Annotated in this window: 92 protein-coding genes, 1 tRNA gene and 2 pseudogenes (1 of these 95 only partly in view); 74 read left to right on the forward strand and 21 right to left on the reverse strand. The window is 53.4% G+C overall.

From position 1 onward, the window contains the following. The 8 genes from NA330_RS17745 to NA330_RS17780 form a co-directional block, all read left to right on the forward strand. Positions 1-624, forward strand: partial view of a packaged DNA stabilization protein gp10 gene (locus NA330_RS17745; protein ID WP_023241515.1) — the 3' end only. It extends 795 nt beyond the left edge of the window; only the last 624 of its 1,419 coding nucleotides appear in the window; its start codon lies beyond the left edge, outside the window; it ends in the stop codon at positions 622-624. A gap of 3 nt (positions 625-627) precedes the next feature. Further along, positions 628-1,329, forward strand: a complete 702-nt coding sequence (locus NA330_RS17750) for a hypothetical protein (protein WP_023241514.1) — start codon at positions 628-630, stop codon at positions 1,327-1,329. After that, positions 1,329-1,784: a DUF2824 family protein gene (locus tag NA330_RS17755; protein ID WP_023241513.1), complete on the forward strand. Its 456-nt coding sequence runs from the start codon at positions 1,329-1,331 to the stop codon at positions 1,782-1,784. Before NA330_RS17750 ends, NA330_RS17755 begins: the two co-directional genes overlap by 1 nt. A 2-nt stretch (positions 1,785-1,786) precedes the next feature. Continuing rightward, positions 1,787-2,476: a hypothetical protein gene (locus NA330_RS17760; protein ID WP_064013401.1), complete on the forward strand. Its 690-nt coding sequence runs from the start codon at positions 1,787-1,789 to the stop codon at positions 2,474-2,476. Between the two features lie 10 nt (positions 2,477-2,486). Then, on the forward strand, positions 2,487-3,836 hold the full coding sequence (locus NA330_RS17765; RefSeq protein WP_080164340.1) for a DNA transfer protein: 1,350 nt from the start codon (positions 2,487-2,489) through the stop codon (positions 3,834-3,836). Next, a complete protein-coding gene (locus NA330_RS17770) occupies positions 3,836-5,995 on the forward strand; it encodes a DNA transfer protein (RefSeq protein ID WP_080164341.1) in 2,160 nt (719 codons plus the stop codon). The genes NA330_RS17765 and NA330_RS17770 overlap by 1 nt, the downstream gene beginning before the upstream one ends. 95 nt (positions 5,996-6,090) lie before the next feature. Then, entirely contained in the window at positions 6,091-6,510 is a 420-nt protein-coding gene (locus tag NA330_RS17775; RefSeq protein ID WP_000821345.1) for a hypothetical protein, read from the forward strand. 44 nt (positions 6,511-6,554) lie between these two features. Continuing rightward, positions 6,555-6,740, forward strand: a complete 186-nt coding sequence (locus tag NA330_RS17780) for a hypothetical protein (RefSeq protein WP_080164342.1) — start codon at positions 6,555-6,557, stop codon at positions 6,738-6,740. Positions 6,741-6,749: 9 nt separating this feature from the next. Here the strand turns inward: NA330_RS17780 and NA330_RS17785 are convergent, their stop codons facing one another. Continuing rightward, positions 6,750-7,067, reverse strand: coding sequence for a hypothetical protein (locus NA330_RS17785; protein WP_080164343.1), 318 nt, complete (start codon positions 7,065-7,067; stop codon positions 6,750-6,752). Continuing rightward, positions 7,064-7,318, reverse strand: a complete 255-nt coding sequence (locus tag NA330_RS17790; RefSeq protein ID WP_052869845.1) for an Arc family DNA-binding protein — start codon at positions 7,316-7,318, stop codon at positions 7,064-7,066. Before NA330_RS17790 ends, NA330_RS17785 begins: the two co-directional genes overlap by 4 nt. Before the next feature lie 87 nt (positions 7,319-7,405). On the opposite strand from NA330_RS17790, the gene NA330_RS17795 reads away from it, so the two are divergent. From NA330_RS17795 to NA330_RS17810, 4 genes are all read left to right on the forward strand, one after another. Beyond that, positions 7,406-7,564, forward strand: a complete 159-nt coding sequence (locus tag NA330_RS17795) for an Arc family DNA-binding protein (protein ID WP_001161119.1) — start codon at positions 7,406-7,408, stop codon at positions 7,562-7,564. Further along, positions 7,561-7,782, forward strand: coding sequence for a hypothetical protein (locus NA330_RS17800; protein ID WP_001210981.1), 222 nt, complete (start codon positions 7,561-7,563; stop codon positions 7,780-7,782). Before NA330_RS17795 ends, NA330_RS17800 begins: the two co-directional genes overlap by 4 nt. A 62-nt stretch (positions 7,783-7,844) precedes the next feature. Continuing rightward, positions 7,845-8,735, forward strand: coding sequence for a P22AR C-terminal domain-containing protein (locus tag NA330_RS17805; RefSeq protein ID WP_080164344.1), 891 nt, complete (start codon positions 7,845-7,847; stop codon positions 8,733-8,735). A 100-nt stretch (positions 8,736-8,835) separates the two neighbouring features. Further along, on the forward strand, positions 8,836-10,692 hold the full coding sequence (locus tag NA330_RS17810) for a phage head-binding domain-containing protein (RefSeq protein ID WP_080164345.1): 1,857 nt from the start codon (positions 8,836-8,838) through the stop codon (positions 10,690-10,692). 62 nt (positions 10,693-10,754) lie between these two features. Here NA330_RS17810 and NA330_RS17815 read toward each other — a convergent pair whose 3' ends face one another. From NA330_RS17815 to NA330_RS17825, 3 genes are all read right to left on the reverse strand, one after another. Beyond that, positions 10,755-11,924 (reverse strand): tyrosine-type recombinase/integrase, encoded by a 1,170-nt coding sequence (locus tag NA330_RS17815; protein WP_001749026.1) that lies wholly within the window; start codon positions 11,922-11,924, stop codon positions 10,755-10,757. A 163-nt stretch (positions 11,925-12,087) separates the two neighbouring features. After that, positions 12,088-12,162, reverse strand: a tRNA-Arg gene (locus tag NA330_RS17820). A 75-nt stretch (positions 12,163-12,237) separates the two neighbouring features. Beyond that, entirely contained in the window at positions 12,238-13,179 is a 942-nt protein-coding gene (locus tag NA330_RS17825) for a formate/nitrite transporter family protein (protein WP_000377772.1), read from the reverse strand. 288 nt (positions 13,180-13,467) lie between these two features. Here NA330_RS17825 and mlaA point away from each other — a divergent pair, with 288 nt between their 5' ends. Further along, the gene (gene mlaA, locus NA330_RS17830; protein ID WP_000776787.1) at positions 13,468-14,223 is read left to right on the forward strand and encodes a phospholipid-binding lipoprotein MlaA; all 756 of its coding nucleotides are present in this window, start codon (positions 13,468-13,470) and stop codon (positions 14,221-14,223) included. A 60-nt stretch (positions 14,224-14,283) separates the two neighbouring features. On the opposite strand, the gene fadL is transcribed toward mlaA, so the two are convergent. Continuing rightward, on the reverse strand, positions 14,284-15,591 hold the full coding sequence (gene fadL / locus NA330_RS17835) for a long-chain fatty acid transporter FadL (protein ID WP_001518618.1): 1,308 nt from the start codon (positions 15,589-15,591) through the stop codon (positions 14,284-14,286). A 370-nt stretch (positions 15,592-15,961) separates the two neighbouring features. Between fadL and NA330_RS17840 the strand changes: the two genes are divergently transcribed. The 4 genes from NA330_RS17840 (at position 15,962) to sixA (ending at position 20,575) form a co-directional block, all read left to right on the forward strand. Next, complete coding sequence (locus NA330_RS17840) at positions 15,962-16,246, forward strand: YfcZ/YiiS family protein (RefSeq protein WP_000030904.1); 285 nt, start codon at positions 15,962-15,964, stop codon at positions 16,244-16,246. Between the two features lie 177 nt (positions 16,247-16,423). Further along, complete coding sequence (gene fadI, locus NA330_RS17845) at positions 16,424-17,734, forward strand: acetyl-CoA C-acyltransferase FadI (protein ID WP_023241508.1); 1,311 nt, start codon at positions 16,424-16,426, stop codon at positions 17,732-17,734. Next, positions 17,734-19,881 (forward strand): fatty acid oxidation complex subunit alpha FadJ, encoded by a 2,148-nt coding sequence (gene fadJ / locus NA330_RS17850; RefSeq protein WP_000214135.1) that lies wholly within the window; start codon positions 17,734-17,736, stop codon positions 19,879-19,881. The genes fadI and fadJ overlap by 1 nt, the downstream gene beginning before the upstream one ends. 208 nt (positions 19,882-20,089) lie before the next feature. Beyond that, complete coding sequence (gene sixA / locus NA330_RS17855; RefSeq protein WP_001195800.1) at positions 20,090-20,575, forward strand: phosphohistidine phosphatase SixA; 486 nt, start codon at positions 20,090-20,092, stop codon at positions 20,573-20,575. A 99-nt stretch (positions 20,576-20,674) separates the two neighbouring features. Here the strand turns inward: sixA and smrB are convergent, their stop codons facing one another. Further along, positions 20,675-21,226, reverse strand: a complete 552-nt coding sequence (gene smrB / locus NA330_RS17860) for an endonuclease SmrB (RefSeq protein ID WP_000730794.1) — start codon at positions 21,224-21,226, stop codon at positions 20,675-20,677. A 165-nt stretch (positions 21,227-21,391) separates the two neighbouring features. Here smrB and prmB point away from each other — a divergent pair, with 165 nt between their 5' ends. The 6 genes from prmB to NA330_RS17890 are packed head-to-tail and all read left to right on the forward strand — an operon-like array spanning position 21,392 to position 25,938. Next, positions 21,392-22,324, forward strand: coding sequence for a 50S ribosomal protein L3 N(5)-glutamine methyltransferase (gene prmB, locus NA330_RS17865; RefSeq protein WP_001542329.1), 933 nt, complete (start codon positions 21,392-21,394; stop codon positions 22,322-22,324). Positions 22,325-22,359: 35 nt separating this feature from the next. Then, a complete protein-coding gene (gene aroC / locus NA330_RS17870) occupies positions 22,360-23,445 on the forward strand; it encodes a chorismate synthase (protein WP_000918457.1) in 1,086 nt (361 codons plus the stop codon). 3 nt (positions 23,446-23,448) lie between these two features. Then, a complete protein-coding gene (mepA, locus tag NA330_RS17875) occupies positions 23,449-24,273 on the forward strand; it encodes a penicillin-insensitive murein endopeptidase (RefSeq protein WP_000750429.1) in 825 nt (274 codons plus the stop codon). Beyond that, entirely contained in the window at positions 24,273-25,082 is an 810-nt protein-coding gene (locus NA330_RS17880; RefSeq protein WP_000368599.1) for a sulfite exporter TauE/SafE family protein, read from the forward strand. Before mepA ends, NA330_RS17880 begins: the two co-directional genes overlap by 1 nt. Next, positions 25,082-25,630 (forward strand): elongation factor P hydroxylase, encoded by a 549-nt coding sequence (locus NA330_RS17885; protein WP_001066345.1) that lies wholly within the window; start codon positions 25,082-25,084, stop codon positions 25,628-25,630. Before NA330_RS17880 ends, NA330_RS17885 begins: the two co-directional genes overlap by 1 nt. A 32-nt stretch (positions 25,631-25,662) precedes the next feature. Further along, the gene (locus NA330_RS17890) at positions 25,663-25,938 is read left to right on the forward strand and encodes a YfcL family protein (protein ID WP_000559749.1); all 276 of its coding nucleotides are present in this window, start codon (positions 25,663-25,665) and stop codon (positions 25,936-25,938) included. 51 nt (positions 25,939-25,989) lie between these two features. Here NA330_RS17890 and mnmC read toward each other — a convergent pair whose 3' ends face one another. Further along, positions 25,990-27,990: a bifunctional tRNA (5-methylaminomethyl-2-thiouridine)(34)-methyltransferase MnmD/FAD-dependent 5-carboxymethylaminomethyl-2-thiouridine(34) oxidoreductase MnmC gene (gene mnmC / locus NA330_RS17895; protein WP_023241507.1), complete on the reverse strand. Its 2,001-nt coding sequence runs from the start codon at positions 27,988-27,990 to the stop codon at positions 25,990-25,992. Positions 27,991-28,149: 159 nt separating this feature from the next. On the opposite strand from mnmC, the gene fabB reads away from it, so the two are divergent. Together fabB and NA330_RS17905 are read left to right on the forward strand one after the other, a co-directional pair. Then, entirely contained in the window at positions 28,150-29,364 is a 1,215-nt protein-coding gene (fabB, locus tag NA330_RS17900) for a beta-ketoacyl-ACP synthase I (protein WP_000817159.1), read from the forward strand. Positions 29,365-29,461: 97 nt separating this feature from the next. Next, positions 29,462-30,118 (forward strand): CPBP family intramembrane glutamic endopeptidase, encoded by a 657-nt coding sequence (locus tag NA330_RS17905; protein WP_001142914.1) that lies wholly within the window; start codon positions 29,462-29,464, stop codon positions 30,116-30,118. Between the two features lie 66 nt (positions 30,119-30,184). On the opposite strand, the gene NA330_RS17910 is transcribed toward NA330_RS17905, so the two are convergent. From NA330_RS17910 to NA330_RS17920, 3 genes and pseudogenes are all read right to left on the reverse strand, one after another. Then, a complete protein-coding gene (locus NA330_RS17910) occupies positions 30,185-30,703 on the reverse strand; it encodes a YbjP/YqhG family protein (RefSeq protein ID WP_023241506.1) in 519 nt (172 codons plus the stop codon). After that, positions 30,703-31,020: pseudogene (locus NA330_RS17915) on the reverse strand (hypothetical protein); the annotation flags it as partial. The gene NA330_RS17910 and the pseudogene NA330_RS17915, both read right to left, overlap by 1 nt. Further along, a pseudogene (locus NA330_RS17920) lies at positions 30,966-31,097 on the reverse strand (helix-turn-helix domain-containing protein); the annotation flags it as partial. The pseudogenes NA330_RS17915 and NA330_RS17920, both read right to left, overlap by 55 nt. A 172-nt stretch (positions 31,098-31,269) precedes the next feature. Here NA330_RS17920 and NA330_RS17925 point away from each other — a divergent pair. Then, the gene (locus tag NA330_RS17925) at positions 31,270-31,644 is read left to right on the forward strand and encodes a hypothetical protein (protein ID WP_023138696.1); all 375 of its coding nucleotides are present in this window, start codon (positions 31,270-31,272) and stop codon (positions 31,642-31,644) included. Between the two features lie 179 nt (positions 31,645-31,823). Then, a complete protein-coding gene (locus NA330_RS17930) occupies positions 31,824-33,002 on the forward strand; it encodes an MFS transporter (protein ID WP_000127731.1) in 1,179 nt (392 codons plus the stop codon). Here the strand turns inward: NA330_RS17930 and flk are convergent. After that, a complete protein-coding gene (gene flk, locus NA330_RS17935) occupies positions 32,999-34,000 on the reverse strand; it encodes a flagella biosynthesis regulator Flk (RefSeq protein ID WP_000553395.1) in 1,002 nt (333 codons plus the stop codon). The genes NA330_RS17930 and flk overlap by 4 nt on opposite strands. 103 nt (positions 34,001-34,103) lie before the next feature. On the opposite strand from flk, the gene pdxB reads away from it, so the two are divergent. The 9 genes from pdxB to purF all read left to right on the forward strand — a co-directional run bounded on the left by pdxB (position 34,104) and on the right by purF (position 43,259). Then, positions 34,104-35,240: a 4-phosphoerythronate dehydrogenase PdxB gene (gene pdxB / locus NA330_RS17940; RefSeq protein ID WP_000699176.1), complete on the forward strand. Its 1,137-nt coding sequence runs from the start codon at positions 34,104-34,106 to the stop codon at positions 35,238-35,240. Positions 35,241-35,307: 67 nt separating this feature from the next. Then, the gene (locus NA330_RS17945; RefSeq protein ID WP_023241505.1) at positions 35,308-36,321 is read left to right on the forward strand and encodes an aspartate-semialdehyde dehydrogenase; all 1,014 of its coding nucleotides are present in this window, start codon (positions 35,308-35,310) and stop codon (positions 36,319-36,321) included. Then, positions 36,321-37,133 carry a tRNA pseudouridine(38-40) synthase TruA gene (gene truA, locus NA330_RS17950; protein ID WP_000016631.1) on the forward strand — a complete coding sequence of 271 codons (813 nt, stop codon included), beginning with the start codon at positions 36,321-36,323 and terminating at the stop codon, positions 37,131-37,133. The genes NA330_RS17945 and truA overlap by 1 nt, the downstream gene beginning before the upstream one ends. Positions 37,134-37,181: 48 nt before the next feature. Next, positions 37,182-37,841, forward strand: a complete 660-nt coding sequence (locus NA330_RS17955; protein WP_000364318.1) for a DedA family protein — start codon at positions 37,182-37,184, stop codon at positions 37,839-37,841. Positions 37,842-37,990: 149 nt separating this feature from the next. Continuing rightward, a complete protein-coding gene (gene accD / locus NA330_RS17960) occupies positions 37,991-38,905 on the forward strand; it encodes an acetyl-CoA carboxylase, carboxyltransferase subunit beta (RefSeq protein ID WP_000118383.1) in 915 nt (304 codons plus the stop codon). 67 nt (positions 38,906-38,972) lie between these two features. Beyond that, positions 38,973-40,241, forward strand: a complete 1,269-nt coding sequence (gene folC / locus NA330_RS17965; RefSeq protein WP_000792275.1) for a bifunctional tetrahydrofolate synthase/dihydrofolate synthase — start codon at positions 38,973-38,975, stop codon at positions 40,239-40,241. Further along, entirely contained in the window at positions 40,231-40,905 is a 675-nt protein-coding gene (dedD, locus tag NA330_RS17970) for a cell division protein DedD (protein ID WP_000157031.1), read from the forward strand. The genes folC and dedD overlap by 11 nt, the downstream gene beginning before the upstream one ends. A 310-nt stretch (positions 40,906-41,215) precedes the next feature. Next, positions 41,216-41,704: a colicin V production protein gene (gene cvpA / locus NA330_RS17975; protein ID WP_000262102.1), complete on the forward strand. Its 489-nt coding sequence runs from the start codon at positions 41,216-41,218 to the stop codon at positions 41,702-41,704. A 37-nt stretch (positions 41,705-41,741) separates the two neighbouring features. Further along, entirely contained in the window at positions 41,742-43,259 is a 1,518-nt protein-coding gene (gene purF / locus NA330_RS17980) for an amidophosphoribosyltransferase (RefSeq protein WP_000334205.1), read from the forward strand. A gap of 35 nt (positions 43,260-43,294) precedes the next feature. Here purF and NA330_RS17985 read toward each other — a convergent pair whose 3' ends face one another. Next, on the reverse strand, positions 43,295-44,722 hold the full coding sequence (locus NA330_RS17985) for a sigma-54 interaction domain-containing protein (RefSeq protein ID WP_000168928.1): 1,428 nt from the start codon (positions 44,720-44,722) through the stop codon (positions 43,295-43,297). A 210-nt stretch (positions 44,723-44,932) separates the two neighbouring features. On the opposite strand from NA330_RS17985, the gene NA330_RS17990 reads away from it, so the two are divergent. The 10 genes from NA330_RS17990 to hisP all read left to right on the forward strand — a co-directional run bounded on the left by NA330_RS17990 (position 44,933) and on the right by hisP (position 55,462). After that, complete coding sequence (locus NA330_RS17990; protein ID WP_000132314.1) at positions 44,933-46,330, forward strand: diaminopimelate decarboxylase family protein; 1,398 nt, start codon at positions 44,933-44,935, stop codon at positions 46,328-46,330. Between the two features lie 90 nt (positions 46,331-46,420). Continuing rightward, positions 46,421-47,842: an APC family permease gene (locus NA330_RS17995; RefSeq protein WP_000072512.1), complete on the forward strand. Its 1,422-nt coding sequence runs from the start codon at positions 46,421-46,423 to the stop codon at positions 47,840-47,842. Between the two features lies 1 nt (position 47,843). Continuing rightward, positions 47,844-48,947, forward strand: a complete 1,104-nt coding sequence (locus NA330_RS18000) for an alanine/ornithine racemase family PLP-dependent enzyme (protein WP_000281907.1) — start codon at positions 47,844-47,846, stop codon at positions 48,945-48,947. Positions 48,948-49,010: 63 nt separating this feature from the next. Further along, positions 49,011-50,417 carry an amino acid permease gene (locus NA330_RS18005; RefSeq protein ID WP_000380356.1) on the forward strand — a complete coding sequence of 469 codons (1,407 nt, stop codon included), beginning with the start codon at positions 49,011-49,013 and terminating at the stop codon, positions 50,415-50,417. Between the two features lie 26 nt (positions 50,418-50,443). Next, the gene (locus NA330_RS18010) at positions 50,444-51,013 is read left to right on the forward strand and encodes a UbiX family flavin prenyltransferase (RefSeq protein ID WP_000825680.1); all 570 of its coding nucleotides are present in this window, start codon (positions 50,444-50,446) and stop codon (positions 51,011-51,013) included. A gap of 288 nt (positions 51,014-51,301) precedes the next feature. Continuing rightward, on the forward strand, positions 51,302-52,084 hold the full coding sequence (argT, locus tag NA330_RS18015; protein ID WP_000754423.1) for a lysine/arginine/ornithine ABC transporter substrate-binding protein ArgT: 783 nt from the start codon (positions 51,302-51,304) through the stop codon (positions 52,082-52,084). Positions 52,085-52,321: 237 nt separating this feature from the next. After that, positions 52,322-53,104, forward strand: coding sequence for a histidine ABC transporter substrate-binding protein HisJ (gene hisJ, locus NA330_RS18020; RefSeq protein ID WP_000731868.1), 783 nt, complete (start codon positions 52,322-52,324; stop codon positions 53,102-53,104). 180 nt (positions 53,105-53,284) lie between these two features. Next, the gene (locus NA330_RS18025; RefSeq protein ID WP_000965495.1) at positions 53,285-53,971 is read left to right on the forward strand and encodes a histidine ABC transporter permease HisQ; all 687 of its coding nucleotides are present in this window, start codon (positions 53,285-53,287) and stop codon (positions 53,969-53,971) included. Beyond that, on the forward strand, positions 53,968-54,675 hold the full coding sequence (gene hisM / locus NA330_RS18030; RefSeq protein ID WP_000569771.1) for a histidine ABC transporter permease HisM: 708 nt from the start codon (positions 53,968-53,970) through the stop codon (positions 54,673-54,675). The genes NA330_RS18025 and hisM overlap by 4 nt, the downstream gene beginning before the upstream one ends. A 13-nt stretch (positions 54,676-54,688) precedes the next feature. Next, positions 54,689-55,462: a histidine ABC transporter ATP-binding protein HisP gene (gene hisP / locus NA330_RS18035; RefSeq protein ID WP_001293591.1), complete on the forward strand. Its 774-nt coding sequence runs from the start codon at positions 54,689-54,691 to the stop codon at positions 55,460-55,462. 51 nt (positions 55,463-55,513) lie between these two features. Here hisP and NA330_RS18040 read toward each other — a convergent pair whose 3' ends face one another. Further along, on the reverse strand, positions 55,514-56,407 hold the full coding sequence (locus tag NA330_RS18040; RefSeq protein WP_001166274.1) for a TIGR01777 family oxidoreductase: 894 nt from the start codon (positions 56,405-56,407) through the stop codon (positions 55,514-55,516). A 125-nt stretch (positions 56,408-56,532) separates the two neighbouring features. Further along, positions 56,533-57,180, reverse strand: coding sequence for a GSH-dependent disulfide bond oxidoreductase (gene yfcG, locus NA330_RS18045; protein WP_000566561.1), 648 nt, complete (start codon positions 57,178-57,180; stop codon positions 56,533-56,535). Between the two features lie 142 nt (positions 57,181-57,322). On the opposite strand from yfcG, the gene yfcF reads away from it, so the two are divergent. From yfcF to yfcD, 3 genes are read left to right on the forward strand one after another with little or no spacing between them, the layout of a single operon-like run. Beyond that, a complete protein-coding gene (yfcF, locus tag NA330_RS18050) occupies positions 57,323-57,967 on the forward strand; it encodes a glutathione transferase (RefSeq protein ID WP_000043012.1) in 645 nt (214 codons plus the stop codon). 55 nt (positions 57,968-58,022) lie between these two features. After that, positions 58,023-58,574 carry a phosphodiesterase gene (yfcE, locus tag NA330_RS18055; protein ID WP_000772461.1) on the forward strand — a complete coding sequence of 184 codons (552 nt, stop codon included), beginning with the start codon at positions 58,023-58,025 and terminating at the stop codon, positions 58,572-58,574. Between the two features lie 56 nt (positions 58,575-58,630). Then, complete coding sequence (gene yfcD, locus NA330_RS18060; protein ID WP_000230215.1) at positions 58,631-59,185, forward strand: NUDIX hydrolase YfcD; 555 nt, start codon at positions 58,631-58,633, stop codon at positions 59,183-59,185. A 5-nt stretch (positions 59,186-59,190) separates the two neighbouring features. On the opposite strand, the gene NA330_RS18065 is transcribed toward yfcD, so the two are convergent. Then, positions 59,191-60,210 (reverse strand): LacI family DNA-binding transcriptional regulator, encoded by a 1,020-nt coding sequence (locus NA330_RS18065; protein WP_000026949.1) that lies wholly within the window; start codon positions 60,208-60,210, stop codon positions 59,191-59,193. Positions 60,211-60,462: 252 nt separating this feature from the next. Here NA330_RS18065 and NA330_RS18070 point away from each other — a divergent pair, with 252 nt between their 5' ends. The 5 genes from NA330_RS18070 to NA330_RS18090 all read left to right on the forward strand — a co-directional run bounded on the left by NA330_RS18070 (position 60,463) and on the right by NA330_RS18090 (position 64,444). Further along, positions 60,463-60,906 (forward strand): PTS sugar transporter subunit IIA, encoded by a 444-nt coding sequence (locus NA330_RS18070; protein ID WP_000901810.1) that lies wholly within the window; start codon positions 60,463-60,465, stop codon positions 60,904-60,906. An 80-nt stretch (positions 60,907-60,986) separates the two neighbouring features. Then, entirely contained in the window at positions 60,987-61,259 is a 273-nt protein-coding gene (locus NA330_RS18075; protein WP_000699818.1) for a PTS sugar transporter subunit IIB, read from the forward strand. Between the two features lie 20 nt (positions 61,260-61,279). Continuing rightward, positions 61,280-62,671: a PTS ascorbate transporter subunit IIC gene (locus NA330_RS18080; protein ID WP_001518515.1), complete on the forward strand. Its 1,392-nt coding sequence runs from the start codon at positions 61,280-61,282 to the stop codon at positions 62,669-62,671. Further along, entirely contained in the window at positions 62,668-63,498 is an 831-nt protein-coding gene (locus NA330_RS18085) for a transketolase (RefSeq protein WP_001103257.1), read from the forward strand. The genes NA330_RS18080 and NA330_RS18085 overlap by 4 nt, the downstream gene beginning before the upstream one ends. After that, on the forward strand, positions 63,491-64,444 hold the full coding sequence (locus NA330_RS18090; protein ID WP_000593034.1) for a transketolase family protein: 954 nt from the start codon (positions 63,491-63,493) through the stop codon (positions 64,442-64,444). The genes NA330_RS18085 and NA330_RS18090 overlap by 8 nt, the downstream gene beginning before the upstream one ends. Positions 64,445-64,492: 48 nt before the next feature. Here the strand turns inward: NA330_RS18090 and yfcC are convergent, their stop codons facing one another. From yfcC to ackA, 3 genes are all read right to left on the reverse strand, one after another. Continuing rightward, positions 64,493-66,013 (reverse strand): putative basic amino acid antiporter YfcC, encoded by a 1,521-nt coding sequence (yfcC, locus tag NA330_RS18095; protein ID WP_000117932.1) that lies wholly within the window; start codon positions 66,011-66,013, stop codon positions 64,493-64,495. 217 nt (positions 66,014-66,230) lie between these two features. Then, positions 66,231-68,375, reverse strand: coding sequence for a phosphate acetyltransferase (pta, locus tag NA330_RS18100; RefSeq protein WP_000086692.1), 2,145 nt, complete (start codon positions 68,373-68,375; stop codon positions 66,231-66,233). Between the two features lie 76 nt (positions 68,376-68,451). After that, complete coding sequence (gene ackA, locus NA330_RS18105; RefSeq protein WP_000095692.1) at positions 68,452-69,654, reverse strand: acetate kinase; 1,203 nt, start codon at positions 69,652-69,654, stop codon at positions 68,452-68,454. Positions 69,655-69,993: 339 nt separating this feature from the next. Between ackA and yfbV the strand changes: the two genes are divergently transcribed. The 4 genes from yfbV (at position 69,994) to NA330_RS18125 (ending at position 73,599) form a co-directional block, all read left to right on the forward strand. Next, positions 69,994-70,449 (forward strand): terminus macrodomain insulation protein YfbV, encoded by a 456-nt coding sequence (gene yfbV / locus NA330_RS18110; RefSeq protein ID WP_000106617.1) that lies wholly within the window; start codon positions 69,994-69,996, stop codon positions 70,447-70,449. Positions 70,450-70,531: 82 nt separating this feature from the next. Continuing rightward, positions 70,532-71,026 (forward strand): YfbU family protein, encoded by a 495-nt coding sequence (locus NA330_RS18115; protein WP_000426135.1) that lies wholly within the window; start codon positions 70,532-70,534, stop codon positions 71,024-71,026. Next, a complete protein-coding gene (locus NA330_RS18120; RefSeq protein ID WP_001555201.1) occupies positions 71,019-71,696 on the forward strand; it encodes a sugar phosphatase in 678 nt (225 codons plus the stop codon). The genes NA330_RS18115 and NA330_RS18120 overlap by 8 nt, the downstream gene beginning before the upstream one ends. A gap of 76 nt (positions 71,697-71,772) precedes the next feature. Next, positions 71,773-73,599 (forward strand): SLC13 family permease, encoded by a 1,827-nt coding sequence (locus NA330_RS18125; RefSeq protein WP_023241872.1) that lies wholly within the window; start codon positions 71,773-71,775, stop codon positions 73,597-73,599. 91 nt (positions 73,600-73,690) lie between these two features. Here NA330_RS18125 and yfbR read toward each other — a convergent pair whose 3' ends face one another. Together yfbR and alaA are read right to left on the reverse strand one after the other, a co-directional pair. Further along, positions 73,691-74,290 (reverse strand): 5'-deoxynucleotidase, encoded by a 600-nt coding sequence (gene yfbR / locus NA330_RS18130; RefSeq protein ID WP_000813882.1) that lies wholly within the window; start codon positions 74,288-74,290, stop codon positions 73,691-73,693. A 93-nt stretch (positions 74,291-74,383) separates the two neighbouring features. After that, a complete protein-coding gene (alaA, locus tag NA330_RS18135; RefSeq protein WP_000074540.1) occupies positions 74,384-75,598 on the reverse strand; it encodes an alanine transaminase AlaA in 1,215 nt (404 codons plus the stop codon). Positions 75,599-76,531: 933 nt separating this feature from the next. On the opposite strand from alaA, the gene lrhA reads away from it, so the two are divergent. From lrhA to NA330_RS18215, 16 genes are all read left to right on the forward strand, one after another. After that, positions 76,532-77,470, forward strand: coding sequence for a transcriptional regulator LrhA (gene lrhA / locus NA330_RS18140; RefSeq protein WP_000606288.1), 939 nt, complete (start codon positions 76,532-76,534; stop codon positions 77,468-77,470). A gap of 79 nt (positions 77,471-77,549) precedes the next feature. Beyond that, positions 77,550-77,702, forward strand: a complete 153-nt coding sequence (locus NA330_RS18145) for an STM2329 family putative cytoplasmic protein (RefSeq protein WP_031608332.1) — start codon at positions 77,550-77,552, stop codon at positions 77,700-77,702. A 394-nt stretch (positions 77,703-78,096) separates the two neighbouring features. Continuing rightward, the gene (gene nuoA, locus NA330_RS18150) at positions 78,097-78,540 is read left to right on the forward strand and encodes an NADH-quinone oxidoreductase subunit NuoA (RefSeq protein ID WP_000062993.1); all 444 of its coding nucleotides are present in this window, start codon (positions 78,097-78,099) and stop codon (positions 78,538-78,540) included. Between the two features lie 15 nt (positions 78,541-78,555). Next, complete coding sequence (gene nuoB / locus NA330_RS18155) at positions 78,556-79,218, forward strand: NADH-quinone oxidoreductase subunit NuoB (protein ID WP_000386728.1); 663 nt, start codon at positions 78,556-78,558, stop codon at positions 79,216-79,218. 86 nt (positions 79,219-79,304) lie between these two features. After that, a complete protein-coding gene (gene nuoC / locus NA330_RS18160) occupies positions 79,305-81,107 on the forward strand; it encodes an NADH-quinone oxidoreductase subunit C/D (RefSeq protein ID WP_000247855.1) in 1,803 nt (600 codons plus the stop codon). A gap of 2 nt (positions 81,108-81,109) precedes the next feature. Then, entirely contained in the window at positions 81,110-81,610 is a 501-nt protein-coding gene (gene nuoE / locus NA330_RS18165) for an NADH-quinone oxidoreductase subunit NuoE (protein ID WP_000545038.1), read from the forward strand. Continuing rightward, a complete protein-coding gene (gene nuoF, locus NA330_RS18170) occupies positions 81,607-82,944 on the forward strand; it encodes an NADH-quinone oxidoreductase subunit NuoF (RefSeq protein ID WP_000800048.1) in 1,338 nt (445 codons plus the stop codon). Before nuoE ends, nuoF begins: the two co-directional genes overlap by 4 nt. 30 nt (positions 82,945-82,974) lie before the next feature. After that, positions 82,975-85,701 (forward strand): NADH-quinone oxidoreductase subunit NuoG, encoded by a 2,727-nt coding sequence (nuoG, locus tag NA330_RS18175; RefSeq protein ID WP_001528469.1) that lies wholly within the window; start codon positions 82,975-82,977, stop codon positions 85,699-85,701. Beyond that, a complete protein-coding gene (gene nuoH, locus NA330_RS18180; protein ID WP_000118515.1) occupies positions 85,698-86,675 on the forward strand; it encodes an NADH-quinone oxidoreductase subunit NuoH in 978 nt (325 codons plus the stop codon). The genes nuoG and nuoH overlap by 4 nt, the downstream gene beginning before the upstream one ends. Before the next feature lie 14 nt (positions 86,676-86,689). Beyond that, entirely contained in the window at positions 86,690-87,232 is a 543-nt protein-coding gene (gene nuoI / locus NA330_RS18185) for an NADH-quinone oxidoreductase subunit NuoI (protein WP_000172747.1), read from the forward strand. A 10-nt stretch (positions 87,233-87,242) separates the two neighbouring features. Continuing rightward, on the forward strand, positions 87,243-87,797 hold the full coding sequence (gene nuoJ / locus NA330_RS18190; RefSeq protein ID WP_000393522.1) for an NADH-quinone oxidoreductase subunit J: 555 nt from the start codon (positions 87,243-87,245) through the stop codon (positions 87,795-87,797). Next, complete coding sequence (nuoK, locus tag NA330_RS18195; protein ID WP_000612687.1) at positions 87,794-88,096, forward strand: NADH-quinone oxidoreductase subunit NuoK; 303 nt, start codon at positions 87,794-87,796, stop codon at positions 88,094-88,096. Before nuoJ ends, nuoK begins: the two co-directional genes overlap by 4 nt. After that, complete coding sequence (gene nuoL / locus NA330_RS18200) at positions 88,093-89,934, forward strand: NADH-quinone oxidoreductase subunit L (protein ID WP_001056582.1); 1,842 nt, start codon at positions 88,093-88,095, stop codon at positions 89,932-89,934. Before nuoK ends, nuoL begins: the two co-directional genes overlap by 4 nt. Before the next feature lie 76 nt (positions 89,935-90,010). After that, positions 90,011-91,540 carry an NADH-quinone oxidoreductase subunit M gene (gene nuoM / locus NA330_RS18205; RefSeq protein WP_023241871.1) on the forward strand — a complete coding sequence of 510 codons (1,530 nt, stop codon included), beginning with the start codon at positions 90,011-90,013 and terminating at the stop codon, positions 91,538-91,540. Between the two features lie 6 nt (positions 91,541-91,546). Then, positions 91,547-93,004, forward strand: a complete 1,458-nt coding sequence (nuoN, locus tag NA330_RS18210; protein WP_000156667.1) for an NADH-quinone oxidoreductase subunit NuoN — start codon at positions 91,547-91,549, stop codon at positions 93,002-93,004. Positions 93,005-93,612: 608 nt separating this feature from the next. Then, a partial coding sequence (locus NA330_RS18215) for an autotransporter-associated beta strand repeat-containing protein (RefSeq protein WP_438796415.1) occupies positions 93,613-99,656 on the forward strand: 6,044 nt, incomplete at its 3' end.

The raw sequence follows: 99,656 nt of genomic DNA on the forward strand, positions 1-99,656 counted from the left end.
GGGCAGGCTTCACCAATTGCGACGGCCAGTATTGATAAAATTATCCGCTCATACACGGCTGATGAACTGGCGACCGGGGTGATGGAGGCGTTGAGGTTCGATTCGCACGAACTGCTGATTATCCATCTCCCGCGTCATGTGCTGGTTTACGATGCCTCATCAAGCCAGAACGGGCCGCAATGGTGCGTACTGAAAACCGGTTTATACGACGATGTTTATCGCGCCATCGATTTCATGTACGAAGGCAACCAGATTACGTGTGGCGACAAGTCAGAAGCGGTGACGGGGCAGTTGCAATTCGACATCAGTAGTCAGTACGACAAGCAGCAAGAACACCTGTTGTTTACACCCCTCTTCAAAGCGAACAATGCCAGATGCTTCGACCTTGAGGTTGAATCATCCACTGGTGTTGCTCAATACGCTGACCGCCTGTTTCTGTCTGCAACGACTGACGGAATCAATTACGGTCGCGAACAGATGATTGAGCAGAATGAGCCGTTTGTGTACGACAAGCGTGTTATCTGGAAACGTGTAGGGCGTATTCGTAGATTAATCGGCTTCAAACTGCGGGTAATCACAAAATCACCAGTAACACTATCAGGGTGTCAAATTCGTCTGGAGTAAAATATGGCAGACCCGTCACTTAATAATCCCGTCATCATTCAGGCTACTCGTCTTGATGCCTCAATCCTCCCACGCAACGTCTTCAGCCAGTCCTATCTGCTCTACGTAATCGCGCAGGGGACTGACGTTGGCGCTATTGCAGGAAAGGCAAACGAAGCAGGACAAGGTGCCTATGACGCGCAGGTGAAGAACGATGAGCAGGATGTTGAGCTTGCAGACCACGAGGCGAGAATTCAGCAGTTACGCATCGACGTAGACGACCATGAAATACGTATTACTGCAAATGCCAATGCAATTGCGGTACTGGATGTCAGACTAACCACGGCTGAAGGCAAAATAGTCACCTTGCAGGCTGATGTCAGTGCTCTTGATGGTAGGGTTACGGCTGCTGAAAGCACTATTTCTTCATTGCAGGCTGATTACGTATCGAAGTCAGCAACTGCTTCTCAATCGCTGGCGTCACCTCTCAACGTGACAACGTCCTATTCAGTTGGCGGCACTAAAGTTATCGGTGCGCGACAGACAGGATGGACAGCAGCAACAGGTGCTGCGCTTCTCGGCACATTCAACGCTAACCAGGCATACACGGTCAGTGCCACATATACGCAGTCTGAGGTATCAGCTATGGCTACCGGATTGCAGCAGGCGCGGCAGCGTATCAAAGCTCTCGAAGATGCAATACGAACTCATGGATTGATCAACTGATGATTACATTCACTCCCACCCGAAACATCGACCTGATAGAAACGGTCGGCAACCATCCCGACATCATCGCCGGGAGTAACAACGGTGACGGATACGACTACAAGCCTGAGTGCCGCTATTTCGAAGTGAACGTACATGGTCAGTTCGGTGGCATCGTGTATTACAACGAGATTCAGCCGCTGACCTTTGACTGCCACGCCATGTACCTGCCTGAGATTCGCGGATTCAGTAAGGAAATCGGGCTGACGTTCTGGCGATACATTCTCACCAACACCACCGTTCAGTGCGTTACATCATTTGCTGCACGCAAATTTCGCCACGGTCAGATGTACTGCGCGATGATTGGGCTCAAGCGAGTAGGAACCATCAAGAAATACTTCAAAGGCGTAGATGACGTGACGTTTTACGCCGCCACCCGAGAAGAGTTAACCGACTTCCTGAATAACGGGAGATAACCATGTTATATGCATTTAAGCTGGGCAGAAAACTGCGCGGTGAGGAACCTCTTTGCCCTGAAAAAGGCGGAAAAGGTGGCGCAGATAAAAGCGCAAAGTATGCAGCAGAAGCGCAAAAGTATGCCGCAGACCTGCAAAACCAGCAGTTCAACACCATCATGAACAACCTGAAGCCGTTTACTCCTCTGGCAGATAAGTATATCGGCAGTCTTGAAGGTTTATCCTCTCTCGAAGGTCAGGGGCAGGCGCTTAACGATTATTACAACTCTCAGCAGTATAAAGACCTTGCCGGGCAGGCACGTTACCAGAATCTGGCAGCGGCAGAAGCAACAGGTGGCCTTGGTTCTACAGCGACCAGTAACCAGCTTTCAGCAATCGCCCCAACGCTTGGTCAGCAGTGGCTGTCTGGTCAGATGAACAACTACCAGAATCTGGCAAATATTGGTCTTGGCGCACTGCAAGGTCAGGCAAACGCCGGGCAGACATATGCCAACAACATGAGTCAGATTTCGCAGCAAAGCGCGGCGCTGGCGGCGGCAAATGCCAACAGACCATCAGCAATGCAATCTGCTATTGGCGGAGGTGCGTCTGGTGCCATTGCTGGGGCTGGACTTGCGAAATTAATTGGTTCATCAACTCCGTGGGGGGCTGCGATCGGCGGCGGTCTTGGTCTGCTTGGCTCGTTGTTTTAAGGGGTAATCAATGGCTACGTGGCAACAGGGTATTAATTCTGGTGGTTTTCTGGCTGGCATCGGTACGCAAAATGAGAATGCGCCAAAGGCAAGCGACATTAACGCAACGCTTGGTCTGATCCGCGAAAACAATGAGTTGGCTCGCTCAGGTGCAAATAACGTTGGTCTGACCGCGTTACGTGGTCTGGCTGGAGTTGCTGATATTTACAATCAGGAACAGCAACAGAAAGCGATTAGTGCGTTCAATAAGGTTCACGCTGATGCATGGGCTTCTGGTGATCCATCGGGACTATTTAAGTTTGCCCAGGAAAATCCAGCGTTTGTTGCACAGGCACAACAGGCGTTTTCCGGTCTTAATGATCAGCAACGCAACGATATGGGCGATTTAGCCATGAGGGCTAACGTCGCTCTTTCTCAGGGATCGGAAGCCTACAGTAAATTCATTACTGACAACAAGGACAGGTTAAATCGCGTTGGTGCTAATGCTGACTGGATGATTCAGACAGGTATCCAGAATCCAGAGCAGCTATCACACATGCTGACTACTATGTCTCTCGGTGCGCTTGGACCAGAAAAGGCGTTTGCTGTTCAGGATAAGATGGTTGGTCGCCAGCAGGAGCAGCAAAGAATTAACGAAACCATTCGCAATAATGACATGACGAATGCGAGGGCTATTAGGGGGCAGGATCTTTCCTATAAGGCTCAAATGGCAAGACTGAATCACGACAAGTATGTGTTTAAGCAGTCACAGGCGGCCCTTGAAAGAGCAGGACAACTTCAGGATATGGATGTTTTGTCTCTTAACTCACAAATAGCAGCGACGGGAATTGATCCGCTAACCGGTAAAGCTGCAACGTCAGCCAGAATGTCTCAGGCTAAGAGATGGCTTGATGGCAACAATAATTACAACAATGCGTTGATTACTGGTGAGCGAGGGATAGAGAAAATTGATTCTTTGCTTGGTAAGAAGGAGCTTGAAGGTATTGGTCGCTTCGAAGGAAGAAATATAGATGGCTTCACAAGTGCTGAAGGGCTTGCAAACCGTAATGCGATAGAAGAATTAAAGTCGGGTGCGTTTGTCCAGAACGTGCAGACTATGCGAGGTATGGGTAGCCTCTCCAATGCTGAAGGCCAAAAACTGGAAAACCTGATCGCGAAACTCGATATAACACAGCCTGAAGAGGTCGTCAGAAAACAGTTATCTGAAATACGATCTCAATATTCTGTATTTCAAAAGGTTGCAGCAAGGGAGGCTGAATCAATGGGATATAGTTCATCAGGTTATGACACATATGTTAGTGAGCGAAAATCAGGAAGCGACAGCAATAAGTCCGGTTTCTCGTCTTTATGGGGTGATTAATGGCTAAAGCATGGAAAGATGTTATCGCCTCTCCACAGTATCAGGCGTTAACTGAAGAACAGAAAGCACAGGCTCAAGCGCAATATTTTGATGAGGTTGTTGCCCCTAAGGCTGGTGACAAATGGGCTGAAGCAAGAGATCAGTTTTATGCAGCATACCCTCCGCCTCAGCAGCAGAAAGAAGAACCATCATTGATGCAACAAGCTGGCGATTGGCTCACAGGTGGTCAAAGTGCAGGGCAAATTGCAGAACAGGCTGGTCGTGGTCTGGTAAACATACCATTTGACGTATTGCAGGGTGGCGCAAGCCTGATTAATGCAATCAGTCAGGGGCTTGGTGGGCCAAAAGTATTGGATGATGTCTATCGTCCAGTCGACCGACCGACAGATCCTTTCGCGCAAGCCGGTGAAACAATTGGTGGGTATCTCCTGCCAATTGGCACAGCGGCAAAAGCTGCTGGAGCGACAGCAAAGCTCGCTGGAGATATCGGTTCCGCAGGAAACATGATTGCCGGTTCTCTTGCTGATGCTGCAAATCAGGAGGGTGATTTTGCACAAAATGCTGCCATTAACGGTGGTATCAATATTGGTGCTCAAGGCGTTCTTTCAGGTGTCGGGCGCGTTATTGCGCCAAGGGTTTCACAGGCTCTTGGTGGTGCAGCACTGAATTCTGCTAATGATGTTTCCAGGATGGCAAAGTCAGGTGCCGGGCGTCAGTCAATTGCCAGTCAGGCCGCTAATGTCTCCGAAGATGTAGCAAAAGCGGCTGAGTCTGCTGGAATTGATATAAACGCATTAACACCAGGAATGCGATCTGGAAGTCGTGGAATTGCACAAGCCGAAGGCGCATTGGCATCAACACCAGGGATTGTTCAGGATGCCCATCAGGCAGCATTTAACGAAATATCATCAAAGTTAAGTCGAAACCTTGATGAATTTGGGGCCGCATCTGGAACGGCATCAGAAAAAAGTGCGGCTATAAAACAAAGGATTCTCCAACATCTTGATCAGATGAAGGATGCTGAGCGCGCGGCATGGGATGACGTGCGGTCAACAATGCCAAATCAAAAAGCAAGAATGCTAAATGGTAATGCCGTTATTCAGGCAGAGCGATCTGCTGGCATACCGCTTACTCCTGAAATGAAACAGTTTGTTCAGGCAAACAATCAAGGTGGAGTAACATTTGATGGCATGAAAGCATGGAGAGCGAAATTTGCTGATGCGGAGCAAAAATATAAGCGTAGCGGAGAGGCAAATGCGGCAAGGAGAGCAGGGGAAATACGTCGGGCAATTACTGATGATATGCGCACAATGGCGGAAAACGGCGGATTTTTTGATGACTGGCAAAAAGCTAATGATCTGTCTAAAGCGAGGCTATCCGCACAAGAGAGTGCAGAGTCTGTTTTTGGGCGTGATTTGGCAACAGATGCACTGATTACGAATGGAGTAAAATCTCTTCAATCATCGTCAGCTAAAGGTCTTAATGGTCCTGCCGGATTCCATTCTATGATCCGCGCGCTGCCAGAATCAGAGCGTGTTCCTGCTATATCATCAATGTTGCAGGATGCTATCTCGCATGGTGTACGTGGTGGCAAATCTGATGCAGCAGGAATTAACCATATCGCAGGGATACTTACCCCACAAAATGTAAAAGCCATTAGCAGATATTCCTCAGAACTTGGAAGAATTGCTGATGCATATGGCACTCTTGCAAGAGCGGCAGTGAAACCTCAGCAGTATATTGAAAGAACAGGGAGAACTGCCAATGTACTACGCGATCTGGATGCTGGTTTATCCAACGTCACATCAACAGTGTTAAATGCAATTGCCAACTCAACATCAGGTGCCATTGTTGGTGGCGCTGGGGGGGGCATTGCAGGCGCTGCCGCGGGTGCTTTAGTTGGCGCCGGGTTAAAAGGCGCTGTATCTAAAATTGCCACCACACGTAGTGGTCGATATGCGATAGAGAAAGCTGTTCAGGAAGCCACCAAAGCAGTAAGAGCAGGCGGAAGCAAAGAAGCATTAGCGGCGGCGGAACGCAGATTTATGGCAAATAAGGCCGCCGTAAAAGCAATTCGCGATGCACTAGGAAACGAAGAGTTCCAGCGTTTGTCGAGGGCTGGGATTGTGGCATCGCTAAGCGGAATGACACAGGAGTAATTAGTCGTCCACGGATGGATTGATCTTATCTCGTGCTTCACATTTGAATGGTTTGTCATTAGGATGTTTCCGGTTTTTTAGATATGGAAATTGATATGAAGAGGATTATTAGCGTCGTTGCTGGCGCTATCATGTTATCTGGGTGCGCAACTATTGTTGGTGACGAAACACAGCTTGTGCAAGTGAACAGCAATCCTTCCGGTGCGAGCTTTAAGGTAAAAGACGAATCAGGCGTGATTGTTGCGCAAGGTAAGACCCCGCAAGGAGTAACTCTTGCCAAGTCAGATGGTAGTTATTTTGGCAAAAAGAGCTACCAGATCACTATGGAGAAGGATGGGTACGAACCAGTTACCCTGCCAATCAAAGCCAATGCTAATGGTTGGTATATTGGTGGAAACCTTGTATTTGGTGGGTTAATTGGTTGGCTTGCTGTTGATCCATTTAATGGTGGGATGTATACCTTGAAGCCAAAAGAGGCAAACGCATCCCTTATACCGTCCACAAAGCAAGATTAAGAAATGAAACCCACCGTCAGGTGGGTTTTTTATAAGGAGTAATCATGACCATAGAAGAACGTCTGAACAACATTGAGTTGAATCAAACCCTGCTTGACCAGCGACTTTCAGATCTTGAGCTTAAAGATCTTGATGCGCAAATATCAGAAGCAGAAGCCAAGCTCTCCATCTTAAACCACCGCAAGAAGCAAATCAGCAACAGAATTACTCAGGGACGCGGAAGCTGTTGAAATCATTGTCTATTTTTTCTCAGAACTCATATTGTAATAGGTGGTATAAATAGAGATTGATTTCTGACATGCTTCAAGAAATTCCTGCGGAGTCATCCCAAGCCTTGCTTGCTCTGTAGTAAGGAATCTCTGTAAGAATTCATTCCCACCTGGCATGTTTGTAGATTCTTGGAATATTGCCATTTGTTTGATTGCACCACACATACCAGCCATTTTCGAAGCTATCATGAGGCCTTGTATTTCATCAAAACTGCTATCGTCTGATTTTGTTTCTGCGTTAGCTATGCTCGAGAGACACAGGAGCAATAGGATTGCTATACGTTTCATTTTTCACCATTGCCATACATGTTTTTTAGAGTCTCAAAAACTACGGCCTTGAATTGCTCTGCCTGCTGATCAGCCAAGCGTTCAGCTTCGTCGCGATAGCCTGCAATCGGTGATGGTTCAGATAACGCCTTCTGTACGATCTGAACTAGTTCAGAATTGATAGACCGACCATTCATTTTTGCCCTTTGGTCTAACTTTGCCTTTAACTCCGCTGGAAGGCGCAACTTAAATTGTGGGTCTTCTCTGGACATTTTATCACCATGTTTTTTCTTGACAGTCTATAACGGTGATAGTACATTCTCAATTGAACCACGGTGGTTCATTGATTGGGAGAGGGTATGCAAGGTGCAAGAAAAATGCCGCAATTCAATTTGCGGTGGCCTAAAGAAGTATTGGATTTGGTGCGCAAGGTAGCTGAAGAGAACGGGCGATCTGTTAACTCTGAGATTTACAAGCGAGTGTTGGACAGCCTGAAGAGAGAGGGGATAACGGTATGAGGTTTATTGAGGTTGATGAGATTGGCTATGAGAATGCACTTGGTAGAGGTAAATCTTTAGTTAACATTGATGGCATTGAATCGATAAGGAGTGGTGAATTTACGGAGATCAGAATGATGTCAGGCGGAATCATTCCTTGCCGTGACTCAGTAGAGTCAATCAAATCAAAAATGAGTGGTCAGTGGCTTTATAGCTACAGTGACTTACAAAAACAGTGAAGCCCCAACTGCGGGAACAGTCAGGGCTTCGGTATCAACAAAACTTACGAGGTATTATTGATATGTCAAGCTTAGCAAAGTCAACTGTAAATTGCACTAATAGCATCATCATTTCTGACGTCAAGATTCATATGGATTTAGAGGGCCGTTACTCGCTTAATGACCTTCATGTAGCGTCTGGAAAGGAGGAAAAACATCAGCCAGCTTTCTTCATGCGTAGAAATGAAACTATTGAATTGATTAATGAAATTTTTAATTCTGCGGATATGCAGAATAAGAATCCCGTCATTTCTAAGAAAGGTAGATATGGTGGAACATACGTGTGCAAGGAGCTTGTTTACTCCTACGCCATGTGGATTAGCGCAGCATTTGCGCTGAAGGTTATCCGCGCATATGACGCAATGGTTACTGCCACACAAGAGAGGAAGGCTATTGGCGGTAAAACTTCAGTAGCTGAACGCACACCGCTACGCGATGCAGTAAACATGCTGGTAGGAAAGAAAGGACTTCGCTATGACGATGCATACAATATGGTTCATCAGCGTTTTGGTATTGACAGCATTGATGAACTTTCAATTGAACAAATCCCGCTGGCCGTAGAGTACATCCACAGGGTAGTGCTTGAAGGTGAGTTCATTGGCAAACAAGAGAAGAAAGCAAACGAGCTTTCTGCAAAAGAAGCAAACAGCCTTGTATGGCTATGGGATTATGCTAACCGTTCACAGGCATTATTCCGCGAACTGTATCCGGCATTAAAACAAGTTCAATCGAACTATTCCGGCAGATGCTACGACTACGGTCATGAATTCTCGTATGTTATCGGAATGGCGAGAGACGTTTTAATCAATCACTCACGAGATGTTGATATCAATGAGCCAGACGGACCAACGAATCTTTCCGCATGGATGAGACTTAAGAATAAAGAATTACCTCCTTCAGTACATAACTACTGACAGATAACCAACGCGACAACCCAGCTTCGGCTGGGTTTTTTTATGCCCAAAATTCACCGTAGCCATGCTGCGGCGATTCCTTGTATCTGGAGCAAATTAAATGACAGACATCACTGCAAACGTAGTTGTTTCTAACCCTCGTCCAATCTTCACTGAATCCCGTTCGTTTAAAGCTGTTGCTAATGGGAAAATTTACATTGGTCAGATTGATACAGATCCGGTTAATCCTGCCAATCAGATACCCGTATACATTGAAAATGAGGATGGCTCTCACGTCCAGATTACTCAGCCGCTAATTATCAACGCAGCCGGTAAAATCGTATACAACGGCCAACTGGTGAAAGTTGTCACCGTTAAGGGTCATAGCATGGCTATCTATGATGCCTATGGTTGTCAGGTTGACTATATTGCTAACGTATTGAAGTATGACCCAGATCAGCTTGAATACAGGCTGAGCCAACCAGACGGTTATCTTTTGGTTGGTGGACTGGCCGAGCATTATAACCTTCCGGCTAAATTTGTCGTCGTCGACAACGAGCCATATAACGGTGATTTGAAAGCAGCACTTTCTGAGGCTGAAGCCGGTACTGTGTTTTGGCTTGGTAAAAAAACATACAACATTACCGGCCTGTACGGAACTGGCAGGAACACAGTTGAAAATATCTCTATTGTTGGCACTGGGATGCCTCAGTTATCTGATGATAAAACCAGATTTATCGATGGAACTGGGACAGTTATTCAAGGGGCGGTAAAGAATCAAGCGAGAGGGTTTAAAACCTACAACCTTGGGATCGATGTTGGTGCTTATGTGTCTCAGAATGTGTATACAACGGAAACTTACGAGGACGCTCTTGTGCACTATGGTGTTGGTTCCAACGCCAATATAGAAATTGACAATGTCAAGACGCTGAGTTCAGTTAACGTTGCCAGTAAGCCAGGAACGCACAGCATTCTTCTTGAGCAATTATCCGGTGTAACCTTGGGTTACGTTGAGTGCATTGGTGGTTTTCATGGTCTAACGATTAAGTGTCAAAATTTGCAGGGCGGCATTGCTCATTGCTACGGCCAATATGGTGATGCATTTATCTTCAAATCAGATTCTGGTGGCGCATGCGCCAGTAACTATATGGAAAGAATTGCAGTTGGTCTTTATGACAACGCTGGCTGGCCTGACGTCACCATGGGTGGTATTTACGACGCCCACGATGATGTAACAATCGACAGAATTGGCATTGGTGAGTTAATTGTGCAGAACGCGTCATGGGGATTTATACCATCTGATGCCAATACCGGTTTCATAACAAACGTCAGCATTGGTAGATACTCTGCATTCAATGTCTATGGGAACTATTATTCATTAACCATTGATAATAAATGTGTTGGTTGGACTATTGGTGAGCACAGAATTAGCAATGCATCTGGCGGCATTCGTGTTCACCCGGACTCTGCAGAAATCAATATTGGAACCGGATCCGCAAAGGGGAATACTGAGAGTGGCTATGCGTTGGGAGGCAACAGTTTAAGTCACGGCGTGCTCTTTGCTAATGAGAATGGGAAGGCTGGAGTTGATTACCTCGGTGGTATTGGTTTTGATGCCTCTCTTGTCCGTGGTTATGTTAACGGAACGGTTCTTGTTTCAGGATATCCAGGCGTAAAAGACGGTAATCCTGTAAATGGGTGGGCTGATACTGGTGATTTTGACATGATGCTAACCGGCAAGACTGTGCAGATCACAGGTTCACTGACTCGCGGAACAGCTGCGGTTGCGTATAACACTATCGCTGCGTGCAGGCCTTTGAAGCGAGTGCCTGTCCCGGCATGGGGTGTTAGCGCGACAAGCTCTATGATCCCAGTTGAGTGTTATATTGAAACTAACGGTCAATTAAACGTAGCTGGGTTCGCCTCGATACCAACTGGCGGAACTGTATATTTCTCTGGACAATATTTAACAAAGTAAAGTTAGACATAATTGAGGCACACAAAGCTTTGTATCGGATTGCAAGGCTTTGTGTTGCTTCCCTACGACACCTTCTCATCAAGCCAGTCCGCCCAAAATTGCATCATTTCTCTGCGGGTAGCCAGATATGCAGCATGGTTGTAAACTGAGCGCGTCCCGCCGCTTACGTGTGCCAGCTGCATCTCTATTGCGTCGCTGTTCCAGTGCTTCTCGTTGAGTACCGTGCTGAATTGATGTCTGAAACCGTGTCCGCATGTCTGCCCTTCATATCCTATGCCGCGGATTACACCAAGGACGGCATTTTCGCTGATTGGCTTCTTCCTGTCATTCCTTCCCGGGAAGCAAAGTTCGTACTGTCCGGTGATTTGTTGCAGGAATTTGAAAAGCGCTGTAACTTGCTCTGACATTGGAACGACATGCAGTTTTCTTCCTTTCATGACTTCAGGGTCAACGGTGATCAGCCTGTTTTCAAAGTCAATTCCTGACCATACCAACGAACGTAACTCCACTGTTCGCATTGCTGTATAGTGAAGAACTTGAGCAGCAATCTTACCTATAACCCAGCCTCCATACCCATTCAGCGCCCTCTGGAATTCGTGAATGCGATGCATAGGTAGGAAAGGGTAGTTGTTTTTTCTGTAACCCTTCATTGCCCCAACAAGGTCTGGAGCCGGATTATATTTAGCTCTTCCGGTTACTATTGCGTAGCTGAAAACCTCGCCACACCTGCGACGAGCCTTATCAGCACGTTCCATCGCCCCTCTGTCCTCAAATAGCCTGATCACCTTCAGTAGCATCATCGGCTCCACCTCTTCCATTCTCAGATGTCCGATGAGTGGCAATATATCGCCAGTGAACATGTTCATCATTTCGTCAGCATATCCTTTCGACCATACCTTCGATTTATGAGCATGCCACTCCCTGAAGATATCACCGAACGAATCAGCTACTTCTTCCTTTTCCTTCTTCTTTATAGCCTGTTTCTGTTCTGATGGGTCCACGCCAGCAAGCAGCTTCATTTTCGCGTCAGATTGTTTTGCCCTGGCTTCGGTAAGAGAGATTTGCGGGTACGGTCCGATGACCAGTGTCTTTTCCTTGCCGTCGAAACGGTAACGCATTCGCCACACCTTTTTTCCTGATGGAGGTACGAACAGGAACAGGCCTCCAGAATCAGCAAGGCGATATGATTTTTCTGCAGGTTTTGCTGCGTCAATTTGCTTTACTGTGAGCATGTGGGCATAAATCCGTGGTCATTTTAACATGTGCCCACAATATGCCCGCATTAATGTGCGGCAGTCAACGATCCGCTACGAACGTCTAAGAACTTATTTTTGGTATAAGTAGTGATTATAAAGGGGATTCTAGAACTGTAACGAACGAGGAAGAACTGAAAAGTGGTGTCCCCTGCAGGAATCGAACCTGCAACTAGCCCTTAGGAGGGGCTCGTTATATCCATTTAACTAAGGGGACAACGCGGCGCCAGTATAGCGTTTTTTATTCGCCGGAGTAAGTGTAGCGCCGCCTGACTGGTTAAACCGTCGCCACTCAGCGCTGTTTTTCCGCTTTTTTCCGCTCCCGTTCCAGGCGCTCGCCGCGTAGCCTCGCTTCTTCCTTACGCTTATTGCTCATATCGTTGCGGATCTGCGCGTGGCTCATCAATGCGAAAATAAAAGTGCCGCCGCAGATATTTCCGGCAAGTGTGGGAAGGGCGAAGGGCCAGAGAAAGTCGCTCCAGGGCAGCGTGCCGTTGAAAACCAAATACAAAATTTCAACGGAACCGACGACAATATGGGTGGTATCGCCCAGCGCGATAAGCCAGGTCATCAAAATAATGACCACAATCTTTGCCCCGCCTGCTGCAGGAAACATCCATACCATTGTGGCGATGATCCAGCCAGAGATAATCGCGTTGGCAAACATCTCCGTTGGGCTATTTTTCATGACCTCCATACCAATTTTGACAAAGGCGTCGCGGGTCTCTTCATCAAATATAGGCATATATTCAAATGCCCACGCCGCAACCCCGGTGCCAATAAGGTTGCCCAATAAGACTACGCCCCATAAGCGCATCAGCAGGCCAACGTTACTCAGAGTGGGATTTTGCATTACCGGCAATACGGCAGTAACGGTATTTTCAGTAAATAATTGCTGGCGGGCCATGATGACAATGATAAAACCAAAGGTATAGCCGAGATTTTCCAGTAAAAAGCCGCCGGGAACGCCTTCAAGCTGCACGTGGAAAATCCCTTTCGCCAGGAGTGATGCCCCCATAGAAAGTCCTGCGGCAATGGCTGACCAGAGCAAAGCCATCGCATCGCGTTCCATCTCTTTTTCACCATCCTGGCGAATATGTTCATGAATCGCCATGGCGCGGGAAGGAAGACGATCTTCATCCACTTCAATCTCTTTACCGCTTTGTTTTTCTTCGCTTTCAACTTCCAGGTCACTGCTGTGCCGGTTAATTTTATCGTCGTTAAGGCTATCCATGATGATCTCTGCTGATTAACACATATTAATAAAGCGTAGCGGTTTTTCATTTACCCAGGCCGGGGCATTCTCCGAAAAAATAAAAATGATCACGCTCGTTTTTATCTGTTTCGTTAGAATAGGGCCGTCACGTTGTTGCGTTACCAGGCTATGCTCAGAGCAATGAGATCGCGCATATAGACATCGTTTGACGTGCTGTTAAAATCGCTCACACCTAAACAGGCGGATACGGTAGCGTTCCGTCATGGATGGCAATCAGCGATAGCCATAATTCACAGGGAGACATCTATGAAGCTTCGCCTGTCGGCGCTGGCGCTGGGAACCACACTGCTGGTCGGGTGTGCGAGTTCCGGTACAGAACAGCAGGGGCGTTCAGACCCATTTGAAGGGTTTAACCGCACCATGTACAACTTCAACTTTAATGTGCTGGACCCGTATGTTGTTCGGCCGGTCGCGGTCGCCTGGCGTGATTATGTTCCACAGCCTGCGCGTAACGGTTTAAGTAATTTCACCGGCAATCTCGAAGAACCGGCGATCATGGTGAACTATTTCCTGCAGGGCGATCCTTATCAGGGTATGGTGCATTTCACCCGTTTCTTCCTGAACACCTTATTAGGGATGGGCGGCTTTATTGACGTCGCGGGAATGGCGAATCCTAAGCTGCAGCGCGTTGAACCGCATCGCTTTGGCAGTACGCTGGGCCATTATGGCGTGGGGTATGGGCCTTATATGCAACTTCCGTTCTACGGCAGCTTCACGCTGCGTGAAGATGGCGGGGATATGGCTGATACCTTGTATCCGGTGCTCTCGTGGTTGACCTGGCCAATGTCCATAGGAAAATGGACTATCGAAGGGATAGAAACCCGCGCGCAGTTGCTGGACTCCGATGGTTTGCTGCGCCAGTCTTCCGATCCTTATATTATGGTGCGCGAGGCGTACTTCCAGCGTCATGACTTTATCGCCAATGGCGGAAAACTCAAGCCGCAGGAAAACCCGAACGCGCAGGCGATTCAGGATGAACTCAAAGAGATCGACTCGGAATAAACGGCAGTAAATAAAAAGGTGAGCGCAATGCTCACCTTTTTGATCCGTTTCAGAAAGAGATTAGAACGCGTAGTTAAAGTTAGTACCGAACAGCCAGGCTTTCCCTTCAGATTCAAACTGATAAGGGCCTTCATTAATTTTCACGCTCTGACCATGCATATAAGAGACGCCAACGTCGACAGACGCATCTTTGTTAAAGGCGTAAGTCGTACCGGCGCTCAGCCAGAAACGGTCCTGGTCCGGAATAGAGATAGAACGGTTTTGCGCTGGTACCGGGCTGTCATCGAAGGCGATACCGGTACGGAACGTCCAGTTGTCATCGTAGTAATAGGTGGTGCCCAACGCAATGCGGTAAGCGTCTTTAAAGCCTTCATGCTTCTCAAAGAGCGTATCGCCGGCGGTCGATTTTGCCTTCAATTCCTGGAACTGGCTCCAGCTGGTATAGGCCAGGCTATAGTGGATGGCCCACTGTGGCGCCACACGGTTATAACCGGACACTTCCCACATTTCCGGCAGATTCAGCGTCAGGTAGCCTGACTGCGTCGCGCCGCCGGTTGCCGTTGGGATAGGCAGGTTAAAGCGGTTTATAGCGATGGGAAGATCGCTACTGTAGTTGCCTTTAAAGTCAATTTTGACTTCCGAGCGGTAGGTCAGCGCGTAGCGGTTATTTTTATCCAGTTCATAAAGGATACCGGCATTCCAGCCAAAGCCCCACTGATTACCGTTCAGGTGGGCAATCTTGGTGTCGCTGGGAATCTGACCCGCGACCGGCGCCAGCGCCGGATTCTGTGCCGCGACCAACTGGCCTAAATCGCCCGCAAAACGTTCGATTTTCGCACGCGCGTATACCGCATCAAAGCCGAGGCCGAAGCTCCAGGCCTCATTTAAGCGATAAGCGCCGCTTAAATTCAGGTTCATGGTTTCAAGATCGGTCGTACCGCCTACCGAGCCGCCGGCGTATGTGTCGTTAAACTCTGTCGCCAGACCATAGTTAGAGGTAATAGAAGCCCCCCAGCCAAACTGGTCGTTAATCGGGGCGACAAAATGGACGTTCGGCACCCAGGCCGTCGGCGCGATGTTATCCGCATCTAACGTCCGACGAGATGGCGATGTCCCGCTAATATTAACATCAGGATCAATATAAACCGCGCCCGCTGAAAACGTCGGGCGGTCAAACATGGTAATTAACGCCGGGTTGCGGCTAACGTTACCCGCATCATCTGCGATTGCGCCTTCACCCGAATAGGCCCGGCCAAGGCCAGAGGAAGAAAATTCGTTTAACTGAAAGCCTGCAGACCAGGCCTGGGTGGAGATGATTGCCACTGCGACTGCGAGAGCAGACTTTGTAAACAGGGTTTTCTGGCTCATGACCATAACCTCATTGATTATTTTTATACAAACTATGTTACATGCTGTAACAGGAGCGCGAAGTGTAGGGTCTGCGGTACGACTTAGAAATCAGACCAGTGGCGAGAGTATAGGTCTGACCAGCTAGAATGTTGCAAGTATGTTTATAAGTTTTTTCAATTGTGATCTTAGAAACGAGATCTGGCTGGCAAAATCGGCGGGCTTAACGGTCACCCGATCGCGCGATTTTTGTTTTAGATCATTTTTAAGTGTGATTTCGGTCACTTAACGCGTTTCCCACCATTAACGACTGGAGAGGCGAATGCCGGGAGCGTAAAATATCCCCATCGTTTATCTGGCACCCTGGGTGCAAATACAGAGGAAATCTACAATGAGTAAATGCAGTGCTGATGAAACCCCGGTTTGCTGCTGTATGGACGTTGGAACCATCATGGACAACTCCGATTGCACCGCGTCATACAGCCGCGTATTCGCTACCCGCGCAGAGGCTGAAGAGACGCTGGCGGCGTTAACCGAAAAAGCGCGTAGCGTGGAGTCTGAACCTTGCCAAATTACGCCAACCTTTACCGAGGAATCCGAAGGCGTTCGTCTGGATATTGATTTTGTTTTCGCCTGCGAAGCAGAAACGCTGATCTTCCAGCTCGGCCTGCGTTAATCCGTTCATTCACGACGCCTCCGTCATCATCTGGCGGAGGCGTTTTCTTTTTTTGTCGCTTCCCTTCACTGTGCCTTAGCTCCCACTTTCTTTTCTCTCTGCTTGGCTAAATGTAAAAAATTGGTTAAGACTGTGATCAGGTCAGACCACTAATTTATTTTTTTACAGGGGAGTACTATGCGTCAGGCTTTACCGTTGGTCACCTGTCAGGGCGATCGCATTGCTATTGTCAGTGGGTTACGAACCCCCTTTGCTCGTCAGGCCACTGCATTTCATGGTATTCCCGCTGTTGATCTCGGCAAGATGGTGGTAGGCGAGCTGCTGGCGCGCAGTGAAATTCCAGCCGATGCCATTGAGCAACTGGTTTTTGGTCAGGTAGTACAAATGCCGGAAGCGCCCAACATTGCGCGCGAAATTGTGCTGGGTACGGGAATGAATGTTCATACCGATGCCTATAGCGTAAGCCGCGCCTGCGCCACCAGTTTTCAGGCGGTAGCGAATGTGGCGGAAAGCCTGATGGCCGGCACGATACGCGCGGGTATCGCTGGCGGCGCAGATTCGTCGTCGGTACTGCCAATAGGCGTGAGTAAAGCCCTGGCGCGGGTACTGGTTGATGTCAATAAAGCCCGGACGACCCGCCAACGGCTGACGCTTTTTTCTCGTCTGCGCTTACGCGACCTGCTGCCCGTGCCTCCCGCCGTTGCTGAGTATTCCACCGGTCTGCGCATGGGCGATACCGCCGAACAGATGGCGAAAACGTATGGTATTACGCGTGAACAGCAGGACGCGCTGGCGCATCGTTCACATCAGCGCGCCGCGCAGGCATGGGCGGAGGGCAAACTGGCGGAAGAAGTGATGACGACCTATGTGCCGCCGTATAAAAACCCCTTTGCAGAAGACAACAACATTCGCGGCGCCTCCACGCTGGCGGACTACGCTAAACTGCGTCCCGCTTTTGACAGAAAACATGGCTCCGTGACCGCCGCCAATAGTACACCGCTGACCGATGGCGCTGCCGCCGTTATTCTGATGACCGAATCCCGCGCTAAAGAGCTGGGGCTACACCCGCTTGGTTATCTGCGCAGCTACGCCTTTACCGCTATTGATGTCTGGCAGGACATGCTATTGGGGCCAGCCTGGTCAACGCCGCTGGCGCTGGAGCGGGCCGGGTTGACGATGGCCGATCTGACGCTTTTTGACATGCATGAAGCGTTTGCCGCTCAGACTCTGGCGAACTTACAACTGCTGGGCAGCGAACGATTTGCCCGTGAGGTGCTTGGTCGTGCGCAGGCGACAGGGGAGGTGGATGACGCTAAATTCAACGTGCTCGGCGGCTCAATCGCCTACGGGCATCCTTTTGCCGCAACGGGCGCGCGGATGATAACCCAAACGTTGCACGAATTACGGCGTCGGGGCGGAGGTTTTGGCCTGGTCACGGCCTGCGCGGCTGGCGGTCTTGGCGCGGCGATGGTTCTGGAGGCGGAATAATGACTACCACATCAGCTTTTATGCTTAACGTGCGTCTGGATAATGTCGCGGTTGTCGCTATTGATGTCCCTGGAGAAAAGGTGAACACCCTGAAAGCGGAGTTTGCCGCGCAGGTACGCGCCATCCTGAAGCAAATCCGGGAAAATAAAGCGTTGCAGGGCGTTGTTTTTATCTCAGCCAAAGCAGATAACTTTATTGCTGGCGCTGATATCAACATGATAGGTCACTGCCAAAATGCGCAGGAAGCGGAAACGCTGGCGCGTCAGGGGCAACAACTGATGGCGGAGATCCAGGCGTTGCCTGTTCCGGTTATCGCCGCCATTCATGGCGCCTGTCTGGGGGGCGGCCTTGAAATGGCGCTGGCCTGCCATCGGCGCATCTGTACCGATGACGTTAAAACCGTTCTTGGACTGCCGGAGGTACAGTTAGGGCTTTTACCGGGATCGGGCGGAACGCAGCGACTTCCACGGCTGGTGGGGGTCAGTACCGCGCTGGATATGATCCTGACAGGTAAACAGCTTCGCGCCAGACAGGCGCTTAAAGCCGGGCTGGTTGATGATGTGGTGCCGCAAACTATTTTACTGGAAGCGGCTGTCGAGCTGGCTAAAAAAGAACGCCTGGCGCAACGGACATTGCCGGTCCGTGAACGTATCCTGGCGGGGCCGCTGGGGCGTGCGCTGTTATTTCGCCTGGTGCGTAAAAAGACGGCGCAAAAAACGCAGGGTAATTATCCGGCGACGGAGCGGATCATTGATGTGATTGAAACTGGACTGGCGCAGGGCAGCAGTAGCGGCTATGACGCGGAAGCGCGCGCTTTCGGCGAGCTGGCGATGACGCCTCAATCGCAGGCGCTGCGCGCTATTTTCTTTGCCAGTACCGAGGTGAAAAAAGATCCCGGTAGCGATGCGCCGCCCGGCCCGCTGAACAGCGTGGGCATCTTAGGCGGCGGGTTAATGGGCGGCGGTATCGCCTGGGTTACGGCCTGTAAAGGCGGCTTGCCAGTACGAATTAAGGATATAAATACTCAGGGGATCAATCATGCTCTGAAGTACAGCTGGGATCTGCTTGAAACAAAAGTACGCCGCCGCCATATCAAAGCCAGCGAACGCGATAAACAGTTGGCGTTGATATCAGGTTCGACCGATTATCGTGGTTTCAGTCATCGTGATCTGGTCATTGAAGCGGTGTTTGAAGATCTGCCGTTAAAACAACAGATGGTGGCGGAAGTGGAGCAAAATTGCGCTGCTCACACCATTTTTGCCTCCAATACTTCTTCCCTGCCGATTGGCGATATTGCGGCGAATGCGGCCAGACCGGAACAGGTGATTGGATTGCACTTTTTTAGCCCGGTCGAAAAAATGCCGCTGGTTGAGGTTATTCCTCATGCGTCTACTTCCGCGCAGACCATCGCCACGACCGTTAAGCTGGCGAAAAAACAGGGTAAAACCCCGATAGTCGTCAGTGATAAAGCCGGGTTTTATGTTAACCGAATTCTTGCGCCGTATATCAATGAGGCGATTCGGATGCTGACTGAAGGCGAACGCGTCGAACATATTGACGCCGCCCTGGTAAAATTTGGTTTTCCGGTGGGGCCAATCCAACTTTTGGATGAGGTAGGAATCGACACGGGCACTAAAATTATTCCTGTGCTTGAGGCGGCGTATGGAGAACGTTTTAGCGCGCCTGCAAATGTTGTCGCTTCAATTTTGAATGACGATCGCAAAGGTAGAAAAAATGGTCGCGGTTTCTATCTTTATGGCGAAAAAGGGCGTAAAAGCAAAAAACAGGTTGACCCTGCTATTTATAAGCTTATTGGCGTGCAAGGGCAGAGTCGACTGTCTGCGCAGCAGGTGGCAGAGCGCTGTGTCATGTTAATGCTTAACGAAGCGGCGCGCTGTTTCGACGAAAAAGTGATTCGCAGCGCGCGCGATGGCGATATTGGCGCCGTGTTTGGTATCGGTTTTCCGCCGTTTCTCGGTGGCCCGTTCCGCTATATGGATGCTCTCGGGCCGGGTGAAATGGTGGCGACATTACAGCGCCTGGCCGCACTTTACGGTCCTCGTTACGCGCCTTGTGAACAATTAGTGCGCATGGCGGAGCGCAGGGAGCATTTCTGGACGAATGGGGAAACTGACCAGGGAAATTGAGGTCAAAGAGAATATGAATCCGCACTGAATGCCTCCTTAGTGGCGAAATAATAATCAAGGATTGACTATACTTACGCCATTGAGGTAAAAAACAGCGTTTCATTCAGTGAATGGATAAGGCACAATGCCGGCCACCGCATTTTTGCCGCAGCCAATAGGGGCATGTGGTAAGCGTGTTGGTGAAACTGGTTAACAAAAGCGGTGCAATATGCAAGTTTTTATCATGCGTCACGGCGACGCAGCCCTCGATGCCGCCAGTGATTCGGTTCGTCCCTTGACCCCTTGTGGGTGTGACGAGTCTCGCCTGATGGCGAACTGGCTGAAAGGTCAAAAAGTGGATATCGAACGTGTTCTGGTGAGTCCGTTTCTTCGGGCCGAACAGACGTTAGATGTGGTCGGCGATTGTATGAATCTGCCGGCTCAGGTGGATGTCCTGCCGGAGCTAACGCCCTGTGGCGATGTCGGTCTGGTCAGCGCCTACCTGCAGGCGCTGGCCAATGAAGAGATCGGATCGGTGCTGGTGATTTCTCACTTACCTCTGGTCGGATACCTGGTATCTGAGCTTTGTCCGGGCGAAACGCCGCCGATGTTCACGACGTCCGCAATTGCCAACGTTACGCTTGATGAAAGCGGCAAGGGGACATTCAACTGGCAAATGAGTCCCTGCAATCTGAAAATGGCGAAAGCGATTTAATCTTTGCTGCCTGATGGCGCTTCGCTTATCAGGCCTACGACAGCGTTGGCTGTTCGTAGGCTGGATAAGGCGCTTGCGCCGCCATCCGGCAATTCCGCATCAGGGTAATTCGGGCGGTTGCCACTCTTCCACTTCAATCAACACCAGCAGCGCGGCGTCGCCGCCGTACTCTTTCGGCGCCTGATGAAAGGCCATCACATGCGGATGCTGCGCCAGCCATAACGGCGTTTGCTGTTTCAGAATATGTTTACCGTGTCCATGCATGACGCAGGCGCAAAAAATATGTTCCCGACGGCAGGCGGCAATCAGCGCCCCCAGTTCCTGCTTGGCCTGAAGCTGCGTTAAGCCGTGTAAATCCAGAAACAGTTCCGGCGAATAGTCGCCGCGGCGCATTTTTTTTAGCTCGAAATGGCTGACATCTTCACGGACATACTTTACCGGCCCTTCCGTATTGAGCAGCGGCTGGAACTCATCGGAAAAATAGTGGCTGGCGTCCGCCTGTTCCTGAATTAACCTTCGGGTAGGGACTTCCGTGATTTTCTTGCGCAGTGGCCGATGGACGATAGTATCCTGTTTAATCTTTCGGGTGCCGACCATCAGCTGACGGAACAGCGCCTGGTCCTCCTCGCTGAGCGATGTTTTCTTTTTCATTCGTGGGTCTCGTCTGATCTTTTGCCTTAGTTTACCCGACCCGGAGGATATCCGAACGGTCAAAACGGATTTTTCGTATTCTCCCGCCGCGTCAATGCTGATTTATCCCTGTCTTCGTGGCAAACTAGCCGCCGAATTTAATGCGAGCATGCCCTGGAGGAATACGTGGATAAAATTTTCGTCGATGAAGCAGTAAGTGAACTGCATACCATTCAGGACATGTTGCGCTGGGCGGTAAGCCGCTTTAGCGCGGCGAATATCTGGTATGGACACGGTACCGATAACCCGTGGGATGAAGCGGTGCAACTGGTGTTGCCGTCTCTTTATCTGCCGCTGGATATTCCGGAAGATATGCGGACCGCGCGGCTGACGTCCAGCGAAAAACACCGCATTGTCGAGCGAGTGATTCGTCGCATTAACGAGCGTATCCCGGTCGCCTACCTGACCAATAAAGCCTGGTTCTGCGGCCACGAATTTTATGTCGATGAGCGCGTGCTGGTGCCGCGTTCGCCCATTGGCGAGCTGATTAATAACCACTTCGCCGGCCTTATTAGCCAACAGCCGAAATATATTCTGGATATGTGTACCGGTAGCGGCTGCATCGCCATCGCCTGTGCTTATGCTTTCCCGGACGCAGAGGTTGATGCGGTCGATATTTCGCCGGATGCGCTGGCTGTCGCCGAGCATAACATTGAAGAACACGGTCTTATCCATCACGTGACGCCAATCCGTTCCGATCTGTTCCGCGATCTGCCGAAAGTTCAGTACGATCTGATTGTCACTAACCCGCCTTATGTCGATGCGGAGGATATGTCCGATCTGCCGAACGAATATCGCCACGAACCTGAGCTGGGGCTGGCGTCCGGCACTGACGGCCTCAAATTGACCCGTCGTATCCTGGGAAATGCGCCGGATTATCTGTCCGATGATGGCGTTCTGATTTGTGAAGTCGGAAACAGCATGGTACATCTGATGGAGCAGTATCCGGATGTGCCGTTCACCTGGCTGGAGTTTGACAACGGCGGCGATGGCGTCTTTATGTTGACCAAAGCGCAGTTGCTCGCGGCCCGTGAACATTTCAATATTTATAAAGATTAAAACACGCAAACGACAACAACGATAACGGAGCCGTGATGGCAGGAAACACAATTGGACAACTCTTTCGCGTAACCACTTTCGGCGAATCACACGGGCTGGCGCTTGGGTGTATCGTCGATGGCGTGCCGCCCGGCATCCCGTTAACGGAGGCCGATCTGCAGCACGATCTCGACAGACGCCGCCCCGGCACCTCGCGCTATACTACCCAGCGCCGCGAACCGGACCAGGTAAAAATTCTCTCCGGCGTGTTTGATGGCGTGACGACCGGCACCAGCATTGGCCTGCTGATTGAAAACACCGATCAGCGCTCGCAGGACTACAGCGCGATTAAAGATGTTTTTCGTCCGGGACACGCGGATTATACCTATGAGCAGAAATACGGCCTGCGCGATTACCGTGGCGGTGGACGTTCTTCCGCGCGTGAAACCGCGATGCGCGTAGCGGCAGGGGCGATTGCCAAGAAATACCTGGCGGAAAAGTTCGGCATCGAAATCCGCGGCTGCCTGACCCAGATGGGCGACATTCCGCTGGAGATTAAAGACTGGCGTCAGGTTGAGCTTAATCCGTTCTTTTGCCCCGATGCGGACAAACTTGACGCGCTGGACGAACTGATGCGCGCGCTGAAAAAAGAGGGTGACTCCATCGGCGCGAAAGTGACGGTGATGGCGAGCGGTGTGCCGGCAGGGCTTGGCGAACCGGTATTTGACCGACTGGATGCGGACATCGCCCATGCGCTGATGAGCATTAATGCGGTGAAAGGCGTGGAGATCGGCGAAGGATTTAACGTGGTGGCGCTGCGCGGCAGCCAGAATCGCGATGAAATCACGGCGCAGGGTTTTCAGAGCAACCACGCTGGCGGCATCCTCGGTGGCATCAGTAGCGGGCAACACATTGTGGCGCATATGGCGCTGAAACCTACCTCCAGCATTACCGTGCCGGGACGTACGATCAACCGGATGGGTGAAGAAGTCGAGATGATCACCAAAGGGCGCCACGATCCGTGTGTGGGGATTCGCGCAGTGCCGATCGCAGAAGCCATGCTGGCGATCGTGCTGATGGATCACCTGCTGCGCCATCGGGCACAGAATGCGGATGTAAAGACAGAGATTCCACGCTGGTAAGAAATGAAAAAAACCGCGATTGCGCTGCTGGCATGGTTTGTCAGTAGCGCCAGCCTGGCGGCGACGCCGTGGCAGAAAATAACCCATCCTGTCCCCGGCGCCGCCCAGTCTATCGGTAGCTTTGCCAACGGATGCATCATTGGCGCCGACACGTTGCCGGTACAGTCCGATAATTATCAGGTGATGCGCACCGATCAGCGCCGTTATTTCGGCCACCCGGATCTGGTCATGTTTATCCAGCGGTTGAGTCATCAGGCGCAGCAACGGGGGCTCGGAACCGTCCTGATAGGCGACATGGGGATGCCTGCCGGAGGCCGCTTTAATGGCGGACACGCCAGTCATCAGACCGGGCTTGATGTGGATATTTTCTTGCAGTTGCCGAAAACGCGCTGGAGCCAGGCGCAGCTATTGCGCCCGCAGGCGTTAGATCTGGTGTCCCGCGACGGTAAACATGTCGTGCCGTCGCGCTGGTCGTCGGATATCGCCAGTCTGATCAAACTGGCGGCACAAGACAATGACGTCACCCGTATTTTCGTCAATCCGGCTATTAAACAACAGCTTTGCCTTGATGCCGGAAGCGATCGTGACTGGCTACGTAAAGTACGCCCCTGGTTCCAGCATCGCGCGCATATGCACGTGCGTTTACGCTGCCCTGCCGACAGCCTGGAGTGCGAAGATCAACCTTTACCCCCGCCGGGCGATGGATGCGGCGCTGAACTGCAAAGCTGGTTCGAACCGCCAAAACCTGGCACCACAAAGCCTGAGAAGAAGACACCGCCGCCGCTGCCGCCTTCCTGCCAGGCGCTACTGGATGAGCATGTACTCTGATGGACAATTTTTATGATCTGTTTATGGTCTCCCCGCTGCTGCTGGTGGTGCTGTTTTTTGTCGCCGTACTGGCAGGGTTTATCGACTCTATCGCCGGAGGCGGAGGGCTGCTCACTATTCCTGCGCTGATGGCCGCCGGGATGTCGCCGGCAAACGCGCTGGCGACCAATAAATTACAGGCGTGCGGCGGCTCCCTCTCGTCTTCGCTCTATTTTATTCGCCGTAAAGTGGTAAACCTGGCCGAGCAAAAGCTCAATATTCTGATGACGTTCATTGGCTCGATGAGCGGCGCGCTGCTGGTGCAGCACGTGCAGGCGGATATTTTGCGCCAGATCTTGCCTATCCTGGTGATTTTCATCGGCCTCTATTTTTTATTGATGCCGAAGCTGGGCGAGGAAGATCGCCAGCGCCGCCTGTATGGATTACCGTTCGCGCTGATAGCCGGGGGATGCGTCGGGTTTTACGACGGCTTTTTCGGGCCTGCCGCCGGGTCGTTTTACGCTCTGGCGTTTGTCACCTTATGTGGCTATAACCTGGCGAAATCCACGGCACATGCCAAAGTGCTTAACGCTACCTCCAACGTTGGCGGCCTGCTGTTATTTATCATCGGCGGCAAAGTGATCTGGGCGACGGGCTTCGTGATGCTGGTTGGTCAGTTTTTAGGGGCGCGAATGGGGTCGCGTCTGGTGTTGAGCAAAGGCCAAAAGCTTATCAGACCGATGATCGTTATTGTCTCGGCGGTAATGAGCGCCAGGTTACTTTATGATAGCCACGGACAGGAGATCCTCCACTGGTTGGGGATGAATTAATGAACAATACGCACCATTACGAACAGTTAATTGAGATTTTTAACGGCTGCTTTGCCGAAGAATTTAATACCCGTCTGATTAAAGGCGACGACGAACCGATCTATCTTCCTGCTGACGCGCAGGTACCGTACCACCGCATCGTCTTTGCGCATGGGTTTTACGCCAGCGCGCTGCATGAGATTTCTCACTGGTGTATCGCCGGTAAGGCGCGCCGCGAACTGGTTGACTTTGGTTACTGGTATTGCCCGGACGGACGCGACGCGCAGACCCAAAGTCAATTCGAAGACGTTGAGGTGAAGCCACAGGCTTTCGACTGGTTGTTTTGCGTGGCGGCGGGGTATCCCTTTAACGTCAGTTGCGACAATCTGGAAGGCGATATTGAGCCGGATCGCGTGGCGTTTCAGCGCCGGGTTCATGCGCAGGTAATGGCGTATCTGGAGCAGGGCATTCCTGAACGTCCGGCCCGCTTCATCAAAGCGCTACAGAATTACTATCACACGCCCGAACTTAAGGCGGAACAGTTCCCGTGGCCGGAAGCGCTTAATTAAAGCCAGCGCCACGTTTACAATGAGGAAAGAAGATGATCGCGGAGTTTGAATCACGCATTCTGGCATTAATTGACGATATGGTAGAGCACGCCAGCGACGATGAGCTTTTTGCCAGTGGATACCTGCGTGGCCACCTGACGTTAGCCATTGCCGAGCTGGAGAGCGGTGATGACCACTCCGTCGAGGCGGTCTATGCCAACGTTAGCCAAAGTCTGGAAAAAGCGATCGGCGCCGGCGAACTGTCGCCGCGCGATCAGGCGTTAGTCAAAGCGATGTGGGACAATTTGTTCGACAAGGCAAAACAATAACGCCGTGGGCTGGAAGGCGACGCTTGCCGCCTTCCGCTATTGACTGGCCCATTACTTCACCGCTTTTCCCTTCAATAACTTTCTCACCCATAACCGATTCGGATTTAACGCCGCCAGCGTACCGGCATCCAGTGGAATCGGCTCGTTACTCATCTGCGCCGCCAGAATTTCTGCGCATAATGGCGCTGAGCACAAACCGCGCGATCCCAGCGCGCCGAGCATAAATAAACCCGGATACACAGGCGCAGGCGCCGCCGACGTTTTATTATCGGCTAAATCGGCGTAATGCGTCAGCGTGGCATGGTAATCCGGGACATTGCCCATCATCGGCAGATGGTCGCGGGTGGCGCAACGCACGCCGCAACGGGCGCTGTTGCCGCTAACGTCAACCTCTGTGGCCCAGTTCGCATCCGGAAAACAGTCAAGCAGACGCTGTCGGTTCTGACGCTGATCTTCTTCGCGCCAGACGGTGCTTTCGTCACCCCGGTGATAGCTGGCGCCAATACAGTGCTGCTGATTATGCGGATTTTGCGGCGTCAGATAGCCGTCGTAGCATAACACCTGACGCAACGCCGAGAGGGCGGGGGTGGTGGGAATATGACTGACCTGCCCCCCGACGGCATACACCGGTAGCGGCCGGGTCTGATCAAAACGGTTAATCTGATGGCCGTTCGCCAGAACGACGGTCTCATGGCTGGCGGTTTCACCTGACGTAAAGCGCAGTTGCCAGCGCGACTCCTGCGCAACGAGCGACGTGAGCGTATGGCGAAAGCGCGTTTGTAAACCCTGTTCGGTCGCCAGTGCGATGACTGCGCGAGTTAATTGTTCCGGGCACAGCCAGCCGCCTGCCGGATAGGTAATTCCTCCGCAGCGTGTCGTCACGCCAACCGCCTGTTCCGCCTCTTCGGCATTGAGCGCCGAGGCCAGTCCGGCGGGCAGCGCCAGGGACAGCATCTGGGCAATTTTCTGCTGGCTTTTCTCATCCCATCCGAGCTGCGTCACGCCGCACCAGTCATGATCAAAAGAGACGGGCAGGGCATCATACAGGCGACGGGCAAAGGTGAATGCGGTCGGGAAAAAGCGATTAATGGCGGCGTCATGTTTGCTAAGGAGCGGATAAAGCGCGCCCTGTCGATTACCGGAAGCGCCCTGGGCGGGCTGATCATCTGCGCAATAGAGCGTCACCTGCCAGCCGCGACGCAGTAACGCCAGTGATAACAGCGCGCTGGCGATGCCGCCGCCAATGATCGCCGTTTCACGTTTTTCGCTTCCGCTGCGGTAAAACCAGGGCGCGGAAAGGGTCGGCATGAGGTGTTGTTCCATCACTCCACAAAGCATCTCGCGTTTACGTCCGAAGCCTTTGCGTTTTTGCATGGTAAAACCGGCTTCCTGTAATCCCCGACGGACGAAACCCGCCGAGGTAAACGTCGCCAGCGTTGCGCCGGGCCGCGCCAGCCGCGCCATCGCGTTAAACAGGTTTGGCGTCCACATATCCGGATTTTTCGCCGGGGCAAAACCGTCGAGGAACCAGGCGTCGACTGTTTGATTCAGCGTGGCGTCCAGTTGGTCGGTCAATTCATTAATATCGCCAAACCACAAATCCAGCGTCACCCGGCCCCGATCCAGCAATAGGCGGTGGCACCCCGGGAGCGGGAGCGGCCATTGCGCCTGCAGCTGCTCTGCCCAGGGCGCGAGCTCCGGCCAGTGTTGGTGCGCCAGCGCCAGATCGTCGCGCGTTAACGGGAATTTCTCAAAACTGATGAAATGTAACCTTTGTAGCGTCGCCTGTGGGTGCGCAGAACGAAAGCTGTCAAACGCCTGCCACAGCGTCAGGAAGTTAAGTCCGGTGCCAAAACCGCTTTCCGCGACTATAAATAATGGATGTGAATGTACGGGAAATCGCTCCGCAAGACGATTGCCGCCAAGAAAAACGTAGCGTGTCTCTTCGAGTCCATTGTCATTAGAAAAATAGACATCATCAAAATCTCGGGAAACAGGTGTACCCTCAGCGTTAAATTCGAGTGTGGCGGGTTGTATGGCGTATTGTTTCACGTAAGTTACTCGTCTGACGGGCGGTATCGCGATCTTAACGATGTGTGCCTGATGGCGCAAATTTCCGTACTAAATGGCTGATCGGACTTGTTCGGCGTACAAGTGTACGCTATTGTGCCAATCGAAACTTAAAAATAGTGCGAATTACAGAGGTATTGAATGAAACGTGCAGTGATTACTGGCCTGGGCATCGTTTCCAGCATCGGTAATAACCAGCAGGAAGTCCTGGCATCTCTGCGTGAAGGACGTTCAGGGATCACTTTCTCTCAGGAGCTGAAGGACGCCGGCATGCGTAGCCAGGTATGGGGCAACGTAAAACTGGATACCACTGGCCTCATTGACCGCAAAGTCGTGCGCTTTATGAGCGACGCCTCCATCTATGCTTATCTGTCTATGGAGCAGGCAGTGGCCGACGCCGGTCTGGCGCCGGAAGTCTATCAGAATAACCCGCGTGTCGGCCTGATTGCAGGTTCCGGCGGCGGCTCCCCGAAATTCCAGGTCTTTGGCGCAGACGCCATGCGTAGCCCGCGTGGTCTGAAAGCCGTGGGCCCGTATGTGGTGACGAAAGCAATGGCATCCGGCGTTTCCGCCTGCCTCGCTACGCCGTTTAAAATTTATGGCGTGAACTACTCCATTAGCTCCGCTTGCGCGACCTCCGCACACTGTATCGGCAATGCGGTTGAACAGATCCAACTGGGCAAACAGGACATCGTTTTTGCTGGCGGCGGCGAAGAGCTGTGCTGGGAAATGGCCTGTGAGTTCGATGCGATGGGCGCACTGTCCACCAAATATAACGATACGCCTGAAAAAGCGTCCCGTACCTATGATGCGCACCGTGATGGGTTTGTCATTGCGGGCGGTGGCGGTATGGTTGTTGTCGAAGAGCTGGAACACGCTCTGGCGCGCGGCGCGCATATCTATGCGGAAATCGTCGGTTACGGCGCAACATCCGATGGCGCAGACATGGTTGCTCCGTCTGGTGAAGGCGCAGTACGTTGCATGCAGATGGCGATGCACGGCGTAGACACGCCGATCGACTACCTGAACTCTCACGGTACCTCTACTCCGGTAGGCGACGTGAAAGAACTCGGTGCAATCCGTGAAGTGTTTGGCGATAACAGCCCGGCAATTTCTGCAACCAAAGCGATGACCGGCCACTCGCTGGGTGCCGCAGGCGTGCAGGAAGCTATCTACTCTCTGCTGATGCTGGAGCACGGTTTTATCGCGCCGAGTATCAACATAGAAGAGCTGGATGAGCAGGCTGCGGGTCTGGACATCGTGACCGAAACGACCGAGCGTGAACTGACTACCGTAATGTCTAACAGCTTCGGTTTTGGCGGCACCAACGCCACGCTGGTGATGCGTAAGTTGTAAGCCTGACTATTACGTTGTAGTATCAATAATGAAACAGGTCGCTAATGCGACCTGTTTTTTCATTCAGGGAACAACAAAATATATGGATATTCTATAAATGCCAACTAATACATTAGATAAAATTAGGCATAGTTTGAGTTGTGTGGCTGTTTTATTTGGTTTGCTTGGCATTTTTGTTTTTGCCTCATTTTCGCCTTCCTATGCCTGGCTTTATTTGGGAGGTCTGGCTGCGCCTTTTATATATAGTATTGTTTTTGTCTATGCGATTGCCGCCTGGAGTATTTATTCAAAGTATTATCCGTTTTTATCATTGGGCCGCTTATCATTTGTGGAATGTTTTTTTCCGGCGCTGGCCCTGGTGTGCCTTACCGTTCTCTACAATGCTTTTAGTGGCCCGGAACCCTGGATGGCCGAGTTATCAAGGCAATTTTTTCTTCATAAATTTCTTAACACGCTGGCGATGTGCTTTCTGGCTCCTGTGGCGGAGGAAATTATATTCAGAGGGTTTTTATTAAACAGCAGTATCGGTTGGGGTCGGTACTCAAGAGTTTCCGGTATTATTATTACCTCACTCGCTTTTGCAATTATGCATACACAATATCTCTTTGCGGTGACTTTTGTTTATCTGTTTGTGTTTTCATCGATATTATGCGTTGTTCGAATGAGAAGTCGAGGGTTAATGATACCGATAATACTTCATATTTTAAATAATGCCTGGGTTATTTTCGGCTTACTGTTTTCAGCGACGGAATAAGCGCCTGATGCAAGAGGCGCTTTAACCTCTCCGGTACGAACAAGAGACCGATGGCGGTTCCCTTTTTTAATGCTTCTTATATTCCGGCGCGACTTTCGCTGACCAGGCCTCAGCCTGGGTGATGGCGCCTGCGTCATAAATCGGCTGTTCATAACCCCTGTCAGCATCCCGAACGCGGTAAATTTTCCAGCGTCCCTCTTCCCAACGGGTATAAACTTCCAGGTGGATGGGTGTTGACTCTGTAGCCAACAGAACATCCACTTTTTCTCCGCCGAGGAAAGGGTGTGCCTTCCCAACCCGTAACTGTGGAATCCACTCTGGCGCATAGTCCTGCGAATACATAAAATAATCTGCCCCCACAATCTCCTGTTCATAAAGGGACTGTATTAGCGCCAGGCGATGAATAACCTCTTTAGCAACGTAACGTTGCATTAAGGCGGTGGTGTCGTCAGGGGTATTCACATCGTTCGTGAACGTCGTCATCCATGAGGTATAGAACTGCTTCACGGCCTGCGTACTGTCGTGATGAGGCGCAGAGCAACTACAAAGCAACAGGATAAGCGCGACAAGGGAGAACGTTTTCATTAATTCTTCCTGTAGATGGTATATGAGGGCCTGGCTGCCCGGTAGCCCGGGCCGGCCCACATATCGCGTTGTTTAAAATCTGAATACCACTCTGCACCATCGTATATCGCCATGTGACCGCTCGGGTTTCCGCCAGCGTAAGGTTGAATAATAATGACGTCACCCTCGCGCGGCATTTCATAGGTACCAATAGCGGTGAATCCGGCGCTTCTTAACATTGGGCCATAATCTTTCGCATGATATGTATGCCCCAGCGTGATACCGCCCGCCTGAATTGCCTTTCGGGTAAATTCCGCACACCGGCCTGACGAGAAAGATCTCTGAGCGTAATACCTCTTTTTTCAAGTGCACTTTTAATATCTGCACGATGCCAGTCCTGGCTTTTTGGTTCCATTCTGTAATCCTAAGAAGATGTGTTATCGGCACCGATATTTTTAAGGTAAAAATTAGCGCGAGAAAAAGAAAGTTACTTTCTTTTTCACTCTGAGAATAGTGCCAGAAAGAAAGCAAAATTTCGCGAAAAAGAAGAAATATTTTTATTTCATCAGGGGAAAGGAAAGAAACCGATGGCAAAGGAATGGTTCACGGTTAAGGAATGTCTTGGCTTACCGGGGTTTCCGGGAAGCGAGCCTGCGGTTCGCGAACGTTTGTATAAGTACAGCGAAGGGAAAGAGGGTGTCAGGCGTAAGCGTGTTAAATCAAAGGCCGAGGAGTTTCATATATCTGTTTTCCCTCTTTATGTTCATCGTTATCTTGACGACAGCGGAGAGGAACCGACGCCAGAACCCATTTCCTTACAGGAAGCGGAGCCTGAAGATATCCAGGAGATGATGTTCAGGTTACTGACGCCAGAACAGCGCAAGCAGGTGACCGGACGGTTTAAGGTGAGAGGAATGAAAGCGGTCTTTCCCTTTCTGTTTGATGACACGCCGCCACGTTGATACCCTGGCTGCAATTTCAAGGTTGACAAGTTTCGCGTCTCACAGGCAGACTTCACTCTCTACATTATCCTTCCGATAATGCGTAAGCGTTTAACGTTATCCAACGCACCTTAATCCTGACGTTCAGGTAGAGGGGGGCGTGGCCTTTCCCCGCCTTACTCTGCATTCTGGAGTAATGCATGACAGCAGTTAGCCAAAAAACAACGACCCCGTCTGCGAATTTTTCGCTGTTCCGCATCGCCTTTGCGGTTTTCCTGACCTATATGACGGTCGGGCTGCCGTTACCCGTCATCCCGCTTTTTGTCCATCACGAACTGGGCTATAGCAATACGATGGTTGGGATCGCCGTGGGCATTCAGTTTTTTGCGACGGTACTGACGCGCGGCTATGCCGGACGGCTGGCGGATCAATATGGCGCTAAACGATCGGCGTTACAGGGGATGTTTGCCTGCGGGCTGGCGGGCGCCGCCTGGCTCCTGGCCGCGCTGTTGCCGGTTTCCGCGCCGGTAAAATTCGCGCTGCTTATTGTCGGGCGTTTGATCCTCGGATTTGGCGAAAGTCAGCTGCTGACCGGAACCCTGACCTGGGGACTGGGGCTGGTTGGCCCAACGCGTTCCGGTAAGGTGATGTCGTGGAACGGAATGGCGATTTACGGCGCGCTGGCGGCCGGTGCGCCGTTGGGCTTGCTGATCCATAGCCACTTTGGCTTCGCGGCGCTGGCGGGGACGACGATGGTTTTACCGCTGCTGGCCTGGGCATTCAACGGCACCGTGCGTAAAGTGCCTGCGTATACGGGGGAGCGACCTTCACTGTGGAGCGTGGTCGGGCTTATCTGGAAACCGGGCCTGGGCCTGGCATTGCAGGGCGTGGGCTTTGCCGTCATCGGTACGTTTATTTCACTTTATTTTGTCAGCAATGGCTGGACGATGGCGGGATTCACCCTGACCGCGTTTGGCGGTGCGTTTGTACTGATGCGCATGTTGTTCGGTTGGATGCCGGACCGCTTTGGTGGCGTGAAGGTCGCCGTTGTCTCATTGCTGGTTGAGACGGCAGGGCTGCTGCTCTTGTGGCTGGCGCCGACGGCCTGGATAGCGCTGGTAGGCGCGGCGCTCACCGGGGCTGGGTGTTCACTGATTTTCCCGGCGCTGGGCGTGGAGGTTGTGAAACGCGTACCTGCACAGGTACGCGGTACGGCGCTGGGCGGCTACGCCGCGTTTCAGGATATCTCCTACGGCGTTACCGGCCCGCTGGCGGGCATGCTGGCCACGTCATGCGGCTATCCTTCCGTATTTCTCGCGGGAGCGATCTCCGCAGTGGTTGGCATCCTGGTGACGATATTATCGTTCCGGCGTGGTTAAGAAACCAGCCAGAAAAGCGCCAGTACAATTATTAGCGCGATAAACAACAGGCCTGGTCGCGCAGACAGATTTTTCACGGTTTCAATCATCGGCGCGAACGGACGGTAGATGGGTTGAATAGAGAGCGGTTCCAGCTCATCCGCCTCTCGCTCTACGCGACGCAGGAAAATATGGTTAAGTAAATCCTGTACCTGTGCGGTGGTCAGCACCGTTTGCGGCTGAATTTGATAAGTGTGTTGGGCATACTCTTTGATCGCTGTGAGCTCGTCTGGCTCCAGCGGTTGTTTTAACGCAGCCTGCAGCGTATGTAGCGTAGGCGCGTGTTGTAGTGACAGCGTCTGCCGCGCCTGTAGCCATGTCGCCAGATGGGTAAACTGCTTTGCCGGAATGAGCTCGCCGCTTTTCACGCCGGAGAGTTCCAGCATTGATTGCCAGATCAGTTTGTTTGACTCGCCGGTCGCGGCCGCCAGCTTCGTCACCAACTGATTCAACGTATTATGTTCAGCAGGCAATAATGGCCGATCCGTTGCCGGACGTTGCTGCGGCTGCGGAATGGAAAGCTGCCCCTGTTGCAGAAGCGTCAGCACGTTTTTAAGTTGATCGGGCGTAAGCTGGCTAAGCGCGGTTTGACCGTATTGCTGACGGATAAAATCGCTGACGGCCTGACGATTATTCCCGACGCCAAGCAGCTCTGTTAGCTGTGAAAGCACCTGACGATTGGCGTGATTTTGCTGCGCTACGCCCAGACGCTGGGTAAGATTCTGTTCAGCGGCGGGGAAGTGGCGCGACAGTAGCGGCGCGTCATTTTTTATCCCCAGATCGTGTTTCATTCCGGCCCATACTTCCGCGCTTTGCTGCTGGGTCAGTGAAATCAGGCGCGTGATCAGCCTTTCCAGTACCGTACGCTGTTGCATGGAAAGCGGCTGCTCGCTCGCAGCGGAAAGAGGATTACGCCCTTCGCCTGGAGGCTGTGCAGGGGCGCCGGAGATGGGATGCATAATTAATTATCCTTTAACCATAAATCTGAGCAATATATGCCTGGCGGCCAGATTATGGCACACTTGTCCGGTTAACTCTCGTTCTCAAACAGGTACGACAGTCGTGAAAATTCTCGTTGATGAAAATATGCCTTACGCCCGCGAATTATTTAGCCGCCTGGGTGAGGTAAAGGCAGTGCCGGGTCGCCCGATCCCCGTTGAAGAATTGAACCATGCCGATGCGTTAATGGTGCGTTCGGTCACGAAAGTGAATGAATCGCTGCTGAGCGGCACGCCGATTAACTTCGTTGGTACTGCTACGGCAGGCACCGATCATGTGGATGAGGCATGGCTGAAGCAGGCGGGCATCGGTTTTTCAGCCGCGCCCGGCTGTAATGCTATCGCCGTGGTGGAGTATGTGTTTTCCGCGCTGTTGATGCTGGCCGAACGTGACGGCTTTTCGTTACGCGATCGCACTATAGGGATTGTCGGCGTGGGTAACGTCGGAAGCCGGCTACAGACCAGGCTTGAAGCGTTGGGTATCCGCACGTTGCTGTGCGATCCGCCACGCGCCGCACGCGGGGACGAGGGTGATTTTCGTACGCTGGATGAGCTGGTGCAGGAAGCGGATGTCCTGACTTTCCATACGCCGCTCTATAAAGACGGACCGTACAAAACGCTGCATCTGGCCGATGAGACGCTGATCCGTCGACTGAAACCCGGCGCCATTCTCATTAACGCCTGCCGCGGTCCGGTGGTGGATAACGCCGCGTTGCTGGCGCGACTTAATGCCGGGCAGCCGCTGAGCGTGGTGCTTGATGTGTGGGAGGGCGAACCGGATCTTAACGTCGCGCTACTGGAAGCCGTGGATATCGGCACGTCGCATATTGCCGGTTATACGCTGGAAGGCAAAGCGCGCGGCACCACTCAGGTCTTTGAGGCGTATAGCGCGTTTATTGGCCGCGAGCAGCATGTCGCGCTGGAGACATTACTGCCTGCGCCTGAGTTTGGTCGTATTACGCTTCATGGCCCGCTGGATCAACCGACGCTGAAAAGACTGGCGCATTTGGTGTATGATGTGCGCCGCGACGATGCGCCGCTGCGTAAAGTCGCTGGAATTCCGGGTGAATTTGATAAATTGCGTAAAAATTATCTTGAGCGCCGTGAATGGTCGTCTTTATACGTGATGTGTGACGACGAAACGGCAGCCGCCTTGCTGTGTAAGCTAGGTTTTAACGCTGTTCATCACCCGGCACATTAATGTCTTCTTAATGCTCCCTGTCGAATAATGCGACAGGGACGCTTATGTATTTCTGGAGTAAATCACCATGTCTGAAGGCTGGAACATTGCCATTCTGGGCGCAACGGGCGCCGTAGGCGAAGCCCTGCTTGAAACACTGGCTGAACGCCAGTTCCCGGTCGGTGAAATTTATGCGTTGGCGCGTCATGAAAGCGCGGGCGAGCACCTCCGTTTTGGTGGCAAGTCGGTCATTGTCCAGGATGCGGCGGACTTTGACTGGACGCAGGCGCAGTTGGCGTTTTTCGTTGCCGGCGCAGAGGCATCGGCTGCCTGGATAGACGACGCGACTAATGCAGGTTGCCTGGTGATAGATTCCAGCGGTCTGTGCGCGCTGGAGCCTGATGTGCCGCTGGTCGTGCCGGAAGTTAACCCGTATGTACTGGCGGATTACCGTAACCGTAACGTGATTGCGGTCGCCGATAGTCTGACCAGTCAACTGCTGGCGGCGCTCAAGCCGTTAATCGATCAGGGGGGACTGTCGCGCATCGCCGTCACCAGTATGTTATCAGCGTCCGCACAGGGGAAAAAAGCGGTCGATGCGCTGGCCGGACAGAGTGCGAAGCTGCTTAACGGCATACCGATTGATGAAGATGATTTCTTTGGCCGCCAGTTGGCGTTCAATATGCTGCCGCTGCTGCCGGATCGTGAAGGCAGCGTGCGCCAGGAACGTCGTATCGTCGATGAAGTGCGTAAAATTTTGCAGGACGATGGCGTGATGATCTCCGCCAGTGTCGTGCAGTCGCCGGTGTTCTATGGCCATGCGCAGATGGTGAGCTTTGAAGCGCTCCGTCCGCTGGCGGCGGAAGAGGCGCGCGAGGCGTTTTCCCGCGGTGAAGATATCGTACTGTCAGAAGAGACGGATTACCCGACGCAGGTGGGCGACGCTTCCGGCAATCCACAGCTTTCTATTGGCTGTGTGCATAATGATTACGGTATGCCGGAACAAATTCAGTTCTGGTCAGTGGCGGACAACGTGCGTTTCGGCGGCGCGCTGATGGCCGTTAAAATTGCGGAGAAGCTGGTGCAGGAGTATCTGTACTGATGTCCGGACAGCAATCATCGCCGGTCTATAAAATTGCGCTGGGTATTGAGTACGACGGCAGCAAGTATTATGGCTGGCAGCGTCAGAATGAAGTGCGCAGCGTGCAGGAAAAGCTGGAAAAAGCGCTCTCGCAGGTGGCAAATGAACCTATTAACGTGTTCTGCGCCGGGCGTACCGATGCCGGCGTTCACGGCACCGGGCAGGTTGTCCATTTCGAAACGACCGCATTGCGCAAAGATGCGGCATGGACGCTGGGGGTAAATGCGAATTTGCCTGGTGACATTGCCGTGCGCTGGGTGAAAACTGTACCGGATGATTTTCACGCGCGATTTAGCGCTACGGCTCGCCGTTATCGCTATATCATCTACAATCATCGACTGCGTCCTGCGGTGTTAGCAAAAGGCGTGACGCATTACTATGAGCCGCTGGATGCAGAGCGGATGCATCGCGCGGCGCAGTGTCTGCTTGGCGAAAATGATTTTACCTCGTTTCGCGCAGTGCAGTGCCAGTCGCGCACGCCGTGGCGTAATGTGATGCACATCAACGTTACCCGCCACGGCCCTTATGTGGTGGTCGATATCAAAGCGAATGCCTTTGTTCATCATATGGTCAGGAATATTGTCGGCAGCCTGCTGGAAGTAGGCGCTCACAACCAGCCGGAGAGCTGGATCGCAGAGCTGTTAGCGGCCAGGGACAGAACGCTGGCGGCGGCAACGGCGAAGGCGGAGGGGCTATATTTGGTTGCGGTGGATTACCCTGACCGGTTTGACCTTCCAAAACCGCCAATGGGCCCGCTATTTCTGGCGGACTAATCCGAATCGTACACCCGAAACGTGTCGGGTAGAAAGGCAAAGACAAATATGGACCTGATCTACTTTATTATTGATTTTATTCTGCACATCGATGTGCATCTGGCGGAGCTGGTCGCGGAGTACGGCGTCTGGGTGTACGCTATTTTGTTTTTGATTCTGTTTTGTGAAACCGGCCTGGTCGTCACGCCGTTCCTGCCGGGCGACTCGCTGCTGTTTGTCGCCGGGGCGCTGGCTTCGCTGGAAACCAACGATCTCAATGTGCATGTCATGGTGGCGTTAATGCTGATCGCCGCAATTGTCGGCGATGCGGTAAATTACACGATTGGTCGACTGTTCGGCGAAAAACTGTTCAGTAATCCGAATTCGAAAATTTTCCGCCGCAGTTATCTGGATAAAACCCACCAGTTTTATGAAAAACACGGCGGTAAAACTATCATTCTCGCTCGCTTCGTGCCGATCGTCAGAACCTTTGCGCCGTTTGTGGCAGGGATGGGGCACATGTCCTATCGGCATTTTGCCGCCTATAACGTCATCGGCGCGCTGCTGTGGGTACTGCTCTTTACCTACGCCGGTTATTTCTTCGGTACGATACCGTTGATTCAGGATAACCTTAAGCTGCTGATTGTGGGGATTATCGTGGTTTCGATATTACCTGGCGTCATTGAGATTGTCCGGCATAAGCGCGCTGCGTCGCGTGCCGCAAAATAGAAAGTAACTCAGCGGTTCGACCACTTTTTTATCCAAAGTTTCGGGCTGTTATGTTTTAATGTGCAACATTCATGGTCTGTTGGGGGCAAAAATGGCATTATGCGCCCCTTATAATAAAGCTGACTAAGGTTCAGGCAGAAAGGTCACCAATGAGCTGGATTGAACGAATTAAAAGCAACATTACTCCCACCCGCAAGGCTAGCATTCCTGAAGGGGTGTGGACCAAGTGTGATAGCTGCGGTCAGGTTTTATACCGCGCTGAGCTGGAACGTAATCTTGAGGTCTGTCCTAAGTGTGACCATCATATGCGCATGTCGGCGCGCAATCGCCTGCATAGCCTGTTAGATGAAGGTTCCCTTGTGGAGTTGGGTAGCGAGCTGGAGCCAAAAGACGTGCTCAAGTTCCGCGACTCCAAAAAATATAAAGACAGACTGGCGTCCGCGCAGAAAGAAACCGGCGAGAAAGACGCGCTGGTGGTCATGAAAGGGACGCTTCACGGTATGCCGGTTGTCGCCGCCGCGTTTGAATTCGCGTTCATGGGCGGCTCAATGGGGTCTGTCGTTGGCGCACGCTTCGTTCGCGCCGTTGAACAGGCGCTGGAAGATAACTGTCCGTTAGTGTGTTTCTCTGCTTCCGGCGGCGCGCGTATGCAAGAAGCGCTGATGTCGCTGATGCAGATGGCGAAAACCTCGGCGGCGCTGGCTAAAATGCAGGAACGTGGTCTGCCCTACATCTCGGTATTGACCGATCCGACAATGGGCGGCGTTTCCGCCAGTTTTGCGATGCTGGGCGATCTCAACATCGCCGAGCCAAAAGCCCTGATTGGCTTCGCCGGCCCGCGCGTTATCGAACAAACCGTTCGTGAGAAGCTCCCGCCAGGATTCCAGCGCAGTGAGTTCCTGATCGAAAAAGGCGCTATTGATATGATCGTCCGCCGCCCGGAAATGCGCCTGAAGCTGGCGAGCATTCTGGCGAAGCTGATGAATCTGCCCGCGCCGAACCCGGACGCCCCGCGTGAAGGCGTGGTGGTGCCTCCGGCGCCGGATCAGGAGTCTGAGGCCTGATAACTGAAAAGGGCAGGGCCGCAGGCTCTGCCCTTTTGCTTTTCACCGTAAAGAAGCAGCGGAATCAATGAAAAACAAATCTATACCTCAAGCTGCGTCGCCCCTGGCCTCGTGGCTTTCTTATCTGGAAAACCTGCACAGCAAGAGTATCGATTTAGGCCTTGAGCGCGTAAGCCAGGTGGCAGCGCGTCTGGACATCCTCAAGCCTGCGCCGTTCGTTTTTACCGTTGCGGGAACCAACGGCAAAGGTACGACCTGTCGCACGCTGGAGTCGGTGTTAATCGCGGCGGGATACCGTGTGGGCGTCTATAGTTCGCCTCATCTGGTACGTTACACCGAGCGCGTGCGCGTGCAGGGGAAAGAATTAGCGGAATCCGCGCATACCGCGTCCTTTGCGGAAATAGAAGCGGCGCGCGGCGATATTTCATTGACCTATTTTGAATATGGCACGTTGTCGGCATTGTGGCTGTTTAAACAGGCTAACCTTGACGTGGTGATTCTGGAGGTCGGGTTGGGCGGGCGCCTGGATGCCACGAACATTGTGGATGCCGATGTAGCGGTAATTACCAGCATCGCGCTTGACCATACTGACTGGCTGGGGCCGGATCGCGAAAGTATCGGCCGCGAGAAAGCCGGGATTTTTCGTGCGGAAAAACCCGCTATCGTCGGCGAACCGGAAATGCCGGCAACCATCGCGGATGTCGCGCAGGAGACCGGCGCGCTGTTGCGGCGTCGCGGCGTTGACTGGCGTTATGAGGTGACAGCGACCCACTGGGCGTTTACCGATGGTGACGGCACGCTTGCCGGACTGCCGTTGCCGCAGGTTCCTCAGCCGAATGCCGCCACCGCTCTGGCCGCGCTGCGCGCCAGCAGGTTGAACATTGACGAGCAGGCGATTCGCGACGGTATTGCGCAGGCTACCTTGCCGGGACGTTTTCAAATCGTGAGTGAGTCGCCGCGCGTTATCTTTGATGTCGCCCATAATCCCCACGCGGCGGAATACCTGACGGGTCGTCTGAAAATGTTGCCGAAACGCGGGCGCGTGCTTGCGGTGATTGGTATGCTGCATGATAAAGATATCGCCGGCACGTTAGCCTGGTTGAAAAGCGTGGTTGACGACTGGTATTGTGCTCCGTTAGAGGGGCCGCGCGGCGCGACGGCGGAACAACTTCTGGAACATCTGGGGAAAGGGAATGTCTATGATAGCGTCGCGCAGGCATGGCAGGCCGCTATCGACGCGGCGCAGCCAGAAGATACCGTGCTGGTGTGCGGATCGTTCCACACCGTCGCACATGTTATGGAAGTGATAGACGCGGGGAGAATCGGTGGCGAGTAAGTTTCAGAATCGTTTAGTCGGCACGATTGTGTTAGTCGCGCTGGGGGTTATTGTGCTTCCCGGTCTGCTGGACGGACAGAAAAAGCATTATCAGGATGAATTTGCTGCGATTCCACTGGTACCGAAGCCTGGCGACCGTGATGAGCCGGATATGATGCCTGCCGCAACGCAGGCGCTGCCGACACAGCCGCCGGAAGGGGCGGCTGAAGAGGTGCGGGCGGGAGATGCGGCAGCGCCATCGCTGGACCCGTCGCGCATGGCGTCTAACAATGTTGAGCTTGATCCGATACCGGCGGAGACGCCTAAACCGAAGCCGGTTGAAAAGCCGAAGCCGCAGCCTAAACCGCAACAGCCGGTTGTCGCCGCTTCCACGCCGACGCCCGCGCCGCAACCAGTCGCCGACGATAAACCTGCGCCGACCGGCAAAGCCTATGTCGTACAGTTGGGCGCGCTGAAAAATGCGGATAAAGTCAACGAGATAGTCGGCAAGCTTCGTTCCGCCGGGTTCCGGGTTTATACTTCCCCCTCAACGCCGGTACAGGGTAAAATAACCCGTATTCTCGTCGGGCCGGATGCGTCGAAAGATAAGATGAAAGGATCGCTTGGCGAGCTCAAGCAGATTTCCGGGTTAAGCGGCGTGGTGATGGGATATAGCCCGAACTAAGGCGCGTTTTGCCTGAGCGCGCAGCGTTAAGGCCTACGGTGTTCACCTGGTAATAGCCGAAGTTCTGTAGGCTGGATAAGGGGTTTACGCCGTCATCCGGCAGAAGGAATAAACCTGGTATCCTGCGCTTATCAGGCCGATGGCAGCTCTTCTGGTCGTGCCCGAAGAGATAAAAAGTGTGATGGCGTTGAATATTTTTTCAGCGCCATTTTTATTTACGCGTGGGAAGGAAATCCCTACGCAAACGTTTTCTTTTTCTGTTAGAATGCGCCCCGAACAGGACGACAGGGCGTAAAATCGTGGGACATCTATGGTCTGGATTGATTACGCCATTATCGCGGTGATTGCTTTTTCCTGTCTGGTTAGCCTGATCCGCGGCTTTGTTCGTGAAGCGTTATCGCTGGTGACGTGGGGCTGTGCTTTCTTTGTCGCCAGTCACTACTACACTTACCTGTCTGTCTGGTTTACGGGCTTTGAAGACGAACTGGTTCGTAATGGGATTGCTATCGCGGTACTGTTTATCGCGACGCTTATCGTCGGCGCTATCGTGAATTTTGTGATAGGTCAGCTAGTAGAAAAGACCGGCCTGTCGGGAACTGACCGGGTGTTGGGGATCTGTTTCGGCGCACTGCGAGGCGCGCTGATTGTCGCCGCCATTCTGTTCTTCCTTGATACCTTTACCGGCTTGTCGAAAAGCGAAGACTGGAGCAAATCGCAGCTCATCCCGCAGTTCAGCTTCATCATCAGATGGTTCTTTGACTATCTGCAAAGCTCGTCGAGTTTCTTGCCCAGGACGTAACAGGTTCTGAGATGTGGCTTAACGAGGAAAATGACGTATGTGCGGTATTGTCGGTATCGCCGGTGTTATGCCGGTCAACCAGTCGATTTATGACGCGTTAACAGTGCTCCAGCATCGTGGTCAGGATGCTGCCGGTATCATCACCATTGATGCGAATAACTGCTTCCGCTTGCGTAAGGCAAACGGGCTGGTGAACGATATTTTTGAAGCTCGCCACATGCAGCGTTTGCAGGGCAACATGGGGATTGGCCATGTACGCTACCCTACCGCAGGCAGCTCCAGCGCTTCGGAAGCGCAACCTTTTTACGTTAACTCGCCGTATGGCATCACGTTGGCCCATAATGGCAACCTGACTAACGCGCATGAGCTACGTAAAAAGCTGTTTGAAGAAAAGCGCCGTCATATCAACACCACCTCCGATTCCGAAATCCTGCTCAATATTTTCGCCAGCGAGCTCGACAACTTCCGTCACTATCCGCTGGAAGCCGACAATATTTTTGCCGCGATTGCCGCGACTAACCGTCAAATCCGCGGCGCCTATGCCTGCGTGGCGATGATTATCGGCCACGGCATGGTGGCTTTTCGCGATCCGCACGGCATTCGCCCGTTAGTGCTGGGCAAGCGTGACGTTGGCGATGGTCGTACGGAGTATATGGTCGCTTCTGAAAGCGTGGCGCTGGATACGCTGGGCTTTGAGTTTCTGCGCGATGTCGCGCCGGGCGAAGCTATCTATATTACCGAAAAGGGGCAACTGTTCACGCGCCAGTGCGCGGATAATCCGGTCAGTAATCCCTGTCTGTTCGAGTACGTTTACTTTGCTCGCCCGGACTCCTTTATCGACAAAATCTCCGTCTACAGCGCTCGTGTGAATATGGGCACCAAACTTGGCGAAAAAATCGCTCGTGAATGGGAAGATCTGGACATCGACGTCGTGATCCCTATCCCGGAAACCTCCTGCGATATCGCACTGGAAATTGCCCGTATTCTCGGCAAGCCGTACCGCCAGGGATTTGTCAAAAATCGTTACGTGGGACGTACCTTTATCATGCCGGGCCAACAGCTACGCCGTAAATCCGTGCGCCGTAAGCTCAATGCTAATCGCGCGGAATTCCGCGATAAGAACGTCCTGCTGGTGGATGATTCCATCGTGCGTGGCACCACATCAGAGCAGATCATCGAGATGGCCCGGGAAGCCGGCGCGAAGAAGGTTTATCTGGCGTCCGCCGCGCCGGAAATTCGTTTCCCCAACGTCTATGGCATTGATATGCCGACCGCCAATGAGCTGATCGCGCATGGTCGCGAGGTGGATGAGATTCGTCAGATCATCGGCGCAGACGGGCTTATCTTCCAGGATCTGAACGATCTGATCGAAGCCGTACGCGCGGAAAACCCGGATATCCAGCAGTTTGAATGTTCGGTATTTAACGGGGTATATGTCACCAAAGACGTAGACCAGCAATACCTCGACTTCCTGGATTCATTACGTAATGACGACGCCAAAGCGGTGCTGTTCCAGAACGAAATGGAAAACCTGGAAATGCATAACGAAGGCTAATGGCTTTGCCAGCGGCGCGATGCCGCTGGCCGATGTCAATTACGCACCACGCCGAAGCGAATAGCGTATTTTTGTACTTTGTACTGTAACGTGGTGCGCGATACGTTAAGGCTGCGGGCCGCGGCGGCAATATTCCCCTGATGCGTATCCAGCGCGGTTTCTATTAAATGCCTTTCGTAGTTGGCAACCCGTGCCTCCAGCGACCCTTCATACTGCGGATCGGGTGACGAGGGAAGGGGATTTTCCGGCGCGGTTTCCGGTACGCCTAAATTTAACTCGTCCTGTTCAAAAATGATGTGTTTCAGCAGCCCGTCTTTTTCCTGCATGATCATGCTGCGTACAATCGCGTTTTCCAGCATCCTGACATTACCCGGCCAGGCGTGATTGAGCAGATCAGCACGCGCCGTCTCGCTTAGTCCGTGAATGTCCTGCGGCACATCATTACGGTATTTATCAATAAAATAATTCGCCAGTAAGGGAATATCTTCCGGGCGGGCGCGCAGCGGCGGTAACGTCAACATTCCGACGCTCAACCGATAAAAAAGATCCGCCCGCAGGCGTTCTTGTTGAATTAATTTGACGGGCGCTTCGTTCATGGCGGCAACGATCCTGACATCAGAGTGGAGTTGCTGTTGTCCGCCGAGCCGCCAGAAGGTTTTATCCTGCAAGAATCGCAGCAGCTTACTTTGCATTTCTATCGGCATGGCGTTCAGCTCATCAAGAAAGAGCGTTCCCCCGTTTGCCAACTCCAGATAGCCCTGGCTATTTTCCGCGCCGGTATAGGCGCCGCGCACGGTGCCGAAAAGCGTACTTTCGATAAGCGTAGGCGGTAGAGCGCCGCAGTTCAGGGCGATGAAGGGTTTATTCGCCCGCTTGCTGCATTGATGTATCAGGCGGGAAAATAGCTCCTTACCCGTACCCGTCTCCCCGACAATCGTCACCGGAATATTACTGGCGGCCAGCCGTTTGGCTTTGGCGATATTACTGAGCATTTCCGGGTTTTCGGTAATAATGGCATGGTGCTTCTCATGGCGATCGGCATACAGCAGTTGGTTCAGTTCTACCACCTGCTCCTGGAGCCGCCTGACGCCGGACATATTCCTGCCGATTTCGATAACGCCGACCATGCCGCCATCGCTTGCATAGAGCGGCGCGGTGGTGTGCTGATAGTCAACGGCCTGGCCTCGCGCATTGTAATAAATTTGATAATGGCCAATGTATTCCACGCCTTTTTTTAACGATGAAAGCATCGTACTTTGCGTCTCTTTCATGCCCGGATAGACATCCAGCATATGTTTTCCCATTGCCCGTTCAATACTGTAGCCGTCCAGATCCGCGCTTTCCTGATTGTAGTAAACGTATTCACCACGCTCATTAATGACGGCCAACGGCTGATGAATCAAATCGAAAAAGCGGGAAAACATCCTGAGCGCCGAGGCCAGTTCCTGATTGGTGGATGCCATACACGCATTCCTCATATCTATTGTTCATGTTGTCATTATAAAAGTGACGAATTTTCGTCGTTGTGATGAATAGCAAACTCAATGACGAAAATGAGAAACAGCTTATTTTTATAAGCAATTGATTATTTTGATAAAAAATAGTGGCATGCCTTTTGCTTTATCCCTGTAAAGAATGCGGATTTTTACCATAAACATTAAGCAGAGGGCGTTATGACTGACTCGATTATGCAGAATTACAACCAGCTACGTGAGCAGGTAATCAACGGCGATCGCCGTTTCCAGCACAAAGACGGTCATTTGTGTTTTGAAGGGGTCGATCTGGACGCTCTGGCGCGCCAGTACCCCACGCCGTTCTATGTGTTTTCTGAGCCGGAGATTATTCGTAACATTCATGAAATCCAGCAGGCATTTGCGGCGCATAAAAATACCAAAACCTTCTTTGCGTCAAAAACCTGCTCGGTCATGGGGGTGCTGAAAGCCATTCGTGACGCCGGAATTTGCGCGGAGGCAAACTCACAATATGAGGTTCGCAAGTGTCTGGAGATAGGCTTTCGCGGCGATCAGATCGTCTTCAACGGCGTGGTGAAAAAGCCTGCCGATCTGGAATATGCCATCGCTAACGATCTGTATCTTATTAATGTTGATAGCCTGTATGAGCTGGAACATATTGATGCCATCTCTCGCAGGCTGAAGAAAGTCGCCAATGTTTGCGTCCGCGTAGAGCCGAATGTTCCCTCGGCGACGCATGCGGAACTGGTTACCGCTTTCCATGCGAAGTCGGGTCTCGACCTGGAACAGGCGGAAGAAACCTGCCGCCGCATTCTGGCGATGCCTTATGTGCATTTGCGCGGCTTGCATATGCATGTGGGCGATCAGGTGCCGGAGTCAGAGCCTTTCGCAAAAGCGACTAAAGTGCTGGTGGATGAATCCCGTCGCCTGGAAGAGGTGCTCGGTATTAAATTTGATTTGATCAACGTGGGCGGCGGAATTCCGGTTCCCTATAAATATGACGACGAGAATGGCGACCCGTTAAAAGATAATATGTATGCCGGTATTACCGCCCAGGATTTTGCCGATGCGGTCATTCGCGAAGTGCATAAATGGCGTACCGATGTGGAAATATGTATTGAACCGGGACGTAAAGTGACCGGGTCGGCGGCGGTTTTACTGACGGAAGTCTCCTGCGAAAAACGTAAAACAAATTACGATCTTAACGGCAATGTGGAATGCCACGTTGAATGGAAATTTGTCGACGCTGGTTACAGCGTACTCTCTGACAGCCAGCATTTTGACTGGTTCTTTTATGTCTATAACGCCTCTCGCATGACGGCAGCGCATGACGCCTGGATAAAATTAGCCGGGCCGCTGTGTGATGGCGGAGATTATTTCCACATGGGAGTGAAAGGCGAAGAGTTTTTACTGCCGAAGGAGACTCATGTTGGCGATATTGTCGCGTTTCTTGATGCCGGGGCATACACCATTGAAAGTCAAACCGTTTATAACAACCGTCCGCGCACGGGCGTGGTGATGATCGATAAAAATGGTGAAACGCGTCTGATTCGTCGGGAAGACAGTTACGAAGACATGGTCAAGTACGACATTTATTAATACTGTTTTGGGCTTCACTTTCATGCTGAAGCCCGTCGTCAGATGATAAGAAGAGGGCAGTGATGCCTGAATGCATAACAGGAGATGGCCATGAGTAACACGAATTCTGGCTTACTTGGCATCAAAGACATTGTCTTTATGAATGTCATCGCTATTCTGAGTTTGCGGCAAATCCCTAACGTGGCGCCTTACGGGGCATCGGCCATGTTGTTATGGGTGATAGCCGCATTCTGCTTGTTTTTTCCTTTAGCGATGGTATGCGGCGAGCTGTCAACCGGCTGGCCGAAAGATGGCGGGATATTTGTCTGGATTAAAGAGGCATTTGGTAAACGTATTGCATGGATTGTCGTGGTTTGTTTTCTCTTTTCCTGCGTACTGTTTTTCCCATTAATGCTGCAATTCGGCTTTACCGCGTTGGGCTATATGATCGGCGGCGGCCTGGCGGAAAATAAAGCGTTTATCGGTATTGGTTCCGCGGTAATTTTCTGGCTATTAACGCTGATGAATATCCGCGGGATGGAATGGACAAAAATTATTAATAGCATCAGCGCCTGGTGCGGCGTATTTATTCCCTCCGCTATCCTCATTTTGCTGGCGGTGGTATGGCTATGTACCGGACACCAGATGCAGACGGACTACACTACAGCGAAAAACTGGATTCCGGATCTTGGACACTGGGATACGATCGTTTTCTTATCCAGCATGATGTTTGCGTTTGCCGGACTGGAGGTCGCCCCGATGATTGCCGGGCGTACCCGTAATCCACAGCGTGATTTTCCGCGAGCGATGGCCGTCTCCGCCGCCGTTATCGTTGGGATCTATATGGTCGGCACCTGGGCGCTAAACACGCTTTTACCCGCCGGGAAAACCGACATCGTGGCAGGCGTCATGCAGGCTATGCATGCTGCTGCGGACACGCTGCATATGCCGTGGTTAATTCCTGTTATGGCCATCTGTATGTTTTTTGGCGCTCTCGGGCAGATTAACTCCTGGCTGGTGGGGCCGATTTATATGCTCCAGGAAGCCTCGCGTGAAGATAATCTGCTGGGGGACCGAATCGGCAAATTACATCCGGTGTGGAAAACGCCCGCCTTTGCCTTGACTGTACAGGCGATTATTGTCACGGTCCTGTGTTTTTCGACTTTTATTTCGCCAAGCGTTGCGGCGGCTTACTGGATGTTAACGGCGCTAACGACCATCACCTATTTTATTCCTTATCTGGTGATGTTCCCGGCGTTCTGGCGTTTACGTAAGACTCAGCCGGATACGCCAAGAAGTTTTAAAATTCCGGGCAAGGTTTTACCGGCTATTTTACCCGCGCTGGGTTTTCTTTCTATCGCCTTTGCCGTTGCGCTGTTATTTATTCCGCCTTCTCAAATTGATATGGGCGGATATTTCCAGTACGCCGGGAAGATTATTGGCGGAGCCGTGCTGGCGGTTGTCGTCGCGGAGTACATTTACCATCGGGCGCAGAAACGTAATGCCCGTTTAAGCATGGCGGGAGGAAAATAAAATGTATATGCCAGTTCTGGAAATAAATCTACGCAAGCTGGAAGAAAACGCCCGCACGGAAAAAGCTCTGCTGGCAAGTAGCGGTATTGACGTGATGGCTGTCAATAAAGTTTTTGACGGCTGCGTGGAAACCGCGCAGGCGGTGTTCAACGGCGGAATTACCGTTATTGCTGAATCACGAACCTATAATTTGAAAAAAATACGCGAGACAGGATGTACGACCTGCCTGTTACGCAGCCCGTGTCTGAGTGAAATCGAAGATGTGGTGCGCTACGCGGATATTAGTTTAAATAGCGAGCCGGTGGTATTACGGGCATTATCGCAAGAAGCCCAACGCCAGGGGAAAACGCATCAGGTATTACTGATGGTGGATATGGGCGATTTACGCGAGGGTATCTGGTTTGGTGAATATCAACGCATTCTTGAGACCGTGACTCTGATTACTGGTCTGCCCGGTCTGGAATTATATGGACTGGGCACCAACTTTAATTGTTACGGCACCGTGTTGCCAACGGTAAAAAATGGCGAGGATTTTCTGGCGCTGGCCGCCCGGCTGGAAGCCGACAGCGGTATTCCTGTCCGGCGGCTTTCTGCGGGAAACTGCACCAGCTATCACCTGCTGGATAAAGGTATCTGGCCGCAGGGGCTGAATCATCTGCGCATCGGCGGACTGCATGAATTCGGCATTGAATATGTGGACATGAAATACCTGAATGAATTTCACCACTCCGCAAAACCTGTCGATAAAGCCTGTTCCGATATGTATATCCTGGAAGCGGAAATCATCGAACTGAACAGTAAACCGACCGTCCCGGTCGGGGAGCTGGGCGTCGATGCCTTTTTGCAAAGTAAAACCTTTGTCGATCGTGGCATACGCCGACGCGCATTGCTGGCGTTTGGTCGCCAGGATGTGCCGTCGGATAACTGTGTGCCATGCGACGACGCTATCACTATCTTAGGGCAAACCAGCGATCATACGCTGGTGGATATTGAAGATTGTCGTCAGTCGCTAAAAGTAGGCGATGTGGTTCGCTTTGAGCTGGATTATACGGGCCTGTTAATGGCCTGCCAGACCAAAGGCGTCGCCTGGAGGTTTACGCGTTAACGCATAACCGCCGCGGCTATGTCGCGGCGGCATCTTTGACCTCACGAAAGACAGGGAGTAACGATGGATACCCTGCAACAATCTCCGCCAGCAGAGCCTGAAGGCGGTCTGCGGCGTAACCTGAAGAAGCGGCACCTGCTGATGATGTCGCTGGGCGGCACGATTGGCACCGGCTTATTTATCGGCATTGCCGAACCGTTAAGCAGCGTCGGGCCGGCGGGAACCTTACTGGCCTATCTGTTTGCCGGAACCATTATGCTGGCGACGATGATGTGCCTTGGCGAATTATCATGCGCCTTTCCTCACTCCGGTTCATTTCAACATTACGCGCTGATGTTTATGCCGTCACCTTGCTGGAGCTATACCATTGGCTGGCTTTACTGGTTTAGCTGGGTCTTTTCCCTGGCGGCCGACCTCACTGCCGCAGGGTTTATTGCTCACCAGTTTTTCCCCGCGGTTCCGGTATATATGTTCTGTCTGGCGATTCTGCTCATCCTGACGGCCATCAATCTCACCTCCGCAAAAAGTTTTGGCGAATGCGAATACTGGCTTTCGGCCATTAAGGTTTTCGCGATCGTACTGTTTATCTGCGCGGGCGGGGTCATGATCTACTCGCTAATGGGCCATAGTGACTGGCACCCGACGTTAAAAACAGACGGAATGTGGTTTCCCCACGGTTGGGAGCAAATTGTGGTCTGTATGACGATCGTGATTTACTCCTTCCAGGGGGTGGAACTGGTCGGAAATGCGGCAGGGGAGACCGAATCGCCGCACATTATTTTACCGAAGGTGATCCTGGGGATCGGTCTCAGAATCATTTTATTTTACGGCCTGGCGATTGCGGTGCTGGCGCTGGTCTATCCGCATGAACTGACGCCAAATGGACAAAGTCCCTTTGTATGGGTATTCTCCCACGCGGGCATTCCGGGGGCGGATACGCTGATGACGCTGGTGATCTTTTCCGCCGCGGTTTCTGCCGCTAACTCGGCCATTTACGCCAGTTCGCGTATGCTGTGGTCTATGGCGGGCGATCGCTTTGCGCCAGCCTGCTTTGGTAAAACGAACGGCGGCGGCGTGCCGGTGTATGCTATTTTAATCACGGCCTTGTTGGCGTTGGTGTCGTTGCTGACCCGCTATATTCCCGCACAGCAATTTTATTTATATCTGATCGCCAGTACCGGGCAGGTGGGTTGCCTGGCATGGATAACCATCGGATGGTGCCAGTATCGTTTCCGACAATCGGTGCGTAATGGAACGTACGCCAGCGATTTGCTACGCTATCGATCGCCGCTTTTCCCCTGGACGGCCCGATTTGTCATTATCACCAATTTCGCCATTATGGTCGGCACCTGGTTTAGTGAGCAAGGGGTAGTGATAATGTTGGTTGAGCTGGCTTTTATGATAGGGATTCTTTTGTCATGGTATCTCTTCAGACCCACTTTGAGCCGATTACGTAACACAGTGGGATGAACGGCGCTCGTAAACGGTAAGAGAACATGAAACGACTCATTGTAGGAATTAGCGGCGCCAGCGGAGCGATTTATGGCGTGCGCTTATTACAAATTTTGCGCGATGTCGATAGCGTGGAAACACATCTGGTGATGAGCCAGGCGGCCCGGCAAACGCTGGCGCTGGAGACCCATTTTTCGCTGCGCGAGGTGCAGGCGCTGGCCGATGTGACGCACGATGCGCGCGACATTGCTGCCAGCATTTCCTCGGGCTCTTACCCGACGGCGGGAATGGTTATCTTGCCCTGTTCGATTAAAACGCTGTCGGGGATTGTCCACAGTTATACTGACGGACTGCTTACCCGCGCGGCGGATGTGATATTAAAAGAGCGGCGACCTCTGGTGCTGTGTGTGCGCGAAACGCCGCTGCATATCGGGCATTTGCGTTTAATGACCCAGGCCGCTGAGATAGGCGCGGTGATTATGCCGCCGGTTCCGGCTTTTTATCATCTTCCTCAGACGTTAGATGATATTATAAATCAAACGGTTAACCGAGTTTTGGACCAGTTTGACATCCCCCTTCCGCACGACCTTTTTGTTCGCTGGCAGGGCGCATAGCGTTGTCTGTTTAGCGTGCATTATTGTCCCTGTTGCCCTGTTTCAGGGCAATTTTGTAACCGCGATCATATCCTCAACATTTAATTCGTTAAAAGCCGCCGAAACGCTGCGGTTCAACCGTCATACCTGCTATCTTCAACATCAGGACAATATTGCAACGTTTTATTAACAAATTTAACGTCGAATCGTTTTGCTGACGTGAAAATGGCATAAGACCTGCATGAAAAAGTCTGCAAACACACAACACCACGTAAAACATAAGAAAATGACGCCACTTGAGGGGTATGTATGAAGAAGACCGTTCTCGCTTTGTCTTTGCTGATAGGTCTGGGCGCGACGGCGGCCAGTTACGCCGCGCTCCCGCAAACGGTTCGTATTGGAACAGATACCACCTACGCGCCTTTCTCATCAAAAGATGCCAAAGGCGAGTTTATTGGCTTTGATATCGATCTCGGTAATGAAATGTGTAAGCGTATGCAGGTGAAATGTACCTGGGTCGCCAGCGACTTTGATGCGCTTATTCCCTCACTAAAAGCGAAAAAAATTGATGCCATTATTTCATCGCTCTCTATCACCGATAAACGCCAGCAAGAAATTGCGTTTTCCGACAAACTTTACGCGGCGGATTCACGCCTGATTGCGGCAAAAGGGTCTCCCATTCAGCCGACGCTGGAATCGCTGAAAGGCAAGCATGTCGGCGTGCTGCAAGGGTCCACGCAAGAGGCTTACGCCAATGATAACTGGCGCACAAAAGGTGTGGATGTGGTGGCTTATGCCAACCAGGATCTTATCTATTCCGATTTAACCGCCGGTCGTCTGGATGCCGCATTGCAGGATGAAGTCGCCGCCAGCGAAGGTTTCCTGAAGCAGCCAGCGGGCAAAGAGTATGCGTTTGCCGGTCCTTCCGTGAAGGATAAAAAATATTTTGGCGACGGGACGGGGGTTGGGCTGCGTAAAGACGATACCGAGCTAAAAGCCGCGTTTGATAAAGCGCTGACCGAACTGCGCCAGGACGGAACTTACGACAAAATGGCCAAAAAGTACTTCGATTTTAATGTCTACGGCGATTGAGGGAAGGGGATAACGCGCCGCGCTGGGGAACTATCACGGTGCAAAATAGATGTTTTGCACCTTTTTGGTGCATAAGCCGTTGCGGAACAGGCGCATAAATGCATACTTAATCGATTTTTATGCAAAATAAACCGGCTGACAAGGTAGAATGCTTTGCCTTGTCGGCCTGATTAATGGCACGATAGTCGCATCGGATCTGTAAAGATCTCCTGGAAAGACAGTCTGTTGAGGATAGTTATGAAAAAACTGGCGTTATCCCTTTCTCTGGTGCTGGCATTTTCCAGCGCTACCGCAGCATTTGCCGCTATTCCACAAAAAATTCGTATCGGTACCGATCCTACATACGCACCGTTTGAATCCAAAAATGCACAAGGTGAATTGGTCGGCTTTGATATCGATCTGGCCAAAGAGCTGTGCAAACGTATCAACACACAGTGTACGTTCGTGGAAAACCCGCTGGATGCGCTGATTCCGTCTTTAAAAGCGAAGAAAATTGATGCCATCATGTCCTCGCTGTCCATCACTGAAAAGCGCCAGCAGGAAATCGCGTTTACCGACAAGCTTTACGCCGCTGATTCCCGTCTGGTGGTGGCGAAGAACTCTGATATTCAGCCGACCGTCGCGTCGCTGAAAGGCAAGCGCGTCGGCGTGCTACAGGGGACGACGCAGGAGACCTTCGGCAATGAGCACTGGGCGCCGAAAGGGATTGAGATCGTCTCTTACCAGGGGCAGGACAACATTTATTCCGATCTGACGGCTGGTCGTATTGATGCAGCGTTCCAGGACGAGGTCGCGGCCAGCGAAGGTTTCCTTAAACAGCCCGTCGGAAAAGACTATAAATTCGGCGGCCCGGCGGTGAAAGATGAGAAGTTATTCGGCGTAGGAACCGGTATGGGGCTGCGCAAAGAGGATAACGAGCTACGCGAAGCGCTGAACAAAGCCTTTGCTGAAATGCGTGCTGACGGTACTTACGAAAAGCTGGCGAAAAAGTACTTTGATTTTGATGTTTATGGCGGTTAATCACCGTCGGTGCAGATAAAGCCCAAAGAATGTTGACTGTCTGCATTGCCTGATGGCGCTGTGCATGTCAGGCCTACGGAGCATCGTAGGCCTGACAAGGCATAGCCGCCATCCGGCGTGATGTGAGGCAAAAATGCAAAAGAGGCTTCTTACTTCACCACACACAACAGGACAGGCTGCATGTTGTACGGGTTTTCAGGCGTAATTTTACAGGGCGCGATCGTCACGCTGGAACTGGCGCTCAGTTCCGTGGTGCTGGCCGTGCTTATTGGTCTTGTCGGCGCGGGGGCGAAGCTTTCGCAAAACCGGATAACGGGGCTTATTTTTGAAGGATACACCACCCTGATTCGCGGGGTGCCGGATCTGGTTTTAATGCTGCTGATATTTTACGGATTGCAAATCGCGCTTAACGTGGTGACCGATTCGCTGGGTATCGACCAGATAGATATTGATCCGATGGTGGCCGGTATTATCACCCTTGGTTTCATCTACGGCGCCTATTTTACCGAAACCTTTCGCGGCGCGTTTATGGCGGTGCCGAAAGGCCATATCGAGGCGGCGACGGCCTTTGGTTTTACCCACGGGCAAACCTTCCGGCGGATTATGTTCCCGGCGATGATGCGTTACGCCCTGCCGGGGATCGGCAATAACTGGCAGGTGATACTCAAAGCGACGGCGCTGGTGTCGCTGCTGGGCCTGGAAGATGTCGTCAAAGCCACGCAGCTTGCCGGTAAAAGCACCTGGGAGCCTTTCTATTTTGCCGTGGTCTGTGGACTTATCTACCTGGTATTTACCACCGTTTCCAATGGTGTGCTGCTCTTACTTGAGCGTCGCTATTCCGTGGGCGTGAAGAGGGCTGATTTGTGATTGAGATCATTCAGGAGTACTGGAAATCCCTGCTGTGGACGGATGGCTATCGTTTTACCGGCGTGGCGATTACGCTGTGGTTGTTAATTTCATCGGTGGTGATGGGCGGTCTTCTGGCGGTGATTCTGGCGGTAGGCCGCGTTTCCAGTAATAAATTCATCCGTTTTCCCATCTGGCTGTTTACGTATATTTTTCGCGGCACGCCGCTGTACGTACAGCTACTGGTGTTCTATTCGGGGATGTATACGCTGGAGATAGTCAAAGGCACCGATCTTCTTAACGCGTTTTTCCGCAGCGGACTGAACTGTACCGTACTGGCGCTGACGCTGAATACCTGCGCGTACACCACGGAAATTTTCGCGGGGGCGATTCGTTCGGTACCGCACGGTGAAATTGAAGCGGCACGGGCCTATGGCTTCTCGTCATTTAAAATGTATCGCTGCATTATTTTGCCGTCGGCATTACGCATCGCCTTGCCTGCCTACAGCAACGAAGTGATTTTAATGCTGCACTCTACGGCGCTGGCGTTTACCGCGACGGTGCCGGATTTGTTGAAAATCGCCCGCGATATTAACTCAGCGACTTACCAGCCGTTTACCGCGTTTGGCATTGCCGCCGTGTTGTATTTACTCATTTCGTATGTCCTGATAAGCCTGTTCCGTCGGGCGGAAAGACGCTGGTTGCAGCACGTGTCCTCTAAATAATTCGAGTAACATGATGTCAGAAAATAAATTACACGTTATCGATTTGCACAAACGCTACGGCGGTCATGAAGTGCTGAAAGGGGTATCGCTGCAGGCCCGCGCCGGAGATGTGATTAGCATCATCGGCTCGTCCGGCTCCGGTAAAAGCACTTTTTTGCGCTGCATTAACTTCCTCGAAAAACCGAGCGAAGGCGCGATTATCGTGAACGGTCAGAACATTAATCTGGTGCGCGACAAAGACGGGCAGCTCAAAGTGGCGGATAAAAATCAGCTACGCTTGTTGCGTACCCGCCTGACGATGGTGTTTCAGCACTTTAACCTCTGGAGTCACATGACGGTGCTGGAAAATGTGATGGAAGCGCCGATTCAGGTACTGGGATTAAGCAAGCACGACGCGCGCGAGCGGGCGTTGAAATATCTGGCGAAGGTGGGGATTGATGAGCGCGCTCAGGGCAAATATCCCGTTCATCTCTCCGGTGGCCAACAGCAGCGCGTTTCTATTGCGCGCGCGCTGGCGATGGAACCTGACGTTTTACTGTTCGATGAACCCACATCGGCGCTCGATCCTGAACTGGTCGGCGAAGTGTTGCGCATCATGCAACAACTGGCGGAAGAAGGCAAAACGATGGTGGTGGTCACGCATGAAATGGGCTTCGCTCGCCATGTCTCTTCGCACGTTATTTTTCTGCATCAGGGGAAAATTGAAGAAGAGGGCGATCCGGAGCAGGTGTTCGGCAATCCGCAAAGCCCGCGTTTACAGCAATTCCTGAAAGGCTCGCTGAAATAAAAGAAGCCCGGCGGCGCATCGCTCACCGGGCAGGATACGGCGCTTTGGGAACTAGCGAATCACATCCGCCAGCGCCTCTTCTAAATCATACCAGCGAAATGCGAACCCGGCGGCTTCAAGCCGTTTTGGCAGCGCCCGCTGTCCGCCCAGCACCAGCACTGACGACTCTCCCATCAATAAGCGAATTGCCGTCGCCGGAATGCGAATAATCGCCGGACGACGCAGCGCGCGACCCAGCGCATGAGCAAAATGCTCATTATGGACGGGATACGGCGAGACCATATTGAAGGGACCGCGAAGATCGTTATCCAGCAGCCACAGGATGCCGTTGACCATATCGTCGATGTGAATCCAGGCCAGATATTGCCGACCATTACCCACCGGACCGCCGAGTCCGAGGCGAAACGGCGGAACCATTTTCCCCAGAATCCCGCCTTGCGGCGCCAGGACAACGCCGGTACGCAGCAGGCAGACGCGGGTCTGGTCGCTCTGCGCACGACAGGCAATCTGTTCCCAGCGGGCGCAAAGTTTATGCGTAAATTCGTTGTGCGGCGGTTCGTCTTCAGTGACGACAACGTCACCCAGATCGCCGTAATAGCCCGTGGCGGAGCCGGATATCAACACCGAGGGCGGCGTTGCGCTGGCATGAATTAAATCCACCAACTTTTGCGTGATAGCCCAGCGGCTTTGGCACAACCGTTCTTTTTGTTGCGACGTCCAGCGCTTGTCGGCAATCGGTTCGCCCGCCAGATTGATGATGGCATCAATCTCATTGAGGTGCTCACGTTCCGCCAGCCCTTTCCATAATGTCACTCTGGAATCGAGAATCTGACGCGCGTTATCGGGATTGCGCGTAACGACCGTCACCTGATGCCCCAGTGTTAACAGCCGGGGAATGAGATGACGCCCTATCAGGCCCGTACCGCCGGTAATCAGAATCTGCATATGACCTCCAGAGTAGGGAGGATTTCCTCTTCCCTAATGTCAGGTTTTTAATACGAATAAGGGTGCCGGACGCAGGTTTTTTCCGTGTATACACCTCTACATCATACATGATGTATGCTACCGCGTTACGCTTTCGTACTGTTACAGTGCAGTTGCGCTTGTAACAGTGCGCGCGCTGTCGCAGGACGCGTGCGAATGCGTTCAAACCAGTTATACACCGCCGGGTAGCTATCAAGATCGATTCGCTGACGCTGATGTGCGTTAACCCACGGCCAACTGGCGATATCCGCAATACTGTAGTGGTCGCCGCCCAGCCACGGGGAGGTTTCCAGGCGTTTATTCAGGACGTTGTATAAGCGTTGCGTTTCAACCTGATAGCGTTCAATCGCATAGGGGATGGCCTGCGGCGCAAAATGGTTAAAGTGATGATTCTGGCCCAGCATCGGCCCTAACCCGCCGACCTGCCAGAACAGCCATTGCAGCGTGGTATGGCGTTCACGCAGCTCCCCGCTAAGCAGTTTGCCGCTTTTTTCCGCCAGGTAGAGAAGAATTTCGCCGGATTCAAAAAGACTAAGCGGTTGACCGCCGTCTGCCGGGGCGTGATCGACGATGGCAGGAATTTTATTATTGGGAGAGATAGCCAAAAAATCAGGGCGAAACTGATTGCCCTTGCTGATATCTACTTTTAGCAAACGATACGCCAGCTCCGCCTCTTCCAGAAACAGCGTTATTTTATGCCCGTTGGGCGTGGGGGCGTAGTAAAGGTCAATCATTTTGGCTCCTGCATGTGCGTAAAGAGTCTGGGCTGAATTAAGTATAGAAAGCCTCCTGATGTGTGTGAGTTTTCATCAGGTGACAGCAGGCGAAAGACGCTATATTTTGGGAGGAAACTTAATACGCCCTCAAGAGGACATTATGAGTAAGCCTGTTATTGTGCTGTGGTCGGATGCGAACTTTTTCTCTCCCTACGTCTTGTCCGCCTGGGTGGCATTACAAGAAAAAGGGCTTTCCTTTACTCTGAAAACCCGCGATCTGGACCAGGGAGAACATCTGCAACCTGGCTGGCGGGGATATGCGCTGACGCAGCGCGTACCGGTGCTTGAGGCCGACAATTTTGAGCTGAGCGAGTCGTCCGCTATTGCGGAATACCTGGAGGAGCGTTTCGCGCCGCCGCAGTGGGAGCGTATCTACCCGCACGATTTACAAAAACGCGCCCGCGCGCGACAGATTCAGGCGTGGCTACGCAGCGATTTACTACCGCTTCGCGAAGAACGGCCTACCGACGTGGTGTTTGCCGGGGCGAAAAAAGCGCCGCTAAGCGAGGCTGGAAAAGCCAGCGCGGCAAAACTGTTTGCGACGGCTGAAGCGCTATTGGGGCAGGGGACGCAAAATTTATTTGGTGAATGGTGCATTGCCGATACCGATCTGGCATTGATGATCAATCGTCTGGCGCTGCATGGCGATGACGTGCCGACGTCGCTGGCGGCGTATGCGACATTCCAGTGGCAGCGTGCTTCCGTACAGCGTTTTATTGCGCTTTCCTCGAAGCGTTCAGGCTGAAAATCTATTCATATTCCAGTATCATAACGCCGTTTTTCACAACGAGGAGTGAGCGATGAAACTGATGTTCGCATCGGACATTCATGGTTCTTTACCCGCCACGGAACGCGTGCTTGAGCGGTTCGCGCAAAGCGGCGCGCGTTGGCTGGTGATATTAGGCGATGTCCTTAACCACGGGCCGCGAAATGCGCTGCCTGAAGGCTATGCGCCCGCCCAGGTCGCCGAACGCCTGAACGCGGTGGCGACGCAAATCATTGCCGTGCGCGGCAACTGCGATAGCGAAGTGGATCAGATGCTGCTGCATTTCCCGATAACTGCGCCGTGGCAGCAAATATTGACGCAAGAGAGGCGGCTATTTTTAACGCATGGGCACCTCTTCGGGCCGACGAATCCGCCCGCTCTGCATACTGGCGATGTGTTGGTTTATGGTCATACGCATCTGCCAGTGGCGCAACAGCAGGAAGGGCTGTATCACTTTAATCCTGGGTCAGTGAGCATTCCGAAAGGCGGGTATGCGGCAAGCTACGGTATTCTGGATGATAATGTGTTGAGCGTAATCGCACTCAATGATCAAAGTATCATTGCGCAGGTTGCAATTAACTCGTAATTTACCTCACAAACGTAAATGCGCCGTAAGAGCGCCAGAAATAAGAAGGTTTCCTGATGGTGGAACAGCGTCGTTTGGCAAGTACGGAATGGGTGGATATTGTGAATGAAGACAATGAAGTCATTGCACAGTCCAGCCGGGAACAGATGCGTGCGCAACGCTTACGGCATCGTGCGACGTATATCGTCGTTCATGATGGTATGGGTAAAATTCTGGTGCAGCGTCGTACCGAAACAAAAGATTTTTTGCCCGGTATGTTAGATGCTACCGCAGGCGGCGTGGTCCAGGCTGATGAGCAGCTACTGGAATCTGCCCGCCGCGAAGCAGAAGAAGAGTTGGGTATTGCAGGCGTGCCGTTTGCCGAACACGGTCTGTTTTACTTTGAAGACCAACATTGCCGGGTTTGGGGCGCGCTGTTTAGCTGCGTTTCCCACGGGCCTTTCGCGCTTCAGGAAGATGAAGTCAGCGAAGTGTGTTGGCTGACTCCGGAGGAGATCACCGCGCGCTGTGATGAGTTTACGCCGGACTCGCTCAAAGCGCTGGCGCTGTGGATGACCCGCAACGCCAAAAACGAAGCTGCGCTTCAGGAGAAACCGGAAGAGACGGAATAAGCGTTTTAGCAGCTTTCCCGCATACATAAACTGGAGGCGATGGATTTTCGATCGCTCCAGTTTCCCTGATTTAACCTTTCCAACAGCGCCCGTCCGGCTTCACTGCCAATCTTACGGTGCGGTACGGCCATGGTGGTTAACGGCGGCTGGCAGACCCGGCTGACATCGCTATCGCCAAACCCGACCACCGCTAAATCGTCCGGAACTTTGATCCGCCGTCGTTGGCACTCGTATAACGCGCCGCAGGCCAGCTCATCCGATACGCATACCAGCGCGTCCAGCTCCGGCCACGCCAGTAAAAACTCCGGCAGTTGCGACGCGCCGGTAGAAAAATTGGGCGGCAAAGCGGCATTAATCACCCGGTTTGGCGACATATGGTGGCGAAGCATCGCTTTGTACCAGCCGTGCAGATGTTGCTGAAAAATCCACTGCTCCTGATTGGCGCATAGCAGCCCGATATTCTGATAACCGCGCTGAATCAGCATTTCCGTCAGCTCATACATTGCCGCAACGTTATCAATACCGATATTCATATCAATAGGATCGCTGCGAATCGCGCCCATCTCCATCACCGGGATAGAGGCATTTTTCAGCCACTGGCGCACGGTAGTGCTATGTTCGACGCTAAGCAGAATCGCCGCGGCAATGTTGGAGGCCAGCAGCGTTTCGAGCAGCTTCTCCTCTTGTTCCACGCGATGCTGCGATTCCGCCAGCATAATCTGGTAGCCTGCGGGCTGTAAAATTTGTTGCAGCCCGGCGAACATTTCAGAACACCCCGCTTCCGCAAGGTTCGGTACGACCATTGCGATGGTGTGCGAGGAGGCAGACGCCAGCGCGCTGGCGGCGAGATTAGGCATATAGCCCAGCTCATGCACTGCCGCTTCGATTTTTTCCCGGAGTTTATCAGAGACCTGTTCCGGCGTGCGTAAGGCTCGTGATACGGTCATCGTGCCTACACCGGCAAGTTGGGCTACATCGGCGATAGTCACTTTACCGGTACTGCGCCGTTTACGGGGTATCGACATACAAATTCCTGCGTCATTACAACATGTTGAGATGCTTTTTTATTGTCGTTCTTTGCTTCGCATGACTGGCAGTATACGCCTTAAATCCGCTTTTTTGCTGTGATTTCACACCATGATTTTAATTTGATAGCGCTATCACAATTCTGAGTAATAGTCGCTGGTAGCGCTATCTTTGTGATAACGATCGCAGCTAATATCGAATGGCTTGAATAAAGTTTGTTCATAATTTCATACACCGTGGGGGCGAATAACATGCTGGGAACCTGGTTATCTGACGCAACCATCACGCTACAGGAGAGCGTGGAAACGTGGCCGCAGGCGCTGGAAATTTGCGGCAAACCCCTGCTGGACGCAGGTGTTATCGCACCGGAATACATTACGGCGATTGTTCAGCAGCACCAAAAGCTTGGGCCGTATTATGTATTAGCGCCAGGGTTAGCGATGCCGCATGCGAGGCCGGAAGAGGGGGCGAAAGGGTTAGGTTTATCGTTACTGAAACTACAGCGCGGCGTTTCATTTGGCGCAGACGAATTCGATCCGGTTGACATCATTATTATGCTGGCGGCGCCTGATAAGCACAGTCATATCGAAATGATATCGGCGCTGGCGGAATTATTTTCCAGTGATGTAGATATGGAAAAATTACATCAGGCAAAAAACCTGGAGGACATTAAAACGATTATTGACCGTTTCTGATTTTATTCCATTTTCTTGCGGTAAATAACATTACGCCCGTGCGTGATGCAGACCAACTCTACTTTTAAAAGGTGACAATAATGAAAATCATGGCAATTTGCGGTTCCGGCCTGGGTAGTAGTTTTATGGTAGAAATGAACATTAAAAAAGTATTAAAGAAACTCAATATTGACGCCGAGGTGGAACACTCCGATCTTTCATCGGCCACGCCCGGGGCTGCCGATCTTTTTGTAATGGCCAAAGATATCGCGGCCAGCGCCAGCGTACCGGAAAGCCAACTGGTGGTGATCAATAACATCATCGACATCAACGAACTGGAAACGCAGCTGCGCGCATGGTTCGCTAAACAATAATTATTGCTGGCGAGGTGGATATGTTTATCCTTGAAACGCTGAATTTTGTTGTTGATATTTTAAAAGTGCCCTCGGTGCTTGTAGGGTTAATTGCGCTGATTGGTCTGGTGGCGCAGAAAAAAGCGTTTTCAGATGTGGTAAAAGGCACGATTAAAACCATTTTAGGTTTTATTGTGCTTGGCGGCGGCGCAACCGTACTGGTGGGTTCATTAAATCCACTAGGGGGTATGTTTGAACACGCTTTTAATATTCAGGGCATTATTCCTAATAATGAAGCGATAGTCTCAATCGCGCTGGAAAAATATGGCGCGTCCACGGCGTTAATTATGGCATTTGGTATGGTGGCCAATATTGTCGTGGCGCGCTTTACGCGTCTTAAATATATCTTTTTGACCGGGCATCACACCTTTTACATGGCCTGTATGATTGGCGTAATCCTGACCGTGGCGGGGTTTGAGGGCGTAGGGCTGGTCTTCACCGGATCGCTGATCCTGGGGCTGGTGATGGCCTTCTTCCCGGCGTTGGCCCAACGTTATATGAGGCGGATTACCGGTACCGATGACATTGCGTTTGGTCACTTCGGTACCCTGGGATATGTGCTTTCCGGCTGGATTGGCAGCCTGTGTGGTAAAGGCTCCCGCTCCACGGAAGAGATGAACCTGCCGAAAAACCTCAGTTTTTTACGCGACAGTTCTATCTCGATTTCGCTGACCATGATGATTATCTATCTGATCATGGCAGTCAGCGCAGGGCGTGAGTATGTCGAAGCGACGTTTAGCGGCGGGCAAAACTATCTGGTGTACGCCATCATCATGGCAATCACCTTCGCCGCCGGCGTATTCATCATTCTGCAAGGCGTCCGTCTGATTCTGGCGGAAATTGTTCCGGCCTTTACCGGCTTTTCAGAAAAACTGGTGCCAAACGCGCGTCCGGCGCTGGACTGCCCGGTGGTGTATCCCTATGCCCCTAACGCGGTACTGATTGGCTTCCTGTTCAGTTTTCTCGGCGGGCTGGTGGGTCTGTTCCTGCTTGGACAGATGAAGCTTGTGTTAATCCTGCCAGGCGTTGTGCCGCACTTCTTTACCGGCGCGACCGCAGGCGTCTTTGGCAATGCCACCGGCGGTCGCCGCGGGGCGATGATCGGCGCATTTGCTAATGGTCTATTAATCACTTTCCTGCCAGTGCTGTTACTGCCGGTTCTCGGCGCGATCGGCTTCGCCAATACCACGTTCTCGGATGCTGACTTTGGCGTAATCGGTATTTTGCTGGGCAACCTGGCGCGTTATCTGTCGCCGATGGCTATCACGGGGCTGGTGGTGGCGCTATTCGCGCTACTGGTGGCGTACAACGTGTTGGCCAAAAACAAAAAAGCGAATGCCGAAGTGCAGGAAAATAGCGGAGCGAAAGAATGAACGTAACCGAAATCACCCAACTGGCGCGCGACATTCGCGTCGCCACGCTCAAATCCTTAAACCATCTTGGCTTTGGTCACTATGGCGGCAGCATGTCGGTAGTGGAAACGCTGGCGGTTCTGTACGGCGCGGTGATGAAAATCGACCCTGCCGACCCGGACTGGCCGGAGCGCGATTACTTCGTGCTGTCGAAAGGCCATGCGGGCCCCGCGTTGTACAGTACCCTGGCGATTAAAGGCTATTTCCCGCTCGAAGAGCTGAATACGCTTAACCAGAACGGCACCCGTCTGCCCAGCCATCCGGATCGGCTAAAAACGCGCGGCGTGGACGCCACGACCGGCTCACTGGGACAGGGCATCTCTATTGCGGGCGGAATGGCGTTGTCGCATAAACTGGCGCGGCGACCCAACCGGGTATTTTGCATTGTCGGCGATGGCGAGCTCAATGAAGGGCAGTGCTGGGAGGCGTTTCAGTTTATTGCCCACCACCGCCTGAATAATCTGACCGTTTTCATTGACTGGAATAAACAGCAGCTTGACGGCGAACTGGAGGAGATTATCAATCCGTTCGATCTGGAAGGGAAATTCCGTGCGTTTGGTTTCGATGTCGTCACCGTCAAAGGCGATGATATCGCCGGACTACTGGCGGTGGTTCAGCCTGTGCCGCCCGCCGATGCCCGGCCACGGGTTGTGATCCTTGACAGCATTAAAGGGCAGGGGGTGCCATGCCTGGAGCAGTTAACGAATTCTCACCACTTACGCCTGACGGATGGCATGAAGCAGACGCTCAATGAGGCCATTCATCAACTGGAGGTCATGCATGATTAAGCTTGCGCCCGCAGGGCTTAAAGACGATATCGAAATGCGCAAAGTTTACGCCGGTTTTGTCGCCGGGCAGATTGAGGCTGGAAGCCCAATTATTGCGCTTGAGGCTGATTTAATGAGCTCAATGGCGATGGACAGCGTGGCGCGTGACTACCCGCAGCATGTCATTAACTGCGGTATTATGGAGGCGAATGTGATTGGCACGGCGGCGGGACTGGCGCTGACCGGTCGCAAACCGTTTGTGCATACCTTTACCGCTTTTGCCAGCCGTCGCTGTTTTGATCAGCTCTTCATGGCGCTGGATTATCAGCGTAACAACGTCAAAGTGATCGCCTCCGATGCCGGAGTGACGGCGTGCCATAACGGCGGCACCCATATGTCTTTTGAAGATATGGGGATTGTTCGCGGGCTGGCGCACTCCGTAGTACTGGAGGTGACGGATGCGGTGATGTTCGCGGATATTTTACGCCAGCTAATGGACCTGGACGGTTTTTACTGGCTGCGTACCATCCGTAAGCAGGCGACGAGTATCTATGCGCCAGGCTCTACCTTTACCATTGGCAAGGGCAACGTACTGCGCGAGGGCGATGATATTACGCTTATCGCCAACGGCATTATGGTGGCGGAGGCGCTGGAGGCGGCGCGCCAACTGGAGCAGGAAGGTGTGAGCGCCGCGGTCATTGATATGTTCACCTTAAAGCCTATCGATCGCATGTTGGTGAAAAACTACGCGGAAAAAACGCGGCGTATCGTCACGTGTGAAAACCACAGCATCCATAATGGACTGGGGTCAGCGGTGGCGGAAGTGCTGGTGGAAAACTGCCCGGTGCCGATGCGCCGTGTTGGCGTCAAAGAGCGTTATGGGCAGGTAGGAACGCAGGATTTCTTACAACAAGAGTACGGACTCACCGCCGCAGCGATTGTAGAAGCCGCGAAATCACTGCTTTAATCATGGAGATATTGCCGGATGGCGCTGGTGCTCATCCGGCATTTTGGATCAATGATATCCCATCATCTGCGCGCCAATGACGACCACGCTGGACATAATAAACAGTAGTCCCAGCAGCGACGCCCCCACTTTCAGCCAGTTGCGAAAATCGACCCGGCACACGCCCAGCGTGGCCATCAGCGAGGCCGATGTCGGATAGATAATATGGCTGAAGCCATCGCCAAACTGGAAGGCCAGAACAGTCACCTGACGGTTAACGCCGACCAGATCGCCGAGCGGCGCCAGTAATGGCATGGTTAACGCCGCCTGGCCCGAACCGGACGTGACAAAGAAATTAAATACCGCCTGGAAGAGCAGCATAAACCAGGCGGCGATAGCATTATTAAGCCCGCTGATGCCATGCGCGATACTGTTAAGCAACGTATTGAGCACGCTGGGTTCCCCGGCTTCGCCGTTGCCGACCAGCAGCAGAATGCCTTTGGCAAAACCCACCAGCAAGGCGGGTGCGATCATCATCCTCGCCCCTTCGGTGAATGAGGACGCCATCACGTTGACCGTCATACCGTTGAGGCGGAAGATAACGCCGATGAGGCCGATCACCACGCCCATGGTGAAAAACTGGCTGGCGATCTCCGGAATAAACCAGGCGTGGACAATCACGCCCCAGACGACCCAAATCATTACGCCGGTCAGGACCAGCAGTACCAGCCAGTCACCAAAGGTGAAAGGGCGCTGGACGACTTCATCCTGCTGTTCGCGGAAATAGCGATCGGATTCGTGGACGCGGGACAGCAGCGGATTCTTTTTCACGCGTGAGGCGTAGACCAGCGTAAAAACCAGCCCAATCAGCGTGGCGACAATCCAGACCACAATACGCAGCCCGGAGCCGGAAAGTACCGGCACGCCGGCAATCCCCTGGGCGACGACTACGCAGAAAGGGTTCATCCACGAACTGGCAAAGCCAATTTGGGTGGCGATATAGGTCACCAGGACGGTGGTAATGCTGTCATAGCCCAGCCTGACCATCAGCGGGGCTATGATAATTGCAAAGGCGACCGCCTCTTCGCCCATGCCAAATACGGCGCCCCCTAACGAAAAGAGGACAAATAGCACCGGAATAAACAGGACTTCGTTGCCCCGTGTGTGGCGAATAAGCGCCAGAATGCCGTTATCCACGGTGCCGGTACGCATCACGATGCCGAATGCGCCGCCAATCACCAACATAAACATAATGATGCCGACGGCAGTGCCGAATTTCGATCCGGATGTTAACCCTTCAAACGGAAAATTCATCAGCCCTGGTCTTTCATCGCCGGTAGTGAAAAATTGTACGCGATGATACTGCGCTTCCCCGGCCTCATTGGTCACAATGCGAAAAGAGTGCGGATCGACGACTTTGCGGGTTTTTGTCTGACCATCGACCTGATACTGCACTTCCTGGCTATCAAACATCCCAACGGGGACGACCCAGGTGGCGATACTGGTTAAAATGGCGACAAAAAAGATGATGACCAGCGTATCGGGCATTGCCCATTTTCTGGCTGTTTTTGATTCTGTAACGACAGACATGACAGACTATCCCTGTTGCAAAGCAAAGAGGCTAAGTATGAGAAGAAGGGAATAGTTATTCATTGATGCAGCGCAGTTAAGCAAAAAATTCCGCTTTGCAGGGTAAATAGCAGAATGCCGGATGGCGATGCTAACGCGTCTTATCCGGCCTACAACGGTATTTCACCTGTAGGCCGGACAAGGCGTTCACGCCGCCATCCGGCATTAGCTTTTACTGTTACTGCTGCTGTTGAGAAGCCTGGATTGCCGTCAGGGCGATGGTGTAGACGATATCGTCAACCAGCGCGCCACGGGACAGGTCGTTCACCGGCTTGCGCATACCCTGCAGCATCGGCCCGATGGAGATCAGGTCGGCAGAACGCTGTACCGCTTTGTAGGTGGTGTTACCGGTGTTCAGATCCGGGAAAATGAACACGGTAGCGCGACCCGCAACCGGCGAGTTCGGCGCTTTGGATTTCGCTACGTCAGCCATGACCGCGGCGTCGTACTGCAACGGACCGTCGATCATCAGGTCAGGACGTTTTTCCTGCGCCAGACGCGTCGCTTCACGTACTTTCTCTACGTCGCTGCCCGCGCCAGAGGTGCCGGTGGAGTAGGAGAGCATTGCCACACGCGGTTCGATGCCGAAGGCAATGGCGGAATCCGCAGACTGAATCGCGATTTCTGCCAGCTGCTCTGCAGTCGGGTCTGGGTTGATTGCGCAGTCGCCGTAAACGTAAACCTGCTCCGGCAGTAGCATAAAGAACACAGAAGAGACCAGGGAGCTACCTGGCGCCGTTTTAATAAGCTGCAGCGGCGGACGGATGGTGTTGGCGGTGGTATGAACCGCGCCGGAAACCAGGCCGTCGACTTCGTCTTGCTCCAGCATCAGCGTGCCGAGCACCACGTTGTCTTCCAGCTGCTCGCGGGCAACCGGTTCGGTCATGCCTTTGCTCTTACGCAGCTCAACCAGGCGAGCGACATAGCTTTCACGCACCACTTCCGGATCGACGATTTCAATACCTGCGCCCAGCTCAACGCCCTGAGATGCCGCGACGCGGTTGATTTCATCCGGGTTGCCCAGCAGTACGCAAGTGGCGATGCCGCGTTCAGCGCAGATTGCCGCCGCTTTGACGGTACGCGGTTCGTCGCCTTCCGGCAGCACTACGCGTTTACCGGCTTTACGCGCCAGCTCAGTCAGTTGGTAGCGGAACGCCGGCGGAGAGAGACGACGGCTACGCTCGGAAGTGGCGGTCAGCGACTCGATCCACTCAGCGTTAACGTAGTTCGCGACGTATTCCTGAACTTTCTCGATGCGCTCATGGTCATCAACCGGGACTTCCAGATTGAAGCTTTGCAGGCTCAGCGAAGTCTGCCAGGTGTTGGTGTTCACCATAAAGACCGGCAGACCGGTGGCGAATGCGCGTTCGCACAGTTTAGAAATGCGCGCGTCCATTTCATAGCCGCCGGTCAGCAACAGGGCGCCGATTTCTACGCCGTTCATCGCGGCCAGGCAAGCTGCGACCAGTACGTCCGGACGGTCAGCGGAGGTCACTAACAACGATCCTGCGCGGAAATGTTCCAGCATATGCGGAATACTACGCGCGCAGAACGTAACGGATTTAACGCGGCGGGTTTTGATATCGCCTTCGTTAATGATGGTGGCGTTCAGGTGACGCGCCATATCGATAGCGCGGGTCGCAATCAGGTCGAAGCTCCACGGCACCGCGCCCAGAACCGGCAGCGGGCTGGATTCCTGCAGTTTAGCAGGATCGATTTTGATCACCTGCGCTTTGGAAGAGTCGTCAAAAATCTCCGACAGATCCGGGCGAGTACGGCCTTGTTCATCAACCGGCGCATTCAGTTTGTTGATGATAACACCGGTGATGTTGGTGTTTTTCGCGCCGCCGAAGCTGCTGCGCGTCAGTTCGATACGCTCGTTAAGCTGTTCTGGCGTGTCGGTACCCTGAGACATGACAAAAACGATTTCCGCATTCAGCGTTTTCGCGATTTCATAGTTCAGAGACTGAGCGAACTGATGTTTACGGGTCGGAACCAGACCTTCAACCAGCACCACTTCCGCGTCTTTGGTATTCGCATGGTAGTTCGCGATGATCTCTTCCATCAGCACGTCTTTCTGGTTGCTGGAGAGCAGAGATTCAACGTGGCTCATCTTCAGCGGTTCAGCCGCCGGCAGGGTAGAGTTCGCGCGAACGATAGTGGTGGTCTGGTCAGGCGCATCGCCGCCAGCGCGAGGCTGGGCGATAGGCTTAAAGACGCTCAGACGAACGCCTTTGCGTTCCATAGCACGGATGACGCCGAGGCTGACGCTGGTCAGGCCGACGCTGGTTCCGGTAGGGATCAGCATAATAATACGGGACACGGTTTATCCTCTTTCGTTACCGTCTTTTGGGGACGGGTTACAAAACAGCACCGCCAGCGAGGCTGGCGGTGTGAAATCAGGCAGTCAGACGGCTCGCGTCTTGCGCGATAACCAGTTCTTCGTTGGTTGGGATCACCACCGCCGGACGGGTACCTTCTTTGTTGATGAAACCAGATTTGCCGAAGCGGGCCGCCAGGTTACGTTCGTGGTCGACTTCAAAGCCCAGCACGCCCAGTTTACCCAGAGACAGTTCGCGAACCATCGCGGCGTTTTCACCGATACCGCCGGTGAACACGACTGCATCCAGACGACCGTCCATCAGAGCGGTGTAAGAACCGATGTACTTCGCCAGGCGGTGGCAGTAAACATCCATCGCACGTTTTGCGTCTTCTTTGGTGGTGTAGTTGTCTTCAACATAACGGCAGTCGCTGGTCACTTCAGTCAGACCCAGCAGACCGGACTCTTTGGTCAGCATTTTGTTGATCTGATCCACGCTCATGCCCAGAGTGTCGTGCAGGTGGAAGATAATCGCAGGGTCGATATCGCCGGAACGGGTACCCATGACCAGGCCTTCCAGCGGGGTCAGACCCATAGAGGTATCCACGCATTTACCGTTACGGATAGCGGAAACAGAACCGCCGTTGCCCAGGTGGCAGGTGATAATGTTCAGTTCTTCTACCGGCTTGTTCAGCATTTTTGCCGCTTCCTGAGTTACATAGAAGTGGCTGGTGCCGTGTGCGCCATAGCGACGAACGCCGTGTTCTTTATACAGGCTGTACGGCAGGGCATACAGGTAAGATTCTTCCGGCATGGTCTGATGGAAGGCGGTGTCGAATACTGCAACGTTTTTATCTTTCAGCTGCGGGAAAGATTTCAGCGCTTCGGCGATACCAATCAGGTGAGCCGGGTTATGCAGCGGTGCGAAAGAGGCGGAATCTTTGATGCCCTGAATGACGGACTCATCAATGACTACGGAGCTGGTATACTTCTCGCCGCCGTGTACGATACGGTGACCAATTGCAGTTAACTGCGCAGACAGTTCTGGTTTTTGTGCCAGAATAGTGTTAACGATAAAGTTCAGCGCTTCACTGTGAGCGGCGCCTGCACCTAAAGCCGCTTCTTGTTTACTGCCGTCCATTTTCCATTTGATGCGTGCTTCTGGCAGATGGAAACATTCGGCTAAACCAGAAAGGTATTCATCACCATTAACTGCATCAATAATTGCAAATTTCAGTGAAGAACTACCGCAGTTCAGAACCAGTACTAACTTACTCGACATGGAAGTACCTATTTATGATACGTGGCTAAAAAAACGTCAGTGAGCCATAGAGCGTAGCGCATGATAGCCCTGACATTTATGATTAACATCATGCGCAGGAGTTTTTTTGGGCATGATGGAAGAAATACCTTTGAGTCTATGCCATTTTGCGTATTTTTCAGCCAATGGCATACTATGTGTAATATTGACGACTCAATGATTTTAAACTACCGGCCTTTGACAGGCCGACACAGGATACCTGATAGTGGGTATCGAAGACAAAATGTTTTGAACGTTGTCCCTCGCAGTTGTTGTTTTGCACAAATTTTTTAAATTTTATATGTGAAGTTGAGGTAGGCCATGTCGACACCGGATAATCGCTCCGTAAATTTTTTTAGCTTATTTCGCCGGGGGCAGCACTACGCGAAGACGTGGCCGATGGAAAAGCGGCTGGCGCCCGTTTTCGTCGAAAACCGCGTCATTCGTATGACGCGCTATGCCATACGATTTATGCCGCCTGTCGCCGTCTTTACATTATGCTGGCAGATAGCGCTGGGCGGTCAGTTAGGTCCGGCCGTGGCGACCGCCCTGTTCGCCCTGAGCTTGCCTATGCAGGGATTATGGTGGTTAGGGAAACGTTCTGTGACGCCATTGCCGCCTTCAATCCTTAACTGGTTTTACGAAGTTCGCGGTAAATTGCAGGAGGCTGGACAAGCGCTGGCGCCGGTAGAAGGAAAGCCGGATTACCAGGCATTAGCTGACACGCTTAAGCGCGCCTTCAAACAACTGGATAAAACTTTCCTGGATGATTTGTAATTGACCCCGGATTACGCATATAAAAGAAGGCATACCAATGCCTTCTTTTTTTCATCGCCATAGCGTGATACAGGAGTTCAAAATGGAAATGACCAACGCGCAACGTCTGATTTTGTCTAACCAGTACAAAATGATGACGATGCTCGATCCCACCAACGCCGAGCGTTACCGTCGCTTACAAACAATTATTGAACGCGGCTACGGCCTGCAGATGCGCGAGCTGGATCGCGAGTTTGGCGAGCTGACGGAAGAGACCTGTCGTACCATCATCGATATTATGGAGATGTACCATGCGCTGCACGTCTCCTGGACCAACCTCAAAGATACGCAAGCCATCGACGAACGTCGCGTCACCTTCCTGGGGTTTGACGCCGCGACGGAAGCGCGTTACCTCGGCTATGTCCGTTTTATGGTGAATATAGAAGGACGCTACACTCACTTTGACGCCGGGACGCACGGCTTTAATGCCCAGACGCCGATGTGGGAAAAATACCAGCGGATGTTGAATGTCTGGCATGCCTGCCCGCGTCAGTACCACCTGAGCGCGAATGAAATCAATCAAATCATTAATGCCTGAGGAGGCTCGCGTGCAGTGTAAAGGTTTTCTGTTTGATCTGGATGGAACGTTGGTTGACTCATTACCTGCCGTCGAACGCGCGTGGTGTAGCTGGGCCGATCGTTTTAACCTTGCTCATGATGAGGTGCTGGGCTTTATTCATGGCAAACAGGCGATCACCTCGTTGCGGCATTTTATGGCGGGTAAATCGGAGGCGGAAATTGCCGCTGAGTTTACGCGCCTGGAGCAAATAGAAGCCACTGAAACCGCAGGGATCACCGCGTTGCCGGGGGCAGTCGATTTACTCAATCACCTGAATAAAGCGGGCATTCCGTGGGCTATCGTCACCTCCGGTTCAATGCCGGTCGCGCGTGCGCGCCATCAGGTCGCGGGCCTTCCAGCGCCAGAGGTGTTTGTCACCGCCGAACGAGTCAAACGCGGCAAACCGGAGCCGGATGCGTATTTGCTGGGCGCACAACTGCTTGGCCTGGCCCCTCAGGAGTGCGTCGTAGTAGAAGATGCCCCGGCTGGCGTGCTGTCCGGACTGGCTGCGGGCTGCCACGTCATTGCGGTCAATGCGCCGGCCGACACGCCGCGTCTGGCGGATGTTGATTTTGCGTTGGATAGCCTGACGCAATTATCGGTCGCTAAACAACCAAACGGCGATGTGGTGGTGTTAAGAAAGACCTGATCATGATATCGCCCCGCTTTGGCGGGGCATATTTATGGCAGAATCGCGTTATCTTCTCATCTGACAAGGATATGTTGTGAACGGTGAATTGATTTGGGTTCTCTCTTTACTGGCGATTGCCGTCGTGTTGTTTGCGACGGGCAAAGTACGTATGGATGCGGTGGCTTTATTCGTCATTGTTGCTTTTGTCCTTAGCGGTACCTTGACCCTTCCGGAAGCCTTCTCCGGCTTTAGCGATCCGAATGTCATTCTTATCGCCGCCTTATTTATTATTGGCGACGGCCTCGTGCGCACCGGCGTTGCGACGGTGGTCGGTACCTGGCTGGTTAAAATGGCGGGCAGCAGTGAAATCAAAATGCTGGTTTTACTGATGATCACCGTCGCCGGACTTGGCGCTTTCATGAGTTCAACCGGCGTGGTGGCGATTTTTATCCCCGTTGTTCTTAGCGTTTCTATGCATATGCAAACCTCGCCTTCGCGCCTGATGATGCCGCTGAGTTTTGCCGGGCTTATCAGCGGAATGATGACGCTGGTGGCGACGCCGCCGAACCTGGTGGTTAACAGTGAACTGCTGCGTGAAGGCCTGCACGGGTTCAACTTTTTTAGCGTGACGCCGCTGGGGATAGTGGTGTTGGCGCTCGGCATTGTTTATATGCTGGTGATGCGCTTCATGCTAAAAGGCGATGCGCCCGGACAACAGGCCGGTAAGCGGCGCACTTTCCGCGATCTTATCCGCGAGTACCGTCTGACAGGGCGCGCTCGCCGTCTGGCGATTCGCCCCGGTTCGCCAATGGTGGGACAGCGGCTGGACGACCTTAAACTGCGCGAACGTTACGGCGCCAATGTCATCGGCGTTGAACGCTGGCGGCGCTTTCGGCGGGTTATCGTCAATGTGAACGGCGTATCGGAGTTTCGCGCTCGCGACGTTCTGCTGATTGATATGTCGGCGGCGGAGGTTGACCTCAGAGAGTTCTGCGCCGAGCAACTGCTGGAACCGATGGTATTGCGTGGAGAATATTTTTCCGATCAGGCGTTGGATGTCGGGATGGCGGAAATTTCGCTTATTCCGGAGTCTGAACTGATTGGCAAGTCGGTGCGTGAAATCGCTTTCCGTACACGTTACGGGCTGAATGTGGTCGGCCTGAAACGCGACGGCGTCGCGCTGGAAGGGTCGCTGGCCGATGAGCCGTTATTGATGGGCGATATCATTCTGGTCGTGGGGAACTGGAAGTTAATCAGCCTGCTGGGGCAAAAAGGCCGCGACTTTGTGGTGCTGAATATGCCGGTCGAGGTCAGCGAAGCCTCTCCTGCGCACAGCCAGGCGCCGCACGCCATTTTCTGCCTGGTACTGATGGTGGCGCTGATGTTGACCGATGAAATTCCCAACCCGATCGCGGCGATTATCGCCTGCCTGCTGATGGGAAAATTTCGCTGTATTGATGCTGAAAGCGCATATAAAGCGATCCACTGGCCGAGCATTATCTTGATTGTGGGTATGATGCCGTTTGCGCAGGCGTTGCAAAAAACCGGCGGCGTCTCTCTGGTCGTGCAAGGGTTAATGAATATCGGCGGCGGCTATGGGCCGTATATGATGCTGGGATGCCTGTTCGTGCTGTGCGCCGTCATAGGACTGTTCATTTCTAACACGGCAACGGCGGTGCTGATGGTGCCGATTGCGCTGGCGGCGGCGAAATCGATGGGGGTGTCGCCCTATCCGTTTGCGATGGCGGTGGCGATGGCGGCATCCGCCGCCTTTATGACGCCGGTTTCATCGCCGGTGAATACTCTGGTTCTGGGGCCGGGAAACTATAGCTTTAGCGATTTTGTGAAGCTTGGCGTGCCGTTCACGCTTATTGTGATGGCGGTTTGTATTGTGATGATTCCGATGTTGTTTCCGTTTTAACCCCAGACAGGAAAAGGCCTGATGGCGCTACGCTTATCAGGCCTACGGGAAGAACGGTAGGCCGGATAAGGCGTTAGCAGCCATCCGGCAACTAAAGCGGTGAATCCTGGCTTATCTCGTCAAGAGAGAGATGGAAACTTGGTACGAACACCGCCATAAAATAGTCCATCTCCTGGCTGCGACGTAATTCCAGCGTTTTTTCCAGCCGCGTTTTTGCCAGGCCAAACTCATTGTTTCCCGCTGAGAGCTCCTCCAGGCATTTCAGGTAGGCGCAAAGCGCATCGGCCTGTTTTACGATTGCCTGTTCTTCTTCGCTCCAGGCATTCTCATCAATAAGCGGTGCGAAAATATCGCGTAATTCATCCGGCGCCATATCAACCAGCTTTTGCTGGGCGATTTTTTCGATCGCTTTATATTCCTGGGCTATCTGGGAATTAAAATATTTTACCGGCGTCGGCAGATCGCCGGTCAGTACTTCCGAGGCATCATGATACATCGCCAGAAGCGCGATGCGTTCAGCATTGAGCTGACCGCCAAATTTACGGTTTTTTATCGCCGCCAACGCATGGGCGACCATCGCCACCTGCAGACTATGTTCGGAGACGTTTTCTGTACGCACGTTACGCATCAGCGGCCAGCGGTTAATCAACTTCATGCGGGAGAGATGGGCGAAAAAATGGCTCTGCTTCATAGATTACCTTTTGTTTTCACTGCGGCAGACTTCATTGTGCGGGGAGGGGGATGAAGATGCAATTCAGGCTACCGAAGTAGCCTGAATTTAAGATTATTGATGGTAACCTGAGAGGAAACGCCCAAAACGGTTGATGGCCATCTCCAGGTCATCTTCACGCGGTAGCGTCACAATGCGGAAGTGATCCGGCCACGGCCAGTTAAAGGCGGTACCTTGCACCAGCAGCACCTTTTCCTGTAGCAGGAAGTCCAGCACCATCTTCTGGTCGTCGTGAATATTAAAACGTTTAGCGTCGATCCTGGGGAACATGTACAACGCGCCGCGCGGTTTTACGCAGGAAACGCCGGGAATATCGTTAATCAACTCCCAGGCGCGGTTACGCTGTTCATACAGTCGACCGCCCGGCAGAATAAATTCGCTAATGCTTTGATAGCCGCCGAGCGCGGTCTGAATAGCATGTTGCGCCGGGACGTTGGCGCACAGGCGCATTGAGGCTAACATCTCCAGCCCTTCAATATAGCCCTTCGCATGTTTTTTCGGCCCGTTCAGCACCATCCAGCCCTGGCGGAAGCCGGCGACGCGATAGGTTTTAGACAACCCATTAAAGGTGATGGTCAGCAGATCAGGCGCCAGTGCGGCGATAGAGTGATGCTCGGCATCGTCATAGAGAATCTTGTCATAAATTTCATCGGCGAAGATGATGAGATTATGCTCGCGCGCAATGTTGACAATTTCCATCAACAATTCTTTAGAATAGACGGCGCCAGTAGGGTTGTTTGGATTAATAATGACAATACCACGCGTACGTGGGGTGATTTTGGCGCGGATATCGTCAAGGTCCGGGAACCAGTCGGAAGATTCATCGCAAAGATAATGTACCGCCTTGCCGCTGGAGAGCGATACCGCCGCTGTCCATAACGGATAATCGGGCGCGGGAACCAGCATTTCATCGCCACTGTTAAGCAACGCCTGCATCGCCTGAACGATCAGCTCGGAAACGCCGTTACCGATATAGATATCTTCCACGGTTACATCGCGCATTCCACGGGCCTGATAATGCTGCATAATCGCTTTACGGGCGGAATAAAGCCCTTTCGAGTCGCAATATCCTTGCGCCGTCGGCAAATTACGAATGACATCGACCAGAATTTCGTCCGGCGCTTCGAATCCGAAGGGGGCGGGGTTGCCGATATTCAGTTTAAGAACTTTATTACCTTCTTCCTCAAGGCGTTTCGCTTCTTTCAGAACGGGGCCACGAATGTCATAACAGACATTTTCGAGTTTGCTGGATTTTTCAATGGGGGACATGAATCTTGACCTTTTAGCTGTTATTGCCACTCCCTGCCGTGGAAGTCAGCACGAAACAATGTACTCCCACGACGGTGAGTTTTGAAGAGTGAACAGAAGAAGATTTTGTTTATTTTTAACGCGCTTTCGTGCTGTTTAAAACTTCATAAAATCATTTGGTTAGATGCATTTTCTATTTTTGTCTGTATGTATAGTGTTTTATTCTATATGATTGCGCGTAATGTGGTTTTTTATGTTGTCAGAAATTATCTGTTTTATGAGAGATAAGCATTCATCATTAGTGTCGCGCTGGCTATTTCGGAAATACTGAGTATTAAAGGTAAAATGAGAAGGTTAGACCTTTCCGGCGGCGGGGGGTGTGAAACTATTGTTAAGTATAATTAATGAATGGTAGAAATCTTAATTAATTATTATTTAATATTTAAAAAGCATTTACTAAAGTCGTAATAATATCTTTCTGGTCCGATTAGTATAACATATCCAAGATTAAGATTATTCGTAATAATACTTATAAATATAGCGGTTTTAGGTTAAGATAATGATCCGAAACGGGGGCGTAGTCTGCGTTGTCTGCTAATTTTCATGACGCGATTTTATACATAACCTATTGTTCAATATATTGTTTTTTGTATCTGTGCGTCTCGGTAAACTATTTGACGCTTGTTACAAGATTTACACGTCCATCATTAGCAGAAATCTGTAGACGCCTAAAGGTATGACACATTCTCTTTGATATATCCCAATCAGTTGCATTTGGTATTATATCAGTAAGTAAGAGAAGTGTTTTGGTCGTATTTTCAATTACATTCTAACATTTACCTGGGTAACCAGGCGGTACTGCGAAGGATGCACATTACAAATGGAATTGCTTGTTTCTGAATGCACAGCATTAACCAGGTCAGCCCGATATGACCCGCCAGTAAGTGAAAAATTATGATAAATGCAAATCGTCCGATAATTAACCTCGATCTCGATCTGCTGAGAACGTTCGTGGCCGTTGCCGATCTGAACACCTTCGCCGCGGCGGCGGCGGCGGTATGTCGTACTCAGTCTGCGGTCAGTCAGCAAATGCAGCGTCTTGAGCAACTCGTGGGAAAGGAATTGTTCGCCCGCCATGGCCGTAACAAACTTTTGACCGAACACGGTATCCAGCTTCTGGGGTACGCCAGAAAAATCCTGCGTTTTAATGATGAGGCGTGTTCATCATTAATGTTCAGTAATCTTCAGGGAGTGTTAACAATCGGCGCTTCTGATGAATCAGCTGATACTATCCTGCCTTTTTTGCTTAGCCGAATCAGCTCGGTTTATCCGAAACTCGCGCTTGATGTACGGGTAAAACGCAACGCCTATATGGTGGACATGGTTAAATCGCAGGAAGTAGATTTGGTGGTGACGACTAACCAACCTCATTCGCTGGACTGTCTGAATTTGCGGACCTCGCCCACCCATTGGTATTGTGCGGCTGAGTATGTTTTGCAAAGGGGAGAGCCCGTACCATTAGTCCTGCTGGACGATCCCAGCCCATTCCGCGATATGGTGCTGGAGACGCTAAATGCAGCGGGTATTCCCTGGCGGCTGGCCTATGTGGCGTCTACATTACCGGCGGTACGCGCGGCCGTTAAAGCCGGTCTTGGCGTAACGGCTCGACCTGTCGAAATGATGAGTCCCGACCTTCGCGTGCTGGGCGCCGCAGACGGATTACCGCCTTTGCCGGATACGGAATATCTGTTGTGCCGCGATCCCAATAGCCAGAACGAGCTGGCGATGGTGATTTTCCATGCGATGGAAAGCTATCAAAACCCATGGCATTACAACCAGTTTTCTGCAGAGGGCGGAGATGATCCGCTGATGGTGGAAGGGGGTTTTGAGTAGCTCGCAGGCAAAAGGCGCTAAGTCGTAAATGTAAAAAAGAGCCGCTGGCGATGAAAAAACGCTCAGTGGCTCTTTTTTTGTGCCCATCTGTACGCGCTTAACCGCACAAATTGTAAAAGTTGCGGTAAATCAGCCAGTAGCAATTCGCAGGTCAATGTGGGTAAAAAATAACCAGAACATCCATTTTATGAATTTGCATGTTAAAAAACTAGAGAAATTGTTGCTGTTTTAGGGGGTGAATTAACAAAAGCGTGTCACAGATCAAGAAAATACTCCCATTTAGGGGGAGGCATCTTCACAAATTCCTGTCAAAATAGGTGTGTGTTATTTCTTTTGCTTCACAACGGACACGATTCAACAACATAAAATCCCCCCTGGTCGAAGAGTCATTTTCTCCAGGATGGCACTTAATGTTAATGGTGATGAATTGATGTAAATTAATGTGAAGGAACTTTTGTTAAAGTTGACAAAAGGTTATAGAAAGGAGTAAAAAACCACATCAATTAGCTGTTTTTATCATTTTCTACAGTAATTGTAGGGTTTTTTTTATTCCTCCCCATGAATCGATGTGGCGCCCATCTGCCGTAAAGAGCAGAGAAACTGGCGCTACTTTTGATGAGTAAGCAATGAGTATGTCAACATCCACTGAAGTCATCGCTCATCACTGGGCATTCGCTATCTTTCTTATCGTTGCCATTGGCCTGTGCTGCCTGATGCTGGTAGGCGGTTGGTTTTTGGGCGGTCGCGCACGCGCGAGGCACAAGAACGTTCCGTTTGAATCAGGTATCGACTCGGTCGGCACCGCCCGCTTACGCCTGTCTGCCAAGTTTTACCTGGTAGCCATGTTCTTCGTTATCTTCGACGTTGAAGCGCTGTATCTGTTCGCATGGTCGACTTCTATCCGCGAAAGCGGCTGGGTTGGCTTTGTGGAAGCTGCAATTTTTATTTTTGTGTTACTGGCTGGTCTGGTTTATCTGGCGCGTATTGGCGCGTTGGACTGGACGCCCGCGCGTTCACGCCGCGAGCGTATGAACCCGGAAACGAACAGTATCGCTAATCGTCAACGCTAACCGCGAGGCATTAAGATGGATTATACGCTCACCCGCATAGATCCTAACGGTGAGAATGACCGTTACCCCCTGCAAAAACAGGAGATCGTAACCGACCCCCTGGAGCAGGAAGTTAACAAAAACGTGTTCATGGGCAAACTGCATGACATGGTTAACTGGGGCCGTAAAAACTCAATTTGGCCCTACAACTTCGGCCTTTCTTGCTGCTATGTAGAGATGGTGACCTCTTTTACCGCAGTGCATGACGTTGCCCGTTTCGGCGCGGAAGTGCTGCGTGCGTCGCCACGTCAGGCTGACCTGATGGTGGTGGCCGGTACCTGCTTTACCAAAATGGCCCCGGTTATTCAGCGTCTGTATGACCAAATGCTGGAGCCAAAATGGGTCATTTCTATGGGCGCCTGCGCCAACTCCGGCGGCATGTACGATATTTATTCGGTAGTGCAGGGCGTTGATAAGTTCATCCCGGTGGATGTGTATATCCCTGGCTGTCCGCCGCGTCCGGAAGCGTATATGCAGGCGTTGATGCTGCTGCAAGAATCGATTGGCAAAGAGCGCCGTCCGCTCTCATGGGTGGTGGGCGATCAGGGCGTGTATCGCGCCAATATGCAGCCAGAACGCGAACGTAAACGCGGCGAGCGTATTGCCGTCACGAACCTGCGTACCCCGGACGAGATTTAATTTGCGCCTGTCGGCAGCAGCACTTCACTTCGCTAACCACTATTTTAATAGCGCGAAGCACTGCCGACCACCACGGACCATTTGCAATGGTGAACAATATGACCGACTTAACCGCGCAAGACGCTGCATGGAGTACCCGCGATCATCTTGATGATCCGGTTATCGGCGAACTGCGCAACCGTTTTGGGCCGGATGCCTTTACCGTTCAGGCGACCCGCACCGGTATCCCCGTTGTTTGGGTCAAGCGTGAACAACTACTGGAGGTTGGCGATTTCTTAAAGAAACTGCCGAAACCTTACGTCATGCTGTTTGACTTACACGGCATGGATGAACGCCTGCGTACGCACCGTGACGGGTTACCCGCCGCGGATTTTTCCGTTTTCTACCACCTGATTTCCATTGAGCGTAATCGCGATATCATGCTCAAGGTGGCGTTGTCTGAAAACGACCTGCGCGTGCCGACCTTCACTAAACTTTTCCCTAACGCCAACTGGTACGAGCGTGAGACCTGGGAGATGTTTGGTATTGATATCGAAGGCCACCCGCACCTGACGCGCATCATGATGCCGCAAACCTGGGAAGGCCATCCGCTGCGTAAAGATTATCCGGCGCGCGCGACCGAATTCGACCCGTTTGAGCTGACCAAAGCCAAGCAGGATCTGGAAATGGAAGCGCTGACCTTTAAGCCGGAAGACTGGGGGATGAAGCGCGGGACTGACAACGAGGACTTTATGTTCCTCAACCTCGGCCCGAACCACCCGTCTGCGCACGGTGCGTTTCGTATTATCCTGCAACTTGACGGTGAAGAAATCGTCGACTGCGTGCCGGATATCGGCTATCACCACCGCGGCGCCGAAAAAATGGGCGAGCGCCAGTCCTGGCATAGCTACATTCCCTATACCGACCGTATCGAATACCTCGGTGGTTGCGTCAATGAAATGCCGTACGTGCTGGCGGTAGAAAAGTTGGCAGGGATCACCGTCCCGGATCGTGTGAACGTCATCCGCGTGATGCTCTCCGAACTGTTCCGCATTAACAGTCATCTGCTGTACATCTCGACCTTTATTCAGGACGTCGGCGCGATGACGCCGGTCTTCTTTGCCTTTACCGACCGGCAGAAAATTTATGACCTGGTGGAAGCCATTACCGGTTTCCGTATGCACCCGGCCTGGTTCCGTATCGGCGGCGTCGCGCACGACTTGCCGCGCGGTTGGGATCGCCTGCTGCGAGAGTTCCTTGAGTGGATGCCGAAGCGTCTGGACTCTTACGAGAAAGCCGCGCTGCGTAACACCATTCTGAAAGGGCGTTCGCAGGGCGTTGCCGCTTACGGCGCGAAAGAGGCGCTGGAGTGGGGCACCACCGGCGCAGGGCTGCGCGCGACCGGGATCGACTTCGACGTACGTAAATGGCGTCCATACTCTGGCTACGAAAACTTTGACTTTGAAGTGCCGGTGGGCGGCGGCGTTTCCGACTGCTATACCCGCGTGATGCTGAAAGTGGAAGAGCTGCGCCAGAGTCTGCGCATTCTTCAGCAGTGCCTCGATAACATGCCGGAAGGCCCGTTCAAAGCGGATCACCCGCTGACCACGCCGCCGCCGAAAGAGCGCACGCTGCAACATATCGAAACCCTGATCACCCACTTCCTGCAGGTCTCCTGGGGCCCGGTGATGCCGGCGCAGGAGTCCTTCCAGATGGTGGAAGCGACGAAGGGGATTAACAGTTACTACCTGACCAGCGACGGTAGCACTATGAGCTACCGTACCCGCGTGCGCACGCCGAGCTTTGCGCACCTGCAGCAGATTCCCTCGGCGATCCGCGGTAGCCTGGTCTCCGACCTGATTGTCTATCTGGGTAGTATCGATTTTGTTATGTCAGATGTGGACCGCTAATTATGCACGAGAATCAACAACCACAAACCGAGGCTTTTGAGCTGAGTGCGGCAGAGCGTGAAGCGATAGAGCACGAGAAGCACCACTACGAAGACCCGCGTGCGGCGTCCATTGAAGCGCTGAAAATCGTTCAAAAGCAGCGTGGCTGGGTGCCGGACGGCGCGATCTACGCTATTGCCGATGTGCTGGGTATTCCGGCGAGCGACGTCGAAGGCGTCGCCACATTCTACAGCCAGATCTTCCGTCAGCCGGTCGGTCGCCACGTGATTCGCTACTGCGACAGCGTGGTGTGCCATATCACCGGCTATCAGGGGATTCAGGCCGCGCTGGAAAAAAATCTCAACATCAAACCGGGGCAGACGACCTTTGATGGTCGCTTTACGCTGCTGCCGACCTGCTGCCTGGGGAATTGCGATAAAGGGCCGAACATGATGATTGATGAGGATACTCACAGCCATCTGACCCCGGAAGCCATTCCTGAACTACTGGAGCGGTATAAATGAAAAACGTTATCCGTACTCCCGAAACCCATCCACTGACCTGGCGTCTGCGCGATGACAAACAGCCGGTCTGGCTGGATGAATATCGTAGCAAAAACGGCTACGAAGGCGCGCGTAAGGCGCTGACCGGCCTGTCTCCGGATGAAATCGTCAGCCAGGTAAAAGACGCCGGTCTGAAAGGGCGCGGCGGCGCGGGCTTTTCCACCGGTCTGAAGTGGAGCCTGATGCCGAAAGATGAATCCATGAACATCCGTTACCTGCTGTGTAACGCCGATGAAATGGAACCGGGCACCTATAAAGACCGTCTGCTGATGGAACAGCTGCCGCACCTGCTGGTGGAAGGCATGCTGATCTCCGCGTTCGCGCTGAAAGCGTATCGTGGTTACATCTTCCTGCGCGGCGAATATATCGAAGCGGCTGTACATCTGCGCCGTGCGATTGCTGAAGCAACCGAGGCCGGGCTGCTTGGCAAAAATATCATGGGCACCGGGTTCGACTTTGAACTGTTTGTCCACACCGGAGCAGGGCGTTACATCTGTGGTGAAGAAACGGCGCTGATTAACTCCCTCGAAGGCCGCCGCGCGAACCCGCGTTCCAAGCCGCCCTTCCCGGCGACCTCCGGCGTATGGGGCAAGCCGACCTGTGTGAATAACGTCGAAACGTTGTGCAACGTCCCGGCAATCCTCGCCAACGGCGTGGAGTGGTACCAGAACATCTCGAAAAGCAAAGATGCGGGTACCAAGCTGATGGGCTTCTCGGGCCGCGTGAAGAATCCGGGCTTGTGGGAATTACCGTTCGGCACCACCGCGCGCGAGATCCTCGAAGACTACGCGGGCGGTATGCGCGATGGCCTGAAATTCAAAGCCTGGCAACCGGGCGGGGCGGGAACCGACTTCCTGACCGAGGCGCATCTTGACCTGCCGATGGAGTTCGAAAGCATCGGTAAAGCAGGCAGCCGTCTGGGCACCGCGCTGGCGATGGCGGTAGACCACGAAATCGGCATGGTGTCGCTGGTGCGTAACCTGGAAGAGTTCTTTGCCCGCGAATCCTGTGGCTGGTGTACGCCATGCCGCGACGGGCTGCCGTGGAGCGTGAAAATTCTGCGCGCGCTGGAGCGTGGCGAAGGCCAGCCGGGGGATATCGAGACACTTGAGCAACTGTGTCGTTTCCTCGGACCGGGTAAAACCTTCTGCGCGCATGCGCCGGGCGCGGTTGAGCCACTGCAAAGCGCAATTAAGTATTTCCGCGAAGAATTCGAAGCTGGCATCAAGCAGCCGTTCAGCAATACCCATTTAATCAATGGTATTCAGCCGAACCTGCTCAAAGAGCGCTGGTGAGTTAACGATTTTTAATTTGGAAGCATGCTAATGGCTACGATTCATGTAGACGGCAAAGAATACGAGGTCAACGGCGCGGACAACCTGCTACAGGCATGTCTGTCCCTCGGCCTTGATATTCCGTATTTTTGCTGGCACCCGGCGCTGGGAAGCGTCGGTGCTTGCCGCCAGTGTGCGGTGAAGCAATACCAAAACGCGGAAGATACGCGTGGTCGCCTGGTGATGTCCTGTATGACGCCAGCCACCGACGGTACCTTTATCTCTATTGACGACGAAGAAGCGAAACAGTTCCGTGAAAGCGTGGTGGAGTGGCTGATGACTAACCACCCGCACGACTGTCCGGTCTGTGAAGAGGGCGGTAACTGCCATCTTCAGGATATGACCGTGATGACGGGTCACAGTTTCCGCCGCTACCGTTTCACCAAACGTACCCACCGCAACCAGGATCTGGGGCCGTTCATCTCGCACGAAATGAACCGCTGTATCGCCTGCTACCGTTGTGTGCGTTACTACAAAGATTATGCCGACGGCACCGATCTGGGCGTCTATGGCGCGCATGACAACGTCTACTTCGGGCGTCCGGAGGACGGTACGCTGGAAAGCGAATTCTCCGGTAACCTGGTCGAGATTTGCCCGACCGGCGTCTTCACCGATAAAACGCACTCCGAGCGTTACAACCGTAAATGGGACATGCAGTTTGCGCCGAGCATCTGCCAGCAGTGTTCCATCGGCTGTAACATCAGCCCGGGCGAGCGCTATGGCGAACTGCGCCGTATCGAAAACCGTTACAACGGTACCGTTAACCACTACTTCCTCTGCGACCGCGGTCGTTTCGGCTATGGCTATGTGAACCTGAAAGACCGTCCGCGTCAGCCGGTTCAGCGCCGCGGCGATGACTTTATTACTCTCAACGCCGAGCAGGCGATGCAGGGCGCGGCGGATATTCTGCGCCAGTCGAAGAAAGTGATCGGTATCGGTTCGCCACGCGCCAGCATTGAGAGCAACTTTGCGCTGCGTGAGCTGGTTGGTGCGGAAAACTTCTACACCGGTATCGCGCGCGGCGAGCAGGAACGTCTGCAACTGGCGCTGAAAGTGTTGCGTGAAGGCGGAATTTACACCCCGGCGCTGCGGGAAATCGAATCTTATGACGCGGTACTGGTATTGGGCGAAGACGTTACCCAGACCGGCGCGCGCGTTGCGCTGGCGGTACGCCAGGCGGTGAAAGGTAAAGCGCGTGAAATGGCGGCGGCGCAGAAAGTAGCCGACTGGCAGATTGCGGCCATCCTTAACATCGGCCAGCGTGCCAAACATCCGCTGTTCGTGACCAACGTGGACGGCACCCGTCTGGATGATATCGCCGCCTGGACCTATCGCGCGCCGGTGGAAGATCAGGCGCGCCTGGGCTTTGCGATTGCTCATGCGCTGGACAATACAGCGCCTGCGGTTGACGGTATCGACAGCGACTTACAAAACAAAATTGATGTCATTGTGCAGGCGTTGGCCGGCGCGAAAAAACCGCTGATTATCTCCGGCACTAACGCCGGTAGCAGTGAGGTGATTCAGGCGGCCGCCAACGTGGCGAAAGCGCTGAAAGGCCGTGGCGCCGACGTCGGTATTACTATGATTGCCCGCTCCGTGAACAGCATGGGGCTGGGTATGATGGGCGGCGGTTCGCTTGACGATGCGTTGGGCGAGCTGGAAACCGGCAGCGCGGACGCGGTGGTGGTGCTGGAAAACGATCTCCACCGTCATGCAAGCGCTACGCGCGTGAACGCCGCGCTCGCCAAAGCGCCGCTGGTGATGGTGGTTGACCATCAGCGCACGGCGATTATGGAAAACGCGCATCTGGTGCTTTCCGCGGCAAGCTTCGCCGAAAGCGATGGTACGGTCATCAACAACGAAGGCCGCGCGCAGCGCTTCTTCCAGGTTTATGATCCGGCTTACTACGATAACAAGACGATTATGCTGGAAAGCTGGCGCTGGCTGCATTCGCTGCACAGCACCGTCGAAAACCGCGAAGTGGACTGGACTCAGCTTGACCACGTGATCGACGCGGTCATTGCCGCCATGCCGCAATTTGCCGGCATTAAGGACGCCGCGCCGGATGCGACCTTCCGCATTCGTGGGCAGAAGCTGGCGCGCGAACCGCATCGTTACAGCGGTCGTACGGCGATGCGCGCCAATATCAGCGTGCATGAACCACGTCAGCCGCAGGATAAAGACACCATGTTCGCCTTCTCAATGGAAGGGAATAACCAACCGACTGCCCCGCGATCTGAAATTCCGTTCGCCTGGGCGCCGGGCTGGAACTCCCCGCAGGCGTGGAACAAATTCCAGGATGAAGTGGGCGGCAAACTGCGTCACGGCGATCCGGGCGTGCGTTTGATTGAAGCGACTGAGGGCGGTCTGGATTATTTCACTACCGTGCCGGCAAGCTTCCAGGCGCAGGACGGTCAGTGGCGTATTGCGCCGTATTACCACCTGTTTGGCAGCGACGAATTGTCTCAGCGTTCTCCGGTCTTCCAGAGCCGTATGCCGCAGCCGTATATCAAACTTAACCCGGCGGATGCCGCGAAGTTGGGCGTCAATGCCGGGACGCGCGTCTCCTTTAGCTACGATGGCAATACGGTGACGCTGCCGGTTGAAATCTCTGAAGGGTTAGCGGCAGGGCAGGTAGGGCTGCCGATGGGTATGCCTGGCATCGCGCCGGTTCTGGCTGGCGCGCGTCTTGAGGATCTGCGGGAGGCGCAACAATGAGTTGGATTACACCGGATCTGATTGAGATCCTGCTGAGCATTCTCAAAGCGGTGGTGATTCTGCTGGTGGTCGTCACCTGCGGGGCCTTCATGAGCTTTGGCGAACGTCGTCTGCTGGGTCTGTTCCAGAACCGTTATGGACCAAACCGCGTTGGCTGGGGCGGCTCGCTCCAGCTGGTCGCGGATATGATCAAGATGTTCTTTAAAGAAGACTGGATCCCGAAATTCTCGGATCGCGTCATCTTTACCCTGGCGCCGATGATCGCGTTTACTTCGCTGCTGCTCTCCTTCGCCATTGTGCCGGTTAGCCCTAACTGGGTGGTGGCCGATTTAAACATCGGGATTTTGTTCTTCCTGATGATGGCCGGTCTGGCAGTTTACGCGGTGCTGTTCGCCGGTTGGTCGAGTAACAACAAATACTCGCTGCTGGGCGCGATGCGCGCGTCTGCCCAGACGGTGAGCTACGAAGTGTTTCTTGGTCTTTCCCTGATGGGCGTAGTGGCGCAGGCCGGTTCATTTAATATGACCGATATCGTCAATAACCAGGCGCATCTGTGGAACGTGATTCCGCAATTCTTTGGGTTTGTTACTTTCGCCATCGCGGGCGTAGCGGTCTGTCACCGTCACCCGTTTGACCAGCCGGAAGCCGAGCAGGAACTGGCGGACGGTTACCACATCGAATATTCCGGGATGAAATTCGGTCTGTTCTTCGTGGGGGAGTACATCGGTATCGTCACCGTTTCCGCGCTGATGGTAACGTTGTTCTTCGGTGGCTGGCATGGCCCGTTCTTACCGCCATTCGTCTGGTTCGCGCTGAAAACCGCGTTCTTCATGATGATGTTCATTTTGATTCGTGCGTCGTTACCGCGTCCGCGTTATGACCAGGTAATGTCCTTCGGCTGGAAAGTTTGCCTGCCGCTGACGCTCATCAACTTGCTGGTAACGGCGGCTGTCATTCTGTGGCAGGCGCAATAAGGGACACAAAGACCATGACCTTAAAAGAATTATTAGTAGGTTTCGGCACTCAGGTACGCAGTATCTGGATGATCGGCCTGCATGCGTTCGCCAAACGCGAAACGCGGATGTATCCGGAAGAGCCGGTCTATTTACCGCCCCGTTACCGTGGTCGTATCGTGCTCACGCGCGACCCGGACGGTGAAGAGCGCTGCGTTGCCTGTAACCTGTGTGCGGTAGCCTGTCCGGTAGGCTGTATCTCTCTGCAAAAAGCGGAGACCAAAGATGGCCGCTGGTATCCGGAATTTTTCCGCATTAACTTCTCACGCTGCATCTTCTGCGGCCTGTGCGAAGAAGCGTGCCCGACCACGGCGATTCAGTTGACCCCGGACTTCGAACTGGGCGAATACAAACGTCAGGATCTGGTGTACGAAAAAGAGGATCTGCTGATTTCCGGTCCGGGCAAATACCCGGAATATAACTTCTACCGGATGGCGGGTATGGCAATCGACGGCAAAGATAAAGGCGAAGCAGAGAACGAAGCCAAGCCTATCGACGTCAAGAGCCTGTTACCGTAAGGAGAGGGCAATGGAATTCGCTTTTTATATCTGTGGCCTGATAGCCATCCTCGCGACCCTGCGAGTGATCACCCATACCAATCCGGTACACGCGCTGTTGTATCTGGTGATATCGCTACTGGCGATTTCCGGGGTGTTCTTTTCGCTGGGCGCTTATTTTGCCGGTGCGCTGGAAATTATCGTCTACGCAGGCGCCATCATGGTGCTGTTTGTGTTCGTGGTGATGATGCTCAACCTCGGCGGCAGCGAAATCGAACAGGAACGCCAGTGGCTGAAGCCGCAGGTGTGGATTGGTCCGGCGGTTTTGTCGGCCATTATGCTGGCGGTCATTGTGTACGCCATTCTGGGCGTTAACGACCAGGGCATCGACGGCACGCCGATTAGCGCGAAAGCGGTGGGCATCACGCTGTTCGGGCCTTATGTTCTGGCGGTCGAACTGGCGTCTATGCTGCTGCTGGCAGGCCTGGTGGTGGCGTTCCACGTCGGTCGTGAAGAGCGTGCGGGCGAAGTGCTAAGCAACCGCGCCGATGACCGCGCGAAAAGAAAAACGGAGGAGCGCGCATGATCCCCTTAACACACGGACTGATCCTCGCTGCGATTTTATTCGTCCTGGGTTTAACCGGTCTGGTTATCCGCCGCAATCTGCTGTTTATGCTGATCGGGCTGGAAATCATGATTAATGCCTCCGCGCTGGCCTTTGTGGTCGCCGGGAGCTACTGGGGCCAGACCGATGGTCAGGTGATGTACATTCTCGCCATCAGCCTTGCGGCTGCGGAAGCGAGTATTGGACTTGCGCTGTTGCTGCAACTCCATCGCCGTCGCCAGAACCTGAACATCGATTCAGTAAGTGAGATGCGTGGATGAACATGCTTGCCTTAACCATTATTCTGCCATTGATTGGCTTTGTACTGCTGGCGTTCTCTCGCGGACGCTGGTCGGAAAATCTCTCCGCGACCATTGGCGTGGGCTCCGTTGGTCTGGCGGCGTTGGTGACAGCGTTTGTCGGGATGGATTTCTTCGCCAACGGCAAACAGGCGTTCAGCCAGCCGCTGTGGACGTGGATGTCGGTCGGTAACTTCAACATCGGTTTTAACCTGGTGCTGGACGGCCTGTCGCTGACCATGCTCTCTGTGGTCACCGGCGTCGGCTTCTTGATCCACATGTTCGCGTCCTGGTACATGCGTGGAGAAGAGGGTTACTCCCGCTTCTTCGCTTATACCAACCTGTTTATCGCCAGCATGGTTGTTCTGGTGCTGTCCGATAACCTGTTGTTGATGTACCTCGGCTGGGAAGGCGTGGGCCTGTGCTCTTATCTGTTGATCGGCTTCTATTACAGCGATCCGAAGAATGGCGCAGCGGCAATGAAAGCCTTCGTGGTGACTCGTGTCGGTGACGTGTTCCTCGCCTTCGCGCTGTTCATCCTCTACAACGAACTGGGCACGCTGAACTTCCGCGAAATGGTCGAGCTGGCGCCAGCGCACTTTGCTGACGGCAACAACATGCTGATGTGGGCGACGCTGATGCTGCTGGGCGGCGCGGTCGGTAAATCTGCGCAGCTACCGTTGCAGACCTGGCTTGCCGACGCGATGGCCGGCCCGACGCCGGTCTCCGCGCTGATCCACGCCGCTACCATGGTCACCGCCGGTGTCTACCTGATCGCTCGTACCCATGGTCTGTTCCTGATGACCCCGGAAATTCTGCATCTGGTGGGCATTATCGGGGCGATTACGCTGGTCATGGCGGGTTTCGCCGCGCTGGTGCAGACCGACATCAAACGCGTGCTGGCCTATTCCACCATGAGCCAGATTGGCTACATGTTCCTGGCGCTTGGCGTGCAGGCGTGGGATGCGGCGATTTTCCATCTGATGACGCACGCCTTCTTTAAAGCGCTGCTGTTCCTGGCCTCCGGCTCGGTGATTCTGGCCTGTCATCACGAACAGAACATCTTTAAGATGGGCGGTCTGCGTAAGTCGATTCCACTGGTGTATGCCTGCTTCCTGGTGGGGGGCGCGGCGCTGTCGGCGCTGCCGCTGGTCACTGCTGGCTTCTTCAGTAAGGATGAGATCCTGGCTGGCGCGATGGCGAACGGCCATATCAATCTGATGGTGGCGGGTCTGGTCGGCGCGTTCATGACCTCGCTGTACACCTTCCGGATGATTTTCATCGTATTCCACGGTAAAGAACAAATTCATGCTCATGCAGGGAAGGGGATTACCCACCATCTGCCGCTGATTGTCCTGATGATTCTGTCTACCTTTGTTGGCGCGCTGATTGTGCCGCCGCTGCAGGGGGTACTGCCGCAGACAACTGAACTGGCGCATGGGCGCGTCATGACGCTGGAAATTACCTCTGGCGTAGTGGCGATTGCCGGCATCCTGATTGCCGCATGGCTGTGGCTGGGTAAACGCACGCTGGTGACGTCGATCGCCAACAGCGCGCCGGGCCGTCTGCTGGGGACCTGGTGGTATAACGCCTGGGGCTTTGACTGGCTGTACGACAAAGTATTCGTCAAGCCATTCCTCGGTATCGCCTGGCTGCTGAAGCGCGACCCGCTTAATGCGTTGATGAACATTCCGGCTATCCTTTCCCGTTTTGCAGGCAAAGGCCTGGTACTAAGCGAGAACGGTTATTTGCGCTGGTATGTGGCATCCATGAGCATCGGCGCGGTTGTGGTGCTGGCGCTGTTGATGGTACTGCGTTGATCGTAAAGTGAATTTTATCCAAATTCGTTGAAAATCAGGCCTCTGTCAGAGGCCTTAAAAAGGAATAAAAATCGCCATGTTACTACCCTGGCTAATATTGATTCCCTTTATCGGCGGCTTTCTGTGCTGGCAGACCGAACGCTTTGGCGTGAAGGTGCCGCGCTGGATAGCGCTGATTACCATGGGGCTGACGCTGGCGCTCGGTCTGCAATTGTGGTTGCAGGGCGGCTACTCACTGACGCAATCCGCCGGTATTCCGCAGTGGCAATCTGAATTTGTCCTGCCGTGGATCCCGCGTTTTGGCATCTCTATCCATCTGGCGCTCGACGGACTGTCGCTGCTAATGGTGGTGCTGACCGGCCTGCTCGGCGTTCTGGCGGTGCTTTGCTCCTGGCGAGAAATCGAAAAATATCAGGGCTTCTTCCACCTGAACCTGATGTGGATCTTAGGCGGCGTTATCGGCGTGTTCCTGGCCATCGACATGTTCCTGTTCTTCTTCTTCTGGGAAATGATGCTGGTGCCGATGTACTTCCTGATAGCGCTGTGGGGCCACAAAGCTTCTGACGGGAAAACGCGTATCACGGCGGCGACCAAGTTCTTCATCTACACCCAGGCGAGTGGTCTGGTGATGTTGATTGCCATCCTGGCGCTGGTCTTTGTGCACTACAACGCGACCGGCGTGTGGACCTTCAATTATGAAGAGCTGCTGAACACGCCGATGTCCCACGGTGTGGAATATCTGCTGATGCTGGGCTTCTTCATCGCCTTCGCGGTGAAAATGCCGGTGGTGCCGCTGCATGGCTGGCTGCCGGATGCGCACTCCCAGGCGCCGACCGCCGGTTCCGTCGACCTGGCCGGTATCTTGCTGAAAACCGCCGCTTACGGTCTGCTGCGTTTCTCCCTGCCATTGTTCCCGAACGCGTCGGCGGAGTTTGCGCCGATCGCTATGTGGCTTGGCGTTATCGGCATTTTCTACGGCGCGTGGATGGCCTTTACCCAATACGACATCAAGCGTCTGATTGCTTATACCTCCGTTTCCCACATGGGCTTCGTGCTGATCGCTATCTACACCGGCAGTCAGCTGGCGTACCAGGGCGCGGTGATTCAGATGATTGCGCACGGTTTGTCCGCAGCCGGTCTGTTCATTCTGTGTGGCCAGTTGTACGAACGTCTGCATACGCGTGACATGCGTATGATGGGCGGCCTGTGGGGCAAGATGAAGTGGTTGCCTGCGCTATCTATGTTCTTTGCGGTGGCGACGCTCGGGATGCCGGGCACCGGTAACTTTGTCGGCGAATTTATGATTCTGTTCGGCAGCTACCAGGTGGTGCCGATGATTACCGTGATCTCCACCTTTGGGCTGGTATTCGCCTCTGTATACTCGCTGGCGATGCTGCATCGCGCTTACTTTGGTAAGGCGAAGAGCCAGATTGCCAGTGTAGAACTGCCAGGGATGTCGCTGCGCGAGCTGTTTATCATTCTGTTGCTGGTGGTGCTTCTGGTACTGCTTGGCTTCTATCCGCAGCCGATTCTGGATACCTCGCATTCTGCGATGAGCAACATCCAGCAGTGGTTTGTTAATTCCGTTACTACTACAAGGCCGTAAATCGCCATGACAATAACTCCACAACACCTGATTGCGCTGCTACCGCTGCTGATCGTCGGCTTGACGGTGGTGGTTGTGATGCTCTCCATTGCGTGGCGACGCAATCACTTCCTCAATGCCACGCTGTCGGTCATTGGGCTTAACGCTGCTCTGGTTTCGCTTTGGTTTGTCGGCCAGGCCGGGGCAATGGACGTCACGCCGCTGATGCGCGTTGACGGCTTTGCGATGCTCTACACCGGGCTGGTGCTGCTGGCGAGCCTCGCCACCTGTACCTTTGCCTACCCGTGGCTGGAAGGCTATAACGATAACCAGGAAGAGTTCTACCTGCTGGTGTTAATCGCCAGCCTGGGCGGAATTCTGCTGGCGAACGCCAACCATCTGGCGGCGCTGTTCCTCGGTATTGAACTGATCTCACTGCCGCTGTTCGGCCTGATTGGTTATGCTTTCCGCCAGAAACGCTCGCTGGAAGCCAGTATCAAATACACCATCCTCTCCGCTGCCGCCTCGTCTTTCCTGCTGTTCGGGATGGCGCTGGTCTATGCGCAGTCCGGCAACCTGTCTTTCGAAGCGCTCGGTAAGAGCCTCGGCGATGGTATGCTGCACGAGCCGTTGCTGCTGGCGGGCTTTGGCCTGATGATTGTCGGTCTGGGCTTTAAACTCTCTCTGGTGCCGTTCCACCTGTGGACGCCAGACGTTTATCAGGGCGCGCCTGCGCCGGTTTCCACCTTCCTGGCGACGGCGAGCAAAATTGCTATCTTCGGCGTGGTGATGCGTCTGTTCCTCTATGCGCCGGTAGGCGATAGCGAAGCGGTACGCGTGGTGCTGGGCATTATCGCCTTTGCTTCTATCATCTTTGGTAACCTGATGGCGCTGAGCCAGACCAACATCAAACGTCTGCTCGGTTACTCTTCTATCTCTCACCTCGGCTATCTGCTGGTGGCGCTGATTGCCCTGCAGAGCGGCGAGATGTCGATGGAAGCGGTTGGCGTTTACCTGGCCGGTTATCTGTTCAGCAGCCTCGGCGCGTTTGGCGTGGTCAGCCTGATGTCCAGCCCGTTCCGCGGCCCGGATGCCGATTCCCTGTACTCTTACCGTGGTCTGTTCTGGCACCGTCCGGTTCTTGCCGCGGTGATGACGGTGATGATGCTGTCGCTGGCAGGTATCCCGATGACGCTGGGCTTTATCGGCAAATTCTACGTGTTGGCGGTCGGCGTTCAGGCCAGCTTGTGGTGGCTGGTCGCCGCCGTGGTAGTGGGTTCCGCGATTGGTTTGTACTACTACCTGCGCGTTGCGGTGAGTCTCTACCTGCACGCGCCGCAGCAACCGGGACGCGACGCGCCGACAAACTGGCAGTACAGCGCAGGCGGTATCGTGGTGCTGATCTCCGCGTTGCTGGTGTTGGTACTGGGCGTCTGGCCGCAGCCGCTGATTAGCCTTGTGCAACTGGCGATGCCGCTGATGTAATGCCGCGTTGATGATGTCAATAACCGCCGATTTATCGGCGGTTGAGGCTGATGAGCAACACCGGAGCCTCTAAATGTTGGGTTGCATCCAACTTATGAAAACCTGTGACGTATAGAGACCCTGGACTCGTTGGGTGAGGCGTAGCCGAAACCCAACACTTTTCCAACGAACACAGAACCAGATGCCGGATAAGGCGTAGCCGCCATCCGGCATCAACGTTGTATTCTCCTTTGTCAGCCATCCGACAGCGCCGCCAGGCGCTATTATATTCACATCTCCTCTATATTCCCCCTGAATAATAGACCTAAGCGATAAAATTCAAAATCAGTCAGCTTTGTTAATATAATTCGCAGTAATGTTATTTTGATTTATTTAATTTGCATGAATCCAAACGGTAGAATTACTAATTATTACCGCAACCTCTAAGTACATATAATCGTTAAATAAATTTATTTACACACCATGTCATGCTAATGTTCATTTATAAATTTTAATAAAATGACAAATTCCGATTTATTATGTCGTAAACGTTACTCCGATATAGCCGGGTTTTGTGCTGCTCCACGGAGGTAAACAAAAAGGACAAAAAGAAAATAAGGACATAGTAAGTGAACAAAACCTACAATATTATATGGAACGCCGCCCGCGGCATGTATATTGTCACCTCCGAACTGGCGCGCCGCGGTAGCCGCGCTATCGTCAGCGTCAGCGCCTCGTGCGCGGTAACTCTGCTGGCGATGGATGCTGCCCCCGCCGTCGCAGAGGAAACGCGAGTTTCCATTCCCTCCCAGACCACCACCTACACCCTGTCAGGCGCTACGCCGTTCGTCGTGGAAACGGACAATACCATCGCCACCGACACAGCGGCCAGCGCCGCCATCGTCGGCGATAACAGCAACGACTGGGATCTGCTGATTGAAAGCGGCGCTGTCGTGGGGAGCAGCCTGACCGACAGCCAGGCGATGAACCTGGATTCGTCAACGGGCGCCACCAGCGTACATAACCAGGGGACGATCACCGGTTCCAACGAAGATGGAACGATAATGCTTCAAAACGGCGGCAGCGTGATCAACGATGCCCGGATCGAAAACAACGCAACGTATGAGCATGATCCTGAGGATATCCCCCAGGAATATGCCGGCGTTTATATGCTCAATGGCGGCAGTTACGTCAGCAGCGAAAGCGGGGTGCTGGAGGGCGTTTCCGGGGTGATAGTCCAGAGCGGCGAGGCCCACATCACCAACGGCGGGATGATTAGCTCCGATGGCTCCTGGCGCTCTTATGGCGTCGAGTTTCGCGACGGTACTTACGGTACGATTGTCAATACCGGCACCATTATCACCACGGCCAGCGATGGTTCAAACAAGATCGAGGATGCGGCGATTTATGTCCACACCCTGAATGATATGGCGGTGAGTGGTTCTGTTTCTGTTGATAATAGCGGCCTTATGCAGTCTGATTTTATTACCGTTGCGCTCTATCACGGTTCTCATTTTGAAGTGGTCAACCGTGTCGGCGGGGTGATCACGGCGGGAAACAGCAGCCTCGTCGGCATCAAGTCCACCGCCATGGAACTTAAAGTGGGCGTCGACAACCTCGTCACCAATGACGGCACGATTTCCGCGTATGGCACCGCCAATACTTACGGCATCCATTATGGCGAAAGTACCTCCGGCGGCGTTATCACCAATACCGGCTCCATTACCACCACGGGCGGCGGCGCGGGAGACGCCAGCGTCTATGTCCACGGCAACGGCGACGGCACCGTCGTCAACAACAGCGGAACCATGAGTTCCACCGTCTATGGCGTCTATCTCGACTCGGCACGTTCCAAAGGCCATACGCTCAATAACCAGGCCGGGGGCGCAATTTCGGCCAACACGGCGGTGGCGATTAATGGCAACGGCAATACCATCACCAACCAGGGGAAGATGACCGGCGTAAGCGACGGCCTCCTTATCAGCGGCAATAATAATATCGTCATCACCTCAGGCGGTGAAATTTCAGGCAAAAATGGTATCCGCGTCAGTAAAGGCAGCGGCAACCAGATCACGGCCAAAAGTGGAAGTAAGATCACCACCACCAGCACCGGCATCAGTATCGCTGGCGGCAATAACCAGATAACGACCGAAAGCGGAAGCGCTATCGTCGCCAAAGACAACGGCATCCTGATTAACAGCGGCGCCAACAACGTCACCAATGGCGGCAGCATCACGGCGACCGGCTCCAATATGTCTTACGGCATCCAGTACAATAGCGGCGCCAGCGGCACTATCACCAACACCGGCACCATTACCACAACGGGTAAAGGCGCCGGGGACGCGAGCGTCTATGCCCACGGCGGCGCCGTCACGATTAACAACAGCGGCACGATGGACTCCTCGGTATTCGGCGTCTACGTCACCACGGGCCACACGCTCAATAACCTGGCTGGCGGCTCCATCTCGGCAAATACCGCCGTTCAGTTCCACGGCAACAATAATAAGCTCGCCAATGCGGGCGCAATCTCCGGCGACACCAATGGCGTAACCATTAGCGGCTCCGGCAACACTCTGACCAATCAGGGGAAAATAACCGGCGGAACCAACGCCGTTCTCATCAATAGCGGCAGCAAGAACAACACCCTCACCCTCAATACCGGTACGGAGATGTCCGGCAGCATTACCGACGGCAACAATAGCGCCAGCGCCAACAATAATCTGATTCTGGACGGAGAGGGTACGCTGGGCAGCAGCATCAGCGGCCTGAACAGCGTGACCAGCAGCGGTGACTGGACGCTGTCGGGCGCGACGATGAACCTCTCGGGAACAACCAACAGCGCGCTTTGGGTAAAATCCGGCACGCTGATACTGAACGGCGCGATGACCGCCAAAGGCGCGACCGTCGATAGCGGCACGACGCTACAGATTGGCAACAGCGGCACGCTGGGCGCGTTTAACGGCGACATCGTTGACAATGGCACGCTGACGTTTAACCGCAGCGATGCTGCCGCCTACGGCAGCGTCATCAGCGGCAGCGGCAACGTGATAAAACAGGGCGGCGGCGAGCTGACGCTCAGTAACAACAACAGCTACAGCGGCGGCACCACCATTGCAGAGGGAACGCTGACCGCCACCGCTGGCGGCGCGCTGGGCAGCGGCAATATCGACAACCGCGCTTACCTCAAACTGGAAGCGGCAAGCGCCAGCGATCCCTTTATCGTGGCGGATCTCACCACCCACAGCGGCGCCACCGTTGAAATCGGCGCGGGCAGCACGCTACAGGCCAATACCCTGACCCAGCAGGACGGCAGCACGCTGACGGCCGATTTGACGGCGACCAGCGGCCCCGCCATCCGCGCAAAAAACGTTAATCTGGACGGCACGCTGAATGTCGCCTCGCCCGCCAGCCAGGAGCCGATACGCAGCACCGACGATCTGATCTCCCTGGCGCTTATCGAATCGGACAACGCCATTAGCGGCGACTTTGACGGCATCACTATCAACGGCAACGCCATGAACCCGGACGCGTTCATTACCGTCGTGGGGCAGAAAAACGTCAATGACACACACTATGATCTGGTCGAGACGTTGACGTGGTATGCCGATCGCTACAACGCCGCCATCGACGCCCACGGCACCTTCAACCTGGCGGATGCCGACGACAGCTTTACGGTCAACACGGTGCTGGAAAATGTTGACGCCAACAGCGGCTGGAACGGCCAGTCGCTTACCAAAACCGGCGCAGGCACGCTGATCCTGAATGCGGAAAACACCTATACCGGCGGCACCACCATCAGCGACGGCACGCTGGTCGCCACCAACGTTGAGGCGCTGGGGACCGGCAACGTCACCGACAACGCCACGCTGGAGCTGAACACCGGCGGCGATTTTGACAACGCCATCAGCGGCAGCGGCCAGGTGGTGAAATCCGGCGACGAGACGCTCACGCTCTCCGGTGCCAATTCTTACACCGGCGGCACCACCATCAGCGGCGGTACGCTGGTCGCCAGCAACGTTGAGGCGCTGGGCACTGGCGACATCACCGATAACGCCACGCTGGAGATGAATACCGGCGGTGACTTCGCCAACAATATCGGCGGTACGGGCAGCGTGGTGAAATCCGGCGATAAAACGCTCACACTCTCCGGCGCCAATTCTTATACCGGCGGCACCACCATCAGCGGCGGCACGCTGGTCGCCAGCAACGTTGAGGCGTTGGGCAGCGGCGACGTTACCGACAACGCCACGCTGGAACTGAACACCGGCGGTGACTTCGCCAACAACATCGGCGGTACGGGCAGCGTGGTGAAATCCGGCGACAAGACGCTCACGCTCTCCGGAACCAATTCTTACACCGGCGGCACCACCATCAGCGGCGGCACGCTGGTCGCCAACAACGTTGAGGCGCTGGGTACCGGCGACGTCACCGATAACGCCACGCTGGAGCTGAACACCGGCGGCGATTTTGACAACGCCATCAGCGGCAGCGGCCAGGTAGTCAAATCCGGCGACAAGACGCTCACGCTCTCAGGCGCCAACAGCTACAGCGGCGCTACCACCATCAGCGGCGGCACGCTGATTGCCACTCACGTCAACGCGCTGGGTACGGGCGCTATCGACAACCGCGCCAGCCTGTTGCTGGACGCCAGCGGCCAGTTAACGGTAACGGATCTCACCACCGAAAGCGGCGGCAACACCGAAATCGGCGCAGGCAGCACGCTACAGGCGACCACGCTGACTCAAAAAAGCGATAGCACGCTGACCATCAACCTGAACAGCAACACCGTCGATCCTGTTATCCACGCTGCTTCTCAGGTCTCGCTGGCCGGTACGCTGGACATCACCGGCGTCGGCGATGTGCTGGACAGCGATCCCGCCAGCACGGACGATCTGGATACCTTCACCCTGATCGCGTCAGACAAAACCATTGCGGGCGATTTCGAAAAGCTTACCGTCGCCGGAATGGACGCCGATCTGGCCGACTTTATCACCGTCGATGGCCGCATTGATGACACGGGCAAGCAGTACGAACTGACCACCGCCCTGACATGGTATGCCGACCGCGACGACGCCGTCACCGACGCCCACGGCACGTTTAACCTGACCAATGCCGACGGCAGTTTTGCGGTCAACACGGTGCTGGAAAACGTTGACGCCACGCTCGATCCCGCCAGCGCCACCGGCTGGGACGGCACATCGCTGATCAAACAGGGCGCAGGCACGCTGATCCTGAATGCGGAAAACACCTATACCGGCGGCACCACCATCAGCGGCGGCACGCTGGTCGCCACTAACGTTGACGCGCTGGGCAGCGGCGACGTCACCGACGACGCCACGCTGGAGCTGAACACCGGCGGCACGTTCGACAACGCCATCAGCGGCAGCGGCCAGGTGGTCAAATCCGGCGACGGCGCGCTGACGCTCTCAGGCGCCAACAGCTACAGCGGCGGCACGCTCATCAGCGACGGCACGCTGGTCGCCAGCAACGTTGAGGCGCTGGGGACTGGCGACGTCACCGACGACGCCGTGCTGGAACTGAACACTGGCGGCGATTTTGACAACGCCATCAGCGGCAGCGGGCAGGTGGTGAAATCCGGCGACGAGACGCTCACGCTTTCCGGCAGCAATACTTATACCGGCGGTACCCTTATCAGCGGCGGCACGCTGGTTGCCAGCAACGTTGAGGCGCTGGGCAGCGGCGACGTCACTAACGACGCCGTGCTGGAACTGAACACCGGCGGCACGTTCGACAACGTCATTAGCGGCAGCGGCCAGGTGGTGAAATCCGGCGACGACGCGCTCACGCTCTCCGGCGCCAATACTTACACCGGCGGCACCACCATCAACGACGGCACGCTGGTTGCCACTAGCGTTGATGCGCTGGGTACCGGCGACGTCACTGACAACGCCACTCTGGAGTTGAACACCGGCGGCACGTTCGACAACGCCATCAGCGGCAGCGGTCAGGTGGTCAAATCCGGCGACAAGATGCTCACGCTTTCCGGCGCCAACAGCTACAGCGGCGGCACGCTCATCAGCGACGGCACGCTGGTCGCCAGCAACGTTGAGTCGCTGGGGACTGGCGACGTCACCAACAACGCCACGCTGGAACTGAACACCGGCGGTGACTTTACCAACAACATCAGCGGCAGCGGGCAAGTGGTGAAATCCGGCGACGAGACGCTCACCCTCTCCGGCAGCAATACTTATACCGGCGGCACCACCATCAACGACGGCACGCTGGTTGCCACTAGCGTTGAGGCGCTGGGCAGCGGCGACGTCACCAACGACGCCGTGCTGGCGCTGAATACCGGCGGTGACTTCGCCAACAACATTGGCGGTACGGGCAGCGTGGTGAAATCCGGCGACGAGACGCTCACGCTTTCCGGCACCAATTCTTACACCGGTGGCACCACCATTAGCGGCGGCACGCTGGTTGCCACTAACGTTGAGGCGCTGGGCACCGGCGATGTTACCAACAACGCCACGCTGGAGCTGAACACCGGCGGTGACTTTACCAACAACATCAGCGGCAACGGGCAAGTGGTGAAATCCGGCGACGACACGCTCACGTTTTCCGGCAGCAATACTTACACCGGCGGCACCACCATCAACGACGGCACGCTGGTTGCCACTAGCGTTGAGGCGCTGGGCAGCGGCGACGTCACCAA

The sequence above is a fragment of the Salmonella sp. NW722 genome (assembly GCF_051702785.1).
Taxonomy (GTDB): domain Bacteria; phylum Pseudomonadota; class Gammaproteobacteria; order Enterobacterales; family Enterobacteriaceae; genus Salmonella; species Salmonella enterica.

Coding starts and splice junctions, on each gene's coding strand:
- NA330_RS17750 (WP_023241514.1), top strand. CDS start 628: ATGGCAGACCCGTCACTTAATAATCCCGTCATCATTCAGGCTACTCGT.
- NA330_RS17755 (WP_023241513.1), top strand. CDS start 1,329: ATGATTACATTCACTCCCACCCGAAACATCGACCTGATAGAAACGGTC.
- NA330_RS17760 (WP_064013401.1), top strand. CDS start 1,787: ATGTTATATGCATTTAAGCTGGGCAGAAAACTGCGCGGTGAGGAACCT.
- NA330_RS17765 (WP_080164340.1), top strand. CDS start 2,487: ATGGCTACGTGGCAACAGGGTATTAATTCTGGTGGTTTTCTGGCTGGC.
- NA330_RS17770 (WP_080164341.1), top strand. CDS start 3,836: ATGGCTAAAGCATGGAAAGATGTTATCGCCTCTCCACAGTATCAGGCG.
- NA330_RS17775 (WP_000821345.1), top strand. CDS start 6,091: ATGAAGAGGATTATTAGCGTCGTTGCTGGCGCTATCATGTTATCTGGG.
- NA330_RS17780 (WP_080164342.1), top strand. CDS start 6,555: ATGACCATAGAAGAACGTCTGAACAACATTGAGTTGAATCAAACCCTG.
- NA330_RS17785 (WP_080164343.1), bottom strand. CDS start 7,067: ATGAAACGTATAGCAATCCTATTGCTCCTGTGTCTCTCGAGCATAGCT.
- NA330_RS17790 (WP_052869845.1), bottom strand. CDS start 7,318: ATGTCCAGAGAAGACCCACAATTTAAGTTGCGCCTTCCAGCGGAGTTA.
- NA330_RS17795 (WP_001161119.1), top strand. CDS start 7,406: ATGCAAGGTGCAAGAAAAATGCCGCAATTCAATTTGCGGTGGCCTAAA.
- NA330_RS17800 (WP_001210981.1), top strand. CDS start 7,561: ATGAGGTTTATTGAGGTTGATGAGATTGGCTATGAGAATGCACTTGGT.
- NA330_RS17805 (WP_080164344.1), top strand. CDS start 7,845: ATGTCAAGCTTAGCAAAGTCAACTGTAAATTGCACTAATAGCATCATC.
- NA330_RS17810 (WP_080164345.1), top strand. CDS start 8,836: ATGACAGACATCACTGCAAACGTAGTTGTTTCTAACCCTCGTCCAATC.
- NA330_RS17815 (WP_001749026.1), bottom strand. CDS start 11,924: ATGCTCACAGTAAAGCAAATTGACGCAGCAAAACCTGCAGAAAAATCA.
- NA330_RS17825 (WP_000377772.1), bottom strand. CDS start 13,179: ATGGATAGCCTTAACGACGATAAAATTAACCGGCACAGCAGTGACCTG.
- mlaA (WP_000776787.1), top strand. CDS start 13,468: ATGAAGCTTCGCCTGTCGGCGCTGGCGCTGGGAACCACACTGCTGGTC.
- fadL (WP_001518618.1), bottom strand. CDS start 15,591: ATGAGCCAGAAAACCCTGTTTACAAAGTCTGCTCTCGCAGTCGCAGTG.
- NA330_RS17840 (WP_000030904.1), top strand. CDS start 15,962: ATGAGTAAATGCAGTGCTGATGAAACCCCGGTTTGCTGCTGTATGGAC.
- fadI (WP_023241508.1), top strand. CDS start 16,424: ATGCGTCAGGCTTTACCGTTGGTCACCTGTCAGGGCGATCGCATTGCT.
- fadJ (WP_000214135.1), top strand. CDS start 17,734: ATGACTACCACATCAGCTTTTATGCTTAACGTGCGTCTGGATAATGTC.
- sixA (WP_001195800.1), top strand. CDS start 20,090: ATGCAAGTTTTTATCATGCGTCACGGCGACGCAGCCCTCGATGCCGCC.
- smrB (WP_000730794.1), bottom strand. CDS start 21,226: ATGAAAAAGAAAACATCGCTCAGCGAGGAGGACCAGGCGCTGTTCCGT.
- aroC (WP_000918457.1), top strand. CDS start 22,360: ATGGCAGGAAACACAATTGGACAACTCTTTCGCGTAACCACTTTCGGC.
- mepA (WP_000750429.1), top strand. CDS start 23,449: ATGAAAAAAACCGCGATTGCGCTGCTGGCATGGTTTGTCAGTAGCGCC.
- NA330_RS17880 (WP_000368599.1), top strand. CDS start 24,273: ATGGACAATTTTTATGATCTGTTTATGGTCTCCCCGCTGCTGCTGGTG.
- NA330_RS17885 (WP_001066345.1), top strand. CDS start 25,082: ATGAACAATACGCACCATTACGAACAGTTAATTGAGATTTTTAACGGC.
- NA330_RS17890 (WP_000559749.1), top strand. CDS start 25,663: ATGATCGCGGAGTTTGAATCACGCATTCTGGCATTAATTGACGATATG.
- fabB (WP_000817159.1), top strand. CDS start 28,150: ATGAAACGTGCAGTGATTACTGGCCTGGGCATCGTTTCCAGCATCGGT.
- NA330_RS17905 (WP_001142914.1), top strand. CDS start 29,462: ATGCCAACTAATACATTAGATAAAATTAGGCATAGTTTGAGTTGTGTG.
- NA330_RS17910 (WP_023241506.1), bottom strand. CDS start 30,703: ATGAAAACGTTCTCCCTTGTCGCGCTTATCCTGTTGCTTTGTAGTTGC.
- NA330_RS17925 (WP_023138696.1), top strand. CDS start 31,270: ATGGCAAAGGAATGGTTCACGGTTAAGGAATGTCTTGGCTTACCGGGG.
- NA330_RS17930 (WP_000127731.1), top strand. CDS start 31,824: ATGACAGCAGTTAGCCAAAAAACAACGACCCCGTCTGCGAATTTTTCG.
- flk (WP_000553395.1), bottom strand. CDS start 34,000: ATGCATCCCATCTCCGGCGCCCCTGCACAGCCTCCAGGCGAAGGGCGT.
- NA330_RS17945 (WP_023241505.1), top strand. CDS start 35,308: ATGTCTGAAGGCTGGAACATTGCCATTCTGGGCGCAACGGGCGCCGTA.
- truA (WP_000016631.1), top strand. CDS start 36,321: ATGTCCGGACAGCAATCATCGCCGGTCTATAAAATTGCGCTGGGTATT.
- NA330_RS17955 (WP_000364318.1), top strand. CDS start 37,182: ATGGACCTGATCTACTTTATTATTGATTTTATTCTGCACATCGATGTG.
- accD (WP_000118383.1), top strand. CDS start 37,991: ATGAGCTGGATTGAACGAATTAAAAGCAACATTACTCCCACCCGCAAG.
- folC (WP_000792275.1), top strand. CDS start 38,973: ATGAAAAACAAATCTATACCTCAAGCTGCGTCGCCCCTGGCCTCGTGG.
- cvpA (WP_000262102.1), top strand. CDS start 41,216: ATGGTCTGGATTGATTACGCCATTATCGCGGTGATTGCTTTTTCCTGT.
- purF (WP_000334205.1), top strand. CDS start 41,742: ATGTGCGGTATTGTCGGTATCGCCGGTGTTATGCCGGTCAACCAGTCG.
- NA330_RS17985 (WP_000168928.1), bottom strand. CDS start 44,722: ATGGCATCCACCAATCAGGAACTGGCCTCGGCGCTCAGGATGTTTTCC.
- NA330_RS17990 (WP_000132314.1), top strand. CDS start 44,933: ATGACTGACTCGATTATGCAGAATTACAACCAGCTACGTGAGCAGGTA.
- NA330_RS17995 (WP_000072512.1), top strand. CDS start 46,421: ATGAGTAACACGAATTCTGGCTTACTTGGCATCAAAGACATTGTCTTT.
- NA330_RS18000 (WP_000281907.1), top strand. CDS start 47,844: ATGTATATGCCAGTTCTGGAAATAAATCTACGCAAGCTGGAAGAAAAC.
- NA330_RS18005 (WP_000380356.1), top strand. CDS start 49,011: ATGGATACCCTGCAACAATCTCCGCCAGCAGAGCCTGAAGGCGGTCTG.
- NA330_RS18010 (WP_000825680.1), top strand. CDS start 50,444: ATGAAACGACTCATTGTAGGAATTAGCGGCGCCAGCGGAGCGATTTAT.
- argT (WP_000754423.1), top strand. CDS start 51,302: ATGAAGAAGACCGTTCTCGCTTTGTCTTTGCTGATAGGTCTGGGCGCG.
- hisJ (WP_000731868.1), top strand. CDS start 52,322: ATGAAAAAACTGGCGTTATCCCTTTCTCTGGTGCTGGCATTTTCCAGC.
- NA330_RS18025 (WP_000965495.1), top strand. CDS start 53,285: ATGTTGTACGGGTTTTCAGGCGTAATTTTACAGGGCGCGATCGTCACG.
- hisP (WP_001293591.1), top strand. CDS start 54,689: ATGTCAGAAAATAAATTACACGTTATCGATTTGCACAAACGCTACGGC.
- NA330_RS18040 (WP_001166274.1), bottom strand. CDS start 56,407: ATGCAGATTCTGATTACCGGCGGTACGGGCCTGATAGGGCGTCATCTC.
- yfcG (WP_000566561.1), bottom strand. CDS start 57,180: ATGATTGACCTTTACTACGCCCCCACGCCCAACGGGCATAAAATAACG.
- yfcF (WP_000043012.1), top strand. CDS start 57,323: ATGAGTAAGCCTGTTATTGTGCTGTGGTCGGATGCGAACTTTTTCTCT.
- yfcE (WP_000772461.1), top strand. CDS start 58,023: ATGAAACTGATGTTCGCATCGGACATTCATGGTTCTTTACCCGCCACG.
- yfcD (WP_000230215.1), top strand. CDS start 58,631: ATGGTGGAACAGCGTCGTTTGGCAAGTACGGAATGGGTGGATATTGTG.
- NA330_RS18065 (WP_000026949.1), bottom strand. CDS start 60,210: ATGTCGATACCCCGTAAACGGCGCAGTACCGGTAAAGTGACTATCGCC.
- NA330_RS18070 (WP_000901810.1), top strand. CDS start 60,463: ATGCTGGGAACCTGGTTATCTGACGCAACCATCACGCTACAGGAGAGC.
- NA330_RS18075 (WP_000699818.1), top strand. CDS start 60,987: ATGAAAATCATGGCAATTTGCGGTTCCGGCCTGGGTAGTAGTTTTATG.
- NA330_RS18080 (WP_001518515.1), top strand. CDS start 61,280: ATGTTTATCCTTGAAACGCTGAATTTTGTTGTTGATATTTTAAAAGTG.
- NA330_RS18085 (WP_001103257.1), top strand. CDS start 62,668: ATGAACGTAACCGAAATCACCCAACTGGCGCGCGACATTCGCGTCGCC.
- NA330_RS18090 (WP_000593034.1), top strand. CDS start 63,491: ATGATTAAGCTTGCGCCCGCAGGGCTTAAAGACGATATCGAAATGCGC.
- yfcC (WP_000117932.1), bottom strand. CDS start 66,013: ATGTCTGTCGTTACAGAATCAAAAACAGCCAGAAAATGGGCAATGCCC.
- ackA (WP_000095692.1), bottom strand. CDS start 69,654: ATGTCGAGTAAGTTAGTACTGGTTCTGAACTGCGGTAGTTCTTCACTG.
- yfbV (WP_000106617.1), top strand. CDS start 69,994: ATGTCGACACCGGATAATCGCTCCGTAAATTTTTTTAGCTTATTTCGC.
- NA330_RS18115 (WP_000426135.1), top strand. CDS start 70,532: ATGGAAATGACCAACGCGCAACGTCTGATTTTGTCTAACCAGTACAAA.
- NA330_RS18120 (WP_001555201.1), top strand. CDS start 71,019: ATGCCTGAGGAGGCTCGCGTGCAGTGTAAAGGTTTTCTGTTTGATCTG.
- yfbR (WP_000813882.1), bottom strand. CDS start 74,290: ATGAAGCAGAGCCATTTTTTCGCCCATCTCTCCCGCATGAAGTTGATT.
- alaA (WP_000074540.1), bottom strand. CDS start 75,598: ATGTCCCCCATTGAAAAATCCAGCAAACTCGAAAATGTCTGTTATGAC.
- lrhA (WP_000606288.1), top strand. CDS start 76,532: ATGATAAATGCAAATCGTCCGATAATTAACCTCGATCTCGATCTGCTG.
- nuoA (WP_000062993.1), top strand. CDS start 78,097: ATGAGTATGTCAACATCCACTGAAGTCATCGCTCATCACTGGGCATTC.
- nuoB (WP_000386728.1), top strand. CDS start 78,556: ATGGATTATACGCTCACCCGCATAGATCCTAACGGTGAGAATGACCGT.
- nuoC (WP_000247855.1), top strand. CDS start 79,305: ATGGTGAACAATATGACCGACTTAACCGCGCAAGACGCTGCATGGAGT.
- nuoE (WP_000545038.1), top strand. CDS start 81,110: ATGCACGAGAATCAACAACCACAAACCGAGGCTTTTGAGCTGAGTGCG.
- nuoF (WP_000800048.1), top strand. CDS start 81,607: ATGAAAAACGTTATCCGTACTCCCGAAACCCATCCACTGACCTGGCGT.
- nuoG (WP_001528469.1), top strand. CDS start 82,975: ATGGCTACGATTCATGTAGACGGCAAAGAATACGAGGTCAACGGCGCG.
- nuoH (WP_000118515.1), top strand. CDS start 85,698: ATGAGTTGGATTACACCGGATCTGATTGAGATCCTGCTGAGCATTCTC.
- nuoI (WP_000172747.1), top strand. CDS start 86,690: ATGACCTTAAAAGAATTATTAGTAGGTTTCGGCACTCAGGTACGCAGT.
- nuoJ (WP_000393522.1), top strand. CDS start 87,243: ATGGAATTCGCTTTTTATATCTGTGGCCTGATAGCCATCCTCGCGACC.
- nuoK (WP_000612687.1), top strand. CDS start 87,794: ATGATCCCCTTAACACACGGACTGATCCTCGCTGCGATTTTATTCGTC.
- nuoL (WP_001056582.1), top strand. CDS start 88,093: ATGAACATGCTTGCCTTAACCATTATTCTGCCATTGATTGGCTTTGTA.
- nuoM (WP_023241871.1), top strand. CDS start 90,011: ATGTTACTACCCTGGCTAATATTGATTCCCTTTATCGGCGGCTTTCTG.
- nuoN (WP_000156667.1), top strand. CDS start 91,547: ATGACAATAACTCCACAACACCTGATTGCGCTGCTACCGCTGCTGATC.